General features: G+C 62.4%; 99 protein-coding genes, 3 tRNA genes and 1 pseudogene (1 of these 103 only partly in view). 50 read left to right on the forward strand and 53 right to left on the reverse strand.

What is annotated here, in order from left to right; translation table 11 throughout:
- The 8 genes from MESAU_RS30040 to MESAU_RS11710 form a co-directional block, all read right to left on the reverse strand.
- Positions 1-128: the 5' portion of a helix-turn-helix domain-containing protein gene (locus MESAU_RS30040; protein WP_081285649.1), read on the reverse strand. It extends 130 nt beyond the left edge of the window; only the first 128 of its 258 coding nucleotides appear in the window; it begins with the start codon at positions 126-128; the stop codon falls past the left edge of the window.
- Positions 129-189: 61 nt separating this feature from the next.
- Positions 190-441 (reverse strand): helix-turn-helix transcriptional regulator, encoded by a 252-nt coding sequence (locus MESAU_RS11680; RefSeq protein ID WP_013530177.1) that lies wholly within the window; start codon positions 439-441, stop codon positions 190-192.
- A gap of 447 nt (positions 442-888) precedes the next feature.
- Complete coding sequence (locus MESAU_RS11685; protein ID WP_013530178.1) at positions 889-2,748, reverse strand: DUF3732 domain-containing protein; 1,860 nt, start codon at positions 2,746-2,748, stop codon at positions 889-891.
- Positions 2,745-3,191, reverse strand: a complete 447-nt coding sequence (locus tag MESAU_RS11690) for a three component ABC system middle component (protein ID WP_013530179.1) — start codon at positions 3,189-3,191, stop codon at positions 2,745-2,747. Before MESAU_RS11690 ends, MESAU_RS11685 begins: the two co-directional genes overlap by 4 nt.
- Positions 3,188-4,402, reverse strand: a complete 1,215-nt coding sequence (locus tag MESAU_RS11695) for a hypothetical protein (protein WP_013530180.1) — start codon at positions 4,400-4,402, stop codon at positions 3,188-3,190. Before MESAU_RS11695 ends, MESAU_RS11690 begins: the two co-directional genes overlap by 4 nt.
- A 460-nt stretch (positions 4,403-4,862) precedes the next feature.
- Positions 4,863-6,128, reverse strand: a complete 1,266-nt coding sequence (locus tag MESAU_RS11700) for a tyrosine-type recombinase/integrase (RefSeq protein WP_013530181.1) — start codon at positions 6,126-6,128, stop codon at positions 4,863-4,865.
- 211 nt (positions 6,129-6,339) lie between these two features.
- Positions 6,340-6,415, reverse strand: a tRNA-Phe gene (locus MESAU_RS11705).
- Positions 6,416-6,587: 172 nt separating this feature from the next.
- The gene (locus tag MESAU_RS11710) at positions 6,588-7,460 is read right to left on the reverse strand and encodes a helix-turn-helix domain-containing protein (RefSeq protein ID WP_015316250.1); all 873 of its coding nucleotides are present in this window, start codon (positions 7,458-7,460) and stop codon (positions 6,588-6,590) included.
- Between the two features lie 104 nt (positions 7,461-7,564).
- On the opposite strand from MESAU_RS11710, the gene MESAU_RS11715 reads away from it, so the two are divergent.
- From MESAU_RS11715 to MESAU_RS11735, 5 genes are all read left to right on the forward strand, one after another.
- Positions 7,565-8,836, forward strand: a complete 1,272-nt coding sequence (locus MESAU_RS11715; protein ID WP_015316251.1) for an ABC transporter substrate-binding protein — start codon at positions 7,565-7,567, stop codon at positions 8,834-8,836.
- 94 nt (positions 8,837-8,930) lie between these two features.
- Positions 8,931-9,791 carry a carbohydrate ABC transporter permease gene (locus MESAU_RS11720; RefSeq protein WP_015316252.1) on the forward strand — a complete coding sequence of 287 codons (861 nt, stop codon included), beginning with the start codon at positions 8,931-8,933 and terminating at the stop codon, positions 9,789-9,791.
- Positions 9,788-10,624 (forward strand): carbohydrate ABC transporter permease, encoded by an 837-nt coding sequence (locus MESAU_RS11725; protein WP_015316253.1) that lies wholly within the window; start codon positions 9,788-9,790, stop codon positions 10,622-10,624. Before MESAU_RS11720 ends, MESAU_RS11725 begins: the two co-directional genes overlap by 4 nt.
- An 8-nt stretch (positions 10,625-10,632) precedes the next feature.
- A complete protein-coding gene (locus MESAU_RS11730) occupies positions 10,633-11,712 on the forward strand; it encodes an ABC transporter ATP-binding protein (RefSeq protein ID WP_015316254.1) in 1,080 nt (359 codons plus the stop codon).
- A gap of 36 nt (positions 11,713-11,748) precedes the next feature.
- A complete protein-coding gene (locus MESAU_RS11735) occupies positions 11,749-13,776 on the forward strand; it encodes an aldo/keto reductase (RefSeq protein WP_015316255.1) in 2,028 nt (675 codons plus the stop codon).
- A gap of 7 nt (positions 13,777-13,783) precedes the next feature.
- On the opposite strand, the gene MESAU_RS11740 is transcribed toward MESAU_RS11735, so the two are convergent.
- On the reverse strand, positions 13,784-14,893 hold the full coding sequence (locus MESAU_RS11740) for an AraC family transcriptional regulator (RefSeq protein ID WP_015316256.1): 1,110 nt from the start codon (positions 14,891-14,893) through the stop codon (positions 13,784-13,786).
- Positions 14,894-14,916: 23 nt separating this feature from the next.
- Between MESAU_RS11740 and MESAU_RS11745 the strand changes: the two genes are divergently transcribed.
- The 6 genes from MESAU_RS11745 (at position 14,917) to melA (ending at position 23,840) form a co-directional block, all read left to right on the forward strand.
- Positions 14,917-16,308, forward strand: a complete 1,392-nt coding sequence (locus tag MESAU_RS11745; RefSeq protein ID WP_015316257.1) for an alpha-glucosidase/alpha-galactosidase — start codon at positions 14,917-14,919, stop codon at positions 16,306-16,308.
- Between the two features lie 104 nt (positions 16,309-16,412).
- Complete coding sequence (locus tag MESAU_RS11750) at positions 16,413-18,494, forward strand: ABC transporter substrate-binding protein (protein ID WP_015316258.1); 2,082 nt, start codon at positions 16,413-16,415, stop codon at positions 18,492-18,494.
- A 133-nt stretch (positions 18,495-18,627) separates the two neighbouring features.
- Positions 18,628-19,635: an ABC transporter permease gene (locus tag MESAU_RS11755; RefSeq protein ID WP_015316259.1), complete on the forward strand. Its 1,008-nt coding sequence runs from the start codon at positions 18,628-18,630 to the stop codon at positions 19,633-19,635.
- Complete coding sequence (locus MESAU_RS11760) at positions 19,636-20,772, forward strand: ABC transporter permease (RefSeq protein WP_015316260.1); 1,137 nt, start codon at positions 19,636-19,638, stop codon at positions 20,770-20,772.
- Between the two features lie 10 nt (positions 20,773-20,782).
- A complete protein-coding gene (locus MESAU_RS11765) occupies positions 20,783-22,450 on the forward strand; it encodes an ABC transporter ATP-binding protein (protein ID WP_015316261.1) in 1,668 nt (555 codons plus the stop codon).
- Between the two features lie 19 nt (positions 22,451-22,469).
- A complete protein-coding gene (melA, locus tag MESAU_RS11770) occupies positions 22,470-23,840 on the forward strand; it encodes an alpha-glucosidase/alpha-galactosidase (RefSeq protein ID WP_015316262.1) in 1,371 nt (456 codons plus the stop codon).
- Between the two features lie 11 nt (positions 23,841-23,851).
- On the opposite strand, the gene yacG is transcribed toward melA, so the two are convergent.
- The 9 genes from yacG to MESAU_RS11815 form a co-directional block, all read right to left on the reverse strand.
- Positions 23,852-24,049 carry a DNA gyrase inhibitor YacG gene (yacG, locus tag MESAU_RS11775; protein ID WP_015316263.1) on the reverse strand — a complete coding sequence of 66 codons (198 nt, stop codon included), beginning with the start codon at positions 24,047-24,049 and terminating at the stop codon, positions 23,852-23,854.
- Complete coding sequence (locus tag MESAU_RS11780) at positions 24,046-24,672, reverse strand: Maf-like protein (RefSeq protein ID WP_015316264.1); 627 nt, start codon at positions 24,670-24,672, stop codon at positions 24,046-24,048. Before MESAU_RS11780 ends, yacG begins: the two co-directional genes overlap by 4 nt.
- Before the next feature lie 24 nt (positions 24,673-24,696).
- The gene (gene infA / locus MESAU_RS11785) at positions 24,697-24,915 is read right to left on the reverse strand and encodes a translation initiation factor IF-1 (protein ID WP_006329283.1); all 219 of its coding nucleotides are present in this window, start codon (positions 24,913-24,915) and stop codon (positions 24,697-24,699) included.
- An 87-nt stretch (positions 24,916-25,002) separates the two neighbouring features.
- Positions 25,003-25,464: an arsenate-mycothiol transferase ArsC gene (locus MESAU_RS11790; RefSeq protein WP_083882981.1), complete on the reverse strand. Its 462-nt coding sequence runs from the start codon at positions 25,462-25,464 to the stop codon at positions 25,003-25,005.
- On the reverse strand, positions 25,452-25,937 hold the full coding sequence (locus MESAU_RS11795; RefSeq protein ID WP_015316266.1) for a UPF0262 family protein: 486 nt from the start codon (positions 25,935-25,937) through the stop codon (positions 25,452-25,454). Before MESAU_RS11795 ends, MESAU_RS11790 begins: the two co-directional genes overlap by 13 nt.
- A gap of 6 nt (positions 25,938-25,943) precedes the next feature.
- Entirely contained in the window at positions 25,944-27,236 is a 1,293-nt protein-coding gene (hisD, locus tag MESAU_RS11800) for a histidinol dehydrogenase (protein ID WP_015316267.1), read from the reverse strand.
- Positions 27,237-27,243: 7 nt separating this feature from the next.
- Entirely contained in the window at positions 27,244-27,678 is a 435-nt protein-coding gene (locus MESAU_RS11805) for a DUF2948 family protein (protein WP_015316268.1), read from the reverse strand.
- 168 nt (positions 27,679-27,846) lie between these two features.
- On the reverse strand, positions 27,847-29,139 hold the full coding sequence (gene murA, locus MESAU_RS11810; protein WP_015316269.1) for a UDP-N-acetylglucosamine 1-carboxyvinyltransferase: 1,293 nt from the start codon (positions 29,137-29,139) through the stop codon (positions 27,847-27,849).
- 130 nt (positions 29,140-29,269) lie between these two features.
- A complete protein-coding gene (locus MESAU_RS11815; protein ID WP_015316270.1) occupies positions 29,270-29,446 on the reverse strand; it encodes a hypothetical protein in 177 nt (58 codons plus the stop codon).
- 160 nt (positions 29,447-29,606) lie between these two features.
- On the opposite strand from MESAU_RS11815, the gene MESAU_RS11820 reads away from it, so the two are divergent.
- The 5 genes from MESAU_RS11820 (at position 29,607) to MESAU_RS11840 (ending at position 34,633) form a co-directional block, all read left to right on the forward strand.
- A tRNA-Thr gene (locus MESAU_RS11820) sits at positions 29,607-29,681 on the forward strand.
- Positions 29,682-29,949: 268 nt separating this feature from the next.
- A complete protein-coding gene (locus MESAU_RS11825) occupies positions 29,950-30,390 on the forward strand; it encodes a serine acetyltransferase (protein WP_051041260.1) in 441 nt (146 codons plus the stop codon).
- 217 nt (positions 30,391-30,607) lie between these two features.
- Complete coding sequence (locus MESAU_RS11830; RefSeq protein WP_041163339.1) at positions 30,608-32,275, forward strand: peptidoglycan L,D-endopeptidase MepK; 1,668 nt, start codon at positions 30,608-30,610, stop codon at positions 32,273-32,275.
- A 94-nt stretch (positions 32,276-32,369) separates the two neighbouring features.
- Positions 32,370-33,275 carry a MurR/RpiR family transcriptional regulator gene (locus MESAU_RS11835; protein WP_015316272.1) on the forward strand — a complete coding sequence of 302 codons (906 nt, stop codon included), beginning with the start codon at positions 32,370-32,372 and terminating at the stop codon, positions 33,273-33,275.
- Between the two features lie 41 nt (positions 33,276-33,316).
- Entirely contained in the window at positions 33,317-34,633 is a 1,317-nt protein-coding gene (locus tag MESAU_RS11840; protein WP_041163340.1) for a M20 family metallopeptidase, read from the forward strand.
- A gap of 20 nt (positions 34,634-34,653) precedes the next feature.
- Here MESAU_RS11840 and MESAU_RS11845 read toward each other — a convergent pair whose 3' ends face one another.
- Genes MESAU_RS11845 through MESAU_RS11865 form a run of 5 tightly spaced genes read right to left on the reverse strand, consistent with a single transcriptional unit; the run spans position 34,654 to position 39,277 of the window.
- Positions 34,654-35,688: a branched-chain amino acid ABC transporter permease gene (locus tag MESAU_RS11845; protein ID WP_015316274.1), complete on the reverse strand. Its 1,035-nt coding sequence runs from the start codon at positions 35,686-35,688 to the stop codon at positions 34,654-34,656.
- Positions 35,685-36,560: a branched-chain amino acid ABC transporter permease gene (locus MESAU_RS11850; RefSeq protein ID WP_015316275.1), complete on the reverse strand. Its 876-nt coding sequence runs from the start codon at positions 36,558-36,560 to the stop codon at positions 35,685-35,687. The genes MESAU_RS11845 and MESAU_RS11850 overlap by 4 nt, the downstream gene beginning before the upstream one ends.
- 9 nt (positions 36,561-36,569) lie before the next feature.
- Positions 36,570-37,283: an ABC transporter ATP-binding protein gene (locus MESAU_RS11855; RefSeq protein WP_015316276.1), complete on the reverse strand. Its 714-nt coding sequence runs from the start codon at positions 37,281-37,283 to the stop codon at positions 36,570-36,572.
- Positions 37,280-38,020, reverse strand: coding sequence for an ABC transporter ATP-binding protein (locus tag MESAU_RS11860; RefSeq protein WP_015316277.1), 741 nt, complete (start codon positions 38,018-38,020; stop codon positions 37,280-37,282). The genes MESAU_RS11855 and MESAU_RS11860 overlap by 4 nt, the downstream gene beginning before the upstream one ends.
- Positions 38,021-38,023: 3 nt before the next feature.
- Positions 38,024-39,277, reverse strand: a complete 1,254-nt coding sequence (locus MESAU_RS11865; RefSeq protein ID WP_015316278.1) for an ABC transporter substrate-binding protein — start codon at positions 39,275-39,277, stop codon at positions 38,024-38,026.
- Between the two features lie 190 nt (positions 39,278-39,467).
- On the opposite strand from MESAU_RS11865, the gene MESAU_RS11870 reads away from it, so the two are divergent.
- The gene (locus MESAU_RS11870; RefSeq protein WP_041163341.1) at positions 39,468-40,286 is read left to right on the forward strand and encodes an alpha/beta fold hydrolase; all 819 of its coding nucleotides are present in this window, start codon (positions 39,468-39,470) and stop codon (positions 40,284-40,286) included.
- A 172-nt stretch (positions 40,287-40,458) separates the two neighbouring features.
- Complete coding sequence (locus MESAU_RS11875; RefSeq protein ID WP_015316280.1) at positions 40,459-41,853, forward strand: multicopper oxidase family protein; 1,395 nt, start codon at positions 40,459-40,461, stop codon at positions 41,851-41,853.
- Between the two features lie 33 nt (positions 41,854-41,886).
- Here MESAU_RS11875 and MESAU_RS11880 read toward each other — a convergent pair whose 3' ends face one another.
- The 3 genes from MESAU_RS11880 to MESAU_RS11890 all read right to left on the reverse strand — a co-directional run bounded on the left by MESAU_RS11880 (position 41,887) and on the right by MESAU_RS11890 (position 44,133).
- On the reverse strand, positions 41,887-42,174 hold the full coding sequence (locus MESAU_RS11880; RefSeq protein WP_015316281.1) for a PTS sugar transporter subunit IIB: 288 nt from the start codon (positions 42,172-42,174) through the stop codon (positions 41,887-41,889).
- 19 nt (positions 42,175-42,193) lie between these two features.
- Complete coding sequence (locus MESAU_RS11885; RefSeq protein ID WP_015316282.1) at positions 42,194-42,655, reverse strand: PTS sugar transporter subunit IIA; 462 nt, start codon at positions 42,653-42,655, stop codon at positions 42,194-42,196.
- Positions 42,656-42,726: 71 nt separating this feature from the next.
- Positions 42,727-44,133: a PTS galactitol transporter subunit IIC gene (locus MESAU_RS11890; protein WP_015316283.1), complete on the reverse strand. Its 1,407-nt coding sequence runs from the start codon at positions 44,131-44,133 to the stop codon at positions 42,727-42,729.
- A 338-nt stretch (positions 44,134-44,471) separates the two neighbouring features.
- Between MESAU_RS11890 and MESAU_RS11895 the strand changes: the two genes are divergently transcribed.
- Genes MESAU_RS11895 through MESAU_RS11905 form a run of 3 tightly spaced genes read left to right on the forward strand, consistent with a single transcriptional unit; the run spans position 44,472 to position 46,486 of the window.
- Positions 44,472-45,806 (forward strand): NAD(P)H-dependent oxidoreductase, encoded by a 1,335-nt coding sequence (locus MESAU_RS11895; RefSeq protein WP_015316284.1) that lies wholly within the window; start codon positions 44,472-44,474, stop codon positions 45,804-45,806.
- Between the two features lie 45 nt (positions 45,807-45,851).
- Positions 45,852-46,094, forward strand: a complete 243-nt coding sequence (locus MESAU_RS11900; RefSeq protein WP_015316285.1) for a type II toxin-antitoxin system VapB family antitoxin — start codon at positions 45,852-45,854, stop codon at positions 46,092-46,094.
- Positions 46,094-46,486, forward strand: coding sequence for a type II toxin-antitoxin system VapC family toxin (locus MESAU_RS11905; RefSeq protein ID WP_015316286.1), 393 nt, complete (start codon positions 46,094-46,096; stop codon positions 46,484-46,486). Before MESAU_RS11900 ends, MESAU_RS11905 begins: the two co-directional genes overlap by 1 nt.
- 10 nt (positions 46,487-46,496) lie before the next feature.
- Here the strand turns inward: MESAU_RS11905 and proC are convergent, their stop codons facing one another.
- The 3 genes from proC to MESAU_RS11920 are packed head-to-tail and all read right to left on the reverse strand — an operon-like array spanning position 46,497 to position 49,668.
- Positions 46,497-47,312, reverse strand: a complete 816-nt coding sequence (gene proC / locus MESAU_RS11910; protein WP_015316287.1) for a pyrroline-5-carboxylate reductase — start codon at positions 47,310-47,312, stop codon at positions 46,497-46,499.
- A gap of 60 nt (positions 47,313-47,372) precedes the next feature.
- On the reverse strand, positions 47,373-48,701 hold the full coding sequence (locus MESAU_RS11915) for an O-antigen ligase family protein (protein WP_015316288.1): 1,329 nt from the start codon (positions 48,699-48,701) through the stop codon (positions 47,373-47,375).
- Positions 48,670-49,668, reverse strand: coding sequence for a glycosyltransferase family 2 protein (locus MESAU_RS11920; protein ID WP_015316289.1), 999 nt, complete (start codon positions 49,666-49,668; stop codon positions 48,670-48,672). The genes MESAU_RS11915 and MESAU_RS11920 overlap by 32 nt, the downstream gene beginning before the upstream one ends.
- Before the next feature lie 171 nt (positions 49,669-49,839).
- Here MESAU_RS11920 and MESAU_RS11925 point away from each other — a divergent pair, with 171 nt between their 5' ends.
- From MESAU_RS11925 to MESAU_RS11935, 3 genes are read left to right on the forward strand one after another with little or no spacing between them, the layout of a single operon-like run.
- Positions 49,840-51,012, forward strand: a complete 1,173-nt coding sequence (locus MESAU_RS11925; RefSeq protein ID WP_015316290.1) for a glycosyltransferase family 4 protein — start codon at positions 49,840-49,842, stop codon at positions 51,010-51,012.
- On the forward strand, positions 51,009-51,815 hold the full coding sequence (locus tag MESAU_RS11930) for a WecB/TagA/CpsF family glycosyltransferase (protein WP_015316291.1): 807 nt from the start codon (positions 51,009-51,011) through the stop codon (positions 51,813-51,815). The genes MESAU_RS11925 and MESAU_RS11930 overlap by 4 nt, the downstream gene beginning before the upstream one ends.
- Positions 51,812-52,738, forward strand: a complete 927-nt coding sequence (locus MESAU_RS11935; RefSeq protein WP_015316292.1) for a DUF6492 family protein — start codon at positions 51,812-51,814, stop codon at positions 52,736-52,738. Before MESAU_RS11930 ends, MESAU_RS11935 begins: the two co-directional genes overlap by 4 nt.
- Before the next feature lie 6 nt (positions 52,739-52,744).
- On the opposite strand, the gene MESAU_RS11940 is transcribed toward MESAU_RS11935, so the two are convergent.
- The gene (locus MESAU_RS11940; protein ID WP_015316293.1) at positions 52,745-54,040 is read right to left on the reverse strand and encodes a lipopolysaccharide biosynthesis protein; all 1,296 of its coding nucleotides are present in this window, start codon (positions 54,038-54,040) and stop codon (positions 52,745-52,747) included.
- Positions 54,041-54,239: 199 nt separating this feature from the next.
- Here MESAU_RS11940 and MESAU_RS11945 point away from each other — a divergent pair, with 199 nt between their 5' ends.
- The 4 genes from MESAU_RS11945 (at position 54,240) to MESAU_RS11960 (ending at position 60,706) form a co-directional block, all read left to right on the forward strand.
- Positions 54,240-56,828: a GumC family protein gene (locus MESAU_RS11945; RefSeq protein WP_015316294.1), complete on the forward strand. Its 2,589-nt coding sequence runs from the start codon at positions 54,240-54,242 to the stop codon at positions 56,826-56,828.
- A gap of 179 nt (positions 56,829-57,007) precedes the next feature.
- Positions 57,008-57,907 carry a bifunctional methylenetetrahydrofolate dehydrogenase/methenyltetrahydrofolate cyclohydrolase FolD gene (gene folD, locus MESAU_RS11950; protein ID WP_015316295.1) on the forward strand — a complete coding sequence of 300 codons (900 nt, stop codon included), beginning with the start codon at positions 57,008-57,010 and terminating at the stop codon, positions 57,905-57,907.
- A gap of 28 nt (positions 57,908-57,935) precedes the next feature.
- A complete protein-coding gene (locus MESAU_RS11955; RefSeq protein WP_032922464.1) occupies positions 57,936-58,934 on the forward strand; it encodes a GlxA family transcriptional regulator in 999 nt (332 codons plus the stop codon).
- A 113-nt stretch (positions 58,935-59,047) separates the two neighbouring features.
- Positions 59,048-60,706: a vWA domain-containing protein gene (locus MESAU_RS11960; protein WP_015316297.1), complete on the forward strand. Its 1,659-nt coding sequence runs from the start codon at positions 59,048-59,050 to the stop codon at positions 60,704-60,706.
- 67 nt (positions 60,707-60,773) lie between these two features.
- Here MESAU_RS11960 and edd read toward each other — a convergent pair whose 3' ends face one another.
- The 3 genes from edd to zwf form a co-directional block, all read right to left on the reverse strand.
- On the reverse strand, positions 60,774-62,597 hold the full coding sequence (edd, locus tag MESAU_RS11965) for a phosphogluconate dehydratase (RefSeq protein WP_015316298.1): 1,824 nt from the start codon (positions 62,595-62,597) through the stop codon (positions 60,774-60,776).
- Between the two features lie 73 nt (positions 62,598-62,670).
- Positions 62,671-63,387, reverse strand: a complete 717-nt coding sequence (gene pgl, locus MESAU_RS11970; protein ID WP_015316299.1) for a 6-phosphogluconolactonase — start codon at positions 63,385-63,387, stop codon at positions 62,671-62,673.
- A complete protein-coding gene (gene zwf / locus MESAU_RS11975; RefSeq protein ID WP_015316300.1) occupies positions 63,369-64,841 on the reverse strand; it encodes a glucose-6-phosphate dehydrogenase in 1,473 nt (490 codons plus the stop codon). Before zwf ends, pgl begins: the two co-directional genes overlap by 19 nt.
- A 321-nt stretch (positions 64,842-65,162) precedes the next feature.
- Here zwf and MESAU_RS11980 point away from each other — a divergent pair, with 321 nt between their 5' ends.
- Positions 65,163-65,909 carry an SDR family oxidoreductase gene (locus MESAU_RS11980; RefSeq protein ID WP_041163342.1) on the forward strand — a complete coding sequence of 249 codons (747 nt, stop codon included), beginning with the start codon at positions 65,163-65,165 and terminating at the stop codon, positions 65,907-65,909.
- 19 nt (positions 65,910-65,928) lie between these two features.
- On the opposite strand, the gene MESAU_RS11985 is transcribed toward MESAU_RS11980, so the two are convergent.
- The 4 genes from MESAU_RS11985 to MESAU_RS12000 form a co-directional block, all read right to left on the reverse strand.
- Positions 65,929-66,810, reverse strand: a complete 882-nt coding sequence (locus tag MESAU_RS11985) for an SH3 domain-containing protein (protein WP_015316302.1) — start codon at positions 66,808-66,810, stop codon at positions 65,929-65,931.
- A 375-nt stretch (positions 66,811-67,185) separates the two neighbouring features.
- Positions 67,186-68,472, reverse strand: coding sequence for an NAD(P)/FAD-dependent oxidoreductase (locus MESAU_RS11990; RefSeq protein ID WP_015316303.1), 1,287 nt, complete (start codon positions 68,470-68,472; stop codon positions 67,186-67,188).
- Between the two features lie 192 nt (positions 68,473-68,664).
- Positions 68,665-69,030 (reverse strand): four helix bundle protein, encoded by a 366-nt coding sequence (locus MESAU_RS11995; RefSeq protein ID WP_015316304.1) that lies wholly within the window; start codon positions 69,028-69,030, stop codon positions 68,665-68,667.
- A gap of 55 nt (positions 69,031-69,085) precedes the next feature.
- The gene (locus MESAU_RS12000; RefSeq protein WP_015316305.1) at positions 69,086-70,522 is read right to left on the reverse strand and encodes a glutamine synthetase family protein; all 1,437 of its coding nucleotides are present in this window, start codon (positions 70,520-70,522) and stop codon (positions 69,086-69,088) included.
- A 148-nt stretch (positions 70,523-70,670) separates the two neighbouring features.
- Between MESAU_RS12000 and MESAU_RS12005 the strand changes: the two genes are divergently transcribed.
- On the forward strand, positions 70,671-71,387 hold the full coding sequence (locus MESAU_RS12005; RefSeq protein ID WP_015316306.1) for an HAD family hydrolase: 717 nt from the start codon (positions 70,671-70,673) through the stop codon (positions 71,385-71,387).
- A gap of 71 nt (positions 71,388-71,458) precedes the next feature.
- Here MESAU_RS12005 and MESAU_RS12010 read toward each other — a convergent pair whose 3' ends face one another.
- From MESAU_RS12010 to aceA, 3 genes are all read right to left on the reverse strand, one after another.
- Positions 71,459-71,902, reverse strand: a complete 444-nt coding sequence (locus MESAU_RS12010) for a response regulator (protein ID WP_015316307.1) — start codon at positions 71,900-71,902, stop codon at positions 71,459-71,461.
- 239 nt (positions 71,903-72,141) lie between these two features.
- Positions 72,142-72,384: an SMc00767 family acetate metabolism repressor gene (locus MESAU_RS12015; RefSeq protein ID WP_006202762.1), complete on the reverse strand. Its 243-nt coding sequence runs from the start codon at positions 72,382-72,384 to the stop codon at positions 72,142-72,144.
- 55 nt (positions 72,385-72,439) lie between these two features.
- Positions 72,440-73,729 (reverse strand): isocitrate lyase, encoded by a 1,290-nt coding sequence (gene aceA / locus MESAU_RS12020; protein WP_015316308.1) that lies wholly within the window; start codon positions 73,727-73,729, stop codon positions 72,440-72,442.
- A gap of 224 nt (positions 73,730-73,953) precedes the next feature.
- Between aceA and MESAU_RS12025 the strand changes: the two genes are divergently transcribed.
- The 7 genes from MESAU_RS12025 to MESAU_RS12055 all read left to right on the forward strand — a co-directional run bounded on the left by MESAU_RS12025 (position 73,954) and on the right by MESAU_RS12055 (position 82,021).
- Positions 73,954-75,402, forward strand: coding sequence for a helix-turn-helix domain-containing protein (locus MESAU_RS12025; protein ID WP_015316309.1), 1,449 nt, complete (start codon positions 73,954-73,956; stop codon positions 75,400-75,402).
- Between the two features lie 151 nt (positions 75,403-75,553).
- Positions 75,554-76,453, forward strand: coding sequence for a DUF2167 domain-containing protein (locus tag MESAU_RS12030; protein ID WP_015316310.1), 900 nt, complete (start codon positions 75,554-75,556; stop codon positions 76,451-76,453).
- Positions 76,454-76,629: 176 nt separating this feature from the next.
- Positions 76,630-77,583 carry a DMT family transporter gene (locus tag MESAU_RS12035; protein WP_015316311.1) on the forward strand — a complete coding sequence of 318 codons (954 nt, stop codon included), beginning with the start codon at positions 76,630-76,632 and terminating at the stop codon, positions 77,581-77,583.
- Positions 77,584-77,911: 328 nt separating this feature from the next.
- Complete coding sequence (locus tag MESAU_RS12040; RefSeq protein ID WP_015316312.1) at positions 77,912-79,009, forward strand: polyamine ABC transporter substrate-binding protein; 1,098 nt, start codon at positions 77,912-77,914, stop codon at positions 79,007-79,009.
- A gap of 76 nt (positions 79,010-79,085) precedes the next feature.
- Positions 79,086-80,228, forward strand: a complete 1,143-nt coding sequence (locus MESAU_RS12045; RefSeq protein WP_015316313.1) for an ABC transporter ATP-binding protein — start codon at positions 79,086-79,088, stop codon at positions 80,226-80,228.
- A 9-nt stretch (positions 80,229-80,237) separates the two neighbouring features.
- Positions 80,238-81,206 carry an ABC transporter permease subunit gene (locus MESAU_RS12050; protein WP_015316314.1) on the forward strand — a complete coding sequence of 323 codons (969 nt, stop codon included), beginning with the start codon at positions 80,238-80,240 and terminating at the stop codon, positions 81,204-81,206.
- Complete coding sequence (locus tag MESAU_RS12055; protein ID WP_015316315.1) at positions 81,203-82,021, forward strand: ABC transporter permease; 819 nt, start codon at positions 81,203-81,205, stop codon at positions 82,019-82,021. The genes MESAU_RS12050 and MESAU_RS12055 overlap by 4 nt, the downstream gene beginning before the upstream one ends.
- Before the next feature lie 25 nt (positions 82,022-82,046).
- Here the strand turns inward: MESAU_RS12055 and MESAU_RS12060 are convergent, their stop codons facing one another.
- Positions 82,047-83,900 carry an AsmA family protein gene (locus MESAU_RS12060; protein WP_015316316.1) on the reverse strand — a complete coding sequence of 618 codons (1,854 nt, stop codon included), beginning with the start codon at positions 83,898-83,900 and terminating at the stop codon, positions 82,047-82,049.
- 204 nt (positions 83,901-84,104) lie between these two features.
- Between MESAU_RS12060 and MESAU_RS12065 the strand changes: the two genes are divergently transcribed.
- Entirely contained in the window at positions 84,105-86,063 is a 1,959-nt protein-coding gene (locus MESAU_RS12065; RefSeq protein ID WP_015316317.1) for an acetoacetate--CoA ligase, read from the forward strand.
- 246 nt (positions 86,064-86,309) lie between these two features.
- On the opposite strand, the gene MESAU_RS12070 is transcribed toward MESAU_RS12065, so the two are convergent.
- Positions 86,310-90,206 carry a PAS domain S-box protein gene (locus tag MESAU_RS12070; protein ID WP_015316318.1) on the reverse strand — a complete coding sequence of 1,299 codons (3,897 nt, stop codon included), beginning with the start codon at positions 90,204-90,206 and terminating at the stop codon, positions 86,310-86,312.
- 248 nt (positions 90,207-90,454) lie between these two features.
- Between MESAU_RS12070 and MESAU_RS12075 the strand changes: the two genes are divergently transcribed.
- The 3 genes from MESAU_RS12075 (at position 90,455) to MESAU_RS12085 (ending at position 92,832) form a co-directional block, all read left to right on the forward strand.
- Positions 90,455-90,913: a phasin gene (locus MESAU_RS12075; protein ID WP_015316319.1), complete on the forward strand. Its 459-nt coding sequence runs from the start codon at positions 90,455-90,457 to the stop codon at positions 90,911-90,913.
- Positions 90,914-91,264: 351 nt separating this feature from the next.
- Positions 91,265-91,341, forward strand: a tRNA-His gene (locus tag MESAU_RS12080).
- Between the two features lie 129 nt (positions 91,342-91,470).
- The gene (locus MESAU_RS12085) at positions 91,471-92,832 is read left to right on the forward strand and encodes a site-specific integrase (RefSeq protein ID WP_015316320.1); all 1,362 of its coding nucleotides are present in this window, start codon (positions 91,471-91,473) and stop codon (positions 92,830-92,832) included.
- A 600-nt stretch (positions 92,833-93,432) separates the two neighbouring features.
- On the opposite strand, the gene MESAU_RS12090 is transcribed toward MESAU_RS12085, so the two are convergent.
- From MESAU_RS12090 to MESAU_RS12130, 11 genes and pseudogenes are all read right to left on the reverse strand, one after another.
- A complete protein-coding gene (locus MESAU_RS12090) occupies positions 93,433-94,218 on the reverse strand; it encodes an agmatine deiminase family protein (RefSeq protein ID WP_280739570.1) in 786 nt (261 codons plus the stop codon).
- Positions 94,145-94,555: an agmatine deiminase family protein gene (locus tag MESAU_RS32195; RefSeq protein ID WP_280739575.1), complete on the reverse strand. Its 411-nt coding sequence runs from the start codon at positions 94,553-94,555 to the stop codon at positions 94,145-94,147. The genes MESAU_RS12090 and MESAU_RS32195 overlap by 74 nt, the downstream gene beginning before the upstream one ends.
- Before the next feature lie 177 nt (positions 94,556-94,732).
- Positions 94,733-95,641 carry a LysR family transcriptional regulator gene (locus MESAU_RS12095; protein WP_015316321.1) on the reverse strand — a complete coding sequence of 303 codons (909 nt, stop codon included), beginning with the start codon at positions 95,639-95,641 and terminating at the stop codon, positions 94,733-94,735.
- 74 nt (positions 95,642-95,715) lie between these two features.
- Complete coding sequence (locus MESAU_RS12100) at positions 95,716-97,260, reverse strand: ABC transporter ATP-binding protein (RefSeq protein WP_015316322.1); 1,545 nt, start codon at positions 97,258-97,260, stop codon at positions 95,716-95,718.
- A 5-nt stretch (positions 97,261-97,265) separates the two neighbouring features.
- Positions 97,266-98,198, reverse strand: coding sequence for an ABC transporter permease (locus tag MESAU_RS12105; RefSeq protein ID WP_015316323.1), 933 nt, complete (start codon positions 98,196-98,198; stop codon positions 97,266-97,268).
- Between the two features lie 35 nt (positions 98,199-98,233).
- On the reverse strand, positions 98,234-98,776 hold the full coding sequence (locus tag MESAU_RS32200) for an ABC transporter permease (RefSeq protein WP_280739576.1): 543 nt from the start codon (positions 98,774-98,776) through the stop codon (positions 98,234-98,236).
- Positions 98,703-99,500: pseudogene (locus MESAU_RS32295) on the reverse strand (ABC transporter permease); the annotation flags it as partial. The pseudogene MESAU_RS32295 and the gene MESAU_RS32200, both read right to left, overlap by 74 nt.
- A complete protein-coding gene (locus MESAU_RS12115; RefSeq protein WP_015316324.1) occupies positions 99,403-100,392 on the reverse strand; it encodes a BMP family protein in 990 nt (329 codons plus the stop codon). The gene MESAU_RS12115 and the pseudogene MESAU_RS32295, both read right to left, overlap by 98 nt.
- A gap of 52 nt (positions 100,393-100,444) precedes the next feature.
- Positions 100,445-101,755 (reverse strand): amidohydrolase family protein, encoded by a 1,311-nt coding sequence (locus MESAU_RS12120; protein WP_015316325.1) that lies wholly within the window; start codon positions 101,753-101,755, stop codon positions 100,445-100,447.
- A 202-nt stretch (positions 101,756-101,957) separates the two neighbouring features.
- The gene (locus tag MESAU_RS12125) at positions 101,958-102,758 is read right to left on the reverse strand and encodes an aldolase (RefSeq protein WP_015316326.1); all 801 of its coding nucleotides are present in this window, start codon (positions 102,756-102,758) and stop codon (positions 101,958-101,960) included.
- A 223-nt stretch (positions 102,759-102,981) separates the two neighbouring features.
- Entirely contained in the window at positions 102,982-103,878 is an 897-nt protein-coding gene (locus tag MESAU_RS12130) for a LysR substrate-binding domain-containing protein (RefSeq protein WP_015316327.1), read from the reverse strand.
- 160 nt (positions 103,879-104,038) lie between these two features.
- Between MESAU_RS12130 and MESAU_RS12135 the strand changes: the two genes are divergently transcribed.
- The 9 genes from MESAU_RS12135 (at position 104,039) to MESAU_RS12175 (ending at position 114,572) form a co-directional block, all read left to right on the forward strand.
- Positions 104,039-105,460: a nucleobase:cation symporter-2 family protein gene (locus MESAU_RS12135; RefSeq protein WP_015316328.1), complete on the forward strand. Its 1,422-nt coding sequence runs from the start codon at positions 104,039-104,041 to the stop codon at positions 105,458-105,460.
- A 34-nt stretch (positions 105,461-105,494) separates the two neighbouring features.
- Entirely contained in the window at positions 105,495-106,358 is an 864-nt protein-coding gene (locus tag MESAU_RS12140; RefSeq protein ID WP_015316329.1) for an FAD binding domain-containing protein, read from the forward strand.
- Entirely contained in the window at positions 106,355-106,837 is a 483-nt protein-coding gene (locus MESAU_RS12145; RefSeq protein WP_015316330.1) for a (2Fe-2S)-binding protein, read from the forward strand. Before MESAU_RS12140 ends, MESAU_RS12145 begins: the two co-directional genes overlap by 4 nt.
- The gene (locus MESAU_RS12150; RefSeq protein WP_015316331.1) at positions 106,834-109,140 is read left to right on the forward strand and encodes a xanthine dehydrogenase family protein molybdopterin-binding subunit; all 2,307 of its coding nucleotides are present in this window, start codon (positions 106,834-106,836) and stop codon (positions 109,138-109,140) included. Before MESAU_RS12145 ends, MESAU_RS12150 begins: the two co-directional genes overlap by 4 nt.
- Positions 109,137-110,264: a CobW family GTP-binding protein gene (locus MESAU_RS12155; RefSeq protein WP_015316332.1), complete on the forward strand. Its 1,128-nt coding sequence runs from the start codon at positions 109,137-109,139 to the stop codon at positions 110,262-110,264. The genes MESAU_RS12150 and MESAU_RS12155 overlap by 4 nt, the downstream gene beginning before the upstream one ends.
- Before the next feature lie 396 nt (positions 110,265-110,660).
- Complete coding sequence (locus MESAU_RS12160; protein WP_015316333.1) at positions 110,661-111,584, forward strand: amidohydrolase family protein; 924 nt, start codon at positions 110,661-110,663, stop codon at positions 111,582-111,584.
- A gap of 18 nt (positions 111,585-111,602) precedes the next feature.
- Positions 111,603-112,547: an amidohydrolase family protein gene (locus MESAU_RS12165; protein ID WP_015316334.1), complete on the forward strand. Its 945-nt coding sequence runs from the start codon at positions 111,603-111,605 to the stop codon at positions 112,545-112,547.
- A 63-nt stretch (positions 112,548-112,610) separates the two neighbouring features.
- Complete coding sequence (locus MESAU_RS12170) at positions 112,611-113,984, forward strand: UbiD family decarboxylase (RefSeq protein ID WP_041163703.1); 1,374 nt, start codon at positions 112,611-112,613, stop codon at positions 113,982-113,984.
- 3 nt (positions 113,985-113,987) lie between these two features.
- A complete protein-coding gene (locus MESAU_RS12175; protein WP_015316336.1) occupies positions 113,988-114,572 on the forward strand; it encodes a UbiX family flavin prenyltransferase in 585 nt (194 codons plus the stop codon).
- Positions 114,573-115,343 lie beyond the last annotated feature (771 nt).

Here is a 115,343-nt window from a genome sequence, read left to right on the forward strand (position 1 = left end):
CTGCCTTGCTCTATGCCTTCAAAGGTGCGCTTTGGTATTCCCAGCGCCTTGGCCGCGGCTTCGGCAGTGACCCCCCCCTTTGCCCGCCAGGCTTTGACTTCTTGCGCAAGTTTCTCATTCTCGTTCACGTCATCCCTTCCGCACGAGCTATCAGCGTACTACGTCTACAGCGTATACGCAACAAGCGTATTATCGTTTTTCAACGTCCCGTTTGCTTCGTTCCAACAGCTCTTGAAGGCCGGTATCTTTGTCCGGCAACGAGGTGAAAGCAATATCCAGTGCGACACGATCCCAGACAGCGCGGCTGTTGATGCGCTTGGGCTGGGGCATCCGACCATCGGCGACCATCTCGTCAAAAAGCGTCGATCCGACACCGATGTAACGAGCCGCTTCCTCACGAGATAGCCCTCGTGGGGCATACGAGATTGCGTCACTCTTCATGGACGCTGCCTCGGTCCTGGCAATCCAGGCGAGTTGGTATCGAAGCGCAAAAGCCACATCCTAGTTGCCAATTCGTAGCGAGGAGATCGTGTTGGGCTAAAATAAGAAAACCCTCGTCAAGCGGAACCGGCCTGACTAGTTCGTTCGGCGTAAATTGGCAGCAACGTGTGAACGGGGTGCATTCCGGCAGGAGCGCAATCCATAGGCAAGTCGGCGGAGGGTTTTCGCTGAGCTGGCGATCAACGACCCACTACTCGGGACGTCGCGTTCGGGGCCGGGAGCGGACTGATTGGTTCTGGCGAGCGATCATGGGCTAGCAGCCATACCGCTCCCGACCTCCCTACGGTCGACGGCAGCGCTGGTCTCACCAAAAACGGCCACCAGAATAGGCTTGCTGATATTTCAGATCAATTGCGGACATTTGCAGGCGTTCGCGCCCGATACGCCCTAGTCCGCCCTGGAAACCGGGATCAGGGCGTTTCCATCTCGGAAAATTTCAACTAGGTGCACGTTCTTGAGCCCGTCCCAATATCGCGGATTTATGTGCTCGAAGACGATCATCTGGAACTCTTTTCCCATTTCATTTGCGGTGGAGATGAACTGGTCCAAAAGCTCCAGTGCCAACTTGACCTTTGCGACATCGCTTTGGTCGACGTCCTTCTCGCCCTCCCCATCCTTCCGATCATCCTCGCCCCAGTAAGGCCTCGAGAACTGATCAATAATCAGGAACGGTGCCACGTGAATGCCGTCGTTCCGCATAACTAGTTCATGCAGGCCAAGGAACAGAAACAGGTGAAGGAACATGTGGTTGGAACTGCTGCCCACGTTCTCGGTCGATGCTGTTCTGGGCTTGCGCAGATGAAGCTTCTTTTCCGAATAATTGAAGGCGGAACGATATTCGCCATAGTTCCCCAGCGCTGCCTTCGTTAGAGAAATATAATCCTGGATTGCTTCATCAAGGGCGCTGGTGAACAGCTCTTGCCGATCGTTGACAGGTGACACAGCGAGGTCTTCGATTTCAGCTGTCAGGTTTGCGATCAACTCGCTGTTGTCTGTAACCTTTTCTGACTCTAGATCGCCGTACAACTCAAGCTTGGCCTTCGTTTCGCCGATGAAGATATACTTATCTTTATCGGTCTCGAAGCTCTCCATCTCGGCGGGAAGGGCTTGAAGGTCTTTTTCGAGCTTCTCGCGCTGAGATTCCAATGCCTTGATAATTTCGGAGATGTTGCTGTCCAACGGCGTCTTTCTCGCAGTAGCGTCTTTAATCTGCTGTAGACCCTCGGAAAGGTTCCTGAGGATGTCGTCGAATACGGATGTCCGAACCGTCTCCTCGTAGTTCCTCATCAGATATTCAACGGGCTGGAGGCTATCCGCTGTCTCCTTGAGGGTCACCTTATGATTTCCATACTCCGAAGCGAATTTGCGAAGCCCCCTGATCTTTCGAGAAACTCGGTATAGCTGCGAAGAAATCTCCTCATACTGCGCGGACACATACAGATCGGGGCCACTCTCCCGCTCCGTCACCATTCGCTTCAGCGCGGTGACTGAAGCATCCGCGTCTGTATTGTCGGCGACTAGTCCATACCCCTTCGCCCGCGCGACGGTTTCAGCCAATTGGGCGTTAAACTGATCGCGCTTTTCCTGCGTTTTCGCGGTCAGTTTTTCAAGGCGGGCGAGGCTTCGCTCCAACTCCGTCCGCTTCTCTCGCTTCAGTATGTTCTCGACCGTGTCGATCCCCACAGCAATGTCGAATATGCGCGGTAAGGCCTCTTGGTAACGAGGCTCGTTCTGCTTGTCGAAAAACTGATCGCTATGCGTGATTATATCTTGAGAGATCGTGTTGAAGAGCAGGAAGTATCGCAGCGACACCCTAGAGCCGGTTTGCAACGTTCTCCCGCCAAAAGGAATTTTGACGTCTTGGTCGATGCCGAAGTCAGCGCTCAATTGCTTCTTCAAGACGCTTTCGCTGATATTCGGTATGGGCACGGAGTCCGGCACCTCCCCTATTGACGAGAAGTAGTAATCAGACGATGTGGTCTTTCCTGCCGGTGCGCGTCTCGCCAGCGTATAGACCTTATCGTTCACATGAATACGCAGTCCGTACCAGGCGACATTTTCGTTGATAATGCTCTCAGAAATACGATGCTTGCTCGCGAACATGCAATAATCTACGATATCCAGGATGGCGGTTTTACCAGTGTGGCTGTCTCCGGTGATCACATTCACCTTGTTCGGCAAGAACGTAACGGACCTTCTTTGTTCGGTATTGAGCCACAGGTACAGGCTTTCGATGTAGAATTTCATAGCTCGATCCTCGCATTGAGGTAGAAAATTTCAGCATTGCCAGAAATCAGGGCAGCTATGTTTGATGACGCGCGCTTAACGCGCTCGGCGCGTTTGCCCATTGATGCGTCGAAGGGTAAGTCAGACGCTACCACCGCACCGTCGTCCTTCAATTGAAGCACGCCCATCTCATACAAAAATTGCAGGGCATTGACGGTCGGAGTAAGCGACGCAAGGTATCGCTCATTAAAATTGTAGAAGAATTCGATGTTATCGATCAGATACTGCTCAAAACTTGCAAATCTGAATCGGCCGTTGGCAAGCTTTGTTACCATCTGACGATGCGCCACAACTGGCAAGATCAACGCAATTTGGGGGATCGTTAGAAATCCCGCCTCTTTCAGCACAGAGGAGATCGCGAACGCATTGATCCCGAGATTATTGTAATATGAACTGAACTTCACTTGTAGCGGTCTTTCCAGTCGCTCAACCAGCCAATCACCGGTCGATCAGAGAGATCGTAGAACCCGCCATGACTCATGGGTATCGGAAGCTCCTGCGAAGCAAGCGTCAGTTTTCTCTGCCGCAAATCTCCGACAATCGCACGGGCAGATGCGCCCTCATCACCAGTTGACTGTTGGGCTGAGTAGGCCTGAAGGAACTTGCCTTCCCAAATGACGGAAGCCTCTTCCTCCAAATCGTCAATATCGGATTGGGTGATATCCCCGTCTTGGATCAGTCGTTCCATATTATCGCGAAAGTGCAACCGCCTGGTGGTGAACTTCGTATGGAACTCAACGTTATCCTCTGAGATGTCATTGATATCCACCAATTGCTTGATGAACGTCTGGTCGAGTAGACTGTCCGGCAAAACAGGCGGAAATCTTCTGAAAAGCAGACCGCCGCTCCGAGCTTTATCGAAATATCGTCGGTATTTCTGGGTGAATTCGTCAAAGCTGATCGTGATTTTCTGCCCTGCCTTGACGGTGGCATAGGAATTTTGCCGTACCTCTGAGTCGATGGCGTGAAAAACGTCGTCAATACGTGATTGGTGTATCTGCTTCTCGGCGATGGACGCTCTGCATAGGTTGATGATTTCGTCCTTCCCCAAAGCGAACGACAGGTGCTCAAAAAAGCTCTCTGACACGGCGGCGTCGAGTGAGAGCACGTCATCGATGTAACCTTGAATCACCTGGTCTTTGCTTTTCGCCTTGAGCAACGTGATCTCAGCGACAAGCTCAGCATGACTTTTGGTGCTAGCCTTGAAGGTTTCAATGGATATCAGAAAGGCATTTTTGTCATTTTCTGACTTGTTGGATGCGAGCAGGAAGCTAGTCTTTTTAAGAAATGCAAGCTGAGAATCCACCGACGCCCGTCCATCCGCCGGGTCGATGATCAATTTGCACCAGTTCGAAATCGATTTCCAAAGATCGCTGTCCAACGTCGTAAGGTTGATAGGAGCGCCATGTGCACTCGTCTGAACTGTGTGCTTCAGCTGGACAAGTAGATTAGTGCCGTCTGGACGCTCGATATGAACGTCATCTAAAACCTCCAAGCCCACAACTTGGCCGATTTTTAGGTTCAGCAGCTCATTTAGAAAATAATAGTACTGGTAGTCGAAACCAATTGATTTATCTTCCGCACTAGTCGTATCGACGCGCGACCTTCCGCTCATGGCCTACCAACAGGATTCGAGAAAACACGCTCCAAGTAATTACGCCGACACCTAGCAGCTGCCAATCGCTATTTCAATGTACTAACGATAGGATTTGGAGCTAAGATCGATATCAATTTAAACGATTCAATCGCTGATTTCGCCTTCTCGGGTATTGAGAAGGAAGATCTGGAGATTCTTGCTCGGTTGAATAAATCTCGTCCCGTCCGGAACCGGCAGGAATCTGGTACTTTCTTTCCAACTCAGCCTGTGCGGAGGTGGCGAGTATGTCCGCTTTCAGGTGAAGGTTCCGACCGTCCGAAATGACCGGTAAGAGGGCGCAAAGCTCACTTTTACCTCCCGCCATGCGGGCTGAATTCGGGTCAGAATGCTTGGGCGCCACTGGAAATTGGGCAGTGTTGATGCGCCCGAAGGTGGGAGGAATCACCCTCTCAAGGGTTCAGTGCAGTGGTATGGCGCTTCAATCACTCTTCGCCCTGGTCAATGGGTCGCCAGACCATAGGTCGGCCAGTTTTAGCGGTCTCCGATCGCCGGCAATTTGCACCCGCGCGTTTTTGCTCGCAAGTTCTTCCAGATAATCGGCCCACCATTGCATCATCTTTACGCGCTCTTCCCAGTGCTCTGCCCGGGCGTAGGCGCGACGAACGTCGTTGTTCTCAACATGGGCCAACTGCCGCTCTATGGCGTCCGGATGCCACTTTCCGCATTCGTTCAGCAGAGTTGATGCGGTTGCTCGAAAACCGTGCGCGGTAGCTTCTTCCTTGCCGTACCCCATACGGCGAAGGGCCGCGTTAAGCGTGTTGTCGGAAATCGGACGCAAGCCCGATCGAACACTAGGAAACAACAGCGATCCACCACCAGAGATTCGTCTAAGTGAGGTTAGGACCCCGACGGCCTGCCTGGAAAGTGGTACGCGGTGCGGCCGTCTCATCTTCATGCGCCCTTCAGGGATGCTCCACACCGAGCTTTCGAAATCGAACTCGTCCCATCCGGCCGCACGCAACTCGCCGGGGCGGGGAAACAGCAGGGCCATCAGCTTCAGGGCGGCTCGGGTTGTAGGCTGTCCGTCAAAGGCATTGATCGCCCTCAGCAAGCCTCCCAAGGCCATAGGATCGGTAACCGCGGCACGCGGCGTGACCGTCGGACCGACGAGTGCGCCCCTGAGGGCGACCGTCGGATCTAGATCGGCGCGTGCGGTTGCGATTGCATATCGAAACACGCTGCCAATCGTGGAGCGCAGTCGCCTGGCCGACTCGTATCGACCGCGATCCTCCACGCTGCGGAGAGCGGCAAGAATTGTAACCGGATCGATCTCCCGAACGCATTTGTCCCCAAACGCTGGATAGGCAAAGTCGAGCAACCATTTGACCTTGGTGATGGTCCGGTCGGCACGTCCCTCCTTCTTCAGCTTGTCGACATAATCCTCCGCGATTGATCGAAAGGTGTCCTCTGCCGAAGCCTTTTGCAACTTACGCTCCAGTGCGGGGTCGATGCCACGTAGGAGGAGACGTTTGGCGGTATCGCGCGCCTCGCGTGCCTCAGCGAGGGAGATGAGGGGATAGCTGCCCAACGCCAGAAGCTTCTGCTTGCCGCCAAAACGATAGGCGAGGCGCCATAGGCGAGATCCGGTAGGCTGCACCCAAAGCTGGAGCCCGCCACCATCGGTCAATTTCACGAGCTTGGAAACGGGTCGGGCATTTCGGCATTTTACGTCGGAAAGGGCCATTTTCGGGACCTCCATTTGGCTCATCGATACCATCAGGATCTCCAATACCAGCGAAAATACCAGCCCTCTGCCTCGTTGGACCAACTACGCCGAAATTCCACAAAACCCGACCAACCGCGCCTTGCGCTCCAAAATCCTCAACAATTTCATGCAATTGCCGAAACAGAAGCGTAGAAGCTTCGGCGAAAGGGAGTGTCGGGAAAAGAGGGGATGGTGCCCAGAGGCGGATTCGAACCACCGACACGCGGATTTTCAGTCCGCTGCTCTACCAACTGAGCTATCTGGGCCTGTTCCGGCTAACGAAAACTCGCGCTCCGGATTTCATGAAGGCACCATGGGCGCCCCTTGAAAGCGCGTGGGTTATAGCATGGGAATCCGGCCTGTCCAGCGCCCAGATGTGGATTTCCCGCAGGAAAAGGAATGTCGCCCGATGGGCTGGTTTCCATGCCGTGCGCCCGCCTATCTGGTGCTTGGCAGCCCCTTGCGGAAGTCGGATGGGGTCATGCCAGCCATCTTGCGGAAGGATTTGTTGAAGGCGCTGAGCGAGCCGAAGCCCGAGTCCATGGCGACCCGCAGCACATTGGCGTCCTGATGCATCAGAAGCGCCTGCGCGTAGCTCAGCCGCAACAGGTTGACGTATTCGTTGAGCGTCATGCCGGTTGATTTCTTGAACAGGCTCATGGCGTATTTGGGGTGGATATCGGCGGCGGCCGCTATGTTCATGCAATCGATGTCGTAGAGGAAATTTTCGGCGATGAAATCGCACATGCGCCCGACATTGCGTGAGGACTGCTGGTCGAAGGGGCTGCCCGCCTCCTGCCCGGCGGCGTTTTCCGGCACCAGCCGATAGGGCTCGAACCGCACCCGCTCCAGCCGCAGCAGGAGTTCGTTGACGGCATGCTCGGTCTTGGCCGGGTCGCCCGAACGGGCGTAGCGGTTCCAGCGGGCGAAATTGTCATTGTCGGATTGATCGGTGGCGCTTGTCACCAGCGTCGCACCCGTCATCAGCCGGTGGCGTATATCCGCCGGCAGGTGCAGCCGGAAGAAATGCACCAGCGGCAGGTGCGCGCCGGCATAGACGGCGTCGTCGCTCAAATCGTCCATCTGGTGCGGCAGGCCGCCCCAGAACAGGCACATCTCGCCGGCCGAGAGCGAGATTTCGTGCTCGTTCATGCGGTAGTGGACGGAGCCGCGGACGATGAAATTCACCTCTACCTGGGCATGCCAATGCGGCTTCAGCATCACCAGCGGACTGGTGTGGAACATCTGCAACAGCAGCGGCAGGCCTTCCACACTGCTGGCACCAGGCTGGTAAAACGGCCGTTCGGGCATCTTACTTTCCGCCAATTTCGTATTCCCTTTGTCGGGGACAGGCCTTTGCCGGTGCCTAGTCTAGCCAGGCTCGCAGAGAGAGCAAATGAAATGGGAGGATTTCAATGCGCATCACACTGTCCTGCGCCGCGCTCGCGCTTGCCTTGGGCTCAGCCCCGGCCTTCGCGCAATCCGGCGAAATCACCATCTGGAGCTGGAACATCGCCGCCTCGTCGCTGAAGGCAACGGTTGCCGGTTTCAACAAGGTCCATCCCGACATCAAGGTCACGGTCCAGGATCTCGGCAACCAGCCGACCTATGACAAGTCGATCGCCGGGTGCGCGGCCGGCGGCGTCGGCCTGCCTGATATCGTGACCATCGAGAACGGCGAGGCCGAGAATTACTGGAGCCAGTTCCCCGACTGTTTCGTCGACCTGCACACGTTGGGCTACACGGCGGAAGACCAGAAGAAATTCCCCGATTTCAAGCGTACCGAACTCGAAGTCGGCGACAAGGCCTATGCCATGCCGTGGGATTCCGGCCCGGTCGCCGCCTTCTATCGCCGCGACTTCTATGAAAAGGCTGGCGTCGATCCGGCATCGATCAAGACCTGGGACGATTTCATCGCCGCCGGCAAGAAGATCCAGGCCGCCAATCCAGGGGTCTCGATGACCAATGCCGATTTCAACGGCGACAGTGAATTCTTCCGCATGATCTCCAACGAACAGGGCTGCGCCTATTTCGCCGAGGACGGCCAGTCGATCACGGTCAACCAGCCCAAATGCGTCGACGCCATGACCAAGGTCAAGGAGATGAAGGACGCGGGCATCGTCACGTCGGCCGATTGGGGCACCAAGATCACCAACAACACCGCCGGAACCGTCGCCACCCAGGTCTATGGCGGCTGGTACGAAGGCACCATCCGCACCGAATCGGCCGGCGAAAACGGCAAATGGGGCGTCTACCTGATGCCAAGCCTGACCGCGGACGGGCCGCATGCCGCCAATCTCGGCGGCTCGTCGCTCGCCATCACCTCGGCGTCGAAGAACAAGGAAGCGGCGTACGAGTATTTGAAATACACGCTCGGCACCAATGAAGGCCAGATCACCATGCTGAAGGAGTTCGGCCTCGTCCCATCACTGGTCTCGGCCCTGAACGACCCTTACGTCAGCCAGGGCCAGCCCTACTGGGGCGGCCAAGCGGTGTGGAAGGATATTCTGGGCACCTTGCCCAAGGTCGTTCCGAGCCGCGGCACGCAGTTCCAGAGCGATGCCGAGATCATCGTGCGCGCCGTGCAGACCAAATACCTCGCTGGCGGATATCCCGACGCCAAGGCGGCACTCGACGATGCCGCCAGCCAGATCGCCTCGGCGACTGGGCTGCCTGTCAAGTCCTGAACTCCCAGGACGGGGTCCGGGACGGCAGCTATGTCGTCCTGGACCCGCCGCTTGCACGCTTGCTTTCAACACCAGGGATGAAGGAGGACAAAAGATGCGCGCCCGCAATGCCACGGCCTATCGCTTCCTTACGCCCTATCTCCTGATCTTCGCCATCTTCTGGGTGTGGCCGATCATCTCCTCATTCCTGATCTCGTTCCAGGCGACGCGCACCGTGCCGTGGCGCTTCGCGCCCGGTTTCAACTGGGGCCGGCTGGTCGGCGACCCCGCCTTCTTCAACGCGCTGAAGAACACGCTGCTCATCCTCGTCATTCAGGTTCCGGTGATGATCGCGCTGGCCATGGTGATGGCGGTGCTTCTGAATTCGCCGCTGCTCAAGGCGCGCGGCCTCTACCGCTTCGCCTTCTTCGCCCCGGTGGTGGTCGGCGAGGTCGCTTATTCGGCGGTGTTCCGGCTGATGTTCAGCCTCGATTTCGGGATCGTCAACAAGCTGCTGAACAGCATCGGCCTGCCCAAGGTCGACTGGTTTTCCAATGTCACGCCGGCCATGGCTCTGATCATGATCGCGGTCACCTGGCGCTGGGCCGGCTACAACGCCATCATCCTGCTGGCCGGCATGCAGTCCATTCCCGAGGATGTCTACGAGGCAGCGACGCTCGACCGGGTGAGCAAGCTCAAGCAATTCTTCTACATCACCCTGCCGCTGTTGAAGCCGGTCATCGTCTTCTGCGCGGTGCTGTCGATCATCGGCACCATGCAATTGTTCACCGAGCCGTTCCTGATCACCGAGCGCGGCGGGCCGGGCGGCGGCACCGAGACGCTCGGTCTGCTGCTTTACCGCCAGGGCTTCCGCTCGCTCAATTTCGGCTATGCCTCTGCCGTCGCCTACACCATGGCCGGGCTGGCGATCGCCATCACACTGGTGCAGCTATGGCTGACGAGGGAACCGAAATGAGCTCGCTCTCATCGGCAAGACTGAAACGAAGCATCGCACTGCACCTCTTCCTGACGCCGCTGGCGCTGATCTGGTTGTTTCCGCTGTGGATGATGGTGGTGTTCTCGACCATGCCCGACAATGGCATATTCAGCCCGGGCATCGAACTGCTGCCGCGCGGCAATTTCGTCGACAATTTCAACAATCTGCAGCGCGACACAGACTTCGTCGGCGCCATCGTCATTTCCGTTTGCGTGGCGGTGACCTACACCGTCTTGTCGGTGCTGTTGACCTCGATGGCCGGCTGGGCGCTGGCCCGCTACCAGTTCTTCGGTAAAAGCGTGGTCGTGGCCATCATCCTGGGCACCATCACGCTGCCCTATGCGGTGGTGCTGATCCCGCAATTCATCATGGTGGCGCGCGACTTCAAGCTTGCCAACACCTGGGTGGCGCTGATCGTGCCGCCGCTGTTCAATTCGCTGGGCGTGCTGTTCATGCGCCAGAGTTTTTCGATGATGCCGGACGATCTGTTCGATGCCGCCCGCGTCGAGGGCGTCAAGGAGTGGCGGATATTCGTCTTCATCGCCCTGCCGCTGGCGCGGCCGATGCTGGCGGCGCTCTGCATCATCCTGTTCCTCGCCTCCTGGAACAACTATCTGTGGCCACTTCTGATCAACAGCCAGCCGGGTTCGATGACAGCACCCGTGGCGCTCGGCACGCTGATCGGCCTGACCAAAGTGTCGTGGGGCGGCATCATGGCGGGCGCGGTCATGCTGACCGTGCCGATGCTCGTCGTCTTCGTGCTCCTGCAGCGTCATTTCATCGCCGGCATCGCCGCCGGCGCGGTCAAGTAAGGGGCAGAATGGCAACCGTTATCCTCACCAATGTCGCCAAGCGCTTCGGCGCGTTCGAAGTCGTCCACGGCGCCAACATCGACATCGCCGACGGCGAGTTCGTCGTCTTCGTCGGCCCGTCGGGCTGCGGCAAGTCCACGCTGCTCAGGATGATCGCCGGGCTGGAGGACATCAGCGGCGGCGAGATCGCCATCGGCGGCAAGGTGGTCAACGATGTCGAGCCGGCCGACCGCGGCATCGCCATGGTGTTCCAGTCCTACGCGCTCTATCCGCATATGAGCGTCGAGCAGAATCTCTCCTTCGGGCTGCGCATGACCGGCAACCCCAAGGCCGACACCGAGCGGCGGGTGAAGCGCGCGGCCGAGATCCTGCGCATCAGCGAATTGATGGATCGTCGTCCGAAAAAACTTTCTGGTGGCCAGCGCCAGCGTGTCGCCATCGGCCGCGCCATCGTGCGCGAGCCGCAAGTGTTCCTGTTCGACGAGCCGCTCTCCAATCTCGATGCCGAACTGCGTGTCCAGATGCGGGTCGAGATTTCAAGGCTCCACAAGGAACTCGGCGCCACCATGGTCTATGTCACCCACGACCAGACCGAGGCGATGACGCTGGCCGACCGAATCGTCGTGCTGCGCGCCGGCCATATCGAGCAGATCGGCAGGCCGCTGGAGCTCTATGACAATCCCGACAATATGTTCGTGGCCGGCTTTGTCGGTTCGCCGAAGATGAATTTCATCAAGGCCCATATTGTCGGGCGTGATGAAAAAGGGGTCGTGGTCGAGCTGGCCGGCGAGGAGAAGACCCGCATCACGCAACCGTTGAAATGCGCAGGGCCCGAACTGGGTAGCAAAGTCATCGTCGGCGTGCGGCCGGAACATTTTGGCAGCGCCGGTGAAGGAGACGCCGACCTGACCGCCGCCATCGACGTGGTCGAGCATTTGGGCGGCACGAGCTTCCTCTATGCCCGAACGGCCCATGGCGAGGATGTGGTGATCCAGCGCGACGCGGCAAAGATTCCCGACACCTCGGAGGTCACCGTTTCCATCCGCAAATCCTACCTGTTCGACGAAAAGGGGCTGCGGCTGCGCTGACCGGCCGCCCCTTTCCAAGCCCGCAAGGAGAATGACATGACTGCATCAACGCCCATTCGCTGGGGGATTCTTGGGCCGGGCGGCATTGCCAAGGCCTTTGCCGGCGGCGTCGCCGGTTCGCGCACCGGGAAACTGGTCGCCATCGGCGCGCGTAACCCCGGCAAGCCGGGTCTGGCCGAGAGCTTTCCCGGCGCCCGCATCCTTGACGGTTATGACGCTCTTCTCGCCGATCCGGAAATCGACGCGATCTATATCGCGGTGCCGCATCCCGGCCACGCGCAATGGGCGATCCGGGCGGCGGAAGCCGGAAAACATGTGCTTTGCGAAAAGCCGCTCGGGCTGACCGCCTTCGAGGCCGACGCCATTATGCATGCGGCGCGCAAGGCCGGCACCTTTCTCGGCGAAGCCTTCATGTACCGGCTGCATCCGCAGACGCAGCAACTGGTGGGCCTGGTCAAGTCCGGCGTCATCGGCGAGATCAGGATGATCAAGTCGAGCTTCGGCTTCGCCATGCCTGATTTCATGCCGGAGCACCGGCTCTACGCCAACGACCTCGCCGGCGGCGGCATCCTCGACGTCGGCGGCTATCCCGTGTCGATGGTGCGCCTCATTGCCGGCGCTGCCGCGGGAGAGCCATTCGCCGAACCCGACAAGGTGGTGGGCGCCGCCCACCTTGGCCAGTCCGGCGTCGACGAATGGGCCTCCGCTGTCCTGCATTTCCCCGGTGGCATCGTCGCCGAGGTTTCCTGCAGTATCTCGCTGAACCAGGACAACGTGCTGCGCATCTTCGGCACCAAGGGCCGCATCGAGGTGCCGGACTTCTGGTTCGCCGGCGGCGACCGCGATGTCGGCCTCGGCCGGATCGACGTGATCGGCGCCGACGGCGCGCAAGAGACCATCAGCGTCAACGAGAAGCGCCATGTCTATTCCTTCGAGGTCGATGCCGCCGGCGAGGCGATCCGCGCCGGGCGACAGGAATTCGCCTGGCCGGGGATGGGCTGGGCCGACAGCCTCGGCACCTTGCGCGTGCTAGACAGATGGCGCGCGGCGGTGGGGCTGGAGTACGAGATCGAGAAGGCCTCGCTGCGCACCAACACCATCTCGGGCCGACCTCTGCGGCCCGGCGGCACCGCGATAGGCAAGCGCACCATTCCGGGCCTGCCGAAACCGACCTCCGTGGTGGCGCTCGGCTTCGAGGATTTCCGCACCTTCTCCTCCGGGTCGATCCTGCTCGATGCCTTTTTCGAGGCTGGCGGCAATCTGTTCGACACCGGCTACGTCTATGGCGGCGGCTACACCGAGACGCTGCTCGGCCAATGGCTGAGAAACCGTGGCGTGCGCGAGCAGTCGGTGATCATCGCCAAGGGCGCGCACTCGCCGCTCTGCTATCCCGACGTGATCGCAAAGCAGCTTGCCCAGTCGCTCGACCGCCTGCAGACCGACCATGTCGACATCTATTTCATGCATCGCGACAATCCGGACGTGCCGGTCGGCGAGTTCGTCGACGCCATGGACGCGGAGGTCAAGGCCGGGCGTATTCGCGGTCCCTTCGGCGGCTCCAACTGGACGATGCAGCGCATGGACGAGGCCATTGCCTATGCCGAGCGCACTGGCAAGCAGAAGCCCGGCGCGCTCTCCAACAATTTTTCGCTGGCCGAAATGCTGGAGCCGATCTGGGCCGGCTGCATCACCTCCTCCACCGACGACTGGAAAGCCTGGCTGACATCCAGGCAGATGCCGAATTTCGCCTGGTCGAGCCAGGGACGCGGCTTCTTCACCGACCGCGCCGGGCGCGACAGGCTGGACAGCGAGGAACTGGTGCGGGTCTGGTACTCCGAGCGCAATTTCGGCCGCCGCGACCGGGCGATCGAACTCGCCGCCAGGCTGCGCAAGAGCCCGATCCATATTGCGCTGGCCTATGTCCTCAACCAGCCTTTCCCATCGGTCCCGTTGATCGGGCCGCGCACGCTGGGCGAACTGGACGACAGCCTGCGGGCGCTGGACATCGCGCTTTCGCCAGCCGAACTCGAGTGGCTGGACGGCGGCAGCCTGCACGCGGCCTGATTAGGTCTCAAGCGGCGTCAGGTCTCGTCGTCCACACCCTGGCGCCGCGCCTGGCCGGCGTTCGCAAGCTGGCATACATGCCGGTGGTGCGGAACTGGCTGGGCGTCGTGCCGTAGAGGCGGCGAAAGACCTTCGAAAAATAATTCGCATCCTCGAAACCGCACAGGATGGCCACTTCCTTCACCGGCAGGAAATCCGCCTTGGTCAGCAGTTTCGCCGCCCGCTGCAGCCGCTGCTGCAGCACGAACTCGGCGGGCGGCAGGCCTTCGCTCTCGGCGAAGCAGCGCGAAAAATGAGCCCGGCTCAGCCCGCTGATCTGGACAAGGTCCCCCACCGGCAGGGCTTTGTCGAGATTGGCGTTGATATGATCGATGACCGGCTGCATGGCACTCTGTTTTTCGGCAAAGGCGTGCGAGCCGAACACATCGTCGTAGAGCGCCATCGCCGCCTCGTAGGCGATCGCCGAAGCAGCGCCTGGAGAAGCGGCCCCTTTGATAAGACGCAGACTGCAATCGGCGAGATGATCGATCGTCGCCGGCTGCAGCCGAAAGACCGGACCCGACACGTCGAGGATCGACTTGTGGACGCGCAACGCCTCCTCGCCGTTCATCGAGATCCAGAAATATTCCCAGCGCTCGCCCCTGGCCAGCCAGTAGCGGTGGTTGTGCGGCACCAGCACCAGCAGCGTGTCGTTCGTCTGCAGGCGGTAATCGCGGTTTTCGTAGCGCAACCGGCCGGTACCGCCGATCGTATGCTGCAGGACGGTGAACGGTGTCTGACCGCGCTTTCGCCCGTCCCAGTCATAGGTCACGTCCTCGCGCACCTCATAGCCCGTGCTCGTCGGCATGGCATGCAGGCGCTGGCGGCCGCGCGGCAGCGAGACCGTCCGCATCGACTCTCCGTTAGCGATCAAATCCCGCAGCACAAAATTACCCCTGAAAGCATAATCCTTCTCTGGCCGCGCCCGCGAATAAGCGCATAATCGCGCCTCGAAGAACGCGAATAGCCTGCGAACGAGGAGCGGGCGGGAGGAGAGAAAGCCGGATTCCGGCTTGAATGGCATGCGCCCAAAAGGCGTGTGGCCATCTTTCTTCCCTTGCTGCTCCTTGCCTAGCATTCGATTGGACCGAGGTGAAGGTGATGAGTTTCAAAATCGCTATTATCGGCGCCGGCAGCGTCGGTTTCACGAAGAAGCTGTTCACCGACATATTGTGCGTGCCGGAATTCAAGGACATCGAATTCGCGCTGACCGACGTCAGCGAGCACAATCTCGCGATGATCAAGGCGATCCTCGACAGGATCGTCGAGGCGAACAATCTGCCAACGAGGGTGACCGCGACGACCGACCGCCGCAAGGCGCTCGAGGGCGCGCGCTACATCATAAGCTGCGTGCGGGTCGGCGGCCTCGAAGCCTATGCCGATGATATCCGCATTCCCTTGAGATACGGCATCGACCAATGCGTCGGCGACACGATCTGCGCCGGCGGTATTCTCTACGGTCAGCGCAACATTCCGGTGATCCTGGATTTCTGCAAGGACATCCGCGAAGTCGCCGATACCAACGCCAAATTCCTCAACTATGCCAACCCGATGGCGATGAACACCTGGGCGGCGATCGAATATGGCAAGGTCGACACGGTCGGTCTCTGCCATGGCGTCCAGCACGGCGCCGAGCAGATCGCCGAGGTGCTGGGCGCGAAATCGCCACGGGAACTCGACTATGTCTGTTCCGGCATCAACCACCATCCGGTCTATTCCCAGCAGGAAAAGCTGCGCATCGATGTGCTGAAGCGCTTCGGCGTCTATTCGACCGAAAGCAACGGCCATCTCTCCGAATATCTGCCCTGGTACCGCAAGCGCCCCGACGAGATCACGCGCTGGATCGACATGTCCGACTGGATCCATGGCGAGACCGGCGGCTACCTCCGCTATTCCACGGAAACCCGCAACTGGTTCGAGACCGAATATCCGCAATTCCTCGAAGCGGCGTCGAAACCGATCGACGCGTCAAGGCGCTCGAACGAGCATGCAAGCCACATATTGGAGGCGCTGGAAACCAACCGCGTCTATCGTGGCCACTTCAACGTCAGGAATGACGGCGTGATCACCAATCTGCCACGCGACGCCATCATCGAGTCCCCCGGTTTCGTCGACCGTTTCGGCATCAACATGGCCGCCGGCATCACGTTGCCGGAAGCCTGTGCCGCTACTTGCATGGCTTCGATCAACGTCCAGCGCATGTCGGTCCACGCGGCCATATCTGGCGACATCGATCTTCTGAAGCTTGCCGTGCTGCATGACCCGCTGGTCGGCGCGGTGTCGACGCCGGAGGAGGTCTGGCAGATGGTCGACGAAATGGTCGTCGCCCAGGCGCAATGGCTGCCGCAATATGCCCATGCGGTTCCGGCAGCCAAGGAGAGGCTGTCGAAATCCACGGTCAAGACGCGGGAATGGGCCGGTGCCGCGCGGCGAAGCGTGCGCTCGATCGAGGAACTGCGCGCCGAAAAGGCCGCGCTGAAACAGGCCGTCTGAGAACCGGGCGCGGCGGCGGATCCACGGGAGGCAGATCCACCGCAGTCTGCCGTCCAGGCAAGATACGAGCAAGCAGCAAACGTCTGAACACGAGGGAGGAGACAATGAGGAACCTACGCAGCATTGGCATTGCCGCCGGACTGGCGCTGAGCGTCTCCGTTCCGGCGCTCAACGCTTTCGCTTCCGAGCCGACCGCCCCGCCGGTGCCGGCGACGTTTCCGGCCGAGGGCAAGATCAAGTACGTGCCGCGCGACTCCATCCTGGAGTTCAAGGCGCTGCCCGACTATCACGAGCCCGATTGGGTCACGGAAAAATACGTCAAGGCCGGCAAGCTGCCGCCGGTGAAAGATCGGCTGCCGAAAGAGCCGCTTGTCTTCAAGACCGCCAACATGCCGGACGGCGTCGGCGTCTACGGCGATACGATGCGCCATGTCATCGGCGGCCGGCCCGAAGGCTGGAACTACGGCGCCGGCCAGACCCAAGGGTGGGGTGGCATCGACATCGGCCTTTCCGAGTGCCTGACGCGCACCGCGCCGCTGTTCCAGGTTGAGGCGAAGGACACCGAGCCGCTGCCCAACCTGGCCAAAAGCTGGGATTGGTCAGCCGATGGCCACAAGCTGACCATGCATCTCGTCGAAGGTGCCAAATGGTCGGACGGCGTGCCATTCAACGCCGACGACGTCATGTTCTACTGGGACGACGAGGTCATGGATCCCAACGTCTCGCCGCTCAATGGCGCCACCCAGGAAACCTTCGGCGTCGGCACGACGCTGAAGAAGATCGACGACTACACGGTCGAATGGACCTTCAAGGACGCCTTCCCGAAACAGCACCTCTATGCAATGGCCTATGGCACCTTCTGCCCCGGTCCCGCGCATATCTTGAAGCCGCAGCACCCGAAATATTCGAAGAACACCTACGATCAGTTCAAGAACGCCTTCCCGCCCGAATATATGAACATGCCTGTCATGGGCGCCTGGGTGCCGGTCGAATATCGGGCCGACGACATCATCGTCATGCGCCGCAATCCCTACTATTGGAAAGTGGACGAGAAGGGCAACCAGCTGCCCTATCTCAACGAGCTGCATTACAAACTGTCGACCTGGGCCGACCGCGACGTTCAGGCGGTCGCCGGCGCCGGCGACTTCTCCAACCTCGAGCAGCCGGAAAACTTCGTCGCCTCGCTGAAGCGCGCGGCGGAGGCGAACGCGCCGGCGCGCCTTGCCTTCGGCCCGCGGCTGATCGGCTACAATCTGCGCCTGAACTTCTCCGCCAATGGCTGGGGCAATCCGGACGAGCGCGGCCAGGCGATCCGCGAACTGAACCGCAACGAGGATTTCCGCAAGGCCGTCACCATGGCGCTTGACCGCAAGGCGTTGGGCGATTCCCTCGTCAAGGGGCCGTTCACCGCGATCTATCCAGGCGGCCTCTCCTCGGGCACCAGCTTCTATGACCGCAAGTCCACCGTCTACTATCCATTCGACCTCGAGGGCGCCAAGGCCGAACTCGCCAAGGCCGGTCTGAAGGACACAGACGGTGACGGCATCGTCAACTTCCCGGCCGGTACCGCCGACGGCAAGAACGTCGAAATCGTGATGCTGGTCAACAACGACTACACGACCGACAAGAGCCTCGCCGAAGGCGTGGTCGCGCAGATGGAGAAGCTTGGCCTCCGGATCGTGCTCAACGGGCTTAACGGCACCCAGCGCGATGCCACGCAATATTCGGGCCGCTTCGACTGGCTGATCCGGCGCAATGAGCAGGAGCTGACCTCCGTGGTGCAGAACACCGTGCAACTCGCTCCGGTCGGCCCCAAGACCAGCTGGGATCACCGCGCGCCGGAAAGCGGCGAGGTCGACCTGATGCCTTTCGAGAAGGACCTCGTCGACATCGTCAACAAGTTCGTCTCGTCGGCGGATAACAACCAGCGCGCCAGTCTGATGCGGGACTTCCAGAAGATCTCGACCGAGCACGTCTACAATGTCGGCCTGACGGAATATCCCGGCGCCTTGATCGTCAACAAGCGCTTCTCCAACATCCCGCAGGGCACGCCGATCTTCATGTTCAACTGGGCCGAGGATTCGATCATCCGCGAACGGGTCTTCGTCGCGGCCGACAAACAGGCGAAATACGAATTGTTCCCCGAAGAGCTTCCCGGCAAGCCTGGAGACAAGGGCCCGATGTAAGTTTAAGGGCCGATGCAAGTTTACCTCCCTGACTGAGAGACACCCGGCCGCGTCGATGGCGCGGCCGGGACAAACCAACCCTCCGAACGCCCCTCCAGGGGAGCGTCCGGCGAGATGAGGAAGCGGACCGTCCATGCTGCGATTCCTGCTCATGCGCATAGCGTCGGCAATCCCGGTTCTCGCTATTTTGAGTCTCGTCACCTTTGCCATCATCCAAGCGCCGCCTGGCGATTATGCCGATTACATCCGCTCGCAGCTGATCAACCAGGGCGGAGCCTCCTTCGCGGAGGCCGACGCACAGGCCCAGGCCTATCGCGTCGAACACGGCCTCGATAAGCCGCTGCCCGTCCAGTATCTCAACTGGATCGGCGGCGTCGTCACCCGCGGCGATTTCGGCTACAGCCTCTATTACAACAAGCCGGTGGCCGAGGTCGTCGGCGAGCGCCTGCCGCGCACGCTGCTGCTCGCGCTGGTCTGCCATCTGCTCGCCTCGGTGCTCGGCATCACTTTCGGCATATGGGCCGCGACCCGGCAATACACCTGGATCGATTCCACGCTGTCGGCCATCGCCTTTCTCGGCATGACGGTGCCGCGCTTCCTGATGGCGCTGATCATCGTCTATTTCCTGGTCTTCCAGTTCAACGTGTCGGAGATCGGCTCATTCTTCTCGCCGCAATATGGCGGCGCGCCATGGTCGTGGGCCAAATTCGTCGACCTGGTCAAGCATGTCTGGCCGGTGGTGGCGATCGCCACCTTCGGCGGCCTTGCCTACAATATGCGCGTCATGCGCGGCAATCTGCTCGACACGCTCAACGCGCAATATGTCGAGACGGCGAGAGCCAAGGGCCTGACCGGCAGTGCCGTCGTCATGCGCCACGCCGTGCCCAATGCCTTGCATCCGCTCGTCATGTACCAGGGCGTGGTGCTGCCATACATGCTGACCGGCGAGATCGAGACGGCGATCATCTTCGCGCTGCCGACCGTCGGTCCGGCGATCGTCGGTTCGATGGCGGTCGGCGACGTCTATGTCACAGCCACCTTCATGATGGTGCTGTCGGCGACGCTGATCGTCGGCAACATCATCGCCGACATGCTGCTCGTCCTGCTCGATCCGCGCGTGCGCCAGTTCGGGGAGGGCTAGATGCTGGCGCGAGAGCCTTCACCACCGCCACTGCCGGCCGAGCGAGCCACAGTAGCGCCCGCACGCGGCAATGAGAGCTACATGGCGCTTGTCTGGCGCCGGCTGAAGCGCTCCTGGACCGGGATGGCTGGGCTTTGGCTGGTCGTGCTGCTGCTGGTGATGGCCGTGTTCGCCGAATTCCTGGCCCCGATGGATCCGAAGGCGACCGATGTCGGCTTCGCCCCGCCGCAGCTGCCGTCCTTCCACGACAAGGATGGTAATTTCGTCGCGCGGCCTAGGGTCTATGCGCTGGCCGATTCGGCCGATCTCGATCCGGTCACCTTCCAGCCCATCGTCGGCCCCGACTACGACCACCCGAGGCTGCTTGGCTTCTTCGTCGAGGGCGCGCCCTACAAGCTCTTCGGGCTGATCCCGGCGAACCGGCACTTGTTCGCCTCGACGGACGGCCAGCCGGTGCATTTCCTCGGCACCGACAAATTCGGCCGGGACGTGCTGTCGCGCGCCATCCATGGTTCGCGCGTCTCGCTGATGATCGCGCTGACGGTGGTCTTCATCATCACGGTCATCGGTACCACTGTCGGCATGGTGTCGGGCTATTTCGGCGGCCGGTTCGACGTCTGGATGCAGCGCTTCGTCGAACTGGTGCTCGCCTTCCCACAACTGCCGCTCTATCTGGCGCTGACGACGCTGATCCCTGTCACCGCGCCGACCAATGTGTTCCTCGGCTTTGTCATCATCGTCATGTCGGCGTTGGGCTGGGCGCAGATGTCGCGCGAGGTGCGCGGCAAGACACTGGCGCTGGCGCGCATCGAATATGTGCGCGCCGCCATGGCGGTCGGCTCCACCGACCGGCGCATCATCCTGCAGCACATCTTCCCCAATGTGATGAGCCACGTGATCGTCGCCGTGACGCTGGCCATCCCGACGGTTGTGCTGCTCGAATCCTTCCTCGGTTTCCTCGGTTTTGCCGTCAAGCCGCCCCTGATCTCCTGGGGGCTGATGCTTCAGGACACCGCGACCTATTCCGTCATCGGTACCTATCCCTGGATCCTGTCGCCGGTCGGTTTCGTGCTGGTCACCGTCTTCGCCTTCAACGCGCTCGGCGACGGCCTGCGCGATGCCGTCGATCCGTATTGAGGGGACAGGAATGACCGTCGTACTCGCCGAGCCCTTCGCACCAGCCTTTCGCCTCGATCATGATGGGCGCCAGGGAGAGCCCGTCATCGACGCCCGCAACATCGAGGTCGCCTTCAAGGTCGAGCACGGTACCGTCGAGGCGGTCAAGGACATCTCGTTCCAGCTCTATCGCGGCGAGACGATCGCGATCGTCGGCGAATCCGGTTCCGGCAAATCGGTGACGGCGCGCACCGTCATGGGCCTGCTGTCGCGCCGCGCAACGGTGTCACCGAAATCGAGCGTCTGTTATGACGGACAGGACATTCTGAAATTCCCCGAGAGCGCCCGGCGCAAGCTGCGCGGCAACCGCATCTCGATGATCTTCCAGGAGCCGATGAGCTCGCTCAACCCGATTTACACGGTCGGCAGCCAGATCGTCGAAGCGATCCGGGTGCATCGCAAGGTGAGCCGCAAACAAGCCTGGGCGCGCGCTCTCGAACTGCTGCGGCATGTGCAGATTCCCGAGCCCGAGGCGCGGCTCAAGCAATATCCGCACCAGCTCTCGGGTGGGCAACGGCAGCGCGTGATGATCGCCATGGCGCTCGCCAACGATCCCGACGTGTTGATCGCCGATGAGCCGACGACCGCGCTCGACGTCACGGTCCAGGCGCAGATCCTCAACCTGATCCGCAATCTGCAGAAAGAGCTGCGGATGGCGGTGATCCTGATCACCCACGACCTCACCGTGGTGCGCAAGTTTTCCGACTACGTCTATGTGATGCAGCATGGCGAAATGTGCGAGCACAACGTCACTGAACGCTTGTTCACCGATCCGCGGCATCCCTACACCAGGCGATTGCTTGCTTCCGAACCAAGAGGACGGCCGCAACCGTTGCCCGCGGGCTCTGGCACCATCCTCGAAGCGAATGGCGTGCGCGTCTGCTTCATGCTGCGCCACGGCACGTTCTTGAAGCCGGACTGGCGTGAACTGGTCGCGGTCGACGACCTCGACCTCAAGCTTTGCCGCCATGAGACGCTTGGGCTGGTCGGCGAATCCGGCTCCGGCAAGACCACGTTCGGCCAGGCGCTGCTCCGGCTGACCGAAGCGAAACGCGGTGAGATCCGCTTCGATGGCCAGCCGATCCATGGCCTGTCGCGAACGCAGATGCGGCCGCTGCGGTCGCGCATGCAGATCGTCTTCCAGGACCCGTTCTCCTCGCTTAACCCACGCATGACGATCGGCCAGATCATCGAGGAAGGGCTGGTCGTCAACGGCATCGGCGCAACGCGCCGCGAGCGGGTCGAACGGGTGCGCGAGGCGTTGGTCAGCGCGGGCATGCCGGGCGATATCCTGTCGCGGTTTCCGCATGAATTTTCCGGCGGCCAGCGGCAGCGCATCGCCATCGCCCGGGCCATCGCGCTCGAACCCGAATTCATCCTGCTCGACGAGCCGACGTCGGCGCTGGATCTCTCCGTCCAGGCGCAGATCATCGACCTGCTGCGCAAGCTGCAGGACGAGCGTGGCTTGAGCTATCTCTTCATCTCGCACGACCTGAAGGTGGTGCGGGCGCTCTGCCACCGCGTCATCGTCATGCAGCACGGCAAGATCGTCGAGCAGGGACCTGTCGACCAGGTCCTCACCCATCCCAAGACCGCCTACACCGAACGGCTCGTCAGGGCCGCTTTCGACGTGGCCTGAACATATGCCGGAGGTTAACGTGGCAAGACATCCCAGGATCACTTTCATCGGCGCCGGCTCGACGGTGTTCATGAAGAACATCGTCGGCGACGTGCTGCAGCGCCCGGCGCTTTCGGGCGCCACGATCGCGCTGATGGACATCAATCCGCAGCGGCTGGAAGAAAGCGCCGTCGTCGTCAACAAACTGATCGCCACACTCGGCGTCAAGGCGATGGCCGAGACCTACACGGACCAGCGCAAGGCGCTGGCGGACGCCGATTTCGTCGTCGTCGCCTTCCAGATCGGCGGCTATGAGCCCTGCACCGTCACGGATTTCGAGGTGCCGAAGACATATGGCCTGCGCCAGACCATCGCCGATACGCTCGGCGTCGGCGGCATCATGCGCGGCCTCAGGACCGTGCCGCATCTGTGGAAGATCTGCGAGGACATGCTTGCCGTCTGCCCGCGGGCCATCATGCTGCAATATGTCAACCCGATGGCGATCAACACCTGGGCGATCTCGGAGAAATATCCCGAGATCAGGCAGGTCGGGCTGTGCCACTCGGTGCAAGGTACGGCGATGGAACTGGCACACGATCTCGACCTTCCCTATGACGAGATCCGCTACCGCTCGGCCGGCATCAACCATATGGCCTTCTACCTGCAGTTCGAGCATCGCCAGCCGGACGGATCCTATCGCGACCTCTATCCCGATCTCGTGCGGGCCTATCGCGAAGGCCGCGCGCCGAAACCCGGCTGGAATCCGCGCTGTCCGAACAAGGTGCGCTATGAGATGCTGACGCGGCTGGGCTATTTCGTCACCGAGAGCTCGGAGCATTTCGCCGAATACACGCCCTATTTCATCAAGGACGGCCGCCCCGATTTGATCGAGAAATACGGCATTCCGCTCGATGAATACCCCAAGCGCTGCGTCGAGCAGATCGAGCGTTGGAAGGACCAGGCGCAGGCCTACCGCTCGGCCCAGCGCATCGAGGTCGAAGAGTCGAAGGAATATGCCTCCTCGATCATGAATTCGGTCTGGACCGGCGAACCGTCGGTCATCTACGGCAATGTGCGCAACAATGGCTGCATCACCTCGCTGCCGCGTGATTGCGCCGCCGAAGTGCCGTGCCTGGTCGATGCGTCCGGCATCCAGCCGATCTATATAGGCGACCTGCCGCCGCAATTGACGGCGCTGATCCGCACCAACATCAACGTGCAGGAACTGACGGTGCGGGCGCTGATGAGCGAAAACCGCGAACACATCTATCACGCGGCGATGATGGATCCGCACACGGCGGCCGAGCTCGATCTCGACCAGATCTGGTCACTGGTCGACGATCTCCTGGCCGCACATGGCGACTGGCTGCCGGCCTGGGCGCGCGTCAAACGCAAGAACGAAGCCGCCTGACCGGCACTGGTCTAGTTCGGCTCGTCGGCGTCCGGTTCTTCCTCGTCGTCGCGGGCCGAGATGACATAGGCACCCTTCAGCCAGCGGTTGAGGTCGATGTCCTTGCAGCGCGTCGAGCAGAATGGATAGGTTTCGCGCGCCGATGGCTTGCCGCATTCCGGGCACGGGCGCTTGGGCCGCAGGGGCGTGACCTTGTCGTCGAGGCTCATGGTCGCGCGGACAACCAGTTCTGATGCGTCTTGAAACCTTCGCCCGACAGCAGCGCCACCGTCTCGTAGAGCGGCAGGCCGACAATATTGGTGTAGGAGCCGACGAGCTTGACGACGAAGGCGCCGGCCAATCCTTGCACGGCATAGCCGCCGGCCTTTCCGCGCCATTCGCCCGAGGCGACATAGGCGTCGATCTCCTCGCGCGGCAGCCGCTTGAAACGCACCCGCGTCTCGACCAGTCGCTGGCGCAGTTTGCCGCCCGGCGTGATCAGGCAGATGCCGGAATAGACCCGGTGCGAACGTCCGGACAACAGCCCGAGGCAGTTGGCCGCGTCGTCCAGCGTCTCGGCCTTGGGCAGGATGCGCCGCCCGACGGCGACCACCGTGTCGGCCGCCAGCACGAAGCTCGGCGCATGGTCCGTCTCGGACTTCAGCGACGCGAACGCCTTCTCGGCCTTTTCCTTCGACAGCCGTTTGGCCAGCGAGCGCGGATGCTCGGCACGCAGCGGCGTTTCGTCGATATCGGCTGGCAGGATGCGGTCCGGCTCGATGCCGGCCTGCTGCAGGAGTTCGATGCGGCGCGGCGAACCCGAGGCAAGCACCAGCTTTTGCAAAATGCTCATCGCTTTACCGGCCGGGTCTTGATCTTACTTGAAGCGGTAGGTGATGCGGCCCTTGGTCAGGTCGTATGGCGTCATCTCGACCAGAACCTTGTCGCCGGTCAGCACGCGGATGCGGTTCTTGCGCATGCGGCCGGCGGTATGGGCGATGATCTCGTGTTCGTTTTCGAGCTTCACCCTGAACATCGCGTTGGGCAACAATTCCGTGACGATACCCGGAAACTCGAGGACTTCTTCCTTCGGCATTCGATACCTTTGCTTGGATGGCAGTTCCAGCGCCCCGGCTGGAATTTCGGCGGAACCTATATGATAATCTGTCGCTTGTGAACACGCTTAATCGCCAGGCCTCGGAACGGTGAACCGGCTGTAGATCCGGGCTTTCAGCCGCTCGCGCACGTCGCGATAGCTGGCCATGATGTGTTCGCGCGTGCCGCTGGCATCGGTCGGATCCGGCGTCGGCCAGTATTCCACCTCGACGGCAAGCGAGCGCGTGAGTTCGAGCGCGGCATGGTGGGCCTCCGGCGCCAGTGTCACGATCAGGTCGAAATAGTCGTCCTCGAGATCGTTCAGCGTCCTTGGATGACGCTCACCCAGCGACAGCCCGTCCTCGGCAAGCACGGCATCGACGAACGGGTCGCGCTCGCCGGCGCGCACGCCGGCCGAGGCGACGAAGACGGTGGCGGGCAGCATCCGGCGCGCCAGCTGCTCGGCCATCGGCGAGCGGACGGCATTCATGCCGCACAGGAACAGAACCGAGCGGGGCAGGGCGCCGGGGGCCAGGATCAGCCCCGCCAGTGCAGCACGCAGACCAGCGTGAACAGCCGTCGCGCCGTGTCGAAGTCGATGTCGATCTTGCCGGAGAGCCGATCCATCAGCGTCTGCGAGCCCTCATTGTGCAGGCCACGGCGGCCCATGTCGATCGCCTCGATATGGCTCGGCGTCGAGGAGCGGATGGCGTCGTAATAGCTCTCGCAGATCATGTAGTAATCCTTGACGATGCGCCTGAGCGGCGTCAGCGACAGGATGTGGGTGACGACGGCGGTGCCGTCCTCGCGCGCCACGGCAAAGACCAGGCGGGACTCGGCCAGCGACAGCTTCAGCCGGTAGGGACCCGCACCGCTGTCGTTGACAGGCTGAAAACTATTCTCCTCGATCAGGTCGAAGATCGCCACCGCCCGCTCATGCTCGACATCGGGCGTCGAACGGCCGATCGACTCATCGAGTTCGACATCGATCAGTTTTGCGCGGGTTTGACCGGAGCCCGTCATACCCGCCTACATGTTCAGCCGTATGGCGACAGAGCGGCCATGCGCGTCAAGCCCTTCCGCCTGCGCGAGTGCGATCGCCGCGGGTGCCAGCACGCGCAACTGCTCCGGTCCGAGTTTGAGGACCGAGGTGCGCTTGACAAAGTCGAGCACGGACAGGCCCGACGAGAAGCGCGCCGAGCGCGCCGTCGGCAGCACGTGATTGGAGCCGCCGACATAGTCGCCAATGACCTCGGGCGTGTGGCGACCGAGAAAAACCGCGCCCGCGTTGCGCATCTTCGCCAGGAAGCCTTCGGCATCCTCGATGGCCAGCTCGACATGTTCGGCGGCGATGCGGTCGACCAGCGGCGGCGCGGCCTCGACCGTCGCAACCAGGATGACGGCGCCGAAATCGCGCCAGCTCTGGGCCGCCGTTTCCGCGCGCGGCAGGCTCCGCAGCTGGCGTTCGACCGCCCGTTCGACCGCCTTGCCGAATGCTGGGTCGTCGGTGATCAGGATCGACTGCGCCGACACGTCATGTTCGGCCTGGGCGAGCAGATCGGCGGCGATCCAGTCCGGATCGTTGTCGCCGTCCGCCACGACGAGCACTTCGGAAGGGCCGGCGATCATGTCGATGCCGACCGTGCCGAACACCTGCCGCTTGGCTGCGGCGACATAGGCATTGCCTGGACCGACGATCTTGGCGACGGGCTTTATCGTCTGCGTACCATAGGCGAGTGCCGCGATCGCCTGCGCGCCGCCGACGCGGTAGATTTCGGAGACGCCCGATATATCCGCCGCCACCAGCACCAGCGGGTTGACGACGCCGTGCGGTGCCGGCACGACCATGACGATGCGCTCGACGCCGGCTACCTTGGCTGGCACGGCGTTCATCAGCACCGAGCTCGGATAGCTTGCCGTGCCGCCCGGCACATAGAGCCCGACCGCCTCGATCGCCGTCCAGCGCGAGCCGAGCTCGACGCCGGCGGGATCCGTGTAGCGTTCGTCCTGAGGCTTTTGCCGCTCGTGATGGGACCGGATGCGGTCGCGTGCGAATTTCAGCGCCTCGACCGTGGCCGGATCGGCCTCGGCATAGGCGCCGGCGATGTCTTCCGCCGAGACGGCAATGCCGAGCTTGGCGAGGTCGCCTCCGCCGAATTTCCGCGTGTAGTCGATCAGTGCCGCATCGCCCTCGGCACGCACGCGCGCGATGATGTCTCGCACCACGGCGTCGACGTCGGCCGACACCTCGCGCTTGGTCGTGAGAAACGCGGCGAAACGCTGCTCGAAATCGGTGTCGGACTGGGCAAGCGTGATGGCCATCGTATGCTCAAGCCCTGTGGATGGGGCGCGACGTGGCTTCCCACGCGCCGCCAATATCGGCAAGGCGGGCCTCGATGCATTCGACATCGAGCATGATCGTGCCGCCGCCCGAAAAGATCAGTTCGACGATGCCCGCGGGCTTGCTGATCTCGATAAAGCTGATCGCCAGCAAGGAGAGAATTTCGGCGGGCTTGTCGCGGGCGATACCGTTGGTCTTGGCGCCCAGCACCCGGTCGAAATGCAGCACGGCCTGCCGTCGTTCATTGTGCTGGCGAAACAGGCCGGATTTGGCCTCCCACACGAAACGGTTCATGGTCAGGACGAAGCGTTTGGCCTTGGGCAGGAATTCGAGGTCCGAGACCTTCATCACGGCGTCCTGGAGATGGGCCGAGACGATGCTCAGATCCTGGTCGTCGAGCGCGATAAGCTTGAGGGCGGTCATCCGGATTTTCGACCTACAGGTTGGTTTCAGCCTCTGTTAGGCGGTCTTTCCGGCCGGTGCAACCACCCCACGACGTCCGCCCGAGGCATTGCCTCGGGTTTGCGCTGCGGGCAGACGGGCGGCGGCGCTATGAGCCGCCCTTTGCTGGAAGCTGCCGCCGTCCGACCGTCAGGCGGAAATACGTTCGATCACCGCGCCGCAATTGGATAGCTTTTCCTCCAGCCGCTCAAAACCGCGGTCGAGATGGTAGACACGGTTGACCGTGGTTTCGCCTTCGGCCGCCAGGCCGGCGATGACCAGCGAGACGGAAGCGCGAAGATCGGTCGCCATGACTGGCGCGCCCTTCAGCTTCGCCACGCCGTCGACGATCGCCGTCTGCCCCGAGAGCGTGATGTGGGCGCCGAGCCGAGCCAGTTCCTGGACGTGCATGAAGCGGTTTTCGAAGATCGTCTCGGTGATGCGCGATTTGCCCTTGGCCATGGTCATCAGGCCCATGAACTGCGCCTGCAGATCGGTCGGGAAGGCCGGGAAGGGGGCCGTCGTCACGTCGACGGGTGAAATGCCGGCGCCATTGCGCTTCACGCGGATGCCGGAATTGGTCTGGGTGATCTCCGCGCCCGTCTGGGAAATCACGTCGAGCGCCGTCTGCAGCAGCTCCGGCCGTGCGCCTTCCAGCACGACGTCGCCGCCGGTCATCGCCACCGCCATGGCATAGGTGCCGGTCTCGATGCGGTCGGGGATGACACGCACGCGCGCGCCCGACAGGGCTTCGACGCCGTCGATGGTGATGGTCGGCGTGCCGGCGCCGGAAATCCTGGCGCCCATCGCGTTCAGGCATTCGGCGAGATTGACGATCTCCGGCTCGCAGGCGGCGTTTTCAAGCACCGTCTCGCCCTTGGCCAGCGACGCCGCCATCATCAGCACATGGGTGGCGCCGACCGAGACTTTCGGGAAGACATAGCGGTTGCCGACAAGGCGGCCGTTCCGGGTCTTGGCGATGACGTAGCCGGTATCGACATCAATGTCGGCGCCCAGCGCCTGCAGGCCTTCGAGGAACAGATCAACCGGGCGCGTGCCGATGGCGCAGCCGCCGGGCAGCGACACCTTGGCCTCGCCCATGCGGGCCAGCAGCGGGCCGATCACCCAGAACGAGGCGCGCATTTTCGACACCAGTTCGTAAGGCGCCGTCGTGTCGACGATGTTGCGGGCGGAGAAGTTGATGGTGCGCGAATAGCCCTCATTCTGCTTCTCACGGCGGCCATTGACCGAATAGTCGACGCCATGATTGCCGAGGATGCGGATCAACTGCTCGACATCGGCTAGATGCGGCACGTTTTCCAGTGTCAGCGTGTCGTCGGTCAGAAGCGAGGCGATCATCAGCGGCAGGGCGGCGTTTTTCGCGCCCGAGATCGGAATGCTTCCGGCAAGCTTGTTGCCGCCGACAATTCTGATGCGATCCATTGGAGACTGTCCCTCTCGGCCAGAAAAGGGCCGGTTCAATCGTATGAGTATCGGCCCGTCTAGACCATTGACCAATTTGGTTCAAGAAATAGGATTTCGCCCACCCCGGCCTGAGAGTGGCCGATTTGAGTTAATCTTTCTTCATTTCCTTGGCCGCGCCGAGCCCGTCGGGCCGCTGGTCGGCCTCGCCTGTCCGGCGCGAGCGCGACTGCGCCTTGCGCTTCTGCAGGTTGGCCCGCAACTGCTCGGCGAGCCGGTTCTTGCGGGTTGTTCCGCTGTTCTTCGGTGGATTTGTCTTGTCGTTCATTGTCCCGCCACGGCTGGCGCCCGGCCAACCCGCTTTCAGGGATAGCCAACATTGTGGCGCCGCCATGTCAATAAAAGCTATCCGGCAAAGCCATTCACAGAAGCGTTGTTCTTGGCCTTGCGCTTGCCGGTTCGATATGGCAGAAGCCCCGCCATCAGCGGCTGCGGTAGCTCAGTGGTAGAGCACTCCCTTGGTAAGGGAGAGGTCGAGAGTTCAATCCTCTCTCGCAGCACCAGACACCCTGCAAACAACGCCTGTGACACCGTCTTTCCGGCACGGACAGGCGATGAAGTCACGGCATGCGCTGGAATCCGTGGATTGCCCACGGCGTTGTTCCCTTTGCGCTACCGGGATGATCTAGTGCCCGTTCCCATTCCGGGCATGGGTGCCGAGGCCATAATGAAGATATTCGAGGCCATCAAGAGCGATCTGTATCGCTATACGCGCAGCATCGACATCGTGACTTGTGCCGGCAGTACCTCCCGAATCGGGGCTTCAACTACATGGTCTGGCACCGGATCGCGCAGTCGGACAATTCCGTCGTGTGCCGGACAGCCCGTCTCTTCCTCTCGCTGAAGATGAGGAAATTCGGCATACAAATCCCTGTGGAGACCAGCATCGGCCTTGGCTTTTACATCGGCCATGGCGGCCCTTGCGTGGTCCATCATACGGCAACGATCGGCAACAACTGCAATATATCCCAGTATGTGACGATCGGGGCGACGCTCGGCAAATCCGCGTCGATAGGGGACGAGGTCTATATCGGCCCAAACGTGTGCATCGTAGAGGAGGTCACGATCGGCAGCCGCTCGCTTATCGGCGCGGGCGCCGTTGTCACCAGGAATATTCCGGCGGGGAGCACCGCGGTCGGCGTCCCCGCGAGGCCGACCGACAAGGCGCGGCAGCACAATTTCATCACCAATCGATGGCTGCCGGCAATGTGAACAGGCCTATGGCGCTTGCCGGTGGCGCGCCCTCATCGGTCGAACGCATGCTCGGCATGACACGATTCGTTAACCAAGATGCTGTTCTTCGACATGTCGGGTTGTCGGACGGCTGCCTGTCCGGCTGGTTAAGTCATTGCCGGGGAGAGTGCCGAACGAAAGCTCCTCATCTGAGCGAAGACGTCAAATCGCCTGAAACAGGAACGATGTGCAAGGCATGAATGGGATTGAAAGCGAACAAAACCCGCTCGGCGCTTCCCGTCGTTGGACATGGTTGCCGGCCATTGCGATGGCGTTGCTTTGCATGTGTGTCACCGATGCGTTCGCCGAGACGCGTGCCCTGCGGATTCAGCATCTTCATACGGGCGAGAAGGCCGAGATCGTCTTCAAGCGCGATGGGCGCTACGATCACGCGGGCCTGAAGAAGATCAACTTCATGCTGCGCGACTGGCGCCGCAACGAGCCGACCAGGATGGACCCGCGCCTGCTCGACCTGGTCTGGCAGGCTTACCGCGCCAGCGGCTCGACGGCCTATATCCATGTGGTCAGCGCCTATCGCTCGCCGGCGACCAACGCCATGCTGCGCGGTCGTTCGAAGGGCGTGGCCCGCGAAAGCCAGCACATGGTTGGCCGCGCCATGGACTTCTTCCTGCCGGACGTGCCGCTGAAGAAGTTGCGCGACATCGGCCTGAAGATGCAGGGCGGCGGCGTCGGCTATTATCCGACCTCCGGTTCGCCGTTCATTCATATGGATGTCGGCAATGTGCGGCATTGGCCTGGCATCAGCCGCCTGGAACTCGCCAGGGTCTTCCCGAACGGCAACACGCTGCATGTGCCGAGCGACGGCAAACCGTTGCCTGGCTACGAGCAGGCGTTTGCCGCCTACGAGTCACGCAAGGCCGCCGGCACGCCCAACATCGAACTGGCCAGCGCCGACCGCGGCCAACGCAGGCCAGCGCGCGGCCTGCTGGCGACGCTTTTGGGTGGGCGCGGCGCGGATGAAGCGGACGATGCCGCGGAAGCGGCGCCTGCGCCACGCAAGCCGACCAAGTCAGTTGAACCTAAAACGGCCGGTGATCCCAAGATGCCTGGCGACTCCAAGACGGCTGGCCAGGGCATTGCTATCGTGGCGCCGGAGGCAGCCCAGCGGGCGGACGTCCAGACCCCCTCCGCCGATCCGGCCGAAGAAACGCCTGCAAAGACGCCTGAAGCGATCGTCATGGCGATGCCGCCCGGCACGGTGCCGATACCCGCTTTCGCACCGCGCACCGGGTTCGCCACCACCATTCCAATCCCCCAAGCCGTGCCGTTCGGCGTAGCCAGCAGCGCATCCACCGCGCGGGTTGAACCGGCGGCGACCGGTGCCGAAATTCCCGTGGCCAGGATGAATGCCGCCCCCGCGATTGCCGGCCCGGACATGCTGGCGCTCAACATCCCTGTCCCGACATGGCGACCGCAAGACCAGACGGGCCCCGCGCGTCAACCGGAGGCGGCCAAATCCGCCGATGCAATCGGTGCCTTGCTGGCCACGCATCACGTCGATGACAGCCTCGATTCGCTGGCTGGACAGCGGATTGCAGTCCCTGCATCGAAACCTGAAGACCGTGTCAGGACCAGCCCCAAGGCCGACCGTGTCCAGCCACGTCTCGATCCCGAAGCCACCGCCGTCATTCTGCCAGCGGCGCCGACCGGCCAATCGGTTGAGACCGGGCGCCGCATCACCGGAACCGGCTCGACAGCGGCGACCGTCATTGCCGCCAATTTCATCCGCACGGCGCCGGAGCAGGTCTATCTCGATGGCTTCCAGCCACGAGGACAGACGTCCGATCACCGCCGCTTCACCGGCTCCGCTGTGAAATTCCTGCCCATCGCCAGATTCAGATAGGTCGACGCGCAAGTCTGTAAGATATTTTCCAAATTTGACAATCTTGTATGAAATTGTAAGATAATCGTCTTTCCGTTGGCGAGAGGCGATGACCATGTCGATCCGCGAAGAGTTGGCCAACACCACCTTGGCTTTCACGTCGGCGGAAGAAAAGATCGTTCAGGTCCTGCTCGCCGATTATCCGATGTCGGGGCTGGGAACGGCGACCCGGCTGGCGCGACGCGCCGGCGTCAGCGACCCGAGCGTGACCCGCCTGATGAGCAAGCTCGGATATGTCGGCTTTGCCGATTTCCAGGCGCGGCTGCTGACGGAAGTCGAATCCAGACTGCATTCGCCGTTGCTGATGATGGAGGCCAAGCGCCCGGGCGGCTCCAGCGAGGGCACGGCACTGGCCTATTTCCATTCGGTTTCCGACAGTCTGGAGCGCACGCGCACGGCGGTCCCCCTGCAGGCCTATACACGCGCTGTCAATTTGCTGCTCGAGACCAAGGGCCAGGTCGTCCTGCTGGGCGGCCGTTTCAGCCGCCACATCGCCTCCATGCTCGCCGGCTATCTCCTGCAGTTCCGCTCCGGCGTGCGCGACATCGGCTCGTTGAGCCCGGCGGATTTCGACTTGCTGATCGACCTCGGCAAGCGCGACCTTCTCGTCGTGTTCGACTACCGGCGCTACCAGTCGGACGTGGTTAGCTTTGCGCGGCAGGCGAAGGAACGCGGCGTCTCCCTCCTGCTGTTCACCGATGTGTGGCTGTCGCCGATCGCTGACGTCGCCGACCTGACGATGGTCGCGGCGATCGACGCCAACTCGCCCTTCGACACGCTGGCGACCGCCGTGGCTCAGATGGAGACGGTTTTCGCCCACGCGCTGGAAGGCCATGGCGCCGGGGTGCGCAAGCGCATCGAGGACATCGAGAAGATCCGCAGCGCCAATGCCGTCACCCTCGATGCCGCCTTGTCGCCGTCCGACAACGAAACCGCCAAACCAAGAACCACCAGGAAATAGCATCAATGCGCCCGGCGCGGCGGTGCGAGGAAGGAATAACCATGGCTGACGCCCAGACGATCATCGATGCCGTGCAGGCTGAAATCGAGAGAGACCGCGACTGGCTGATCGGGCTTGTCCGCGACATGGTCCGCATCCCTTCGGTCAATCCCAAATTCGAGGCCAATCCGGCGATCAACCGCGAGGCGGATGTCCAGGCTCTGCTGGAGCCGATCCTCAAGCACGATGGCTTCAAGACCGAACAGTGGGACGCCTTGCCCGGCCGGCCCAATCTGGTCGGCGATTGGGCTGGAAACGAGGAGCGCAGCCTGATCCTGTGTGGGCATATCGATGTCGTGCCGGTCGGCGAGATGAAGGACTGGTCGGTCGATCCGTTCGGCGGTGAGATCACGAATGGCCGGCTCTATGGCCGGGGTGCGGTCGACATGAAGGGCGGCGTCGCGGCTTGCGTCGCCGCCGCGCACGCGATCCGCAAGGCGGGCATCACACTGCAAGGCCGGTTGGCCGTCCACTCCGTCGTCGACGAGGAGGCCGGTGGCTTCGGCGCCATGGATGCGGTCAAGAAGGGCAAACTCGCCAAGGCGGTGCTTGTCGCCGAGCCGACCTGGGGCGATGTCCTCCCGGTCGAGGGCGGGCTCGAATGGGCGCGGGTGACGATCCGTGGCCGCAACGCGCATTCGGCGCTGCGTTACAACGAAATCTACCCGCAACGGCACGACAAGGACCGGCTGAAGCCGGGTGTCAACGCCATCGAGATCGCGGCGCGGTTCATTGCCGCCGTCCGCCAATACGAGCTCGACCGGACACGGGCAAAGTCCCATCCGCTGCTGCCGGTCGGCATGAACACGATCAACATCGGAGTCATGCATGGCGGAACGGGCCTTGGCGAACACGGCCTGCCGACGGTGATGACCAACCCGGCCATCATCCCCGATGTTGCCGTGCTCGATCTCGACATGAAGTTTCTGCCGGATGAGAATTCAGCCGAATACCGCCGCGACTTCGAAGCGTTCGTCCATTATTTCGCGCAAACCGACGCCTGGTTGCGCGACAACCCGCCTGCCATCCAGTGGGAGCTCGGCGGGCTGCATTTCCCGCCGATGAACACGCCGGTCGACCATCCGCTGGTGACGTCGCTGATGAAACGCAAGGCGGCGATCGGCAAGGCGCCTCAGACAAGCGGCTTCGTCGCCGTGTGTGATGCAGCGCACTATGCTGGCGCCGGTGTCGACGGTGTCATTTTCGGTCCGTCGGGCGACGGCTTCCATGGCGCCAACGAATATGTCGAAGTGGAATCGGTGGTCGAGACCGCCAAGGTGATCGCGGCATCCGTCATCGACTGGTGCGGCGTGCGCTGAGAAGCTTGCTTTTCAGGTGGTCACGCCGGGCGGTTGATCCGCCCGGCGACGGCACCCCAAGCCGCTTTGATCATGCCGGCCAGTCCGCTGGGATAGGCCAGCATCACGCCGATGATCAGAACCGCCGTGATCATTGGGCGCCATGCGCCGAAATCAGCCATCCACTCGGCGAAAACCGTCAGCACGAAAGAGGCGACGATGGCGCCGTAGATGGTGCTGGTGCCGCCCAGCAGCACCATCGACAGGATGATGGTCGCCAGGCTCATGCCGAACACGTCGATCGAGGCGTTGCGCTGGTAGGCGGCATAGAAGGCCCCGGCGATGCCGGTAAAGAAGGCGCTTGCCGCAAGCGTCAGCATGCGCTGGCGCACGATCGAGACACCGCGGCTGACGGCGTATTCCTCATTGTCGCGCAGCGCCACGATGCTGGCGCCGGCGCGCGAGCGCACGAACACACGCAGGAACAGCGTGCTCGCCACCAGCAGCGCCAGCGCGATATAGAAATAGGCGAATTTGGCGTCGCGGACCATATTGTGGTCGAACCAGTAGAGGCCGGGGATACGCACGATCCCTTGCGTGCCGCCGGTGATGTCGGACTGGCTGAGGATCACTTGCATGACCAATTGCGCGAAGCCGAAGGTGACCAGGATGATATAGATGCCCTTCAGGCGCAGGATCGGGATGGTCACCACGATCGCGGCAAGCGTGGCGATGATGCCGCTGGCAAACAGCGCGATCCACGGATCGAGCCCGGCCAGCTTGGTCAGCAGGCTGTAGGCGTAGACGCCGATGCCGAAGAGCGCCAGATGACCGAAATTGAAGACGCCGCCATAGCCGAGGCTGAGGTCCCAATTCGACGCCACGATGGCGTAGATAAAGGCCATGATCAGGATGTGGCGGGCATAGGTGTCGCCGAAGACGAGCGGCAGCAGCGCCAGCACGGCCAAGCCGAGCACGAATCCGATGGCTTCGTGCTTCCACGGCGTGCGGCCAGGTGCGATCGGGGTTGCCGCCGCTGTGCGGATCTGGGTGATCGGCGAGGTCGTGTCGGTCATGCGAGGCCTCGCGAGCGGCTGGCGAAAATGCCCTCGGAACGTACCATCAGGGTCAGGATCAGCACGCCGAACAGCAATGCCGGCGTCCAGTAGAGGCCGAAATAATAGCTGCAGGCGGCCTCGAAAAAGCCGATCAGATAGGCGGCGAAGATCGGCCCCGATATGCTCGATATGCCGCCGAAGACGACGACGATCAGCGCCTTGAGCAGCGGGTCTGAGCCCATCACGGGCGACATGAAGCGATAGCCGCCCATGAAGATGCCGGCGAGCCCCGCCAGCGAAGCGGCGATGGCGAAGGCCAGCCCGTAGAGCGCGGTGACATTCAGGCCGACCAGATGGCTGGCGTCCTCGTTCTGCGCGACCGCACGCAATGCCAGCCCGAGGCGCGAACGGTTGAGGAACATCCACAACGCCGCCAGGATCAGCGGCGTGATGACGATGATGGCGATCTGGTGCAGCGAAACGCCGACGCCGCCGATGGTGGCGTTGCCGTCGACCAGCGCCGGGATCTGCTTGGAGCGCGGCCCCCAGATGGTGAGCGCTCCGTTCTCGATCAGCGATCCGGCGGCAAGCGTGGTGATGACGACGACCAGCACGATGTTGGGCCGGCCGATCAGCGGCCGCACGACGCTTGCCTGCAGGATCCAGCCGACGCCGGCCATGACGACCACGGCGATGGGAAAGGCCACCCCCGCCGGCAGGCCGAGTTCCACCAATTGCCAGGCGACATAGGCGCCCAGCATCATGAACACGCCATGGCTGAAGTTGAACACGCCGATCGTCGTCCAGACCAAAGCGAGCCCGACCGCCATCATGGCGTAGAGCGAACCTTGGAACAGGCCGCCGAACAGGATTTCCGCCAATGCGCTCATACCGAGTTCCTAGTGGCCAAAATACATCGACATGATCTCGCCGTGGTCGAGGCTCTCGCCCGGCTTGATCTCGGTCGCCACCGCGCCGTGGTTGACGAGGTAGAGTTGCTGCGTCAGTTCCAGCAGGAACTCGATATCCTGCTCGACGACGATCAGCGGCACCCCGCCGCGCGAAATGTCCATGACGGAGGCGCAGAGTTCGTCCTTGATCTTGGGGGCCAGCCCAAGCGTCGGCTCGTCGAGGATCAGGAGGCGCGGATGGCTCATCAGCGCCGTGCCGATCGACACCATCTGGCGCTCGCCGCCCGACAGCGTGCGCACGCGCTGGCGCCAGCGTTCCGCCAGTTTCGGGAACAGTTTGATCACCTTCTCGCGGTTCTCCGCCTCATGCGGACGGGCGCGCGGTGAATAGGCGCCGAGCGCCATGCAGTCGGCGATGGAGAGGTCGGGAAACAGCCGGTTGCCTTGCGGCACGTGGATCAGGCCGGCGCTGACGATGGCGCGGGCGCTGAGGCCTGCTATGTCTTGCCCGTCGAACTGGATGCGGCCGTTCTTCGGCCGCAGCAGGCCGGAGACGGTGCGCAACAGGGTCGTCTTGCCATGGCCGTTGGGTCCGAACAGGCCGACATTGCCGAAGCGGCCAGCTTCCAGCGAAATGTCGTGCAGCACGGTGACGCGGCCATAGCCGGCGGTGACGCTTTCGACGGTGAGGATGGGAGTCACGCCACCGCCCTCCGGGTTCCGAGATAGGCCTCGATGACGCGCTGGTCGGCGATCACGCTTGCCGGCTCGCCAGCGGCGAGCACGCGGCCATTGTTAAGCACCAGCAGATGCTGCGACAGGCTCATCAGGAAGGTCAGCACATGCTCGATCAGGAGGATGGTGATGCCGCGTTCGGCGGTGCGGCGGATCAAACCGATCGACGTCTCGATCTCGGGCTTGGTCAAGCTCGATGCCGGTTCGTCGAGCAACAGCATACGTGGCTGCATGGCGATCGCGGTGGCAAGCATCAGGCATTTGCGCTCGAAGACGGAAAGCTCGCCGGCCAGCCGCCCGAAGGACACTGAACCCAAGCCGACAAACTCCAGTGCCTCTGCGGCCGCCTCGCGGGCGGCTGCCGCTGCACCTTTCTCCTTTCTGCCGTAGCTGGCGCCGATCAGCGCGTTCTCGAATACGGTCAGCCCGTCGAAGCTGGTTTCGCGCTGAAAGGTGCGGGCAAGGCCGAGGCGCGCGATGGCATGTCCAGACTTGCCGTTGATCGCGGTCCCGTCAAAGCGGATGTGGCCTCTGTCCGGCCCGAACGGGATGCCGGTGATGATGTTGAACAGCGTGCTCTTGCCGCTGCCGTTCGGGCCGGCGATGCCAAAGATCTCGCCGGCCTCGACCTTGAACGACACGCCATCGACGGCCTTCAGCGAACCGAAGGCCTTCGATACGTCGTCCAGTTCAAGCAGGGCCATGCCTCACTGCATCCAGGGCTGCGGCTTGAAGGCACCGGTGGCGTATTTTTCCGGCGAGATCAGCGTGCGCTGGCCGTCCCAGATCTGGAAGAAGGTGATCGGGATATAGTCGTCGCCCTGCGTGGCGAGATGCGTGGCGGGATCGAATTTCAGCCGGCCTTCGGCGACCTGCTTGTCGGTCTCCGACAGCGCCTTCATGATCGCGGCGTGGTCGGATGCGCCGCCGACTTTCTTGACCGCGTCGAAATAGACGTTGGTCATTTCATAGAGGCCGACGCCATAGGTGCCGCTCTCGACGCCATATTTGGCCTTGAACTTGGCCGCCACCTCATCGGCGCGCGGGTTCTTCGGCGTCGTCAGCGCCCCGCCGAGGAGATTGTAGATGACGCCATTCGACTTCTTGCCGGTGAGTTCGACGAATTCCGGAACACTCGGCGCATATTGCAGGAAGACCAGGCTCTTGGTTGGCTGTTCGAGGAACTGGTTCAGGAAAGACGCCGAATTGCCCGGCAGATAGTCGGTGTTGATGACGACATCGGGGACATTCTCGCGCACCTTGGCCAGGATCGAACGCCAGTCGGTGACTTCGCCGAAGGGCACGATCTCATCGACGCTGATAGTCCAGCCCTTCTCCTTGAAAGTCTTCTTCATGCCCTCCGAGATGGTCTTCGAATAGGCGTTGTCGGAGGAGATGATGGCGACCTTCTTGGTCGGCAATGTGATCTTGCCGTCGGCCGCGAGTTTCTCGACGAACAAGGTGACGTCGGTGTTGTAGGCGTCGAAGGACGGCGTTAGCGACCAACAGCACATGTACTTGTCTGGGCTCGGCGCGATGATGTCCCTGGTCTGCTGCGAGGTGGCCGCCAGCATGTAGGGCATCTCGGCCTCGGCCATGTTGTCGATCTCGAAATTCGTCAGGCTGGCGTAGCCGGTGAGCATGAATTGCACGCCGGGATCGCCAAGCAGGCGCTCGACCGCGCTGGTGACGTTGCCGGCGGACTGATCCTTGACGTCGCCGACCACCAGTTCGAATGTGTTGCCGGCAACGCCGCCGGCGGCATTCGCCTCATCGATTGCCATCTGCACGCCGCGCTGGAATTCCTGGCCGTCCGCCGCGGCAGGGCCCGTGATCGGCGCCAGCAGGCCGATCTTGACGACATCGGCGAAAGCGGGGGCGCTTGCCGTGGCAAACGCCGCGATCAGGGCCGTGGTCATCAGCATATGGCGGAGTCTGTTGCCTGCGAATTTGGATTTCATCGTGCCGTTCCCTGTTTTCCTCCCGTTCATCGGGAGTTGGATAATTGACAATCTACGCACAATTGTTGTTATTTGAAAAGGATTTTTCAACGGCACGAGACCGGGAAAATGTTATGGCAGGGCTAGGGGAGGCGGCGGCGCTTTGTTGTGCAACTGCTTCGAAACAGGGCGATTCCAGACGGAGCCAAAGATGACGATCGCGCAGAAGACCCTTGAAACCAGTCACGGCAGGATCGCCGTTCGCGAGACCGGCGGCAAAGGCACCGCCGTCCTGCTGATCCACGGCAATTCGTCTTCCGGTGCCGTTTTCCGCAACCAGCTCGAGAGCCCGCTGGGCGAGCGCTACCACATGATCGCCCCCGATCTGCCGGGCCACGGCGCTTCCGGCAACGCGATCGATCCGGACCGCTCCTACAGTATGGAAGGCTATGCCGATGCGATGACCGAAGTGCTCGGCCTGCTCGGTATCGACAAGGGCATCGTCTTCGGCTGGTCGCTCGGCGGTCATATCGGGCTGGAGATGATCGACCGTTATCCTGGCCTGCTTGGCCTGATGATATCGGGCACTCCGCCTGTAGCGCCCGAGGAGGTCGGCAACGGCTTCAAGTCGAGTCCGCATATGCATCTTGCCGGACAAGAGGCCTTCACCGCCGCTGATGTCGAGGCCTATGCGCGCAGCACTTGCGGGGAACCGTTCGAACCGTTCCTCCTCGACACGGTGGCGCGCACCGACGGGCGGGCGCGGCGCCTGATGTTCGAGAAATTCGCGGCCGGCACAGGCCGCAACCAGCGCGAGATCGTCGCCGGCAAGACGCCTCCGATAGCCGTTCTCAATGGCATCGACGAGCCTTTCGTGAACACCGATTTTGTCTCAGCGGTCAAGTTCTCCAACCTGTGGGAAGGCAAGGCGCATCTGCTCGACAAATCGGGCCATGCGCCGTTCTGGGATTCTCCCGGCCGCTTCAACCCGATCTTCGCCCGCTTCCTGGAAAGCGTGGATCAGGCATAGACCCGCCGCAAGGCACCGACCAGCCGCCATCGACCAGAATGTGTCCCGCCCTGCTGGCCTCATTGCACTGACAGGAGGGGGGCGGCCGCGACTGGGCCGTTGGCAAGGCATGCGTGTCCGGCTATGACGGCAAAGTTGCGGAGAGCAGTCAGCTTTTCCGTTGGAGTGCGACATGACCGTATTTACACGCCGCGGACTGCTGAAAACTGCCGCCGTTGCCGGTGCGAGCGGGCTCGGGCTTGCCGCCATGGGCAGGATTGGCGGCTGGGCGGCGTCCGCGCCTGAGCCAGTGGTGCTGCGGACGGCGAAAATCCAGGCGAAGCTGATGGATGTCGGCCAGACCAACAATGTGCTGACTTACGGCAAAGCGGGAATGCCGCCGGTGCTCAGGATGAAAAAAGGCGAACCCTTCGCCGCGCGCCTCGACAACGCCATCGATGATCCGACGACCATCCACTGGCACGGCATTCGCCTGCCGAACAAGATGGATGGCGTGCCTTTCCTGGTGCAGCCTTACGTCTACACCGGCGATCATTTCGACTATGCCTTCACGCCGCCCGACGCCGGCACCTTCTGGTATCACCCGCACTGCAACACGCTGGAGCAGATGGGGCACGGCCTGACCGGCGTGATCGTGGTTGAAAACCCGAACGATCCGGAATTCGACGCCGAGTTTGTCCTCAACCTGCGCGACTGGCGCCTTGGCGACGACGGCCAGTTCATCGACCAGTTCCGGCCGCGCGATGCCGCGAGAACCGGCACTTACGGCACGGTGCGTACCGCCAACTGGCTCGATCAGCCGCAATATGACGCGCCCGCCGGCGGGCTGGTGCGGCTGCGCATCGCCATTACCGATGTCACCCGCATCTATGCCTTTCGCGTCGACGGCGCCGAAGCGATGGTGATGGCGCTGGACGGCAATCCGGTGCCGGAGCGCTTTGCGCCCGATGCCTTGCTGCTTGGACCGGGACAGCGCATGGAACTCGCCATCCGCATGCCTGACGATGAGGGCGCGACCGTCAGCCTGCGGGACGTCAGGGGAACCAAGCCCAAGGTGCTGGCGACGCTGCGCGCGACGGGCAACTCGCTCAAGCGGGACGTTCGCGACGTTGCGCCGCTGGAAGTGAATCCGGTGGCGGAAGTGGATCTCGGCTCGGCCCAGCATATCTCCCTGTCGCTCAGCGCCACGGCGGAGAACGTCCCGAGCGACAGCATCTGCGGTTCGCTCGGCTACAGTTTCTGGGCGATCAACAAGGTGCCGTGGCCGGGCGATACGCCCGATCCAACCGCGCCGCTGGCCGAATTGAAGCTCGGCAGGAGCTATGTCATCGACATGGAAAACCTGACGCCGCAATCGCATCCGATGCATTTGCACGGCATGAGCTTCAAGGTTTTGTCATCCTCGACGCGGCCGGTGCAGCCGTTGATTTCGGACACCTATCTCATCCAGCCCAATGAGAAGGTGAGCCTCGGCTTCGTCGCCGACAATCCCGGCGACTGGCTGCTGCATTGCCACATCATCGAGCACCAGAAATCGGGCATGACGAGTTACGTCAGAGTGGTCTGAGCCAAGCCCACCGAAGGCCGCATTGTCCGCGACCTACTTGCGCAGTTGCGCCTCGATCTCGTCGAGCACCTTGTCCTTGCCGATGCCGGTGAGGAAGGCGAGGCCCTTGATGACCGGCTTGGTCACCGAAGCCGAGATCGGCGTGGTGGCGACGATGAAGTCGACGCTGTCGGCGAGCCCCGGCACTTCGGTTGCCTTGGCCTGCTGAGCGTTGAAGGTAAGGCCGCGCATCTTCATCGCCTCGGTGACGGCGACGTTGACCGCCGTCGAGGTGGCGATGCCGGTGCCGCAGGCAAAGAGAATTGTCTTCTGTCTGGCCATCTTTGCTTTCCCTTGATTATCAGCCGAGCACGGTGCGCACGTCGTCAAGCGTCCTGGCCGACCTCAAGCCGTCCAATGCATCTGGATTCTGGATCGTTGCCATGACGGACTGCAGCGCTTCAATCTGCTTGTCCTTGTCATTGATCGCAAGCAGGAAGACGAAACCCACCGGCAGCTTCTCGTCGGGGTCTTCCATGTTGGCGAAGATCACCGGCTTTCTCAGCGTGCCCATTGCGATGCCGGGCTTCAGCACATGCTCGGGATCGGTGTGGGGCACCGCGACATTGTCGGCGCGTTCCAGCGGCAATCCTGTCGGGATGGTCATTTCGCGGCGCACGACCGCGTCGGCATAGGAGCTCTTGACATAGCCAAGGGCCTCGAGCCGTCCCGCCAGGACGCGGATGATCTCCTCATTGGTCGACGCGTCCGACCCGAGCACGATCGCTTCGGGATCCAGAAGCTGCATGAGGGCGTCGGACATGTCTTGCTCCGTCGATAAATCGAGCGCCCGGCGAAGGCGCACGATCGTTTCAGATGAAGGCACGCTTGCGTTCAGGCCGTGCCTTCGGCCGGCTCGTCCTCGGCGCCCGCCGCCCGTTCCCAGCCGAGCGGATTGCGGCGATAGAGCACGAACAGCGCCGCTATGACCACGGCGATCACGATGATGCCGATCAGCCCAAGTCCCTGGATCGCCTCGATGATCACATAGGGTACCCACAGGAAGCCGTCGACCACCGAGGTGATCTGCAAAGCATCCGCCGGCAGTTTGAAGCCCGACGCGACGGCCGCACTGGTGAACAGCGGCGCCAGGGCGTTGGCGACATAGAAGCCGATCGCCAAGGTCACCGTGCCGATCACCACCATGCGGAACACATTGCCTTTGACCAGCGGCGCGGTCATGGCGACGATGAACGGGATGACCGCCAGATCGGCGAACAGGATGACGCGGTTGCCCGGCAGGATCACCGACAGGATGATCGCGATCGGCACCAGGATCAGCGACGACGAGATCGCGGCGGGATGGCCGATCAGGATCGCCGAATCGAGGCCGACGAGAAGCTCGCGATCGCCGGTGCGCTTGCGCACGAACTCCTGCGCCGCGTCGGAAACCGGGATCAGGCCCTCCATCAGGATCTTCACCATGCGCGGCAGCAGCAGCATAACCGCGGCAAGTGTCATGCCGGTGCCCAGCACCTTGGCCAGCACCGTGCCGGGATCGCCGGCATTGTAGAAGGCGATGGCGCCGAGCACGAGGCCGATGATCAGGCCGAGCACGACCGGTTCGCCGAACACGCCGAAGCGGCGCTCGATGGTTTCGGTGTTGATGTTGATGCGGTTGATGCCGGGAATGCGGTCCATGATCCAGTTCAGGATGATGGCGATCGGCAGGATTTGCGCCGAGGCGAGATGCGGCACCGAAATGCCGGGAACGCCGTAGAATTGCTGCACCGCGCGCGCCGACCAATCGGCGAACAGCAGCGACAGCGCCGCAACCAGGGCCGCGATGGCAATGCCGTAGGCCAGATTGTCGGTGGCGGCGACGACGAGCGAGCCGACGAAGGCGAAATGCCAGAAATTCCAGACGTCGACATTGAGCGTGCGCGTCATGCGCGTCAGCAACAGCACGATGTTGACCAGGATGCCGACCGGGATGACCCAAAGCCCGACCGAGGAGCCAAAGGCGATGGCGGCCGCCGAGGGCCAGCCGACGTCGATAATGTCGCGATGAATGCCGGTGTTGGTGACGATGGCCTTGGCGACGTCGCCGATCGACGTGAACATCAGGCCAAGCACAAGGTTGATACCGATGAAGGCGACCCCGATGGTGACGGCGGCGCGAAAGGCCTTGCTGACCTTGGCGCCCAAAACCACGGCAATGATGAAAATGACGATCGGCAGCAGGATTGTCGCGCCGAGCGTGTCGATGGCCCCCTTGAGGCCAGCGAGTAGAGTATCCATTCTTCCTCCCCTGGAGCCCCGAGCCTAAAGCTTCGCGGTGCTCCTTTCTCTCAGCCTCTGCCGCCACCTCAGCGCAAAGGCACTCCCCAGATGCCGCGAGACGAGTGCCCCTCCGAGCGGTTGTCTCGATGAACATTTGCCTTTGTTGGCAAACGAATGTTTTATTGAGACTGTTCGCAACAATGTCAATTGGCAAGCCTTTGGGCCAATCAGCCAAGGCGACGACGCTTGTCACGGGTCATTTTCGTTGGAAATCGCCGGTCGCGAGCGGTTTTGTTGGCACAGGGGAATGGTCCCTGCTAATTCGCGTCCAGACCAAGAAGCTGTGGACATCCCGCATGACCAATGTCGCCTTGACCGGGCTTGCCCGCGATCTCGCCAGACGTGCCGCCGAGGGCCGCCCGGTGCGCATCGGCATCATCGGCTCCGGCGAAATGGGCACTGACCTCGTCACGCAAGGCATGCTGATGCCCGGCATTGCGGTTTGCGCCGTCTCGACCCGGCGCCCGCACACCGCGCGTGACGCCATCCGCATCGCCTACGGTGACGAGGCGATGGCGGTCGAAGCCGACACCGCGTCGAAAGTCACCGCGGCGATCGAGGTTGGAAAAATAGCCATCACCTCGAACGAGATGCTGGTCACCAACCCACTGATCGATGTCGTCATCGACGCCACCGGCAAGCCGGGCGTCGCCGCCGATTTCGACCTGATGGCGATGGAGCACGGCAAGCACCTGGTGATGATGAATGTCGAGGCCGACGTCACCATCGGCTGTTACCTCAAGCAGCAGGCCGACCGGCTTGGCGTGGTTTATTCGGTCGGCGCCGGCGACGAGCCGTCGAGCTGCATGGAACTGATCGAGTTCGCGTCCGCACTCGGCCTTACCATCGTCTCGGCCGGCAAGGGCAAGAACAACCCGCTCAATCACAACGCGGTGCCCGACGACTATCGCGAGGAAGCGACCCGCCGCAACATGAACCCGCGCATGCTGGTCGAGTTCGTCGACGGTTCCAAGACCATGGTCGAGATGTGCGCCATCGCCAATGCCACCGGGCTGGTGCCCGACGTGCCCGGCATGCATGGTCCCAAGGCTGACCGCGATGACCTCGTCAAGGTGCTGATCCCGCGCGAGGATGGTGGCCTCCTGCTGAAAAAAGGCGTCGTCGACTACACCATCGGCAAGGGTGTGGCGCCCGGTGTCTTCGTCATCGTCGAGGCGACGCATCCGCGCATCATCGAACGCATGGACGACCTGCATATCGGCCGCGGTCCCTATTACAGCCTGTTCCGGCCCTACCATCTGACCTCACTGGAGGTGCCGCTGACGGCCGCTCGCATCGTGCTGTTCGGCAAGCCCGACATGGTGCCGCTGCCGCGGCCGGTTGCCGAGGTCTGCGCCGTCGCCAAGCGCGATCTCGCCGCCGGCGAGACCTTCGATGCGATCGGCGAGACCTGCTATCGCTCCTGGACCATGACCGTCGGCGACGCGCGTTCCCAGCGCGCCGTGCCGGTCGGCCTGCTTGAGGGCGGCAAGGTGCTGAAGCCGGTCAGGAAAGGTGCACTGCTGACCACCGACAATGCAGCGCCAGACCGGACGACCAGTCTGTTCGCGCTGCGCCGCCTGCAGGACGAGATGCTGTACGGAAACAAACCCGTTGTGGCGCTGTCATGACAGATGCGCTATATTGTAATGGCAGATGACGCCGAGGATCGACCAATGAACCTCCAGATCAGGGACCCGCGTGCACGTGAACTGGCACAGCGGCTCGCCGCCAAACGCAAGATTTCGATGACCGAGGCGGTGATCGAAGCTCTTGAGTCCGAACTGAAACGGGAAAGTGGACGCGCTCCGTTGGCGCAGCGGCTGGCTGCCATCGCCGATGAACTCAAAGCCAGAGCTGGCCAGGGCGGCCGGCCCGTACACAAGGATGAGATCGATGAGATGTGGGGCCACTCCTGATGTTTGTCGACACCTCGGTGGTCGTCGCAATTCTTTCGGGAGAAGGAGATGCTGGCGAGTGGAGCAACCGCATCGCGGTAGCACCTCGCAGGATTACTTCCGCGCTGGTGGTGCTCGAAGCGGCTATGCGGCTTTCAACTATGCTGGCGGTCGAGCCGCTCGTCGCTGAAGTGGCGATAGAGGCTTTTCTTCGCGAGGCCGAAATCGAAATCGTTCCCATCGACGCCGGCGACGCCAAGCTCGCGGTCCAAGCTTTTTCAGACTATGGAAAAGGACGCGGGCATCCCGCCCAACTCAACCTGGCCGATTGCCTGTCCTATGCTTGCGCAAAGGGCCGCGGCTCTGCTCTGCTCTACAAAGGCAACGACTTCTCGCATACCGATCTGGCCTAGGGAGTCTGCTCTATTTCCCTAGTTCGATCGACCGCAGCCGCGCCGCTTCCACCGCTTGCGTAAGGAGATTGGTCAACCGGTCATCGCCCATCAGCACGCCAAGCGCCGCCGCCGTTGTGCCGTTGGGGCTGGTCACCTGCTTGCGCAGCATAGCCGGGTCCTCGCGGCTTTCGGCGGCGAGCGAGGCCGCGCCGTAGACGGTCTGCATGGCGAGCAGCCTGGCGGTCGCCGCCGGCAGGCCGGCCTTCTCTGCGGCCACCGTCAGCGCCTCGATGAAATGGAAGATATAGGCCGGACCCGATCCGGACACGGCGGTCACCGCATCCATAAGGCCCTCGTCGTCGATAGTGGCCACTTCGCCGCTGGCCGACAGAAGGTCGGCGACGAAGCGCTTGGCGTCGGCGGAAACCAGGGGATTGGAAAACACCACCATCATGCCCTTGCCGATGGCCGCCGGCGTGTTGGGCATGCACCGCACAACGGGGGCGCGGTTGCCGAGGATGTCCTCGAAGGTGGCGGACGGCGTGCCGGCGGCAATGCTGACGAAAGTGGTGCGTCCATCGCCGAAGCGCTTGTACGCGGCGGTGACGTCGCGGATCACCTGAGGTTTCACCGCGATGACGACCAGATCGGGCACGGCATCCGCCGGAATGGCCCCGGCATCCGCTGCCGAGCCGCAGCCAAGAGCCACTGCGCGATCGCGCAGCTCGGCATTGGGCTCGACCACTAAAACCGCCGAGGGTGCAAGCTTGCCGGACTTCAGCCAGCCCGAGAGCATGGCGTAACCCATATTGCCGCAACCGGCGAGAACAAGCCTGATCGTCATCGAGAGCCCTCCGAGGAAAGGCCATGACATAGACGCTCGCGGGTCGGTGGGGAAGCCCTCTCAGGACCGCTGAACAGGCGTGCGCACCGCGATCGGCCGCAACGACACTTGCCTGAGGCCCAGCACGCCGAGCACGAAGAACAGCCAGACCGGATCACCGCGATGGAAGAAGAAGCTCTCGAGAAAGGCGTTGAGTGCGGTGAACAGCACTACCATCATGAAGAAATCGCCGAGATAGATGTTCTCCTTGCGCTGCGGAATGCGCATATAGTCGCGCAATGGTGCGATGAGGAAGGTGTAGACCGCCACGCAAAGGGCAGGGATGCCCATCAGCACGGCGATGTCGAGATAGCCGTCATGGCCGTGCACGATGGTCCTGATGTCCCACGGGCGATCGAAGGGTTGGTCCTGGTTGAGCAGCAGCGGCGTGCCCCAGAAGCTCTCATAACCGTAGCCGGTCCACGGCTTCTTCGCCAGCATCGAGCCAGCGAACTCCCACAGCGTCGTCCGGCCGGTATAGGTGAGGTCGGGGAAGTAGATGGCCGCCAGATGCTTCACCGGCGGCAGGAAGACGATGCCCAGCGTGCCGACCGCCGTGGCGATGATCGCCAGCATGAACAGGATCGGCGTACCGAGCCGCATGCCCATCAGACTCGGAAACATCACGATCAGGATCGAGAACGGCACCAGCCCGGCGGTGGTCTTGGAGCCGGTGTGCAGCATGAAGATCATCGCCGCGCAGAAGATACCCGCGCCCCACCAGCGCTGGCCGCGTCGGTAGAGATAAAGCCCGGCGAAGCTGAAGCAGGCCATGATCGGGCCGGCGATGTTCTTGTGGGTGAACACCCCGCGCCACAGGCCGGCATGTTCGGGCTCCTGCGAGTCAGCCGTGTGCATCGCCTCGTGCGGAAAGACGATCAGGCCGAGATAGGACAGGCCCATGACCACAACCGCGGTGAAGATGATGACCCTGGAGAAGGACTCGGCGTCGCGGGGTAGCGCCAGGATCGTTGCCATCGTCAGGATGCCGATCATGGTGAAGGACGCCGCGCGCATTGCCGAGGGCGGATCGGTCGCCAGCACCACCGACAGGAAGAAGAAGCCCAGCATCAGTATCCAGGATGGGCTGAGCAGCGAGCGCACGACGCGCGGATCGGCGAAGGCCATCAGCGCGAAGATCGAAATCCCGCCGAGCGAGCCGAAGCCGAGCTGATTGACGATGTCGCCCCCTTCGCCGGTGAGTTCGGCGCCGGCCGGCTGGAACGGGCGGAAGGACACCATGATGACGGTGAACAGCAGCGCGGCGATCGCGGTCGCCACGCCACCGCGCGTGAACGCGGCGCTGAGCGGCGCGCGCTCAGTTCTTCTCAGGCTGGCGGTATTGCTCATTGGCATATCCGAATTCGGCCAGCACGCGGCCCAGCGCCACATGGACGGGGTAGATGGCGGCCGCCGGGGATCCCGTGCGCGCCAGCCGCATGATGCCGCGAAGCGGCGAGGCGGCAAGCAGCGCCAGGCTCCTGGCGAATACCTTGGCGCCGGCGAACGGCATGCCGGCGCGCCTCTTCTTTTCCACCAGTGTCGAGATGACACCGTTGCGCAGGCTGCGGGCGCGGATCCAGTCGGTCTCGACCCGCCTGGCCGGAACGGTCTCCCGCACCTTGGCTTCGGCGCACCAGCCCAGCACGAAGCCGCGTTGCGCCGACCGGCTGAGAAAGTCGGAATCGCCGCCGCCCATGAAATTGAATCTGAGATCGAGGAAGGGCGGCCCCATCGCGGTCAGCACGTTGCGCCCGACCAGAAGATTGCCGGACGAATAGAGCGCGGGCACCCGTCCCGTCTCCCGGTAGGGGGGTGCGAAGACGGGATGCTCGGCCCATTTGGCATGGGCAGGATCGGCAAAAACGGGCACCTGCGGGCCGCCGACGATGTCGGCGGCGAGCGTTTCGGCGGCGTGGCACATCCGCTCCAGCCATTGCGGATCGGCGGTCTCGTCATCGTCGATGACCAGAAGATGCTTGAAGTTTGGGAACTGCAGGATCGCCGTCTGCCAGCCGGCATTGTAGGCGCTGCAATTGCCGCGCTCATGCGCGATGATGACCATGCCCGGTATCTCGCCGCGCTCGAACAGCGGCAGCACCGCCTTGGCGCCCTCCCGCGCCTCGGCCTCGTTTTCGATGAGGATGACGGCAAAGCGCCTGTCGGTTTGCTGCGCGCGAAGCGACGCCAGTGTCTCCAGCACCTGTTGCGGCCGCTTGAACGTCGGCAAGGTGACGATCGCTTCGACGGCCTCCACGTCGAGCAGGCGAGATCGTCCCGCGATCGATACCGAACCGTCCAATGGCAAAGGGATCATCCGTGTCCAGCCGCGTCGTGAGTCGCGTTCTGGTAGCACCACGATGATAAGGTTTCGTTAATCACCTTGCACGGAGAGGCCCGCCAGACGTGGGTTTTGGGGCGTTGATCGTGCTCGTTTAATCAAGGGTTCACCGCGCTTTGCTACCGGCTACACCACAGGATAGGTAAGATGCATCTGCTGTTCGCCACATCGATCGTGCCCGACGGTGCTCTCGCCTCGGGCTACGAGATAGCCAACGCCGCGATTATCGCCGCCCTGCGGCGCGCCGGCGCGCGCGTCACGGTCGTCGGCTTCACCTGGCCCGGAAAAGCCGCGGCCGATCCCGAAAATACCGTGGTGCTGGGGGCGGTCGACGTGCGCACCGAAAGTGCTTCGCCGCTGCAAAAGCTTGTCTGGGTCGGCAAGGCGATGTTTTCAGGCCTGACCTTCGCGTCGGTCAAGTTGCGTGCGGTGTCCAGCCACGATGTTCAGGCCGCCCTCGAACGAGCCGGTCCGTTCGATGGCTATGTGCTGAATTCCGTGCAGTTCGCCGGTGCTTTCGAACGGGTCTTCGAAGACCGGCCTTCGATTTTCGTCGCCCACAATGTCGAGCATCTCTCGGCGCGGGAGAACGCCGTTGCCGCCGCCGGCATTTTCCAGCGCCTGCTGTTTCGGCGCGAGGCAAGGCTGCTCAAACTGGTCGAAGAGCGCCTCTGCCGCCGCGCGCGTTTTGTCTTCACGTTGGCCGAGGAGGATCGCGGGGCACTTGGCGTCGCCTCGGATGATCGTTCGGCGGTGCTGCCGCTGGTGACCTGCGCCACGGCGCCAGTCCGGAACGGCCGGCGCGCGATCGACTGTGACGCGGCCCTGATCGGCACCTGGACCTGGCAGCCGAACCGCATCGGCCTCGACTGGTTCCTGGGTAAGGTGGTGCCGCATCTGCGGCCTGGTTTCCGCATCCGCATAGCGGGTCACATGCCTTCCAGCGTCACCTCCGCGCATCCGGGCGTCGAGTTTGTCGGCCGTGTCGCGGATGCCAGGGCTTTCGTGCGCGGCGCGGCCGTCATCCCGCTGATCAGCACCGCGGGCAGCGGCGTGCAGCTGAAGACCATCGAGACCTTCGAGCTTGGCCTGCCCTCGGTCGCCACCAGCCGGTCGCTGCGCGGTATCGGTCATCGCCCCGACAATTGCGTCGTCACCGACGATCCGGCCGGCTTCGCCAAGGCCCTGGAGGCAGCCGCGGCCGACATCAACGATGTCGATGGCAGCACCTTCCATCGCCGGCAGGTCAAGGCGCTCGACGCCGCGGTTCGTGTCGGTCTCGAAAAAATCGGCGCCGTGCGGCAGGAGGTGTTTGCATGAACATGCACGCCGCCCGTGCCGCGTTCGGCTTTGACAGCCTGAAGGCAATTCTCGGCATTCCGGTGCTGGCGATCCGCTGGGACGATGCGATTGCCTTGCTGAACCGATTGATCGCCGAGCGGCGCTTCACCAAGGTTAGTTTCCTCAACGCCCACAATGCCAATATCGCCCACACCGACCCGGTGTTCGCCGAGGCGCTCGACGATTTCCTCATCCTGCCGGACGGCATCGGCGTCGATCTCGCCGCGAAGCTTCTCTACGGCGCGCCGTTTCCCGACAATCTCAACGGCACCGACTTCGTGCCGGCCTTCCTGCAGGCTTCCAAGAGGCCGCTGACGGTGGGGCTGCTCGGAGCGACCCGTGTCAACGCCGAGGCGGCGTCCGTGAAGCTGGCGGCGCTTGCCGTACAGCACAACTTCGTGGTCATTCACGACGGTTATTTCTCCCCCGCGCAGGAGCCGGAGATCATCGACCGGATCGCAAAGCTACGGCCTGATATGCTGCTGGTCGCGATGGGCGTGCCGCGCCAGGAATTGTGGATTGAACGTCACATCGACGAACGCCATTGCACGCTGCCGATCGCGGTCGGCGCGCTGCTCGATTTCCTGAGCGGCTCGGTGCCGCGCGCGCCACTGTGGATGCGCCGCCTGAGGCTGGAATGGCTGTTCCGGCTGGCCGTCGAGCCCGGCCGGCTCTGGCGCCGCTACGTGGTCGGCAACCCCCTGTTCCTGTGGCGGGTCGTCAAACAGAAATGGGCGCGCGGCGCCGAGGCCGTCGCAGATGCTCCCGGAGAGTTTCGTTGAACAAGCGGTTCGTCCCAGACCCGCTGGCCGGCCCAGGCCTGTTGCCGAAGGCGCCGACAGCAGCGATTGTGACGGCAAGCTACGCCCCGGATTTCGAACGCTGCCGACTGCTGTGCGAAACGCTTGACCGGCATGTCTCGGGTGCCGCGCACCACTACATTCTGGTCGAACATCGCGATCTTGCGCTTTTCCGCCAGTTGCAGACCAGCCGCCGTTCGGTCGTCGATGAGCGGGATCTCCTGCCGCGCTGGCTGCGCGCCTTCGACGATCCGCTCAGCCTGTTTCGCCGCCGCGTCTGGCTCAGCCTGAAGACCCAGCCGCTGCGTGGCTGGCACGTGCAGCAGCTGCGCCGTATCGCCATATCGGCCCACGCGGGGGAAGACGTGCTGATCTTCTGCGATTCCGACGTCGCTTTCCTGAAGGCCTTCGATTGCGGTGCCTTCTGGCGCGATGGCAAGGCGCGTTTGTTTCGCCGGGATGGCGTGCTCGCCGATGACGGCCATGACGAGCATCGCTTGTGGTCGCGCAATGCCGGAACGGCGCTTGGCATCGATTCGTCCCGGACATCGGTCCATGATTATATCTCGACGCTGATCGCATGGCGCCGCGACACGGTGCTTGCCATGTGCGGCCGGATCGAAAAGGTCCATGGCCGCGACTGGGTCGAGGTCATCGGCTCGGCGCGCAAATTCTCCGAATGCATGATCTACGGACGCTACGTCGACGATTTGCTGGACGGAGCCGGCCACTTCCACGGTTCGGAAGAATTCTGCCGCGTCCACTGGACGGGCGAGGCGCTGTCGGACGACGAGTTCCGCCGCTTCGTCGCCGGCATGGCGCCAGAGCAGGTGGCGATCGGCATGCAGTCCTTTATCGGCACCGATATAGGCCGGATCCGACGCCTGATCGGGCTTGATCGCTGATTTGTCCTAGATTGCCTTGGCCGGTCTGCGCAGCGCCGAATAGGTCAGCAGCATGGACGCGAGGTAGAGCAGCAGGAAGACAATGTTGAGCGACAGCACCAGATCAGATGTTTCGGAAATGGTGGTCAGCACATAGGTCAGCAGCAGCGCCTTGAGGGCGGCGAGCAGGCCGAGATTGAGCGCCCGCACCAGCGTCTGGCCGCGCGCGAAAAGAAGCTCGGCCTGATATTCGACCAGGTTGCGCAGTCCAGGCACGCAGATCGCCAGCGCCACCAGGGGTGCGGCCTCGGAAACATTCCTGCCGAGCGCGTTGGGAAAGAAATGCAGCACGATGCCAAGCGCTGCCAGCGCCAGCGTTGAAACGAGGAACACGCCGCCCTCGATGCCGCTCTTTATCGCAAGGCGCGACAGCAGCTCCGGCGCGCGCATCATGCGCTGCACGAGCATCATGGAGAAAGTACGGATGGGGATCGCCGTCAGGTCGACGAGCCGCATGATGATGGCATAGATGCCGGCCAAATGCGGGCCGCCGATCGCCAGCACCAGCAGCTTGTCGAATTCCGATTGCAGGTAGAACAACACCTCGGCGCCGGCCACATAGATGGAATCGGCGAGCCGCCGCAGATAGAGTTCGATGCGCAGCCGCAGCCGCTGGCGTGGATAGAACCAGCCGAAAGCCAAAAGCAGCGAGGCGGCGTTGGCCCCTATGTAGAACCACGACCACATCCAAATGCCATGCTGTGGCGAGACCATGAACAACACCGCGCCAAGCGCCCGCAGTGCGGTGGCCAGGATCGCCAGCACGGCTGCACGGCCGAATTTGCCCAGCCCGTTGTTGACGATCAGCGCCACTTCCACCGGCCGCCACAGCAGTGCCTCGGCAAAAACGATGGCCGTGAATACCGACAGCGGCACAGTGCCGGCAAAGAAGATCAGGTAGACGCCGAACGAGGCCAGGACCAAAAGCGGCAGCGAGACGGCGCCGAGCAGCAGGAAACCCGCTGTGAACGTGCCGATCAGATTGGGGCGGATGGTGGCGGTGCGGTAGAGTGCCGAAATGAAACCGAAGGCGAGAAGCCTCGACAGCATGACGCCGGCCGCCGAGGCGGTGGCGAACATGCCGAACTCTGCGATCGACAGCGTATTGGCGAGCGCGATGAAATAGGCGAGTGAAAACACCAGTCGCCCGCCGGCGCCGCTGATCGCCGAAAAATAGTCGCGCACCAGCCCCCGCCGTTCGGCCATCAAGGTGCCGATCCGCGCGAAGGTCCGCCTTTGCGGTATGTCGCTGGCCTCAGTCATACGTCGAGGAAAATGCATAAGCTGGAAAGTTTAACGCGCCGTTCTGAAGCTTTCAGTAGTGTTGAAAATTGTTGCAACCATGGCGTGAATTCTTGCCGCCTCTTTCGAAAATTAACTTTTTGTTTCCTATGCCTGTTTAGCGTGACTTAACGAATGGCCGACCGCCGCTGCCAAGCGGCCAAGAGTAAAGCTCCACGACATGGTCGACAGGGAAAACCGTGAAGACTGGAAGCGCGAGCGCTCCTTGCTGGCGCTTGGCGAAGCCGTGCGTGGCGAGGACGATGCTTCGCTGGTGTCGATAGGAGACCGCGCGGACCCCTCATGGCGCGAGGATGCCGCCACGCGCCATCGCCTAGCTCGTTCCCGTCGCGAGACGAAGGCGAGCCCGCCTCGGTCGGCAGCCGATAACGCCGAACGGTCTCGCCTGGACGAGGAGCAGCCGTTTGTATCCGAGGGCGCCTGGCGTTCGCGGGGGGAAACCGGCACCGGCGATTTGCCACCCGACATGCCGCAAGCAAGGCCCGCCCCCGAGGAACCTTCGGGCACGGGTGGCGCCCACGATGCAATCGGGTCCCGCGCTGCGGGCAGAGCCGACCCGTCCTCCAATGGCGGGGCGGACAGTCAGCAGTGGAAGCCGCTGATCGATCCGATGCTGGTCGTTCGCGGCGTTGCCAGGTCGAAGCTGCTGATCGTTGCGACCACGATACTGGGCGCTGGACTTGGCGTTGCCATCGCCTTGTCGATGCCGAAGAAATACGAAGCCACGACCGAACTGATCATCGAGCCGGGTGACCTGAAGCTCTCCGACCGCGATCTCACCCAACCGGTAGGCCAGCCCGATGCCGCGCTGGCCGTCGTCGAAACCCGGATCAAGATGCTCACCTCGGGCACCGTTCTCGATCAGGTCGTCAAGAATCTCAACCTCGTCAACGATCCGGAATTCAATGGCCAGGGCTCCGGCGGCCTCGGCGTCATGTCGCTCATCCGCTCGATCGTGTCGCGCAACGATGGGCCTGGCGGCGTCGATGAGGTTCGCCGCCAGGCTCTGGCTGTCGGCAATCTGGCCAAGAGCCTGTCGGTCGAACGCAGCGGCAAGACTTTTGTCATTTCCGTCAGCGCCGTGACCCAGAACGGCGACAAGTCGGCGCTCATTGCCAATACGACGAGGACCGTCTTCCAGCAGGAAGCCGCCAAATACCAGTCCGACATGGCCGGACGCGCGACGAACGAATTGACGTCCAAGCTCGATGATCTGCGCAAGGGGGTCGAGGCGGCCGAGCGCAAGGTCGAGGATTTCAGGGCCACGCATGGCCTGGTCGACGCGCAAGGCCATCTGATCAGCGACGATCAAATGCTGAAGCTCAACGAGCAGCTCTCGGTCGCCCGCGCCCGCACGCTGGAACTCAATGCCCGGGCAGCGTCGGCGCGTTCGCTGGATGTCAATTCCGTTCTGACCGGCACGTTGCCGGAAGAGATCAACTCCAACGCCATGAGCGATCTGCGCTCGCAATATGCAACGCTGAAGCAGGAGGCCGATCGTGCCGCGGTCCGGCTGGGACCGCGTCATCCAGAACTCCAGGCCCTCGACGCCCAGATCGCCGGCGCGCGCGAGCGCATCGCGGCTGAACTGCGCCGCATCGCCTCTTCGCTGCAGGTCGACTTGAAGCGCGCGGTTCAGCTCGAACAGGACCTCGCTTCCCGGCTGGCCCAGGCAAAGGTCCAAAGCGGCGACGTCAACAGCGACCTGGTTGCCCTGCGGGAACTGGAGCGTGAGGCCACCGCCAAGCGTTCCGTCTACGAACAATATCTCTTGCGCGCCAAGGAGACTGGTGAACAGACGGGCATCAACACGACCAACATCAATGTGATCACTCCCGCCCAGGCTCCACTCGAGCCAAATGGACCCTCACGGGCCTTGGTGGCGCTGGCCGGCCTGCTGCTTGGCCTTGCCGCCGGCGTTGGCGTTGGCGCTCTGCGCGGTACCTATGACAGCCTGCGCGAGACGGCAAGCGCGCGCTCACGCCGCGAGCGCAAGGTGGACGAACGCAAGTTGGCTGACCAGAGAGCGCCTCGCGAGGAGCAGGCATTCCGGGCGGAGCCTCCGCCAGAGCCACCGATGCCGGCAGCGCCTGTGCCGCTGCCGCCCGCACCACCGCCGCCGGTCACGCGGACCGAGGCCGCTCCCGCCGAAAGCTCCGGGAGGATTGGCGCACTCATGTCGAGACTGCGCAAGGCCATGTCCCGCAAGCCGTCCGCCGAAGCCGACGACGACATCTCCAGCGGGTTCGGCCTACCCGCCTTCGCCGACAACGGACGGCCTGTCAACGCTCCGCTATTTCCTGGCCATCCGGAGTCCGGTTTCGGGCCTCGGCAGGCGGCCGGCCTGGATTATTCGCAGTCACCCTTCCAGCCGGGCCCCGATGCGGGGTATGGGCAGCGGATGACCTTGCCTTCGCGCTCGCCCCTGATACCGCAACAGGCAACGTACCCGGCTCCCCCGTTTCCGTCCTCTCCCTATGCACAGCCGTTGGGCTACCCCCAGGCGCAGCCCTGGTCGCAAGTGGGCCATCCCTCCAGGCAAAGCTCAGCGGGACCTTATGCGGCGCAGATGCCGTATCCGCCGCCGCCCGCTCCGGCGCAGCCACCGGCCGCCCCGCCCGCGAGGCCGACCCCGGTCGAGGAGGGTGGCGAACAAGCATCGGTCGAAGAGATTCGCGCCAGCCTGCGTGAATTCCGCGAAGCGGTCCGCGAACTCACGGAAAACCGCACCCGCCGCCGCTACTTCTGAACCATCAGATAGGCTGCGGAGGCCGAACAAAACCGTGCCGGTTTCGCGTAAACGGCATGGGAAGGCGCTTTGACGGGATTGCGAGCTTGTATTTTCGTGACAATGCCGCGCTGCAGATTGCCTGCGCCGCGGCATTATGTTCTCGAAGCGGCGTTGGGCGGAACGATGTTGAGGGTGGCATGGCCGAAGTGATTGACGGAAAAAGCGTTGCCGAAGACGTGGTGCGGACGGTCAAGGCGCTGACCGCCGAGCTGGTCGCCAAGGGCAAGGCCAAGCCAGGCCTGGCCGTCGTCATCGTCGGCGAGGATCCGGCGAGCCAGGTCTATGTCGCCTCCAAATCCCGTACCGCCAAGGAATGCGGCTTTCATTCGCTTCAGCACACGCTGCCGGCGGAAACGTCCCAAGAGGCGCTGCTCAAGCTCATCGCCGAACTCAACGCCGATCCTGAAATCAACGGCATCCTGGTCCAGCTTCCGCTGCCCGCCCATGTCGATGCCGGCAAGATCATCCAGGCGATCGCGCCGCACAAGGACGTCGACGGCTTCCATTTCATCAATGTCGGCAAGCTCGGCACTGGTGAACTCGACACGGCCTTCGTTCCCTGCACGCCCGCCGGCTCGATGCTTTTGATCGAGCGCGTGCGCGGCAAGGACCTGTCCGGCCTCAACGCCGTCGTCGTCGGCCGCTCCAACATCGTCGGCAAGCCGATGGCCAATCTGCTGCTTGCCGCCAACTGCACCGTCACCATCGCGCACAGCCGCACCAAGGACCTGCCGGCGCTTGCCCGCACGGCCGACATCCTGGTCGCTGCTGTCGGCAGGCCGGAAATGATCAGGGGTGACTGGGTCAAGCTTGGCGCCACCGTCATCGATGTCGGCATCAACCGCATTCCGGCGCCCGAGAAAGGCGAGGGCAAGTCGCGTCTCGTCGGCGATGTCGCCTATGCCGAAGCGGCCAGGGCGGCCGGCGCGATCACTCCGGTGCCCGGCGGTGTCGGGCCGATGACCATTGCCATGTTGATGGCCAATACGTTAGCTTCGGCCTACCTTGCGGCCGGATTGAAGCGGCCTTCCTTCTGAGCCCGGGTTGACCCTGAAAGCCGCAGCTTTGCCGAACCCCACTATTTCCCCGGAACGGCCGGTCACGAATGATCCCGTTCAAGGCGGCCGGCAGTTCGCTTTCCTGCTGGTCGACAAGTTTTCGATGTTCTCGCTGGCCGCCGCGATCGATACGTTCCGGTCGGCGAACCGCCTGCTCGGTCGCGACTTCTACGGCTGGACAACTGTGTCGGCCGATGGTGACCCGGTGATGGCTTCCAACGGCCTGCCGCTCAAGATCGACTACGCCGTCGCCGACCTGCCGCCGGTCGATATTCTCTTCGTCTCGGTCGGCTTGACGACAGAATTTCCGGGCAAGAGCAAGGTTCTGGCCGCCTTGCGCAGCTGGGGCCGGCGCGGCAACGCGCTTGGTGCCTTGTCGGTCGGATCCTACCTGCTGGCCGAGGCCGGCCAGCTCGAAGGCTATCGCTGCACCATCCATTGGGAAAACCGCGCCGGCTTCGTCGAGCGCTTTCCCGACATCAACTGCACGGGCAACGTCTTCGAGATCGACCGCAAACGCTACACCTGCGCCGGCGGCACCACCTCGATCGATCTGATGCTGGAGATCGTGCGTGGCGATTTCGGCTCCAACCTCGCCAATGGCGTCGCCAACCAGTTCCAGCACGAGCGCATCCGCTCCGCTGGAGACCGCCAGCGCGTCGGGCCGGAGCGTGACCTCACCGGCAAGTCGGAGAAGTTGCGACGCATCGTCGAATTGATGGCCGACCATCTCGACGAGCCGCTGTCGGCGGTACAGCTCGCCAAGTCGGCGGGCCTCTCGGTGCGCCAGGTGGAGCGGCTGTTTCTGCGCCATCTCAACGTCACGCCGGGGCGCTACTACATGCGGCTGCGGCTGGAGCGCGCGCGCGAATTGCTGCGCCAGACCAACATGCCGATCCTCGACGTGGCGATCGCGACCGGCTTCACCTCGCATTCCTATTTTGCCCAGAGCTATCGGCTGCAGTTTGGCCGCCCGCCCTCGGAAGAGCGCCGCACGACATACTGAATTGGGTACGCACGGGCCCTATGCGAGCTATCGCTGATAGCGGTGGCTTGTGTCCCTGCACGCGCTCAAATAGCTTCGGCCAGCGGACGGGGTGGCTAACTCAGGAGATTTCGATGGCGATACTTGCGCGGAGCGTCGCTGCGGCGATCCTCCTTTTGTCGACGACGACATTCGGCTTTGCCGCCAACAAGGTCATCATCATCCTCGACGCGTCGGGATCGATGTGGGCGCAGATCGACGGAAAGCCCAAGCTGGAAATCGCCCGCGAATCGCTGAGGACCGTGCTTCAATCGGTTCCCGCCGACGACGAGATCGGCTTCATGGCCTATGGCCATCGCGAAAAAGGCAGCTGCGACGACATCCAACTGATCGTGCCGCCCCAGGCGGGCTCGGCAAGCGCCATCTCGGCAGCCGCCGACAGCATGAAGTTCCTCGGCAAGACGCCGCTGACGGCAGCCGTCAAGCAGGCGGCCGAAGCGCTGAAATACACCGAGGACAAGGCAACTGTCGTTCTTATCACCGATGGGCTGGAAACGTGCGGCGGTGACCCTTGTGCGCTGGGCAAGGAACTCGAAGCCTCCGGCGTCGATTTCACCGCCGACGTCGTCGGCTTCGGCCTGACCGCCGACGAAGGTAAGCAGATTGCCTGCCTCGCCGACACTACCGGCGGCAAATACATCCAGGCTTCCGATGAGAAGGCGCTGCAGGAGGCGCTGGTCGAGACCGTCGCGGCACCGGCGCCCGAGCCAGCACCGGCCCCCGCTCCGGCACCAGCGCCCGAGCCGGCGAAGCCCGAGTTCAATTTCATGCCGACCGTGGTGCTGGCCGAGGGCGGCGATCCTGTCACCGACGGCAATGCCTGGGAAGTCTACAAGGCCAAATCGGACGGCACGCGCGGCGACAACGTCACCACCGAATACGGCGACTACAAAGCCAATCTGGAACCGGGCGACTACATCGTCGTCGCGCGCGACGGTGAGGCCAAGACGGAGCAGAAGATCAAGATCGAGGCGGGCCAGGTCTACAAGCCGCTGTTCACCTTGAATGCCGGCACACTCATCCTGCATCCACGTCCGAGGCAAGGTGCCGATGTGGCCAGCGGGGCGGCTGTCGTGATCGCCTATCCGGGCGTCGACAACCCTCCGACCTATTATGGAGACACGAAAGTCGTGTTGCCGGCCGGCGACGAGAAAGTGACCGTCACGATCGGACAGGGCGTGGTCACCGAAACGATCCTGCTTGCCGCGGGCAGGGTGATCGACAAGGACATCATCGTCGGCGTCGGCCATGTCGTTGCCAACGCATACTATGTGGCCGGCGGCGACAAGGCTGACGGTTCAGGCACCGGCTTCAAGGTGCTCAAGGCCAAGAAGAAGATCGATGGCACCCGCGACGAGGTCACCTATGCCTATGGCCCCGACAGCAAGTTCGATCTACCGCCCGATGACTATGTGCTGATCGCGACGGTCGATCTCGCCGTCGTGGAACAGCCTTTCAGCGTCAAGGTCGGCGAGTTCCAGGACCTCAAGGTCGCCATGAATGCCGGCGTGCTGGCAATCACGGCGCCTGGCACCTCCAAGATCGAGATCTTCGAGACGAAGAAGGACATCAATGGCAATCGCAAGTCGATCGGCTATGCCTATGACGAGAAGTATCAGGCCGCGATAGCGGCCGGCGATTACGCCGTGGTTTCGGAGAAGACGGACAACAGCAAGAAGGAAGGCGCCGTGACCGTGAAGGCCGGAGAGCGGGTTGAACTGACGGTGCAATAAGGATTGCGATTTCGACCGGCAAAAAGGGCGGCCACGAGCCGCCCTTTTTCATGCCGGACAGAATGCGTCAGGCAGTGTCGAACGCGCTGGCGCCGTGATCGGCGCGGCCCACCAATTGGCGGAAGCCGGCGAACAACTCGCGTCCGAAGCCGAATTCATTGCCGATGAGATCGACTTCGGCTGTGCGGCGCAGCGCGAATTCGGTGCCTGGCACCAGCACTTCCAGCGTGCCGGCATCGGCGTCGAGGCGGATGATGTCGCCGTCATGGATCCGCGCGATCGGCCCGTCCTCGACCGCTTCCGGCGTCACATGGATTGCCGCCGGCACCTTGCCGGAGGCACCCGACATGCGCCCATCGGTGACCAGCGCCACGCGCTGGCCGCGATCCTGCAGGATGCCGAGCACGGTGGTCAGCTTGTGCAGTTCCGGCATGCCGTTGGCCTTCGGACCCTGGAAGCGGATGACGGCGATGAAGTCGCCGGTGAGTGTGCCCGCCTTGAAGGCGTCGTTCAGCCCCTGCTGGCTGTCGAACACCTTGGCCGGCGCTTCGATGATACGCCGCTCCGGTTTGACGGCCGATGTCTTGATGACGGCGTGGCCGAGATTGCCCGCCAAAACCTTCAGGCCGCCCGTCGCCTGGAAGGCCTTGTTGAACGGCGCCAGCACCTTTTCGTCGCCGCTTGCGCGCGGCGAAGCCTCGCGCAGCACAGCGCCGTCGGCGCCGAGCTTTGCCTCGACCGCATAGGGCCGCAGGCCTTCGCCCCACACCGTCTGCACATCCTCGTGCAGGACGCCTTCGTCGAGCAGTTCGCGGATCAGGAAGCCGAGGCCGCCGGCTGCATGGAAATGATTCACGTCGGCAAGTCCGTTCGGATAGACCCGTGCCAACAGAGGCACCGCTTCCGAGAGGTCGGAAATATCCTGCCAGGTCAGCGCGATGCCGGCGGCGGCGGCCATGGCGATCAGGTGGATGGTGTGGTTGGTCGAGCCGCCGGTGGCATGCAGGCCGACGACGCCATTGACGAACGAACGTTCGTCGATCATCCGCCCGACCGGCGTATAGGCGTTGCCGAGCGCGGTGATCGCCAGTGCCCGTTTCGTCGCTTCGCGGGTCAAGGCGTCGCGCAGGGGCGTGCCGGGGTTGACGAAGGACGCGCCCGGCGTGTGCAGGCCCATGATCTCCATCAGCATCTGGTTGGAGTTCGCCGTCCCGTAGAAGGTGCAGGTGCCCGGCCCGTGATACGACTTGGACTCGGCTTCCAGGAGTTCGGCGCGTCCTGCCTTGCCCTCGGCATAGAGCTGGCGGACCTTGGCCTTCTCATCGTTGGGCAGGCCTGTCGTCATCGGGCCGGCAGGAATGAACACCGCCGGCAGATGGCCGAAGGTTAGTGCGGCGATCACCAGACCCGGGACGATCTTGTCGCAGACGCCGAGATAGACGGCGGCGTCGAACATGTTGTGCGACAGGCCGATCGCGGCTGCCATGGCGATCACGTCGCGCGAAAACAGCGACAGCTCCATGCCGGGCTGGCCTTGGGTCACGCCATCGCACATCGCCGGCACGCCGCCCGCGACCTGGGCGATGCCGCCCGCCTCGCGCGCGGCCTCCTTGATCAGGGCAGGGAAGGTCTCGAAGGGCTGATGCGCCGACAGCATGTCGTTGTAAGAGGTGATGATGCCGAGATTGGGCACCTTGTCTGCGCCTAGCGCCAGCTTTTCCGAGGGGCTGCAGACCGCAAAGCCATGGGCAAGGTTGCCGCAGGACAGCACCGACCGGTTGGCGGTCCGGTTCGACGCTTCGGCGATACGGCTGAGGTAGCGCTCCCGGCCCGCTTTGGAGCGCTGGCGTATCCGTTCGGTGATGACTTCGATGTCTCGTCTTGCGGTCATGGGATCAGGTCCTTTCAGGCGAGGTCCCGGAAACATCCTCCCGCCGTTGCCGGGACCACTTGTAAACTTGAAATCAGGGCGCCCAGAAAACCTCCACGGGCTTGGGCGATGCGTCGAGCACGGCACGGATCGGCTTTCGCGGCCCGGACGCGGCCGCGCCGTCGAAGGCGGTGCGCTTGTCCTCGCCCTCGATGTGCAGCGCGATGAAACCGGCGTCGATGATCCGCGCCAGGGTCAGGGTCAGCCGAGGCTCACCCGCACTTACGGCGTGAACCGGCAGGATGATCCTGTCCGAGGCGGGGTCGAGCAGCTTCGGCAGATCGTCGGCGTCGGGAAAGAAGGAGGCGGTATGGCCGTCAGGCCCCATGCCGAGGATCACGACATCGAGCGGCCAGGGCAGGGATCGCAGGGCCGCATCGTCGGATGCCGCGGCATCCTCGATGCCGACCGCCTCGTGGTAGAGCGGAACGAAGCGGGCCGCCTTGGCCGCGTTCTGCAGCAGGTTGGCGGCAACCAGCCCGGCATTGGATCGCGGCGAGGAGGCCGGCACGAAACGTTCGTCGACCAGCGTCACGATCACCTTATCCCAGGCGATCGGCGCCGCGGAGAGCGCGGCAAAGAACTTTGCCGGTGTCGTGCCGCCGGAGACCGCCAGCAGTGCCGTGCCGCGCCCGGCGATCGCCTTGGTCAGGGTATCGGCGACGCGGCCAGCCAGCGCCGAGGCCAGTTGCGGACGGTCGGGAAAAGCGTTCCAGTTGTAGCTGGCGCTGTTCAATTGCTCTCGTGCCATGTCCGCCCGTCACGTTCGATCAGTGCTATCGAGGCCGACGGCCCCCATGTGCCTGCCGTATAGCCCTGCGCTTCCTGCTTGGCGCCTTCCCAGGCATTCTGGATCGGGTCGATCCACTTCCAGGCGGCTTCCACCTCGTCGCGGCGCATGAACAGCGTCTGGTTGCCGCGGATGACATCCATGATCAGCCGTTCATAGGCGTCGGGCGCGCGGCCGTCGAAAGACTGCGCGAAACTCATGTCGAGCGAGATCTGGCGCAGCCGCATGCCGCCAGGGCCTGGGTCCTTGATCATGATGAACTGCTTGACGCCTTCGTCCGGCTGCAGCCGGATGACCAGCTGGTTGGCAAAGATCGGCCCCGCGCCGCTGTCGCCGAAAATCGAGTGCGGGATCGGCTTGAACTCGATGACGATTTCCGAAACCCGGGTCGCCAGCCGCTTTCCGGTCCTGAGGTAGAATGGAACGCCGGCCCAGCGCCAGGTGCCGATCTCGGCCTTGATGGCGACGAAGGTCTCGGTGTTGCTGTCCTTGCCGAGTTCCTCGACATAGCCTTTCACCGGTCCCCCGGCCGACGCACCGGCGCGGTACTGGCCGCGCACGGTGTGCTTCGGCGCCTCGTTGCCGTTGATGCGCTTCAGCGCCCGCAGCACCTTGAGCTTCTCGTCGCGCACCGCGTCGGCGTCCATCGACGAGGGCGCTTCCATGGCGACCAGGCAAAGCAGCTGCAGCATGTGGTTCTGCACCATGTCGCGCAGCGCACCGGCCTTGTCGTAGTAGGTGACGCGGTCTTCCAGGCCCACGGTCTCGGCGACGGTGATCTGCACGTGGTCGATGTGGGCGGAATTCCACAGCGGCTCGTACAGCGCATTGGCAAAGCGCAGCGCCATCAGGTTCTGCACCGTCTCTTTGCCGAGATAGTGATCGATGCGGAAAATCTGGCTTTCGTGGAAGTCGTCGCCGACCAGGTCGTTGAGCGCCTGCGCTGAGGCAAGATCGCGGCCGATCGGCTTCTCCAGCACGATGCGCGAATTCGGCGTGATCAGATTGTGCTCTTTGAGCTTGTGCGAGATGTCGCCGAACAGCGCCGGCGCCACGGCCAGGTAAAAGGCGCGGATGTGGTCACTTTCGCCGATCGCCTTTTTCAGCTTGTCGAAGCCGGCGCCGCTCGTTGCATCGGCCGGGACGTAGGAAAGCCGGGCGAGGAAGGTCTTCAACTCCTTGGCATCGATATCGGCCGGCTTGACATGGTCCGAAATCGCCTGCTTGGCGAAAGCCTGGAACTCCTCGTCGCTCATTTTCGAGCGCGACGTGCCGATGATGCGCGTCGGCTCGGAGAATTGATGGTCGCGCTGGCGATAGTAGAGCGACGGCAGCAGCTTGCGTTCCGACAGGTCGCCGGTACCACCGAAAATGATGAAGTCGAAAGGGTCGACGGGGATAATCTGGCTGGTCATGGTCTGTCCGCTTTGACGCCGGTCGCAAGTACGCGGCTGATATATTCTAATCGATTTAAATTTTCCAGTGCCATGGTGTCACATCGAGGACCAACTGCTGGATTTTGCGTCGGTCCACGTGTGCGCTTGACACTGGCGCCGCCGGGAGGCTTGTCGGTGAACGAAGACTCCGGAAGCTTTCGCAGTTGCAGCATAGAACGTGAATGTGACGAAAGCTAAGGGAGAAATCGGCGCGCCATCCTTGCGGCATCGATCGCATCGGTCGCCAGCCCTTGTGCAAGCTGTGCAGTGATATCGAGGAAGTCCATGAGCGGGAAAAGCATGCGTCTGGAAAACAAGGTCGCCATCATCACCGGTGCGGCATCGGGCTTCGGCGAAGGCATGGCCAAGCGCTTCGCGGAAGAGGGCGCCAGGGTCGTTGTCGCCGATCTCAACGCCAAGGGTGCGAAACGCGTCGCCGATGAGATCGGCGAGGCGGCAATCTGGACGCAGACTGACGTTTCGTTGCGCTCCGAGTTCGACGAGATGGTCTATGCCGCCAAAAGCGCCTTCGGCCGTGTCGACATCATGGTCAACAATGCCGGGTTCACCCATCGCAATGGCGACATGCTCAAGGTCGACGAGGAAACCTTCGACCTGATCACATCAGTCAACATGAAGGCGATCTATCACGCCGCCCTTGCGGTTGTGCCGATCATGGAGCGGCAAGGTGGCGGTGTCATCTTGACCACGGCGTCTACCGCAGGATTGCGGCCGCGGCCCGGCCTCACCTGGTACAATGCCTCGAAGGGTTGGGCGATCACCGCCACCAAGTCGATGGCGGTGGAACTCGCGCCCAGGAACATCCGCGTCAACTGCCTTTGCCCGGTCGCCGGTGAAACCGGCATGCTTGAAAAATTCATGGGCGCCGATACGCCCGAGATCCGCGAGGCATTCCGCGCCTCGATCCCGCTCGGGCGGCTGTCGACCCCGCTCGATATCGCCAACGCGGCTTTATGGCTGGCCTCGGACGAGGCCGCTTTCATAACCGGGGTCGCTCTGGAAGTCGATGGCGGGCGCTGCATCTGAACGCGGCGATCGTCGGATGTTACGTGCCGGGCTTGACGTAGCTCTTGTACACCCAGCCGTGCTTGCCGTTGTAGACGATCTCGCACCACTGCTTGCAGCCCATCAGTTGCACCGAGGTCCGGGCAGGGATCGTACCGATGGGGGTGGCCCCCTTCTTCGGAGCACTGCGCATGGTCACAGCCCTGAGAATACGGCCGTTGCCTGTCGCCGCCACCTTGCGCGGCTTCGCCTTGGCTGCGTTGTCCTCGCCTTGTGCATTCGCGGGTTTTTGGTCCGGTGCTTGCGGCTGCGTCTCCGGAATGGCGGCGGTCTGCGCGCCATCGGGATTGCTGCTATTGGCAGGCGGGCTCGGCGCGGCGACCTTGGCAAGCTCGTCGGTGGCATCGGTATCGGTAGACGATTGCGCGAACGCCGCCGCTGTTTTGTCAGGCGCCGGCTCGGGCTGCTTGGCTACCTGGCTGGGAGCCGCCGTTTGATCGGGATCAGTTGCCGCGGCAGCCTTCGGCTGCGCCCCTGTCCAGCGGGGATCATTGGCGGCAAGCGCTGGTATGTCCACCGCCGCCGCTGCCTTGGTCGGTGACACCTGGCTGGACTTGCGCTCCGCCTGCGGCGTCACGGCCGCCACCGTCACCGTCGTCCCCGAGGAGGGAACTTTCGTCGTCTTCACCGGAATGGTCGGAATGCTCTGCTCGGGACTGGCGGCTGCTTGCCTCTCGCCGGTCGGCAACGCCAGCCAGAGCGCCACTGCGGCAACGCCAAGCAGTGCCGCGGTGCCTATTGCCGCGATAACCAGGTGCGAGTTCGAACGGACTCCCTGCCAGAATGACGGGCGCATGTCATAGCCGAACTGCATGGCGAAGCGCCGACGTTCCGGAGCACCGAAACTGAAGGGCTCTCTCACTCTTGCCACCTCCATAAGCGGGCCGGTGTTCTTTCGATCAAATATCGCAAGTCACGCGTTCGATCAGCATCGGTCCCAAAACGCGGGCGGGCCCGCAACAATCCCCGAACAATCGCCCAGATGCGGACCTTTCGCCCGCGATTGTGGCGTCAGTACGCCATTACCAAGGATTCTGCGCTTTTGCCCGCAATTCCGCAATGTGTCGCCCGGGCAACAAATATTACATGAATATTACAATATTACATGAGTTCGTGATCGCAGGGATAGCGGCGATCCAATCCCAGCCTAAGCACGTCGCGTTGGAAAAGACCCCACGACGCACTTGGATCTTGTTTTGTGCATGTCGTTCTCCCAAAGGTCACTTTGCGCGACGCATTAGATCCTGTCCCGCAGCGCAAACCAGTTGAGCGCAAGGAAAAGCAGCGGCGCCCGGAACCGGCGGCCGCCAGGAAATGGCGGGATTTTCAGCTCCTCGATAAGCTTCAGCCGGTCGCGGTTGCCGGTGATGGTTTCGGCATAGAGCTTGCCGAAGAAGTTCGACAGCATGACGCCGTGACCGGAATAGCCGCCGGCCGAGATCACATTCGGCATCACTTCACGCACGAACGGCTTCCTCGGCACGGTGATGCCGACATAGCCGCCCCAGCCATGGGTGATCTCGACATCGCCGAGCGCCGGATAGAGCTCCGCGATCTGGCGGCGAATGTGGATGTTGATATCTTTGGGATCGTTGACGCCATAGACCTCGCGTCCGCCGAAAAGCAGCCGTCCATCCCTGGATTTGCGGAAATAACGCACGACGAAGCGGGAATCGTCGACCGATTCGCCCCCCGGCAACACGTTCGAATCCGATCCCAGCGGCACGGTCGCGCCGATGAAGGATCCGATCGGCATGATGTGCGCGGCACTCACCGGCTCGAGCGTGCCGCCATAGGCGTTGACCGCGATCAGGCATTTTTGCGCCGAGATCGTCCCCCTCGGCGTGGAGACCCTGACCTTGCCGCCTGCCGAGACGATGCCGGTCGATGGCGTCCCTTCGAACAAGTGGGCGCCAGCTTGTGCCGCCGCCCGCGCCGTGCCGATCACCAGCTTCATCGGATGGATATGGCCGGTGCCGATATCGCGCGTGCCGCCGAAATAAGCGCTCGAGCCCAGCCGATCCGCCGTCTCCTTCGCATCCATGAAGGAGATGTGCGGGTATGAGAAGCGGCCGGCCATGATTTCGGCATGCGCCTTGTAGTCGTCCACATAGCGCGGCTTGTGCGCGACCGAGAGCTGGCCCGGCATGTAGTCGATATCGATCTGGTTGAGGGCCGCGAAGTCGAGCAGATGCGCTTTCGCCTCTTCGGCGAGATCGAACAGCGCCCTGGCGCGGGACAGACCGTATTCTGCCTCCAGGTCCTCGGCCCAGGCACGCTGCCCGGTGCCGAGCTGGCCGCCATTGCGCCCGGAAGCGCCGTCGCCAAAACGATATGCTTCGATCAGGACAACGCTGGTACCGGCCTTGGCCAAATGCGTCGCTGCCGACAGGCCGGTAAACCCGCCGCCGATAATAACGACGTCGCAGGTCCGATCACCGTCGAGCGTTGGATATTCGGGCCGCGGCCCAGCCGTGTCCTCATACCAGGACCGGCCGGGGGAAATGGGGGATTGGTAGTTCATGATGCTCACAGGGCAGTAGGGCAGTAGGGCAGTAGGGCAGTAGGGCAGTAGGGCAGTAGGGCAGTAGGGCAGTAGGGCAGTAGGGCAGTAGGGCAGTAGGGCAGTAGGGCAGTAGGGCAGTAGGGCAGTAGGGCAGTAGGGCAGTAGGGCAGTAGGGCAGTAGGGCAGTAGGGCAGTAGGGCAGTAGATAAACTACTCGGGTGACAATTTGCGGATTAGAAGCCGCAAGAGCGTTCCCACACTCTCGCTGCGGTTCATCAGCGGTTGGGCTATCTCATGCGAGGTGATGCCGACGCGTTGCGCGATCAGCAGATGGGTCTCCAATTCTTTGAGTGATCCTTGCGCAATCCTGAGAAATTGCTGATAGGAAGCCCGGCTTTCCCGTCCGTAACCCTCAGCTATGTTGGCGGGCACGGAGGTGGCTGCCCTGCGTAGCTGAGCAGTCACGCCATAGAGTTCTTCTTTCGGCCAGGCTTTTGTCGCCTCGTAGACTGATACTGCTAGGTCCATGGCCTGCTGCCAGACGATCAGATCCCTGTACGATTCGATCTTCGCCATCGTCTGCCACCCCCCTTACTGCCTTACTGCCTTACTGCCCTACTGCCTTACTCCCCTAAACATTCAGCAGCAGATATTCCCGCTCCCACGGACTGATCACTTCCATGAACGTTTCGAATTCCGCCCGCTTGATCGCCGCATAGGTGGCGGCGAAGGACTTGCCCAGCAATGCGCAGAGTTCCTCGTCGCCTTCGAACAGGTCGACGGCTTCGAGCAGGCTGCGCGGCAGGTCGATCTCGTGCGCGTTGGCGGTGGTCAGTACGGGAGGCTCGGCCTTGATCTTCCTGGTGATGCCGATCAGCCCGCAGGCAAGCGAAGCCGCCAGCGCCAGATAGGGATTGGCATCGGAGGACGGGATGCGGTTTTCAACGCGCCGCGCCGCTGGATCGGAACGCGGCACGCGGAAAGCCGTGGTGCGGTTGTCGTAGCCCCATTTGTTGTTAACCGGGGCAGAGGCCGCCTGCGTCAGCCGCCGGTAGGAATTCACGTAGGGCGCGAACATAACCAGCGCATTCGGCACGTGCTTCTGCATGCCGCCGATGAAATGGAAGAAATCCTCGGTCTCCGAACCATCCTCGGCCGAAAAGATGTTCCTGCCCGTCTTCTTGTCGACGATCGACTGATGGATATGCATGGCGGAGCCCGGCTGGCCCTGAATCGGCTTGGCCATGAAGGTCGCGTAGATCTCATGCTTGAGCGCGGCTTCACGAATGGTGCGCTTGAACATGAACACCTGGTCGGCGAGCTCGATCGGGTCGCCGTGGCGCAGATTGATCTCGAGCTGGCCGGCGCCCTCTTCGTGGATGAGCGTGTCGATCTCCAGGCCCTGGCTTTCGGAGAAATGGTAGATGTCGTCGATCAGTTCGTCGAACTCGTTGACGCCGGCGATCGAATAGCCGGCGCCGCCGCCGATCGCGCGCCCCGAGCGGCCGACAGGCGGGGTCAGGGGATAGTCCGGGTCCGGATTCTTGCGCACGAGGTAGAACTCGATTTCGGGTGCCACGACCGGCTTCAGCCCAAGCTTGTCATAGGCCGCCAGCACGCGCTTCAGCACATTGCGCGGCGTGAACTCGACCGAGCGGCCGTCCTGGTGGACGAGGTCGCAGATGACGGCGGCCGTCGGGTCTTCTTCCCAGGGAACCACGGTCAATGTCGACAGGTCCGGCATCAGCTTGAGGTCGCCGTCGTCTTCCGGATAGTGAAAGCCGTTACCGTCCTCCGGATAGCCGCCGGAAATCGTCGTCATGAAGACCGCCGAAGGCAGCGCCAGTGAGGTGTTGGAAGTGAATTTCTTCGACGGCATCATCTTGCCGCGCGCCACGCCGGCCTGATCAGGCGTGATGCATTCGATATCCTCGATGCCGCGCCATTCCAGCCAATCGCTGACTTCCTTCCAGTTCTTCACACCTCGCAGGTTTTTCACGAAGGCAGGCGTGCGCGCCCGTCCTCCGCGGCTCGACGGACGGACTTCCTTTTTTGCAGGCGGCATCATTCACCAGATTGGGTTGCGGATTTTCAAGTATAGCCGTGCCGTGCGACCGAAGGGAAGGGGAGCCGCCGCGGGCATTTGCCGTTGCGGGTTGAAAACCGGTTGCCGGTCGGCATAGGTTTGGCGTCTTCCCGCACTCGAGAAGCCGGCGATGAGATCCAGTAGCGAACTGACCACGATCGGCTTCGATGCCGACGACACGCTTTGGCAGAACGAACGGTTCTTCCGCATGACGGAAAAGCGCTTTGCCGCCATGCTGGCCGATCATGGCGAGGGGGAGCAGATCTCGGCTCGACTGTTGGAAGCCGAGAGGCGCAATCTCGCGATCTACGGTTTCGGCATCAAGGGATTTACGCTCTCGATGATCGAGACGGCGATAGAGGTCACCGACGGGCGCGTGCCGGCTTCCGTCATATCGGAGATTCTCGACGCCGGCCGCGAGATGCTGGGCCATCCGATCGAGCCCTTGCCGCATGCACGCGAGACGGTCGAGAAGCTCGCCGGCACCTTCCGCCTCGTGCTGATCACCAAGGGCGATCTGTTCGATCAGGAGCGCAAGCTGGCCGGCTCCGGGCTGGGCGAGTTGTTCGAGGCCGTCGAGATCGTCAGCGACAAGACCGCCGCGACCTATGCGCGCCTATTCGACCGCCATGGCGATGGCCCGGCAAGGAGCATGATGGTCGGCAATTCGCTGAAGTCGGACGTGGTGCCCGCCATCGAGGCCGGCGGCTGGGGTGTCCATGTGCCGCACGAATTGACTTGGGTGCTCGAACATGTCGAGGCGCCGGTCGCCGAGCCGCGGTTCCGCCAGATATCGGATCTCAGCCAATTGCCCGCGCTTGTCGAAAGCATCAGGAACAGAGTTTGATCGTAGACCTCCGGCTGCTTTTTTCGCGCAATTCTGGATGGAAAAAAACGGTTTCGCCTTTTGGAATCGTTTTAGCGGCCGGTCAGGCGATCGATGACCGGTTGCAGCCGTTCGGGCGTGATCGGCTTGGCCACCACCGCGTCGACAACATGCGCCAGGCCCAGGCTCTCCGGCGTGCCATTCTTGGTTGAAAGCAGGATCACGGGAGGAAGTGCCTTGCCCGCGGCTCGCCGCAACGTGTCGATACTGGACATCAGCGTGTCGCAGTCTTTGTTGTCGGGGCCACCATCGAGGACAACCGCCCCGGGGATAAGCGAACGTAAGGTCTTCACCGCCATTTCAGGCGATTCCGAGATTGGTTTGAGCCCGGAACGCTCGACGATTTTAGACACCACGACGCGATTGATCGGCGACTTCCCGACAACAAGCACCCGCGAAGGATCTCGGATCGTCTCAATGTTTGAACCCCGGGTCACCCGATTCAGATGTTTTGTACTCTCCCCCTCGTCACTCACTAGGCACCCAAGTCGGCCAAGAATCTTGCCCCTATTTCAATGCAGAGTTGAATCTGCGGACAATTGGCGTGAGATCGCACCCTATGTCAAGTTGAAATAAAAGACTTCTGAAACCGTCTCCCACACAGTGGATTCAAGCAACAGTACTGTACTGCCCTGTCCATAGCTTGGTTGCGTGAAAATAAAATTCACCTACGCATACGCGGCGCGGGCAAATGGCCGGTTGTAGCGCTTCCGGGTCAGCCATGGCTTTGTTGTGTAACGATCACCGGGATCAGCAGGTCGCCCCAATTGCCGTCGCCGCCATGGTGCCTCGCGGAGCGCACGAGCTCCACCGAGACGCCCGCCTCGACCGCCTTCATCACCGATTGGTTGAGCCTGTGCAGGTCGTTGGCCAGCATGCGGATTGTCGCCTGCTGGTCGACGCTCATCGTGGTCGATTGCTCTTCGGCCCGTTCCTTGACGCGGCTTATCGATGCCATTGGTCTTCTCCTGTGTCTGAGGCCCTGTTGGGCGTTTCCTCGGTATTTCTGGTCGCTATTCCGCGGCCGGCTTGAACTGCGCGTGCTCGGTCGATTCATGCATGGCCGTGGTCGACGACCGGCCGCCGGTGATCGCCATAGAGACCGCGTCGAAATAGCCGGTGCCGACCTCGCGCTGGTGCTTGGTCGCGGTATAGCCATTGGCTTCCGCCGCGAATTCCGCTTCCTGCAACTCGGAATAGGCCGCCATCTGCCGCGCCTTGTAGCCGCGGGCGAGTTCGAACATGCCGTAGTTGAGCTGGTGGAAGCCGGCCAGCGTGATGAATTGGAACTTGTAGCCCATGGCGCCCAGTTCCCTCTGGAACTTGGCGATCGTCGCGTCGTCGAGATTCTTCTTCCAGTTGAACGACGGCGAGCAATTGTAGGCGAGCAGCTTGCCTGGATGGTGCCTGCGCACCCCCTCGGCGAATTTCTTGGCCTGCGCCAGGTCGGGCTTCGAGGTCTCGCACCAGATCAGGTCGGCGTGCGGCGCATAGGCAACGGCCCGCGCGATGCAAGGCTCGATGCCGTTCCGGACTTGGTAGAAGCCTTCCACCGTGCGGCCGGCATCATAGTCGACGAAGGGCTGGTCGCGCTCATCGATATCGGAGGTCAGCAGCTTTGCAGCTTCCGCGTCCGTGCGTGCCACGACCAAGGTGGGCGTGGCCATCACGTCGGCCGCGAGCCGCGCCGCGTTGAGGTTGCGGATATGCGCCGCGGTCGGGATCAGCACCTTGCCGCCGAGATGGCCGCACTTCTTCTCCGACGCCAACTGGTCCTCGTAATGGACGCCAGCGGCACCGGCCTCGATGAACGCCTTCATGATCTCGAAGGCGTTGAGCGGACCGCCGAAGCCGGCTTCCGCGTCGGCTACGATCGGTGCGAACCAGGTCTCGACAGAAAGCCCCTTGCCTTCGGAGGTTTCGATCTGGTCGGCGCGCTGCAGCGTGCGGTTGATGCGCTTGACCAGTTCGGGCGCCGCATTGGCCGGATAGAGCGACTGGTCCGGATACATTGCCGAGGCGGTGTTTGCGTCGGCAGCGACCTGCCAGCCCGACAGGTAGATCGCCTTCAGCCCGGCGCGCACCTGCTGCATCGCCTGGTTGCCGGACATGGCGCCGAGCGCGTTGACGAAGTCCTCCTCGTGGATGAGTTTCCACAGCCGGTTGGCGCCCATTTCGGCAAGGCTCTGACGAATCTGCACCGAACCGCGCAGCCGCTTCACGTCCTCCGGCGAATAGGGACGTTCAATGCCGTCGAAGCGACCTTCAGGCGCCGAGGGGACGAGGTTGTAAAAATCAGTCATTGGTCACTCCGAAGATTTCTGCACAGCCAATTCTCGGGCCGCTTCTATGTGACTGAATTTACATTTTGGCGCCGCATGAGCTAGAAAAATCAGCAGAACCGAGTGGATATAACGGAAAATCTGTGTTGTGTTTGACAGCAAGGCACTGTAAATTTGTCAATCCTGTAAAGCGAAGAGAGGCGGGATGCAGCTGGCGGCGTGTAAACTCCTGTCAAGAATTGGCGATGGCTGACCAGAAGATTTTCGCTGGGCCGCGCATCCGCCGCATCCGCGGCGCCAAGGGCCTGACCCAGACGGCGATGGCCGAGGGGCTCGGCATCTCGCCGTCCTACCTCAACCTGATCGAGCGCAACCAGCGGCCGCTGACGGTGCAATTGATCCTGAAGCTCGCCTCCGTCTACAAGGTCGATCCGCATGAGCTTCAGGGCGAGGCAAGGGGATCGGTCGCTGCCCTCAAGGAGGTGTTCACCGACCCGCTGCTGGTCGGCGAATTGCCGGGAGACCAGGAATTGATCGAGTTTGCCGAGGCGGCGCCCAACGCCTCCGCCGCGGTGATAAAACTGTTCCGCGCCTATCGCGAGCAAGCCGAGCGGCTGTCCGATCTCAACGAGCTTCTGGCCCGCGAGGGCCGGGCGACCGCCCTCTCTGGCGCCCGCCTGCCGATCGACGAGGTGCGCGAGATTTTCGAGCGGCGACCGAACCATTTCGCCTCGCTCGAGGAAGAGGCCGAGGCGTTCACGTCGGTGCTCGATCCCGGCGACGACCTGTTTGGCGCCTTGAAGGCATGGCTGAAGCGCGAATACGGCATCGTGGTCAAGGTTCTCCCGGTCGCCACCATGCCGAACTGGCGCCGCCGCTACGACCGCCACTCGCAGCGCCTGTTTCTGTCCGAGCGTCTGTCGCCGTTCGACCAGTTGCGTGAAGTCGCGATGGAGGCCTGCCTGATCCGCATGTCGGTTGCGGTCGCCGGTGAGATCCAGGCACTGAGGCTGACCACGGACGAGGCGCGCCGCCTTGCCCGCTTCGAACTCGGCCGCTACGCCGCCCATGCGCTGATGATGCCCTATCTGCCCTTTCACGCGGCGGCCGTTCGCTCACGCTACGACATTGATGTCCTGCGCTCGCGCTTCGGCGTTTCCTTCGAGCAGGCGGCAAACCGGCTGACCATGCTGCAGCGGCCAGTTGCTTCCGGCGTGCCCTTCTTCATGCTGGAGATCGACAATGCGGGAAACCGCTTCCGCAAGGCCGGCAGCCAGGGCTTTCCGCAAAGCCGCTTCGGCGGTGGCTGTCCCAAGCTTCCCGTGCATGTCGCCTTCACTCAGCCGGGCCAGATATTCGTCGAGGCGGTGGAAATGCCCGATGGCGCCGAGTTCCTGTGCATCGCCCGCACGCTGGAGGGGCCGCAAGGCGCGTTCTCCGAACGACCGCGCCGCACGGCACTGCTGCTCGGCTGCGACATCGGCTTTCGCGACGAGATCGTCTATGGCACGGTGCTGCTTGGCGCGGCGACCGGCGCGAAGATGGGGGCGGGCACCGTCGCGGCGACGCCTGTCGGCCCCGCCTGCCGGCTTTGCGAGCGCGCCGGCTGCCTGGCGCGCGCAGAGCCGCCGGTGACGCGACCGCTCGGCCTCGACGAGATGGTCACCGGCCTGAGTGCCTTCGACTTCCAGTGATGTCGTGGTGACTTGCCGCGCGAAGAAGAAGACTGACTGCTTCCTACTCAGGAAGACAATAAGCCGTCACGCTAAATATAGCGGATGCAATATTGATTAAGCATTGCTGTTAAGATATCAACGACAATCTGTGCAGCGATCGGGGGGATTGATGAGCCGGATAGCTCTTTGGCTTGGTTTGGGCCTTGCCCTTTCGGTCTGGCCCGCTCAGGCGGAAAGATCCTCGGATTTTTTTAAATCTTACCAAGGGTACAATGACGACGGCAAGGCTTTCCTGGACAAAATCGAGCCGAAGATCGGCACGGTGGACCTTGCCGAAGGTGTACACCTGACCCTCGGCGATAAGTTCTATTTTCTTAACAAGAAAGACACTGCCTCTGTTTTGACAGAAGCCTGGGGCAATCCTGCCAGTTCCGCTGCCGATTCGGTCGGCATGATCTTTCCGGCCAAATATGATCCCATTGCCGATGGCAATTGGGGCATAGAGTTGCGATGGGAGAAGATAGGCTATGTCGATGATGGCGACGCCGCATCCATCGACTACGGCGAGTTGCTGCGCACCATGCAGGCGGACACATTGTCAGGCAACGATCAAAGGGCAAAGGATGGCTTTCCTCCCATTACCTTGATCGGCTGGGCCTCGCCGCCAGTCTACGACTCGGTCAACAAGCGTTTGCACTGGGCAAAGGAACTGCAATTCGGAGACGATACCGTCCACACGCTCAACTACGACGTCCGTTTTCTGGGTAAGGAGGGCGTTTTTGTGATGAGTTATATCGCTACGGTGGAGCAATTGCCGGAGATAAGGCAAAGCCTGGACGAAGTCCTTGGCCTCGCCGCCTTCAATACCGGCAAGAAATACACTGATTTCATACCCGGCTCCGATACAGTTGCGGCAGTTGGCATTGGTGGCCTCATAGCGGGAAAATTGGCGGCGAAGGCGGGCCTTCTGGCCGTGGCGCTCATTGCGCTGAAGAAATTCGGTTTGATCTTGCTGGTTCCCTTGGCCGGAGTCTGGCGCTTCATTCGCGGCAACAAGCGCACGTCGTAGGCGTCGCCCAAGCGCTGCTGACTGTTGTCGGGCGCGCCGGTAGGGTGCCGGCAGTGCGCCAAACGGAACACTGCACTGGATCACGCCTCGCCAATGCCTTTGCGGTACGCGAACAGGGTACGTTCTTGTCGTCTCCTGCGCATCGTGCCGTCCTCAAAATCTCGACAGTCGCGCCCATGACCGACACCACATCAAGGCAGATCGCCACGTCCGCGGCCATCCCGCTGCGCGAGGAGCGCATCGGCTTCCTTCTGGTGTTCCTGTCGGCGCTGATGTGGAGTTTCGGCGGCACCATCGCCCGGTTCATCACGGTCGGCGACAGCTGGACCGTGATATTCTGGCGCTCCGCGTGGGCTGCCGTCTTCCTGCTTTGCTTCATGGTCTGGCGTGACGGCTGGCGCGGCATGCTGAAATCATTCCGCGACATGGGCCTGCCAGGCATTGCGGTGGGGTTCTGCTTCGCCATTGCGTCGACCTCGTTCGTGGTGGCGCTTGCCTATACCACCGTCGCCAATATTCTTTTGATGCAAGCCGGCGTGCCGCTTCTGGCGGCCCTGTTTGCCTGGGCGCTGTTCCGCGAAAAGGTAACCGTCGCGACCTGGATAGCAATCGTCGCCGTCATCGCCGGCGTCGCCATCATGGTGTCTGAATCTGTTGACGGCGCCGTCTCGCCCATAGGCGATGGACTGGCGCTGCTGATCGCGTTCATGTTCTCGATCGCCACCGTCATCACCCGGCGCTTCTCCAGCGTGCGCATGACGCCGGCGACGTGTCTCGGCACGATCCTTGCGGCGGGCTTCGCTGCCTCGCAGGCCTCGACGTTCGCGGTGTCGGTCGGCGACATGGGCTTCCTCTTCGTCTTCGGCGTGGTCAATCTCGGCCTTGGTCTTGCTTTCTTCGCCACTGGCGCGCGCTTGATCCCGGCGGCTATCGCGGCGTTGCTCGGCACGTTCGAGCCGATCCTGGGGCCGATATGGGTCTGGCTCATCCATTCCGAGGTGCCGTCCGGGCGCACCATCGTCGGCGGCGCGGTGGTGGTCACGGCGCTGCTTGTCCATATTGGGCTCGAATTCAAGCGCCAGGCGCGGCCTCAGCGGGCTGGGGTCACCGGGGTGCCTTCGCCTAATTGATGCGGGCGCCGAAGCTTTGCCCATTGACAATGTCGCTTCCGCCCGGGCAGGCTGGGAACACGGCAACAACAAGACAGGCGTATCTTGCCAAGTCTCCCCGGCGGCCCGATCGAGACCGGACCACATTCTAGTATCTCTGACCGCACGGCGGCGAAAGCTTCTGACGGCATCGCAATTCCTTCCCGCCCCGACCGTGCGGGCGGCCGTCGGCGGCGTGCCGAATGGCGGCCGTCGACCTCTGGAAAGTTCAACAATCTAAAGCAAATGCCCGGCCGCGCGAGCATGTCGCGACGCGCCGGCAATGGAACACTCACCAAAGGAGAATAGCATGATCCGCAAAGCACTCTGGCTTTCGGCAACCTCGGTATTTCTGGCGCTTTTGACGCCCGCCGGTCACGCCGCGGACCGCGTCGTCAACGTCTTCAACTGGTCGGATTACATCGACAGTTCGATCATCGATGATTTCACCAAGAAAACTGGCATCAAGGTCGTTTACGATACGTTCGATTCCAACGAGATCCTCGAAACCAAGCTGCTCGCCGGCGGCAGCGGCTACGACGTCGTCGTGCCGAGCGGCAATTTCCTGGCCCGCCAGATCCAGGCCGGTGTGTTCCAGAAACTCGACAAGTCGAAGCTGCCGAACCTCTCCAACATGTGGGACACGGTTACGGAGCGCACCGCCAAATACGATCCCGGCAACGAATACTCGGTCAATTACATGTGGGGCACGGTCGGCATCGGCTACAACACCAAGAAAGTGCAGGCAGCGCTCGGCACCGACAAGATCGACAGCTGGGATACCTTCTTCAACCCCGATAGCCTGGCCAAATTAAAGCATTGCGGCGTCTATGTGCTGGATTCTCCATCCGACATCCTGCCGGCGGCGCTGAAGTACCTCGGTCTCGACCCCAACAGCACGTCGCCCGACGATATCGCCAAGGCCGAGGAAGCTCTTCTCAAGGTCCGTCCCTATATCAGGAAGTTCCACTCGTCCGAATACATCAACGCACTTGCCAATGGCGATATCTGCCTGGCGGTCGGCTGGTCGGGTGACGTGTTCCAGGCTCGCAACCGCGCGGTCGAGGCCAAGCAAGGCGTGGAAATCGGCTATTCCGTGCCGAAGGAAGGCGCCCAGATGTGGTTCGATCAGATGGCGATCCCCGCCGACGCGCCGCACGTCGCCGAGGCGCTTGAATTCATCAACTACATGATGACGCCGGAAGTGATCGCCAAGTCGTCGAACTATGTCCTTTATGCCAACGGCAACAAGGCATCGCAGCAATTCGTGGACAAGGCGCTGCTCGACGATCCGTCGGTCTATCCGGACGCCGCGACCTTGCAGAAGCTCTATACCACCCAGCCTTACGATCCCAAGACCCAGCGCATCGTCACGCGCAGCTGGACCAAGATCGTCACCGGCCAGTAGGCAATCCGGCGCGACCCCGGCAGCCAACTGCCGGGGTCGATTTCTTTTGGGGAATAAAAAAGCACGGAGTGGGGATATGAAATCGCTTGGCAGCATCCGCAGGGACTTCGCGCCATGGAACGACCCGAACGCCAAGCCATATATCCAGTTCGACAATGTCACCAAGAAGTTTGGTGACTTTACCGCCGTCAACAATCTGTCGCTGACCATTTTCGAGCGTGAATTCTTCGCTCTGCTTGGCGCATCGGGTTGCGGAAAGTCGACGCTGCTCAGGATGCTTGCCGGCTTCGAGGAGCCGACGGCCGGGCGCATCCTGCTCGACGGCCAGGATCTGCGCGGCATTCCGCCCTATCGCCGGCCGGTCAACATGATGTTCCAGTCTTATGCCTTGTTCCCGCATATGACCGTCGAGAAGAACATCGCCTTCGGTCTCAAACAGGAAGGCATGCCGAAGCCGGATATCGAAAAACGCGTCGCCGACATGCTGAAGCTGGTCAAGCTCGAGCAGTTCGCCAAGCGCAAGCCGCACCAGCTTTCCGGCGGCCAGCGCCAGCGCGTCGCGCTTGCCCGCTCGGTCGCCAAGCGACCGAAGGTGCTGCTGCTCGACGAGCCGCTCGGCGCGCTCGACAAGAAACTGCGCGAGGAAACCCAGTTCGAACTGATGGATCTGCAGCAGGAGCTTGGTCTCACCTTCGTCGTCGTCACCCATGATCAGGAAGAGGCGATGACGATGGCCGATCGCATCGCCATCATGGACAAGGGCGAAGTCATGCAGGTGGCGACGCCGCCGGAAGTCTATGAAGCCCCGACGTCGCGCTTCGTCGCCCATTTCGTCGGCAACGTGAACATGTTCGAGGGCAAGGTTGCCGAACAGGCGGCCAACACGACGCGCATTACAGGTCCAAGCGGAGCTCAGATCGTCGTCGAGAACGGTGGCGCGGCTGCGAAGGCCAATGCGGATATCGTCTTCGCCGTCAGGCCGGAGAAGATCAGGGTCTCGTCTAAGAAGCCGGCCGATGCCGTCAACGCGCTGGAAGGTGAGGTTTACGACATCGCCTATCTCGGCGACATGACTGTCTATCACGTCAGGCTGGACGACGGGCAGATCGTGCGGGCAAGCGCCTTGAACGCGGCCCGTGTGACCGAGGATCCACTGACCTGGAACGACCGTGCCTGGGTGTCTTTCCGGCCCGACGCCGGCGTCGTGCTGGCACGGTAGGGGACGGTCATGTCCAACATCGCCGTTACCGATGCCGCCGCGCCACCGACCGCCGCCAATCCGTTCCTGACGCGGCTCGGTGCCGGCTTCGTCAGCCGGCTCGTCATCATCGTTCCCTATCTCTGGCTGCTGTTCTTCTTTCTTGTCCCCTTTGTCATCGTCTTCAAGATCTCGTTGTCGCAGACGGCTATCGCCATGCCACCCTATACGCCGGTGCTCGATTTCAGGGACGGCGTTTCCGGTTTCTTCGCCGGCTTTCGCGACCTCAACTTCGACAATTATGTCTGGCTGACGCAGGACGCACTCTATTTCAAGGCCTATCTCACCAGCGTCGTCATCGCTGCCATCTCGACGGTGCTGACCCTGCTGGTTGGCTATCCCATCGCATATGGCATGGCCCGCGCTCCGGCGACAATCCGCCCGACATTGCTGATGCTGGTCATCCTGCCGTTCTGGACGTCGTTCCTGATCCGCGTCTATGCCTGGATCGGCATCCTCAAGCCCGAGGGCCTGCTCAACCAGCTGCTGTTGTCGCTGCACATCATCAACCAGCCGCTGGTGATCCTCAACACCTACACGGCCATCTTCATCGGCATCGTCTATTCCTACCTGCCGTTCATGGTGCTGCCGCTTTATTCGTCGCTGGAAAAAATGGACTATTCGCTGATCGAGGCAGCCAAGGACCTCGGCTGCCCGCCGACGTCAGCCTTCTGGAAGATCACTTTTCCGCTGTCGCTGCCCGGCGTCATAGCCGGCTGCCTGCTGGTGTTCATCCCTGCCGTCGGCGAGTTCGTCATCCCCGATTTGCTCGGCGGCTCGCAGACGCTGATGATCGGCAAGACGCTGTGGAACGAGTTTTTCGCCAATCGTGACTGGCCGGTGTCGTCGGCCGTTGCCGTCATCCTGCTGCTGCTGCTGATCGTACCGATCGTGTTGTTCCAGCATGCCCAGGCCCGCGCGCAGGAGCAGGACAAATGAACACCACCTGGAGCCGCTTCAACATCACCTCGATCACGCTCGGTTTTGCCTTTCTCTATTTGCCGATCGTGCTGCTCGTCGTCTTTTCCTTCAACGAGTCCAAGCTCGTCACCGTCTGGGGCGGCTTTTCCACCAAATGGTACGTATCGCTGTTCCACAATCAGGGCCTGATGGACGCCGCATGGGTGACCATCCGCGTCGGTCTGATTTCAGCGACCGTGGCCACCGTTCTCGGCACAATGGGGGCCCTGGCGCTGACCCGCTACACACGCTTCCGGGGCAGGGTCCTGTTCTCCGGCATGATCTTCGCACCATTGGTCATGCCTGATGTCATTACCGGCCTGTCGCTGCTCCTGCTGTTTGTCGCCATCGGCATGGATCGCGGCATGACGACCGTGATCCTCGCGCATATCACCTTCACGATGTGCTTTGTCGCTGTTGTCGTGCAGTCGCGGCTTGTCAGCTTCGATCGCTCGCTGGAAGAAGCCGCCATGGATCTTGGCGCACCACCTGTGAAGACCTTTTTCCAGATCACCCTGCCAGTCATTCTGCCGGCGATCGTGTCCGGCTGGATGCTGGCCTTCACGCTGTCACTGGACGACCTGGTCATCGCCAGCTTTGCTTCGGGCCCTGGCGCCACCACTTTGCCGATGAAGATCTACAGCCAGGTCCGCCTCGGTGTGACGCCGGAGATCAATGCCGCCTGCACCCTTCTGATCGCGATCGTCACGGTTGGCGTCATCATCGCTTCCGTCGCCAATAAGCGGCGCGAGGTGCAGCGGCAGCTTGACGAGCGGGCCGCGCAACGCGGTTAGAAGCGTTTCAACTGAGGGCCGGGCCTTATTCGCCCGAAACGCCGCGGCTGATGGGTGAAATGAACGGCGTGCTCCAGGTTCCGCCGACGAAAAACGACGACTGGTTGGGCCCCTGCTGGCCGCTCTTCTGCGTTGCTGGCTGATCCGGCTGGATGACACCGCCCGACAGCGCCAGTCCGCGTCCTGCGTAGGATGCGATGCCGGAAAGCCAGATCTTGTATTTCGCCGAATTGGCCTCGGCCTTGTCTAGTCTGGCCACGCCTCGCGAAATGGTTGCCTTCACTTCGGCGCCATCGATGGGCAGCGTCCCGTCCGAGACATCGTCGAGCGCGAAGAAGCCGCCTTGTTCGGTATGCTTGAGAAAGGCCGGCAGGTTGAACTTGCTGAGCGCGCCAGGGCCAAAGGTCGCCGAGACCGAGCCGTCGGCGTTCTCAAAAACCGAATCCCAGGTCCTTCCCGGTCCCTTGAGGATGACCGAGACGGTGCCCGTGCCGACCGGCACCAGCCGGGTCATCCCGGCCGCGGTGCCGAACGCCCCGCCATCGACATCGGAGGCCAGCAGCCGGATCTCGACCTGGGTGCCCTCGGGCTTGCGGTCGAAACGAAGGCTGGTCTGGATGTTGCCGCCGAAGGCGGAGGCGTCGGAGATGTCGAAGACGGAAAGGCCATCCTTGACCTGCGCGGTGGCTGCGACATCGGCAAGCTGGATGCTCCCTGCGGTGGCATGCGCCGCCGACAGCCTGAGATCGAGGTTGACCCGGTCGGCGAAACTCGTGTCGATCTGACCTGGTTCGCCGCTGCTCGCCGGCCCCAGCGACGTGAAGGCGGATAGAAACGACCTGAGGTCGAGCGTGTCGAAGGCAAGCGTGCCCGAGATCACCGGCTGTGCCTCGCCAAGCGACACGTCCAGCGCACCCATGCCCGGATTGTTGTCCAGCGCCAGCGCCGTGTTCTCGAACTTGACGCGTCCGGCCGATGCCGTGACCTTGCTCGAAATGCTGATCGAGCCGATCGCGGCGCTCGGCGCGATGCCCGCCTGCGACCATTCCAGTACGCGGCGCAGCGAAGGTGCCGCGAATTTCACCTGGCCGTCGAAATAGGCGTTTTCGGACATACTGGCCGTGCCGTCGAAGGAGAAGGTGGCCGGCGCCGCCTTGAAGGACAGGGTCAGCGGCGCCATGCCCCCGGCAAACAGCACCAGCGGCCTCGGCGAGGCAGCATCCACGGTCACGCTTTCGCCACGCCAGATCCCGGTCGCGGACAGTGTTGCATTGCTGTTCATCGCCGCCCAGTTGGCCTGGCCGCTAAGACTGCTCAGGATCTCTTCATCCTTGCCGTTGACGGACGCCACCATACGGCCGTCCCTGAACTCCACAGTGCCGAACGTGTCGGCCGGCAGCTTGTCGAGGTCGGGCTTGGCGGGGTCGGCGTTGACCAGGCCACGGGCCGCATCGATGGAGCGCGCGATGCGCCCGCCGGTCGGCGCCGTGGGCAGGAACAGACCGTCCGCTCTGCGCTGGACCCGGATCGTCGGCCGCACCAGCCGTGCCGTGGAAAACACCACATCGCCCTGCAATGCCGCCATGGCCGAGAGGTCGACCTCGACCCGTTCGGCTTCGACGACCGGCGGCGCATCGCCGTCGGTCCATTTTGACAGCGTCACATCGGTCAGGATCGCGCGGAAATTCGGCCAGACCTCGATTCGTGGCGACCCCTCGATGGCAACCCGAAAGCCACTCCAGGCGCTCAATTCCCACGCGATGCGGTCACGCACGATCCGCGTCGAGGCGATCAGCGGCAGGGCCGCGACCACCAGAGCGATGACGATCGCGGCAGCGCCGATCGCCCACACTCCGCGGCGGATCAAGGATGATGGCATATAGCCCCGTATGCTTCCATTCCGACAAAAACGAGCGTCCGACGGGTATAACCCCTGTCGTCACTACGACTTAGGGCCGACGCATTTCAAGTCTTTATGGCCCGGCGATGGCATTTGCGCACACCTGACCGCATCGACCCAACAAAATCTTGCTCTGCTGCGCCGCGATATGCATAAGCGATGGCGACCGTGGGAGGATCGATCATGGCTGGCGAAGTACCGCTCTGGACCCCGACGCAAGACCAGATTGATGCCTCGCCGTTGACGGCTTTCATGAAGGCCGCGGCAGCGAGTACCGGTAGTCCATTTTCGTCCTATGCCGACCTCCACCGCTGGTCGGTCGAGAACCGGGAGGCGTTCTGGGGGCTCGTCTGGGATTTCTGCGGTCTTGAAGGCGACAAGGGTGAACGACTGCTGCTCGACGGCGAGAAGATGCCCGGCGCCTCTTTCTTTCCGGACGCGTCTTTGAATTTCGCCGAAAACCTTCTGAGAAAGACCGGCGCCGGCGAGGCCATCGTCTTTCGCGGCGAGGACAAGGTCGAGAGGCGGCTGTCGTGGAATGAACTGCATGGCCTGGTCTCGCGCCTGCAGCAGCTTTTCCTGTCGCTCAAGGTGAAGAAGGGTGACCGTATAGCGGCGATGATGCCCAACATGCCCGAAGCCGTCGCCGCCATGCTGGCGGCGGCCTCCATCGGGGCGGTGTGGTCATCCTGTTCTCCCGATTTCGGCGAGCAGGGCGTGCTCGATCGGTTCGGCCAGATCGAACCCGTCATTTTCATCGCGCCGGACGGCTATTGGTATAATGGCAAGGCGATCGAGGTCGCCGACAAGATCAAGGCGGTCGCGGCCAGGCTCGGCGGCGTCCGCAAAGTCCTGCTCGTCGACTATCTCGGCACCTCCGCCGACGTGGCTGATACCATCGACAAGGCGGTGGCGATGGAAGAGGCCCTGTCGCCCTTTGCCGTCAGGCCCGTCACCTTCGAGCGGCTGCCGTTTTCGCATCCGCTCTACATCCTGTTTTCGTCCGGTACCACCGGCGTTCCCAAATGCATCGTCCATTCGGCCGGCGGCACGCTCATTCAGCATGTCAAGGAACACCGGTTGCATGCCGGCCTCGGCGATGGCGATCGCTTCTTCTATTTCACCACCTGCGGCTGGATGATGTGGAACTGGCTGGTTTCGGGCCTCGCTTCCGGCGCCACGTTGCTGCTCTACGACGGTTCTCCGTTCTATCCCGACGGCAATGTGCTGTTCGATTTCGCCGATGCCGAGAAGATGACCTTTTTCGGCACCTCGGCCAAGTTCATCGATTCCGTGCGCAAGGCCGGCCTCAAGCCGATCCGCAGCCATGATCTGTCGACGATACGCGCCATATCCTCCACCGGATCGCCGCTTTCGCCCGAGGATTTCCGCTTCGTCTATGATGGCATCAAGAAGGACGTGCACCTTGCCTCGGTGTCCGGGGGCACCGATATCGTCTCGTGCTTCGTGCTCGGCGTGCCGACCCAGCCGGTCTGGACCGGCGAGATCCAGGGGCCGGGCCTCGGCCTCGCCGTCGACGTCTGGGACGATGACGGCAAGCCGGTCCGGCAGGAGAAGGGGGAGCTGGTGTGCACCAGGGCTTTCCCTTCCATGCCGATCGGCTTCTGGAACGATCCCGACGGCAGGAAATACCAAGCGGCCTATTTCGAGCGTTTCGACAATGTCTGGTGCCATGGCGATTTCGCCGAATGGACCGATCATGGCGGCATGGTCATCCATGGCCGCTCCGACGCGACGCTCAACCCCGGCGGTGTGCGCATCGGCACGGCCGAGATCTACAACCAGGTCGAGCAGATGCCGGAAATCCTGGAGGCGCTGTGCATCGGCCAGGATTTCGACAATGATGTGCGCGTCGTGCTGTTCGTGCGGCTTGCCGCCGGTGTCAAGCTCGACGACGATCTCTATAAGCGCATCCGGGCCAAGATCCGCGGCGGCGCCAGCCCACGCCATGTTCCGGCCAGGATCGTCGCCGTCTCCGACATCCCCCGCACCAAGTCGGGCAAGATCACCGAGCTTGCGGTGCGCGACGTGGTCCACGGCCGCGCCATCAAGAACAAGGAAGCGCTGGCCAACCCGGAAGCGCTGGAGCTGTTCCGCGACTTGCCGCAGCTCGCGCAGTGAACGCGACCGGCATGGTTAACGAAATATGTCGCACGAATTTACCTAGATTTCACGAGTGGTACACATTCGTAAATTTTTTGGCGCCCCGGTAAGGACTTGTTAAGGCCCGGCGTCGATAGTCGCACGTAACTTGAGGGAGAAATCCCGTTCCTCAGCCCCGAGGATCTGAATTCAGCTCAAGCCCCCGTTGTGACAGCAATCCAATTTCCTAAGGCGTCCTTACCGGGCGCCTTTTTTCTTGGCTTGCTATTCCGCGAGCACCCGGGTCGAGGGAAACGCAACCTCCACCAGCGTGCCTTCGCCGGGCGTCGAATTGATGGTGAAGCGGGCGCGGTTGGCTTCCACCATCGCCTTGGTCAGCGGCAGGCCAAGGCCGGTGCCGTCGCCGCGCCCACGCTTCAGCGCATTGATCTGCTTGAACGGCTTCAGCGCCTGCTCGATCTCGGCCTGGCTCATGCCGATGCCGGTGTCGCGGACCCGCATGACGACGTCGCCCGAGGTCTCGTAGGCGGTCGAGACGATCACCTGGCCGCCGGCCTGGGTATAGCGCACGGCGTTGGACAGGATGTTGAGCGCGATCTGGCGCACGCTGCGCAGGTCCGCCACCACTTCCGGCAGCCGCGAGGCGAAGCTGGAGCGGATGATGACGCGTTCGCGGTTGGCCTGGGGCTGCATCATCGCCACGGTTTCGGCCAGCGTATCGTTGAGCGACACCGCCTCATAAGCCATTTCCTGCTGGCCGGCCTCGATCTTCGAGATATCCAGGAGGTCGTTGACCAGGTCGAGCACGTGGTTGCCCGAGCGGTTGATGTCGCGCAGATAATCGCGGTAGCGGTCATTGGCCACCGGCCCGAACTTCTCGTCGACCATCAGTTCGGAAAAGCCGATGATGGCGTTGAGCGGCGTGCGGATCTCATGGCTGATGCGGGCGAGGAAATCTGTCTTCTGCGAGGAGGCGCGTTCGGCCACCGCGCGCGCCTGGGTGAGATCCTCTTCGGCTCGCTTCCACTGCGTGATGTCGCGCACCACGGCACAGAAGCCGCTGTCGTTGGGCAACCGGCCGATGGTCATGAACAGCGGGATGAAGCGTCCCTGTGCTTCGCGGCCGATCACCTCGCGGCCGTCATTCAAGACGCTCGCCACACCAGGCTCCGACAGGCCGGTGAGATAGTCGCGCGCCGCGCGCTGGCTCTCGATGGCAAACAGCGAGGCGAACGGCTTGCCGGTCACCTCGTCGCTGTCGAAACCGAACAGCGCCTCGGCCGGGCGGCTGATCGAACGGATGGTGCCGTCGCTGCCGATCAGCACGACCCCGTCGGTAGCTGTGTCGATGATGGTGCGCATCTCGGCGATGCGTGCCTTGAGCTCGGAAATGTCGGGCTGCGTCGGCTCCTCGCCGATCGCATGCGCCGCCGCGGGCGCATCATCCTCGCCGGAACGGCGAACGACCAGCATCAGGGCCTTGCCGTCGCGCCAGGGCACGGAGCGCAGGATGGCGTCGATCGGGAATTCCTGCCCGTCGCGCGTCTTCAGCCGCAGCGCCCGGTCGCTGCCGTCGGAGGCGCCGTCATCGGCATAGGGATCGGCAAACAAAGCGCCGAGGCCGCCCGCATCCTCGAGGTCCTCCAGCGTCGCGTACCTGGTCAGGTCGAGGAATTCCTCGTTGGCATAGTGCAACTGGTCGCCTGAATGGATGATCAGCGGCACCGGCAGCTTGCCGAGCAGCGATGTATCGGGCGTCTTGTTTTCTGTGCCGACGGAAAAAGCCGACGGCATGAACCCTTGGGTCTTGAGCGGCGGTACGTGCAGGCCTGGCGGCTGGATGGGCGTCTCGGCAGCGTGATGCGTGCCGCCGGTTCCGCCGGTGGCCGCAATCGCTTGATCGCCGGATGCAGTTGCTGCGTCGCCGGCCCAATCCTCGTCTTCCTCGGCGTCGCGAAAATCGTCTGACGTCATGCTGTCGTCATCGGCCGGTGCCTGGGCAGGTTCTGCCTGCGCCGCAGCCTCGCCATCCTCGGCCGTCGTCGCCTCTTTGTCGCTATCGTGGGCGGCATAGTCGAGCAGGGAGCCCGAGGCCTCCGGCGGCGGGGATCCGGAGGCCGGCGCCTGTTGTTCGGCCTGGTCCGGTTGCGCACCGTCGAGCCGCGCCAGATCCCTCTGATCCTCGGCATCGCTTGGGGAAAATTCGCCCGCATCCGGCTCGTCTTCCGCATCGGGCGCTGCCATCTCATGCGCCGGGCCGCTCGCCGGTTCCTGGCTCGAGCCTGCTGGTCCGGCATTCGGGTCGGCGATATCCGCCCGCGGCTTCGCATCGGCCTCCGGCTTGGCCGCGTCGTGCGGCCCGGGCAAAGACCCTATTCCGGCACCTTGTTCCGCCTGCCTTGCCGGCTCGGCTGCCGCCGGCGGCTCTGCCGTGGAACTGTCTTTTTTCAGCCGCTCGCCGATCTCGCGGAATGCGCTGCGTTCCAGCGAGGACAGCCCCTTGTCGTTGGCCGGCTGCCGGTGTTCGGCCAACCGGATGACCTTGTCGGCAAAGCGCCGCTCCGGTTTCGGGACGATGGTCAGCGCCGGCACTTCGCCCTTGAACGGATCCGATGCCTTTGGTTCTTCGGCCTTTGGATCTTCCGGCACTGTCTCTACGGCTTCCGGCTTGGGTGCGGCCGGCATTTCGCCATTGGGCACCAATGCCATGCCGATCGCTTCCGGATCGACGACCGCATCCCCGCTTCGCGCGACGCCGAAGCCGCGGAAGCCTTCGAAGGCGCGGCCGCGGCCATAGACAGGCAATGCCGCCAAATCGACAGGGATCTTCAGGTCGCTACCGACGAGCGGCCACAGCACCGAGCGGCCGGACCAGGTGTCGCGCCGCTCCAGCAGGCCGGCGATCTCGCCGGATGCATCAAGGCCGAAAGCCGCCGCCACATCCCGGAAGCGCCGGCCGATCACGTCGGCGGCCGGATGGCCGACAATATCGGCGAATTCCGGCGACAGGGCGCTGAACTTGCCCTCGGCGTCGGTCCGCCAGACAAAACGCAGCGGTGCGGCCGAGCGGTCTATCGTACGGGTGGCCATGGTCGCGGTCGGGGCTACGGGCGAGGTGGCCTCGTCCTGCTTTACGCTGTGCACCGCAGCTTCGGTGCCGACCGCCTCTGCCACGCGTTTCGGTTCCGGCGCGGCTGGCGCGTCGTCTTCTCCGGCATTGAAATACCAATGATCGTGCTGCCCCGGCGTGCCCGCCGCCGGCTGATCATTGTCGGCGGCAACGGGTGTCGGCCCGGCCGGCTCCTCGATTTCCCGCGCTGTCGGCTCCGGCATCTCGCCAGCCATGGGTTCGGAAGGGACGTGTTCGTGCTCGGTCGCGGCAGCGACGGGCAACCGCTCGCTCGCCTCTGTCGCGGCGGTTCCCACCAGCCGAACGCCAACCTCCTCGGCAGGGCTTTCCGTGGTCGCGGGCGAACCGTCTGCCGGAGCCGCGCTGTCCTCGAGTTGGTCCTCGTCTATCACCACCAGCAGATGCCGCTCCGGCGTCAGCCGGGCGAGGCCGGCGGGGTAGGAGGTCCTGCCGCCCGGAACGAGGCGCTTGACGATGCGCTCGCCCTCGGCCGCGACGTCTGCCACCAGGGCCGCCAGTGTCGCGGGCTGGATGCCAAGCGCCGAAAATCCCTCCGAGGCGGCCTCGACATTGCCCTTGGCATCGATGAAGGCGATGAAATGGCCGTCTTCGGTAAAGCCGCTGATTGCCCGGCCGGCGATCTCGGCGGCACTGCGCGAGCCGGTCTGCGCGGCCGGCACCGCCAGCATGATGGCATTCTCGCCGTCGGGCAGCGTCACGGCACTGGCAAGAAAGCCGACGGCGCGACTGGTCATGCCGGTCGCCAGGCGCACGGTGATCGATCGATCGACGCCGATCTGGGGAAAACCGCTGGTCGCCATGATCTGGCGGCGTGCGACCAGCGGCAGCCGCGCCGAGGCCCCAATGATCGCTTCGATGTCGGGATAGCCGAACATGGCGGCGCCCGGCCCGTTGGCCCAGATCACCTGCTCGAGGTCCACCGACAGGATCGCGATTGCGTCGCCGGCGGCAAACCGCTGGCGGACCGCGTCAAGCACGGCGACGTCGAGGAAGGAATATTCGGACGGCATGCGCTTGGCGAACCCTCACGGAGCGGCGAATTTGCAGTTAACGCTTTGTTAATAAAAGCCGCAGCCACGAAGGTCCACAAGCCAGAACGTGCAAAGGCTGAATTTTGGCCGTTTGGTTAACGGCCCAAAACATTTTTTTGTGCACTGCAACAAAGATATTGCAATGCACAAGATTTGCCTTTATGTTGCCATCATACATGAACGAGACGGCTTTCTGTCAAAGCCGCTGCCGCTGAAAAGGATGGAAAATGTCCAGGACCAAGACCGCCGAGACGATCGAAAACGTTGAATTCCCGAGCTTCGACGCTTCCAAGGCCACCGACCAGATGCGCGCTTTCGCCGAAAAGGGCGTTGAGCAGTCGAAGGAGGCCTACGCCAAGCTCAAGACCGGTGCCGAGGAAACCCAGAAGGCCCTGGAGTCGACCTACGAAACCGCCAAGGCTGTTTCCAGCGACCTGTCGCTCAAGACCATCACCGCGCTGCGCGCCAACGCCGAGGCCGGCTTCTCGCATCTCGAAGCCCTGATCGGCGCGAAGTCGCTGTCGGAAGTCATCGAGTTGCAGACCGCGTTCCTGCGTAAGCGCGTCGAACTGACCGTCGAGCAGGCCAAGGACTTCCAGGCCGTTGCCTCCAAGGCGGCCGAGGACGTCTCGAAGCCGATCAAGACCGCCTTCGAGAAGGCGATCAAGGAAATCAAGGCCGCCTAACAAGTGCGCATCGTCCGCGGATGCAACAAAAGGTCGCATTTTGTCGGACAAATAGATGTGAGATAGTGGCGACCGAGCGAATACCCGGCGAGTGGAACCTCCTCCCTCTGCTCTTCGGGGTGACCAGCCAGCACCTCCTCCCGCTGGCTCGTAACAGGAAAAGGCCGGCACCTCCTCCCGCCGGCCTTTTTCTTTGTCCGGCGAAAGGGGCGCCGCTGTAGGGAAGTGGCCTTTGCTTTGCAAAAGCCTTGAATTAGAATTCATAAGCCCGTAAGGACGCATCGCCGAACGAAAGAGCGGATCGCGGAGAGTGAACCTTCCACCCCGATCCTGCTACCAACGTTAAGACGTGCCGTTGTAGCTCAGATGGTTAGAGCGCCGGATTGTGGATCCGGAGGTCGCTGGTTCGATCCCAGCCAACGGTACCACTAGCACTCTCCACCAAGCTATTGATCTTACTGCATAAAATGTCGCATTCTGCCGAGGGTATTGCCCCGTTTTGAGCTTTTGTGCTACCTATTGTGCTACCTATTGTGCTACAAATGGTACGCTAAGACATGGGAAGACGCCGCGAAGAGCAAGACCCTGACCGCTTCCTTAGGGTGCGAGGCAGCCATTTTCACTACTACCGCCGCGTCCCAAAGGAACTCCGGGATCTCGATGAGCGTGGTGAATTCGTTCGTCGCGCCTTGGACACGATTGACCGGTCGAAGGCCCGAACTGCCCGCGATCTTCATGAGGCTGCCGACAACGCGCTTTGGTCCTCCCTTATGGTGGGAGACAATCCTCAAGCCGCACGCATTCGATACCAGCGAGCGATCAAACGCGCGGAAGCCTTGGGGTTCGTTTACCGGCCGCTCGCGGACATCCTTATTGCCGAGCCGCTCGACACAATCTTGCAGCGCGTCGAAGCCACGATTGGAAAACCTCACAGCTCACCACTGATCGACGCGGTCAGCGGTGCGGTAGCCCCACCTGACGATAAGATATCAAAGGCGCTGCAACTCTATTTTACCGACATTGCTCGCGACGAAATCCGCAGCAAAAGCCCAGATCAGAGAAAGCGGTGGAAGGCAAAACGCCAAATGAGCGTCGACGTCTTCATAGCCTTGGTAGGCGACAAGCGAATGGGCGAGATCACCCGCGACAACGCGCGGACGGTCCACAAATATTGGCTGGACAGAATTGCGCCTGAGAAGGGGAGGGCCGACCGCTCGGCGTCGACCGGCAACCGAAATATGGGTAATCTCCGGAGCCTTTACGCCGATTACTATCGGCATATTGGGCTTCCCGAGCAGAAGAACCCCTTCGCCGACCTGTCATTCAGCGACAAGTCGAAGCGCTCTCGGCCTCCATTTCCAACCGACTGGATTCGCGACAAGATATTTGCACCTGGCGCGCTGGCGACGCTCAATGACGAGGCACGCGGCATCGTGCTTGCCTTCGCGGAAACGGGTGCCAGGCCAAGCGAACTCGCCAACCTCCACGCCGGTGTCATCCATCTTGATCATGAAGTGCCCCACATTTCGATCGAGCCACGTGACGACCCTGATGATCCGCGCGAGATCAAGACCGCTTCATCGGTGCGCAAGGTGCCTCTGATCGGTGTCGCTCTCGAGGTGTTCAAGAAGCATCCGAAGGGCTTTCCGCGGTACAAGGATCGTGAGGCGTCCTTATCAGCGCTGCTCAACAAGCACTTCGAGACCCACGGATTGTTCCCGACCGACAAGCACACGGTGTATTCGCTGCGGCACTCCTTCGAAGACCGTATGAAGAATGCCAGGCTGGACGAGGAACTGCGTCGCATGCTGATGGGCCATACAATTGACCGGCCAAAATATGGCGAGGGCGGTGAGATGAAGATGTGGCAGGAAGAACTCATGAAGATCGTTCTGCCCTTTGATCCCGCGATCGTTTAGCGCGCTGTCGCACCACCGCAAGCCGATCCTGCTTCGCCTGGTAGTCCTGCTGTGCGCGTTCGAGATAATCGTATAACGGGAGCCATGCCTCACCCTGCTCACCTCGCGCGACGATGATCTCGGCAACGCGATCGAGCGCGCGCTCAATCCGCTCAACCGTGATCGGCCGCGCTGTTGGCGAGCGCCGCTTCACGGGTCATCCTTTCTGGTCCTCCACGCACAAAGCATATCGTCTGAGTAAGCGGACTTTTTGCAGTACGGGAAGGATGTGTCTCTGGTCGGCGGCGACCGGCGGCTGCGGCGTACATTTCGGACAAATCGCTGACCATACCGGCTAAGAGAGGGTAGCCTCAGAGCGCTACCGCCAATACAGCGCTGCAACTGAGTTCGTCTGTTGAAGCGACTTCGCACGCGGCCAGCAGGTTCAAATCCTATCCCCGCAACCAATTTCATCATAAATCAATAACCGTCCCGGTCTAACCGGGGCGGTTTTTCGGCGTTTGGAAGGGCACGCTTCGGCGCGCCAAGCGCATGCGGGTCCTCTTGTCGTAGGCTTGGGTTCGCGGTTTGGGCTTGCTTCCGACTGGCTGCGCCAGGCGTTCAAGCCGCCTCTGGTCTTGTCTGCGGGGCATAAACCGGCAGGGTGATACAGGCAACATTTCCACCCCCCAAGAGGATTTCGCGGGAGTTCTCGATGCCGATTATCTTGTGGTCGGGAAACAGTTCAGCCAGTTTCTGCTTTGCCTTCACGTCGAGATCGGAGCCGAATTCCGGAACGACCACAACGCTGTTGCCCGGATAGTAGTTAACGTAGCTGGCGGCGACGCGGTTTCCTACCGGGCGCGCCCATGTCTGATCGGAGCGGTCGATGCTTTCGCTTTCCTCCGCCGTCGTCTCGATGGGCAGGGGATGGGGCAGCCGGTGGACCTCCAGACGCGGCCGCGCGCATCGCGGGCCGAACGCAGGATTTCCTCGCCTCGCGCACGATCTCGTGTCTTCCCGGTCGTCCGTCCAGCTCAGCGCGACCACGCCGGGTCGCACGAAGCAGTAGATATCGTCGACATGGCCATCGGTTTCGTCGAAGGCAAAGCCTCGCGGCAGCCAGATGATGGTGTCGACGCCGAGAAAGTCGCCGAGCTGCCGCTCCACCTCGGCCTTGCCGAGATGGGCATTGCGGTTTTGATTGAGAAGGCACTGCTCGGTCGTGATGAGCGTGCCTTGGCCGTCGCATTGCAGACCGCCGCCCTCGGCAATCAACGGCGCCCGGTAGCGAGCCATTCCTTCGGCCTCGAGCACCTTTCGCGCCACCAGGTCATCCAGGTCCCAGGGCGAGTAAAGTCCGCCGTCGAAGCCGCCGTAGGCATCGAAGGTCCAGTCGAGCGCCACGCACCTCATCCTGGTCGTTCACGACGAAGTTGGGACCGCTGTCGCGCCGCCAGGAATCGTTGCTCGACATTTCCACCACGCGCACATCGGCCGGCAACCGGGCCCGCGCGTTCTGCCACTGGGGACTGGATACAGCCACGGTCAGGGGTTCGCTTTGCGCGATCGCCGACGCGACATCGGCAAACAGCATTTGCGCCGAATTGGCACCTAGGCGCCAGGTGTCGGGACGCTCCGGCCAGATCAGCCAGCAACCAGCCTTGGGCTCGAATTCGCCGGGTGCACGAAATCCGTCCTGCTTCGGCTTTGTCGCGAGTGTGCGTGACAATGATGAGACCACTGGAAAATGGGCCAAAAGAGCTTGCCAAGATCAGACGGCTTTAAGGTCTCTTCGGTCAAAGTCCAATTTGGGACATGGCGGCTGCGGCTGTTGGAGCATTCGGACCCTTGTCGTGGGGCGTTTTCCGGGCTCCACGGAGAGCGATGGCTCTCGTCGACATTTCGGTGGCCTCGATCGTCAAATTGGCGGGCCATCCGGGTTGGCGAAGCTGGCGACAAACGCTTCCTTCAAACGTTCCGCCGCGGGCGAAAGGCTATGCTGACCTCGCTGCAGTAACGAGACGTCTCGCATGACAAGCGGGTCGATGAGATCGACGGTCGTAACGCGCACAGCGGAGGCTAGCTGGCTGGAGTTCTCCGGCAGTACGGCAATTCCCATACCGGCGGCGATCATGCTGATAGCCGTCGTAGAAAAGCGCACCTCGTATTTCGGCCGGAAATTCGGAACCACCCGAATGAGGTTGTGCTCGACGAGGTTGCGCAGCGGATTTGCCGCGGCCAGCACGATCATCGTTTCGTCCGCCAGCTCAGCCCAGCGCACTGATTTGCGCTTGGCAAGCCGGTGATCTTCCCGACAAACGAGCATGAGCCTGTCGCGCAACAGGGGCGTGCCGGCGATCTCAGGGTCATCTTCCGAGGAAGTGCCGACTGCAATATCGACCTCGTTGCGCTTGATGGCCGGACCGATGGCTTCTTCGGGCATATCGCGGATGCTAACGGAGATTTCCGGATATTTTCGCAGAAATCGCGCAATGATGGGCGGCACGATCGTCGCCGCCAGCACGATGGCGGCGGCTATGGTCACCTGGCCGCGCTTAAGCGAGACATTGTCCCTGACGTCGCCGACCGCAAGGTCCAGATCCTTCAGGATCTTGCGGGCCTGCGGCAGGAATTCCTGCCCGACAACCGTGAGAGACACCATCCTCGTATGGCGGTCGAAAAGGCGCACGCCGATTTCCGATTCAAGGTCTCGCACCAGGATGCTCACCGCGGATTGCGTGAGATGGAGGCTTCTTGCGGCAAGGTTGAACTGCCCATTTTCGGCGACTGCGATGAATGCCCGCAGTTGCCGCAAGGTTATGTTCATCAGCCACAGGCCCTTGCTCGAACAGCTCGATTGTACGCTTGATGCCGAACGATGAGGCAGGCGACTGCTCCTGTCTAGCCCACATGCGCTGGATGTCGCGCGTTCTGCTCCGTTTTGCCGGCCATGAGCAATCCCAGTTCGTCAAGCCTGCTGCGGTCCGGGGGCAGTTCGCCGAGAATTTCGCCGTGGAACATGACGAGGATGCGATCGCAAATCGCGAAGAGCTCTTCCAACTCGGTCGAGATCAGCAAAACGGCCCGGCCGGCGTCACGCTGCTTCAGCATCTCCTCCATGACGAATTCCATCGCGCCGATATCGATGCCACGAGTGAGCTGGTTGACGAGGATGAAATCGGGATTACGGGCAAGCTCGCGGGCGACGACCAGCTTCTGCTGGTTGCCGCCGGAAAGGTTGCCGATCGGCTGATCCTCGTCTCGGGATTTGACATGGAAACGCCTGATGAGGTCGCGGGTGTGTTCGCCGATGGCGCGACGGTTGAGCATGCCGCGCACCGCGAAGGGTGGTTGGTCATAGCGCTGGAGGATGGCGTTCTCGCCCAGCGAGAGCGATAGCACGATGCCGTGCTTGTGCCGGTCCTCGGGTATATGGGCGAAGCTGCTGGCGTTGACATCGGCCGGCTCAAGCCCGGTGATATCCCTGCCATTCAGCACGATGCGGCCTGAATCGATCGGTAGCAGGCCCGAAAGGGCGAGCGCGAGTTCGGTCTGGCCGTTCCCGGACACACCTGCAACGCCGACGATCTCGCCGGCACGCACATCAAGGCTCACGCCGCTCACGGCGGGCAGGCCAATCTCGCTGCGGCAGGCAAGGTTTTCCACTGACAGTATGGCGCGCCCAGGCACGCCCGAGCCGCGCGGCAACTCCATGCGTACATCGCGGCCGACCATCATCCGGGCAAGCGCGCGCGCGTCCGTATCGGCGGCGTTAACGGTGTGCACGACGCGCCCGTCGCGCATGACGGTGATGCGGTTGCTGACGCGCATCACTTCGTCGAGCTTGTGCGAGATGAAGACCACGGTCTTTCCATCCGCGACGAGGTCGCTCATGAGCGAGAGAAGACGGTCGGTTTCCTGCGGCGTAAGCACGGCCGTCGGCTCGTCCAGGATCAGAAGGTCAATGCCGTGGAACAGCACTTTCAGGATTTCGACGCGCTGCTGCTCGCCGACGGAGAGATCCGCGACAAGAGCGTCGGGGCGCACGTCAAGCGCGTAGCGGCTGCTCAGTTCGCGGATCTTCGCATGGACCTTGTCCATGTCGTTGATGGCCCTGAGCGGCGAGCCCTGGCCAAGCACATAGTTTTCCCCGACTGTCAGGTTGGGCACGAGCATGAAATGCTGATGCACCATGCCGATGCGGTGGCGGATTGCCTCGCGAGGGCTGTTGAAGCGTACCACATCCCCCTTGTAGACGATCTCACCCTCGTCGGGCCGCACCATGCCGCAGATCATGCTCATCAGAACGCTCTTGCCTGCCCCGTTCTCGCCGAGCAGCGAATGAATCTCGCCCGCCTCGATTTCCAGCGACACGCCGTCGCTGGCAACGACAGGACCGAAGCGCTTGCGGATATTCTCGACGCGCAGGAAGGGTTTCCGTGACATATCCGTTATCTCATCTCGTAGGGCTGGCCGAGTTTGCTGGGCGCGGCGCCCTTGCCGCGGATCACGACGAGCGCAATGATTGTCATGGCATAGGGTAGCGCCTGCAGAACCTGGTAGGGCACGACCACGGACGCCTGAGCCTGGAGCATGAGTTGCAGGGCATAGAAGAGGCCGAAGAGCAGCGAGACGAAGAAGGCCCCCGTCGGCGACCATCGCGCGAAAACGACCACGGCCAGCGCGATGAAGCCGCGGCCAGAGGTGATGCCCTCGACGAATTGGTTGGAATGGCCGAGCGTCAGGAATGCGCCGCCGAGTCCGGCCAGGCCCGTGCCGATCATCACAGCGGCGTAACGATAGGCGGCGACGCTGCGGCCGGCGACGTCGACCGCCTTAGGGTGCTCGCCGACCGCGCGCAGCGTCAGGCCGAAGGATGTCCGGTAGAGCACGAAGCCGGCCAGGATGGCGACGAGGATCGTGCTGTAGACGATGAGATTCTGCCGAAAGAAGGCTTCGCCGAGAAAGGGCAGGTCGCTGAACCAGGGGATATGGACTGGCTGTGCGATCTCGATGCCCTTGCCCGTCGAGACATAGTAGGTTCGGAAGAGGAAGGCCGTCAGTCCCATGCCGAGCAGGTTGAGCGCCGCGCCAACGACGATCTGGTCGGCCTTGAAGCTGATCGTGAAGACGGCGAAGACCAGCCCGAACAGCATGCCGCCGACCATGCCGGCAAGCAGTCCTAGCGGGATACTGCCGGTGGCAAATGCCATTGCGAAACCGCAAAAGGCACCGACCAACATGGTGCCTTCCAGGCCGATGTTGAGCACGCCCGCCCGCTCCGAAAACACCTCGCCGATCGAGGCAAAGATCAACGGCGTCGCGAGCCGCCAGGCAGCACCCGCCAGCGTCGCGAGGAAGGTGAGAAACATCATTTCGTTCATGGCCCGAACCCTCCAGCTTTCGCGTGATCTTCGTGTCAGTTTATGGTCCTGAGGACGTCGCGGAACTTGGCGAAGGCGACGACCGAGAGAATGACGACGCCCTGAATGACGAGCACGAGTACCTGCGGAACCTGCGAGTTGATCTGGAGGATTTCCGAGCCGGACCTCAGTGTTGCGAAGAGACAGCCCGACAGGATCGCCGCCAGCGGATTGTTGTTGGCGAGAAGCGCAACCGCGATGCCCTCGAAGCCGTAGCCGGGAGAAATGTTCTGATACAGCCGGTGCGTGACGCCTGCCACCTCGAAGGCGCCTGCGAGACCAGCCATCGCGCCGCTGATGCAGATGGCGGTCATTACGTTGCGCGCCACGTCCATTCCGGCATAACGGGCGGCATGCGGGTTGAGGCCGACGACGCGGAGCGCGAAACCGCGGCTGCTGCGCTGGCAGGAAGATGTAGAGTGCGACCGCTGCCGCCACGGCGACGAGAATGCCGATATGCAGACGTATGTCGGGAACGATGCGGGGCGTCCAGGCTTCGTGCACGAGCCGGGCCGATTGTGGATAGGCGGCGCTGGCATCGCGCATCGGCCCCGTAACGAGGTAACTCGTCATGATCAGGGCGATGTAGTTGAGCATGATCGTCGTGACGATCTCACTCGCCTGAAAGCGGACCTTCAGATAGCCGGCAATGCCGGCCCAGGCGGCGCCCGCCGAGGCCCCGGCCAGCATTACGAGCGGCGCATGAACCCATACCGAAAGCCCGTCGATCCTGGTGCCGACGAGCGTGGCGGCAATCGCTCCGACATAGAACTGTCCCTCCGCGCCGATGTTCCAGATGCTGCACCGGAAGGCGACACAGAGCCCGGCACCGATCAGGATGAGCGGGGTCGCTTTCAAGAGGATCTCGCCGACCGAGCGTATGTCCTGGAACGGGCCGAAGACCATGACGGTGACCACGTCGCTGCCATTGAAGCCGTTTAGCCACAGAAGAGCGGCGCCGAAGGCAAGCGCGACGAGGAACGCGGCTATGGGGGTAGCGGCGCTGATCGCGGCTTGGGAGAGCGTCCGATAGAGGGCCTGGCCGGCGTGGGGATACACGTTCTCGCGCACTTGCTCGTCTACCTGTTCCATGGCTCGTTCCGGATGCTGGTGGGGGGCGCAGTGGTGCGCTGCGGCCGGCCCGTCCGGCCGCAGCGCATGCCGATCAATTGCCGTCGGTCTTGATCTGGCCGGCAGCGATCTTGTCGCTGATTGCCTTGACCTCGGTGCGGACGTCCGCAGGCACGGAAACCGGGCCGTCATCGCGGAAGGCGAAGGAGATGACCTTTGGGTCTTTCAGGCCGAAGACGACGTTTTCCTTCGGCGGGTTGCCGGCGCGGATCGAGCGCACGACTTCCACCACGCCCTGGGCATAGTCGGCCACATAGAGGCCGAGAATGTTGTTGGGCGCGACCTGTGTGAAGTCGCTGAAGATCGAGAAGGAGCGGACGTTCGGACCGGATTCGGCGATGGCCTGGTAGCCGCCGACAGTCGCGCCCGAGGCGTTCGGCAGGACGAAATCGGCCCCCTGCGAGATCATGCTCAGTGCCGCTTCCTTGGTGGCGGTCGTATCGGTGAAGTTGCCGATATAGACCTCGCTGATCGGAAAGGCCGGATTGATGCTCTTGGCGCCGTTCTTGAAGCCGGCAAAGGCCTGCTGGATCGGCGGAATTTCCATGCCGCCGACCAGGCCGGCCTTGTGGCCCATCTTCGCTGCGATGACGCCCATGAGATAGAAGGGCTGACTGGTATCGGTATTGAGGCCGATGACATTGCCTTCATGGATCGCACTCGACGAGATCAGGAAATAGGTGTCCGGATAGTCGGGGGCGACTTCGAGCGCGGCGTCCTGGAATTCGAATCCGTGGCCGAGGATGACCTTGTAGCCCTGGCTGGCATAATCGCGGAAGGCCTTCTCGAAGGAAGCCGGGTTCTGCTGAAGCTCGACATAGCTGATCTTGGCGCCGAGCTGCTGTTCAACGCCTTTCAGTGCGTTGTAGCCGATCCGGTTCCACCCCTCTTCCGAAACGCTGCCGGGCACGAGAAGGCCCATCTTGAAATCGTCGGCATGCGCGAAGCCAGGCCAGAATCCGGCTAGCGTCAATCCGAGAACGGACGCAAGCAGCGACCGGCGTGAAATTGCAGTTTTCTTCATTTTCTTCCTCCCATTAAATTGTCGTTTCAATCCCCCCGGAGTCGCCGATCGGCTATGCGTCCTCCTTCAGACAGCTGTTTTCGACGCGCGTGAGCGCGGTCCTCGTTTCCGAGACGAGGCGTCCTCTCGAGAAAATGAAGGCGCGGTCCGGCCCGCCTGCAACCAGCGTGTCGGTATCGGTGCAATCGGTTACGACGAAGTCGGCCCGGGCACATGAGCGCAGCCCGTAGTCCTTGCCGAGACCCATCAGATGGGCAGGGGCGGTCGTGATCATGCGGTGGGCGGCGGCAAGCTCGTCGCCGCGCAGGTGGCCTGCGAGGAGCGTCCAGCGGGCGATTTCCAGCATGTCACCCGAGCCGGTTGGCACGAAGGGGTCCTGGATGTTGTCGGATGCCGTGGCGATGGTGACGCCGGTCCGGTGCAACTCGGCTACGCGCGTTAGGCCGCGCGGCGGCAGCATCTCGGCGTCGCGGCCTTGCAGGTAGAGGTTGGCGGCAGGCAGCGTAACAACACCGACATCGAGGGCGCGGATGCGTTCGGCGATACGCTGGAATTCCCGACGGGGCAGGGCGCTGAGCACCGACACATGGCTGAAGACGGTGCGTCCCTGCATGCCGAAGCGCTCGACCCTCTCTATGGCGGCATCCAGCAGGTGCACGCCGGCATTAAGGTGCTCGTCCAGATGCAGGTCGACCGGCTTGCCGGCCTTCACCGCAGCGGAAAACAGGATGTCGAGATAACGCGGCGGGTCTTCGGAAACGGCGGGCGTGCCGCCGACGGCATCAGCAAGGGCCACCGCGCCATCGATGTTCTTCTCAAGCCAGTCGAAGTCCTGGCCGGGATGTGGCGTCATGAAGGCGACGAGTTGGAGGGTGATACGGTTTTTTTCGGCATCGCGGATCGCCGCCAGTGTCTCCATGCCGTGGAAACGGGCATCCTTGTCTACGTTGATATGACTGCGGATAGCCGTCGTGCCACGAGACAGACATCGCTCGACCGTGCGCGTCGCCCGCTTGTGAATGTCTTCAGGGCCGGCGGTTCCGGCGTACTTGGCAAAGGCCTCGCGGGCGCCCTGCAGCGTGCCGGAGGGATTGGGCGTGAAGCGCAGCACGCCGGTCTTGTCCAGATGCTGGTGCGCGTCGACAAAGCCCGGGGAAACCAGCATGCCGGTGATATCGATGCGGGCGTCGCAGGATGTGACGTCGAGGAACGGCTCTACTGCGACAAAACGCCCGTCCGCGCCGACCATGATGTCGCTGACAGCTTGTGAACCATCGGTAGTGACGATTGTTCCGCCAGTGAGCGCAAAGGGCTGGCCGGGCGACAGGTGTGCGAGCGAGACAGTTGGATTATCACGTGCCATTTGTCCCCACTTTCTTGTTGTAGCGGAAAACTAAGCATGGAGCATTAATTAAAACAAATTCATTATTTCAATTGTTTGATAAAATATTCGCAATAATGGCGGGCGGCCGGGTTGTTGGAAGCTGCAAAAGATCAATTAAAATCAAAGATATGAGACACTGGGCCGATTCGATGGGGGCACCGGCACAGGCCTTTTCAGGAGGTCAGTGCCGATATTGCGGTTCTTCCGCATCGAGCTGTCGGCGGATAGCGGCGAGATGGGCGCGGGCGGAGTCTGCGTCGCCCTCGCGCATCTGCCGGTAGGCGGCCTCGGCAATGGCCGGATCGACAGGGGAAACCGTGCGGCCCGTCGACATGGCGAGCGCCTGCACTTCGGCGGCCCGTTCGAGGTAGTAGAGGTCGTCCCAAGCTTCTGCACTGGTCGGCGCGAGCACCAGCACGCCATGGTGCTTCATGAAGACGATATCGGCATCCCCTGCGGCTTCCGCGATGCGCGCGCCCTCGCGATTATCGAGCGCCAAGCCGTTGTAGTGCTCATCCACGGCGGTGCGACCGTAGAATTTGAGGGCCGTCTGACCGGCCCAGATCAGCGGCGGACCGTCGGTCATGGAGAGCGCTGTGGCATAGCGCATGTGCGTGTGGAAGGCGACCTTGGCGCGCGGCAGGCGGCGGTGGATTTCGGCGTGGATGTAGAAGGCGGTCGCCTCAGGCGTGCCGTCGCCCTCGATGACGGTGCCGTTGAAATCGCAGATCAGCAGCTTCGAGGCCGTGAGTTCGCGAAAGGCGTAACCGTAGGGATTGACGATGAAGAGATCGTCGTTTCCCGGCACGACCGCCGAAAAATGGTTGCAGATGCCTTCCTCAAAACCGTTGCGCGCCGCCATGCGGAAACAGGCGGCGAGGTCTTCCCTGGCGGTGCGGATGGCGGCGGTGGAAAGGTCGGGGCGGTTCGGCCGGCCAGGCACTTCGGAATGCGCGGCGCGGTCTGTCAAAGAGTGAGCCATGGGTGCTCCTGGTCTGTGTGGCTGGGAGCGGCGGTTTAACCGGAACGCGTTGGCGTTGGGCTCCGCGCACAACAAGCTCCTGGAGGCTGCTGCGCCCTGCCTGCCTGCGCACCGCGCAGTCCAGCAGCGCCACCAGATAGCGCGGAAATTTTTGCGAGGTCAACCTCGGAGCGGTCGCAATTTCGGGCACAAAACCGCAGCGTATTTGCTGGACTTGTATAGTTTAGTGCACCGACTTGAGCAGGAAATCACGGAAGCGGCGGGCGGCGGGGGAGAGGGAGCGCGCCCGTTTCTGGATCACGCTGACCTCACGCTTGATGTGTGGTTCGGTCGGCGTTCGCACGATGAGGCCCATCGAGGTCGCTAGCCGAACGACTGCCGAGGTCATTATCGCAACGCCGAGGCCGGCTTCGACCATGCCGATGATCGTCAGGGGCAACGCCACCTCCTGCATGGCCTTTTGGAGCGGCAGGACGATGCCGTTGCGAGCCAGTTCGTTTTCCAGCCGGTCGCGAATCGGGTTGCCGCGCTGCGGGCCAATCAGCTTGCGATCGACAAGGTCGGTCCAGCGCAACTCGGAAAGTCTGACCAGCGGGTCTTCGGAATGCAGCACTATGAGGAACTCGTCAGTCGTGAGCCGCGTGCCGACGAGTTCCGTGTCGTCCTCCGGCACCGTGCCGACGCCAAGATCCACCGATCCGTTCGCGACCTGTTCCAATACGGTTTTCTCGGCCACATCGTGCAGCTCGACGGTCACCTCGGGATGCAGCCTGTTGAAATCGTTGATGAGCGGCGGCAGCAGTAGCGCCGCCTGCACGGTGCCCGCCGCGATCGAAACTTTCCCCCGTCGGAGCGCGTTCAGCTCGCGCGAACTTTCCACCATGCCCTCGATGTCGGCGACAGCGCGGGCGGCAACCGGCAGGATGTCCATGCCCGCTTGCGTAAGGCGAAGAAGGCGGGTGTGCCGGTCGAAGAGACGGAGATTGAGATTGTTCTCCAACTGCCGGACCAGTGTGCTGACGGCGGATTGCGAGGAGCCAAGCTTGTCGGCGGCCAGCGTAAACTGCCCGAGATTGGCTACGGTGACGAAGGCGCGAAGCTGTTTAAGCGTGATATCCATGCCGGGCAATTCATTCAGTCACTGGTTGAATTAATATTATTATGCTGGTTGTTTGCTGATTTGACCAGCTGCATGATGCTCTTCGTACGGCGTGCGGTGTCAACGACGAGGCCATGAAAGCCCCTACCGCGCCGGAAGCTGTTCGCTGGGAGGAAAGCGAATGACCAATCCCACGGCGGCGGATCCTGTAGAAAAAACGTATCCCATCCCGAGCCTAATGGCTTTGGGCCTGCAACACGTCCTTGTCATGTATGCCGGAGCGGTCGCCGTGCCGCTTATCGTCGGCAGTGCGCTTCACTTACCCAAGGAACAGATTGCCCTGCTCGTCAGCGCGGACCTGTTCGCCTGTGGCCTCGTCACCATCATCCAGGCGCTCGGCATCTGGAAAATCGGCATTCGCCTGCCCATCATGATGGGCGTCTCGTTCACCGCGGTGCCCTCGATCATCGCGACGGGCACCAATCCTGACCTCGGCATGCCTGGTATTATCGGGGCTGTCATCGGATCCGGCGTCTTCACCATTTTGGTCGCGCCGTTCTTCGGACGCTGGGTGCGTTTCTTCCCGCCGATCGTGACCGGCACGGTCATGTTGATCATCGGTCTCTCCCTGATGCGCGTCGGCGTGAACTGGGCGGCGGGCGGGCAGCCGATGATCAAGGGACCAGATGGCATGATCCCGAACCCGGCCTATGGCGCGCCTTTCGCGCTTGCCGTTGCGGCCGTCGTGCTGCTTTCGATCCTGCTGCTCACCCGTGTTCTCAAGGGGTTCCTCTCGAACCTTGCCGTGCTGATGGGAATCGGCATCGGCTTTGCCATCGCCATTGCCGCCGGCAAGGTCGATTTTTATGGCGTGGCGGATGCCGACTGGGTGCGCGTCATTCACCCGCTCGCCTTCGGCTGGCCGATCTTCGAATTCTGGTCCACCCTGTCGCTCTGTGCCGTCATGACGGTCATGATGATCGAATCGACCGGGCAGTTCCTGGCGGTCGGCGAGATGACGGGGCGCAAGATCACCCAGCGCGATCTCACCCGCGGCCTGCGCACCGATGGCGTCGGCAACATCATCGGCGGCCTGCTGAACACCTTCACCTACACGACCTATGCACAGAATGTCGGTCTGCTCCAGATTACCGGCGTGCTCAGCCGCTTCGTGGTCGCCGCAGGGGGTGCCATCCTGATCCTGCTGGGTGTGCTGCCGAAGGTGGCCTTCGTCAGCGCGTCGATCCCGAGCTACGTCGTCGGCGGCGCCGCTATCGTGATGTTCGGCATGGTCTCGGCGACCGGTGTGAAAATCCTGTCAAAGGTCGATTTCGCTACCAACCGGTGCAACCTCTACATCGTCGCGGTCAGTGTCGGCCTCGCCATGGTGCCGGTCGTTGCGGAAAACATCTTCGATCAACTGCCTGCCACGGTTGGAAAATTCCTGCACAGCGGCGTGCTGGTCGGCACCTTCGCGGCGGCATTGCTCAACATTCTCTTCAATGGCGTGCCGGCGAAGGAGCCGCAAGACGCTGAGCAGCAGAGCGGTGTGCCCGCGGCCGACCCGCCTGAAATGGCAAGCAATACTAGTCCAGCGGCCTAGCGCCGCCGGAGCCCCGAACCCCATGAGGACTGCCATGAGGCGCTTTGAATATCATCGGGCGGACACGCTGGAGCAGGCGTCCCGCCTTCTCACCGATCTCGGCGATGACACCTTTCTGTTCAACGGTGGTACGGACCTTCTGGTCGAAATCCGCGAACGACTGCGCCGCGTGCGCAACGTTGTCGATATCAAGCAGATCCCCGGCCTCTCCGACATCACCTATGATGAGACCCGAGGCCTGACTTTTGGCGCGCTGGTGACCGTCGGTCGACTGGAGTGCCTGCCCCTGGTCTGCCAGCGTTATCCGAACCTGCGTGCGGCCTTCGCCTCGCTGGGCTCCATCCAGGTTCGCAATCGGGCCACCGTCATCGGTAATGTCTGTCGAGCCTCCCCGTCGGCGGACACGATCCCGCCGCTGATGGCCGACGGCGCCTTCATCCATATCTACAGCCGAACGAACATGCGCGTCGTGCCGCTCGCCGAATTCTTCACCGGCCCCGGCAAGACCGTGCTCGCCAAGGGCGAGATCGTCACCGGCATCACCGTGCCGCCCGCCGGCGACAACACCGGCAAGGCCTATCTCAAGCACGGCCGTCGCAAAGCGATGGAGCTTTCCACCGTCGGCGTCGCCGTCAGCCTTTGCATGGACGACGGCGTGTGCAGCGACATCCGCATCGCGCTCGGCGCGGTCGGTGCGACCGTGCTGCGGGCGCCGGAGGCGGAAGCCATGCTGCGCGGCACACGGCTCGACGCGGCAACCGTCAAGAGTGCTGCCAACAAGGCGATGGAAGAGTGCACTCCGATCAGCAACGTGCGGGCCAGCGCCGATTACCGACGCGACATGGTCGGTGTGCTGACCGGCCGTGCGATCAAACAGGCATTGGAGGCTTTCGCGTGAAACGGATCGTCGAACTCACCATCAATGGCGAGCCCCGCGACATGACGGTGGATACCTGCCGTTCGCTACTCGACGCGCTGCGCGACGATGTTGGCCTTACCGGCACCAAGAAGGGCTGCGACGTCGGCGACTGCGGCGCCTGCACCGTTATCGTCGACGGCGAACCGGTCAATGCCTGTCTGATGCTCGCCGTTGAGGCCGAGGGCCGGACGGTCGAGACCGTGGAAGGGCTCCAGCCCGGCGTCGATACGCTACATCCGCTGCAGGATGCCTTCATGCGGCACGGCGCCTCGCAATGCGGCTTCTGCACGCCGGGCATCCTGATGATGGCCAAGAAGCTGCTCGACGACAATCCACGCCCGACGGACGAGGACATTCGCTTCGGCCTAAGCGGCAATATCTGCCGCTGCACCGGGTACACCAAGATTTTCGACGCGATCAAATCCGCCGCGCTCGAGATGGAGGCAGCAAGATCATGAACGTGACGGCCCCTATCGGAGAGCGGGAATTCAAGATCGTCGGCAAGAGCGTCAAACGCGACGACGTGTTGGAAAAAGTGACGGGCGAGGCCGAATATACCGGCGACGTCAAATTGCCAGGCATGCTGCACGGCAAGATCAAGCGCGCCGCCATTGCGCACGCCCGCATCAAGAGCATCGATGTCAGCAAGGCGCTCGCCTATCCGGGCGTGAAGGCTGTGCTGACCCATGAAAACGTGCCGCGCGTGCTGCATTACGGCTCACCGCATCCGCGCTCGGCCTCTTGCACCAAGGACCAGTATATCCTCGACGACAAGGTGCGGTTCTGGGGTGAGGGCGTCGCCGCCGTTGCGGCCATCAGCGAAGAGATCGCCGACGAGGCGCTCGATCTGATCGAGGTCGAATACGAGCCCTTGCCGGCCGTCTTCGAGCCGGAAGACGCAGCCCAGCCCGGCGCGCCGCTGATCCACAATGTCGGTCCTGGCGGCAACCTGGTACTCGATCCGGTGCGCGTCAATCGCGGGAATATCGACGCTGGTTTTGCCCAGGCGGATTTCGTACTTGAAGGCACCTTCTCCGGCGGGCGGCCGCATCCGGCCTATATGGAGCCGAATGTCTGCATCGCCGACTGGGACGGCTCCAACAAGCTGACTTTCTGGACCTCGACGCAGACCGCCTTCATGGTGCGCGGCATCCTGGCCGAAGTGCTCGGCCTGCCACTCACCAAGGTGCGCGTTCTCGTCGACCACATGGGCGGCGGCTTCGGCGCCAAGCAGGACTGTTTCCAGCACGAATTCCTTTGCGCACTACTCGCAAAGGAAACGCGCCGGCCCGTGAAGATGGAATTCACCCGCCACGAGACCTTCGTCGCCGGCCGTTCGCGCCACCCCTGCAGGGTCTGGTTGAAGCAGGGCTTCAAGAATGACGGCACGCTCGTGGCGCGTGACATGAAGCTTGTCTATGACTCCGGCGCTTACGGCTCGCATGGCCCGGGCGTGACCATCGTCGGCACCAATGCCGCGACCTCGCTCTATCGCTGCGAGAACGTTCGGCTAGAAGGTCGCTGCGTCTACACCAATACGCCGATCAACGGCGCCTTCCGCGGCTACGGCGTGGTGCAGAGCTACTATGCGCTCGACATCCAGATGGACGAGGCGGCTGAAAGGCTCGGCATGGACCCGGCGGAACTGAAGCTGAAGAACGTGGTGCGCGCGGGCGATATCGCCCCGTCCGGTCACCCGATCCTCGGCCACGGCCTGGAAATCTGCCTTCAGCACGGCATCGATGTGCTCGACTGGAAGAAGCTGCGCAACCGTGACCGCACGCCGGACCCGAAGCACCCCCATATCAGCAAGGGCTGGGGCATCGGCTGCGAAATGCATGGTTCTTCAGCCTATCCGGGCATCAAGGAACAGGGCAACGCGACCGTGAAGGTCAACGAGGACGGCACGGTGACGCTGCTCACCGGCGCTGCCGGTCTCGGCACCGGCGCGCATACGGCGCTGGCACAGATCGTTGCCGAAGAACTCGGCGTGCGCTTCGAAGAGGTCGGCATCATCCATGGCGATACGGATGTCGTGCCGTGGGACATCGGCGCCTTCGCCAGCCACACGACCTATCTGGTCGGCACCGCTGCCAAGATGGCGGCCACCAAGGTGCGCGGGGCCGTTCTCGAGCGGGCTGCGATGAAGCTGCAAGTCACGCCCGGCGAGATCGACCTTTCCGAAGGCCGGATCTTCGTCACGGCCGAGCCGGGCCGCTTCATGACGGTTGCCGAGGCGATGGGTCCCTCGCGCGGTATCCCGGCCACCAACATCGTGGCCAATGGCACCTACGAGCCGACGAAATCCTATTCCTTCGCCGCGCATTTCACAGAAGTGGACGTGGATACGGAAACGGGCATCGTCGAGGTCAAACGGGTTATCCCGGTGCACGATATCGGCCGGGTCATCCACCCGATTGCGGCGCAGGGCCAGATCGAGGGCGGCATCCAGCAAGGCATCGGCCACACGCTGACCGAGGACTACATCATCGACAAGAAGACCGGCCGGTCGCTGAACGCCGGCCTCGTCGACTACAAGATGCCGCTCTCCATGGACATGCCCGATATCGAGACGATCATCCTCGAAGCCGCGCCCGATCCGGGCGGCCCATGGGGCGCCAAGGGCGTCGGCGAAGACCCGATCATCGCCATCGGCCCCGCCATCGCCAATGCCATCCACGACGCCATCGGCGTCCGCTTCCATCACTATCCGATCACCCCCGAAGACATCCTGAAAGCCTTGAGGGAGAAGGGCGCATGAACATGTATATCGAGCCGGCCAACAAGAAGCTTCCGATCACGATCCTTACCGGTTTTCTGGGATCGGGAAAGACGACGCTGCTCAACTACATCCTCACCGAGCGCCACGGCCACCGCATCGCCGTCATCGAGAACGAGTTCGGCGAAGTGGATGTCGACAGCGACCTCGTGCTCGCCTCCGACGAAGAGATCTTCCAGATGCAGAACGGCTGCATCTGCTGCTTCGTCGACGTTCGCAACGACCTCATCGACGTGATGAAGAAGCTTTTGAGCCACAAGGACAAGTTCGACCATATCATCGTCGAGACCTCTGGCCTTGCCGATCCGACTCCCGTCGCTACCGCCTTCTTCGTCGACCGCAGCGTCGCTGAGGAAGTCGAACTCGATGCCGTCGTGACGCTGGTCGATGCCATGCATATCGACCAGCACCTCTACGATCCCGTGCTCGACGGCAGCGACAACCAGGCGGTCAACCAGATCGTCGCCGCCGACCGCATCCTCGTCAACAAGATCGATCTTGCCTCCGAGGAAGCGCTCGGCTCGCTGGAGGGCTCGCTGCGCAAGCTCAACCAGACGGCGCCGATCCTGCGTTCCACCTACGGCAAGGTGGACCTGTCCAACATCCTCGGCGTCAACGGTTTCCGGCCGTCCTATGTACGCGAGCGGGCGGAAATCCTCGACATCGATATGGACGACGATCACGACGCGCACGGCGATCATCACCACGAATGCCATGGCGCGACGTGCGATCATCCGGACCATGACCATGAGCGCGACCACGGTCATGATCATGCTCCGGCAAGCGGGCTCCGTCCGCACCAGCACGATGCAACGGTGAAATCCCACTCCTTCGTCTATCCGCAGTCCTTCGACGGCGAAAAGCTCGCCGGCTTCCTCAAGGATTACCTCAGCGAGTATGGCGACGACATCTTCCGCACCAAGGGCATTGTCTCAGTGGCGAACGACGAGCGCTTCTTCGTGCTCCAGGCAGTGCACAAGCTGGTCGATTTCCGTCCGGATCACTCCTGGGGCGACGATACGCGCAAGTCGAAGTTCGTCTTCATCGGCCGCAATCTCGACCGTGACGGCATCGACAGAAACTTGCGCGCATGCCTGGCGGCCTAGCAGCGCATCTCCTGTCGCTTGACGCTTGGCCCAAGTCCTCCGTCTGAACCGCCGCCGGCCCTCCAGTGCGGGCGGCGGTGGATGCCGTTTTCCAAAAAAACGATATAAAAACAACAACTTGTATGATTATCTTGTTGACAAAAAGCCCGCCCCATGGTTCCTTTGGCGTCGAGTAGAAGCACCGACAATTGCTCACCGTCTGTTGGAAGATGAGGCTGCGATGTCGATGCTGACTACGAAAGGAACACCCGCCGTTTGTGCCCCGTTTGAGGCCCCGGCCGTTCTTGTCCGTCATCGGCCTTTCCTGAGTTCGCGGATCCACGCCCGGTGTTTGCCGGCATGGCGTTCATCGCGCGGCCCCACATCGACCGGACCCGCTACGACAGGAGAACAAGAATGATAATTGACCTAAGCTGCTACCCCACCGACCTGGTGGATCTGGCTTGGCGCCACGATGGACCACCCTTCACCGGCGACAAGCTTTTGAAGATGATGGACGGCCCGTATTATGTGAACGGCAAGCCGCGCCGCATCGACAAGGCCTTCATCCAACCGCCGCAAGGCAACACCATTTACACCCACGAGGTCATGGACCTGGAAGGCAAAGCCGCCATCCGCCAGTACATGGCCTATACGGAAAAGATGGTGACGGAGCATCCCGACCGTTTCCTCGGCTGTTTCGTCTACAACCCGCGCTACGGCACGCAGAACGGCGCCGAAGAGATCGAACGCTATGCCAAGGAATTCGATTTCAAGATGGTGCAGCTGCAGGCGAACATGCACGCCTACCGCCCCGACCGCGCGCTCGACTGGCTGCGTCCGGCCTTGAAGAAATGCGCCGAGCTCGGCCTGATGGTGAAGGTACACACCGGCGACGGTCCGTACTCGATCCCGACCGAGTTCTACCCGATCATCCGCGAGTTCCCGGAAGTGAACTTCATCCTCGCGCATTTCGGCGTGCAGACCGGCGGCGTCTATGTGTTCGAGCCGATGCAGATGGCGCTCGACACGCCGAGCGTATACGTCGAATCCGGTTGGTGCCTCCAGTCGCGGATCGTAGAGTTCGCCAAGGTGCTGCCCAAGCACAAGATCCTCTTCGGCTCCGACACGCCGCCGAACGAGCCGGGCATGTGGATCAACCTTCTCGAAGTGCTCTGCCACGAGCCACCCCAAGGCCTCAATCTCGATGAGGATACGCTGGAGGACTACCTCGGCAACAACACCGCTCGCATGATCGGCCTTGAGCCGACCAAAGCGCCTGCCACCGTCGAGGAAGCCGAAGCGTACCTGCGCAAGCATGGCATCGCGCTCGCCGCATAAAATTTGAAGGAGTGAACAATGATCATCGATACCCATCTTCACCCGACCAACCTCGTGGACGAGGCCTGGCGTCATACGGGTGAGCCCTTCAACGGCGAGCGCATGCTCAAGTTGATGGACGGTCCCTACATGATCAACGGCAAGCCGCGCCGGATCGATATGGGCTTCATCCAGCCGCCGCCTGGCAATACCGGCTACCGCGACGGCAACCGCAAGGGCCGCGACGGCATTCGCGACTACATGGCCTATTGCGCGGAGCTTTGCCAGAAATACCCGGATCGCTTCATTGGCAACTTCAACTACAACCCGCGCTGGGGGCCTGAAAACGGTGCGGCGGAGCTGGAATTCCACGTCAAGGAATACGGCTTCAAGATGCTGAAGCTGCACGCCAACATGCATGGCTATCGTCCCGACCGCGCATTGGACTGGCTGCGTCCGGCGATGAAGAAGTGCGCCGAACTCGGCGTGGTCGTGCTGATCCACACCGGCGACGGCCCGTACACGATCCCGACGATGTTCTACCCGATCATCCGCGAATTCCCGATGGTCAACTTCATCATCGGCCATTTCGGCATTCAGACGGGCGGCAACTATTCGTTCGAATCCTTCTGGATGGCCATGGACACGCCCAATGTCTATTGCGAATCCGGTTGGTGCTTCCAGTCGCGCATCGTCGAATTCGCCCAGCAGCTGCCAAAGAACAAGATCGTCTTCGGCACGGACAGCCCGCCGAACGATCCGGGCATGTGGCTGCGCGAACTGGAAGTGCTTTGCAAGGATCCGCCGCACGGCATCAACCTCTCGGAGGACGATCTGGAAGGCTATCTCGGCAACAACATCGCCAAGCTCGTCGGCATCAACCCGTCTCCCCCGCCGCGTGATCTGAAGGATGCCCAGGCGCGCCTGAAGAATTCCTACGCCGGTGTCGACAGCGCCACAGGCAAACATCTGGAGCTTGCCTGATTGAACCAGGGCGGCGCCGCTTTCGAGGCGCCGCCCTATCGTCAGCAACGTCGAGAGCAAGATATGACGCAGCACCATAAGCAAGACGTCCGCAGCTTCCTGGCCGACTATCGGGAAAGGCATTCGGAGGATGTCATCACCATTGACCGTCCGGTCTCGGACGATCAGGACGCGACCGCGCTGATCTGGAATCTGGCGGGCAGGGGGCAGCACCCGATGTTGCACCTCACCAACGTCAATGGCATCGATAGCCAGGTGCTCTGCAACATCTTTGCCTCGCGTGGCCGCATCGCCCGTCTTCTCGGCGCGACTGCCGAAACCCTGCACGAGGCCTATCAGGCCCGCGCCAACCGACCGTTCGCGCAGGAGCTTCTCGACAGTGGACCGATCACCGAGGAGATCATTTCCGGCGATGCCGTCGATCTCCACACCCTGCCCATGCTGAAACACTTCGAAACCGACCGCGCCAAATACATCACCAGCGGCATCATCGTCGGCGAGCATCCGGAAACCGGAGCCGGCAACCTCAGCTATCACCGGGCGATGATCCATTCGAAGAATTCGCTGGCCACATCCCTGCATTCACGCGGCCATCTGTGGCGCCTGATGAACATGGCGAAAGAGAAGGGCAAGCCCATGCCGGTCGCGATGGTGATCGGCGGCCATCCCCTTTTCATGCTCGCCGCCTCCGCCCGCCTTGCCTTCGGCGAGGACGAGCGCGACGTTGCTGGCGGGCTGATGCGCGAACCTTTGCAGGTCGTGCTCACGCCGAAATACGGCATCCGCGTTCCCGCCCATGCCGAGATCGTGCTGGAAGGTGTGTTGGACCCCGAGGCTCATGTTGAGGAGGGGCCGTTCGGCGAATTTACAGGCTATTCCTCCGACCGTTCGACCAACAACCTCTTCACGGTCGAAACTGTGATGCGCCGACGCGATGCCATCCTCGTCAGCGTCGCGGGCGGCAACTCAGCTGAACATCTCAACCTTGGCCGCGTACCGCGCGAGGCGGAGGTGGTTGAGAAATTGAAGGCCCGATTCCCGTCGATCACCGCCGTGCATTATCCGTCGTCGGGTACCCATTTCCATGCCTATGTCGCGATGAACCAGATGCGCGAGGGCGAGGCGCGGCAGGTCATGCTCGGTCTGCTCGGCTGGGACCAGTACCTCAAGACCGTCGTCGTCGTGGACGCGGATGTCGACATCATCCGCGACAGCGAAGTACTCTGGGCGCTGGCCACTCATTTCCAGCCGCACAAGGACGTCGTCATCATCGAGGGGCTGCCCGGCAATGCGCTCGACCCGTCGGCGAGCGGCATCGGCACGACCTCCCGCATGGGCCTCGATGCGACGCGCGGACCGAACTTCCATGGCGTTCGCGCCCGGATCAGCGATGAGGCCTCGGCCCGTGCCGCGGCGCTCCTCAAAAGCGTGGGATAGGGCATGACGGCGCAGCCAAGACGCATGATTGTCGGCATTTCGGGAGCTTCCGGAGTGGTCTACGGAAAGCGGATACTCGAAGTGCTGCGCGATCTCGAAATCGAGACGCATCTGATCATGTCACGGGCCGCCTGCATCACACTTGCGGCCGAGGCGGATTTTACGAAGCAGGACCTTGAGGCGCTCGCTACGACCACTCATTCCAACAAGGACATCGGCGCCGTCTGCTCATCCGGCTCCTACAAGACGCTCGGCATGATCGTAGCGCCCTGCTCGGTTAAAACACTGGCGGAGATTGCAACCGGCACGACGGATAACCTCCTATCCCGCGCCGCCGACGTTGTCTTGAAGGAGCGCCGCCGCCTCGTTCTCATGCTGCGCGAGACGCCGCTGCATCTCGGCCACATCCGCAACATGGCGCAGGTCACAGAGATGGGTGGCATCATATATCCGCCGGTTCCTGCATTCTATACTAGACCGCAAACCCTTGGCGACATGGTCGACCATACCGTCGGCCGTGTGCTTGACCTTTTCGATCTCGACGCCGGCATCGTACGGCGCTGGCAGGGAGCTGGGGAGGTGGAATAGGAAGCTGCGGCGTCGCCCGCCAGATGGTTCTCGATGCGGCTGGTGCTTACTGGTCAGGGGTTCGACCTCACGCATGCCGGGCGAGCATTGCAGCGTCATGATTCCGAAATTTTTTAGATGCGCCTACGTCGAAGGCTCTGTGTTCCCAAAATACGATGCCTCCTCGACATCGGGCGTTAGACCGGCGACGCCACGACATTCCGGATGTCGGCGCCGCCGGTCGGTTCGACGCAAAACTCGCAGAGCTGGCTTGCGCGATCGGCGCTGAGTCAGGTTCATATTGAGGTAGCAAACGCGACATAGATGGTTCCGCGTCCCGCAACCAATTTTATCATGCTCCTCCAGGCGAATTCCGCGCGCATATTAGTGAGATTGGGAAGTCCGGGTCGCACTGCGGGACGAACTTGACCATCGGAGACGTTCGCTCGAGATCGGGGGTTCGAGTCGGGAGAGGGCTACCGCCAATACAGCGCTGCAACCGAGTTCGTCTGTTTACCGGACTTCGCAAGCGGGCTTGACGGGCTCAAAATCCTGTCCCCGCAATCAATAAAATCTATTTGAACCAGATTACCAAGAACCCCGGGATGTCCTTCAATTACCCATTCAACCTGATGCCCTCATCGGGGTCGACATCAACGGTTTCGACCCGACCAAATCACTGGTCATTTCGCTCGCGGGCCTGCGTGGCGAAGCCGCACACAGGAATCTCATAGCAGCGCAGACCAGTCCTGCGCTGGGCGACCTGGCGATATGGACCACCGGTCTCATTGC

This window comes from Mesorhizobium australicum WSM2073, from assembly GCF_000230995.2.
GTDB classification, from domain to species: Bacteria; Pseudomonadota; Alphaproteobacteria; order Rhizobiales; family Rhizobiaceae; genus Mesorhizobium; species Mesorhizobium australicum.

Excerpts from the sequence above, each read along its gene's own strand:
- MESAU_RS11870 (WP_041163341.1), top strand. The coding sequence starts at position 39,468 with ATGACGATCGCGCAGAAGACCCTTGAAACCAGTCACGGCAGGATCGCC.
- MESAU_RS12095 (WP_015316321.1), bottom strand. The coding sequence starts at position 95,641 with ATGAACATAACCTTGCGGCAACTGCGGGCATTCATCGCAGTCGCCGAA.
- MESAU_RS11835 (WP_015316272.1), top strand. The coding sequence starts at position 32,370 with ATGTCGATCCGCGAAGAGTTGGCCAACACCACCTTGGCTTTCACGTCG.
- MESAU_RS12030 (WP_015316310.1), top strand. The coding sequence starts at position 75,554 with ATGAGCCGGATAGCTCTTTGGCTTGGTTTGGGCCTTGCCCTTTCGGTC.
- MESAU_RS11900 (WP_015316285.1), top strand. The coding sequence starts at position 45,852 with ATGAACCTCCAGATCAGGGACCCGCGTGCACGTGAACTGGCACAGCGG.
- MESAU_RS12170 (WP_041163703.1), top strand. The coding sequence starts at position 112,611 with ATGACGCAGCACCATAAGCAAGACGTCCGCAGCTTCCTGGCCGACTAT.
- infA (WP_006329283.1), bottom strand. The coding sequence starts at position 24,915 with ATGCCGAAGGAAGAAGTCCTCGAGTTTCCGGGTATCGTCACGGAATTG.
- MESAU_RS12050 (WP_015316314.1), top strand. The coding sequence starts at position 80,238 with ATGTCCAACATCGCCGTTACCGATGCCGCCGCGCCACCGACCGCCGCC.
- MESAU_RS11850 (WP_015316275.1), bottom strand. The coding sequence starts at position 36,560 with ATGAGCGCATTGGCGGAAATCCTGTTCGGCGGCCTGTTCCAAGGTTCG.
- MESAU_RS11765 (WP_015316261.1), top strand. The coding sequence starts at position 20,783 with ATGACCGTCGTACTCGCCGAGCCCTTCGCACCAGCCTTTCGCCTCGAT.
- MESAU_RS11930 (WP_015316291.1), top strand. The coding sequence starts at position 51,009 with ATGAACATGCACGCCGCCCGTGCCGCGTTCGGCTTTGACAGCCTGAAG.
- MESAU_RS11840 (WP_041163340.1), top strand. The coding sequence starts at position 33,317 with ATGGCTGACGCCCAGACGATCATCGATGCCGTGCAGGCTGAAATCGAG.
- MESAU_RS11730 (WP_015316254.1), top strand. The coding sequence starts at position 10,633 with ATGGCAACCGTTATCCTCACCAATGTCGCCAAGCGCTTCGGCGCGTTC.
- MESAU_RS11940 (WP_015316293.1), bottom strand. The coding sequence starts at position 54,040 with ATGACTGAGGCCAGCGACATACCGCAAAGGCGGACCTTCGCGCGGATC.
- MESAU_RS12100 (WP_015316322.1), bottom strand. The coding sequence starts at position 97,260 with ATGTCACGGAAACCCTTCCTGCGCGTCGAGAATATCCGCAAGCGCTTC.
- MESAU_RS12070 (WP_015316318.1), bottom strand. The coding sequence starts at position 90,206 with ATGCCGTCCGAATATTCCTTCCTCGACGTCGCCGTGCTTGACGCGGTC.
- MESAU_RS11905 (WP_015316286.1), top strand. The coding sequence starts at position 46,094 with ATGTTTGTCGACACCTCGGTGGTCGTCGCAATTCTTTCGGGAGAAGGA.
- MESAU_RS32200 (WP_280739576.1), bottom strand. The coding sequence starts at position 98,776 with ATGCCAGCGCCGCCTATCCACAATCGGCCCGGCTCGTGCACGAAGCCT.
- MESAU_RS11740 (WP_015316256.1), bottom strand. The coding sequence starts at position 14,893 with ATGCTAGGCAAGGAGCAGCAAGGGAAGAAAGATGGCCACACGCCTTTT.
- zwf (WP_015316300.1), bottom strand. The coding sequence starts at position 64,841 with ATGACCAGCCAGATTATCCCCGTCGACCCTTTCGACTTCATCATTTTC.
- MESAU_RS11845 (WP_015316274.1), bottom strand. The coding sequence starts at position 35,688 with ATGACCGACACGACCTCGCCGATCACCCAGATCCGCACAGCGGCGGCA.
- MESAU_RS11995 (WP_015316304.1), bottom strand. The coding sequence starts at position 69,030 with ATGGCGAAGATCGAATCGTACAGGGATCTGATCGTCTGGCAGCAGGCC.
- MESAU_RS12060 (WP_015316316.1), bottom strand. The coding sequence starts at position 83,900 with ATGCCATCATCCTTGATCCGCCGCGGAGTGTGGGCGATCGGCGCTGCC.
- MESAU_RS11925 (WP_015316290.1), top strand. The coding sequence starts at position 49,840 with ATGCATCTGCTGTTCGCCACATCGATCGTGCCCGACGGTGCTCTCGCC.
- MESAU_RS11860 (WP_015316277.1), bottom strand. The coding sequence starts at position 38,020 with ATGGCCCTGCTTGAACTGGACGACGTATCGAAGGCCTTCGGTTCGCTG.
- MESAU_RS11700 (WP_013530181.1), bottom strand. The coding sequence starts at position 6,128 with ATGGCCCTTTCCGACGTAAAATGCCGAAATGCCCGACCCGTTTCCAAG.
- MESAU_RS11825 (WP_051041260.1), top strand. The coding sequence starts at position 29,950 with ATGGTCTGGCACCGGATCGCGCAGTCGGACAATTCCGTCGTGTGCCGG.
- MESAU_RS11880 (WP_015316281.1), bottom strand. The coding sequence starts at position 42,174 with ATGGCCAGACAGAAGACAATTCTCTTTGCCTGCGGCACCGGCATCGCC.
- hisD (WP_015316267.1), bottom strand. The coding sequence starts at position 27,236 with ATGGCCATCACGCTTGCCCAGTCCGACACCGATTTCGAGCAGCGTTTC.
- MESAU_RS12075 (WP_015316319.1), top strand. The coding sequence starts at position 90,455 with ATGTCCAGGACCAAGACCGCCGAGACGATCGAAAACGTTGAATTCCCG.
- MESAU_RS11710 (WP_015316250.1), bottom strand. The coding sequence starts at position 7,460 with ATGCCCGAACGGCCGTTTTACCAGCCTGGTGCCAGCAGTGTGGAAGGC.
- MESAU_RS12120 (WP_015316325.1), bottom strand. The coding sequence starts at position 101,755 with ATGGCACGTGATAATCCAACTGTCTCGCTCGCACACCTGTCGCCCGGC.
- MESAU_RS11980 (WP_041163342.1), top strand. The coding sequence starts at position 65,163 with ATGCGTCTGGAAAACAAGGTCGCCATCATCACCGGTGCGGCATCGGGC.
- MESAU_RS11745 (WP_015316257.1), top strand. The coding sequence starts at position 14,917 with ATGAGTTTCAAAATCGCTATTATCGGCGCCGGCAGCGTCGGTTTCACG.
- MESAU_RS12055 (WP_015316315.1), top strand. The coding sequence starts at position 81,203 with ATGAACACCACCTGGAGCCGCTTCAACATCACCTCGATCACGCTCGGT.
- MESAU_RS11885 (WP_015316282.1), bottom strand. The coding sequence starts at position 42,655 with ATGTCCGACGCCCTCATGCAGCTTCTGGATCCCGAAGCGATCGTGCTC.
- MESAU_RS11780 (WP_015316264.1), bottom strand. The coding sequence starts at position 24,672 with ATGAGCATTTTGCAAAAGCTGGTGCTTGCCTCGGGTTCGCCGCGCCGC.
- MESAU_RS12165 (WP_015316334.1), top strand. The coding sequence starts at position 111,603 with ATGATCATCGATACCCATCTTCACCCGACCAACCTCGTGGACGAGGCC.
- MESAU_RS12125 (WP_015316326.1), bottom strand. The coding sequence starts at position 102,758 with ATGGCTCACTCTTTGACAGACCGCGCCGCGCATTCCGAAGTGCCTGGC.
- MESAU_RS12105 (WP_015316323.1), bottom strand. The coding sequence starts at position 98,198 with ATGAACGAAATGATGTTTCTCACCTTCCTCGCGACGCTGGCGGGTGCT.
- MESAU_RS12130 (WP_015316327.1), bottom strand. The coding sequence starts at position 103,878 with ATGGATATCACGCTTAAACAGCTTCGCGCCTTCGTCACCGTAGCCAAT.
- MESAU_RS12015 (WP_006202762.1), bottom strand. The coding sequence starts at position 72,384 with ATGGCATCGATAAGCCGCGTCAAGGAACGGGCCGAAGAGCAATCGACC.
- MESAU_RS11865 (WP_015316278.1), bottom strand. The coding sequence starts at position 39,277 with ATGAAATCCAAATTCGCAGGCAACAGACTCCGCCATATGCTGATGACC.
- MESAU_RS12065 (WP_015316317.1), top strand. The coding sequence starts at position 84,105 with ATGGCTGGCGAAGTACCGCTCTGGACCCCGACGCAAGACCAGATTGAT.
- MESAU_RS11755 (WP_015316259.1), top strand. The coding sequence starts at position 18,628 with ATGCTGCGATTCCTGCTCATGCGCATAGCGTCGGCAATCCCGGTTCTC.
- MESAU_RS11915 (WP_015316288.1), bottom strand. The coding sequence starts at position 48,701 with ATGAGCAATACCGCCAGCCTGAGAAGAACTGAGCGCGCGCCGCTCAGC.
- murA (WP_015316269.1), bottom strand. The coding sequence starts at position 29,139 with ATGGATCGCATCAGAATTGTCGGCGGCAACAAGCTTGCCGGAAGCATT.
- pgl (WP_015316299.1), bottom strand. The coding sequence starts at position 63,387 with ATGGCACGAGAGCAATTGAACAGCGCCAGCTACAACTGGAACGCTTTT.
- MESAU_RS12085 (WP_015316320.1), top strand. The coding sequence starts at position 91,471 with ATGGGAAGACGCCGCGAAGAGCAAGACCCTGACCGCTTCCTTAGGGTG.
- MESAU_RS11725 (WP_015316253.1), top strand. The coding sequence starts at position 9,788 with ATGAGCTCGCTCTCATCGGCAAGACTGAAACGAAGCATCGCACTGCAC.
- MESAU_RS11760 (WP_015316260.1), top strand. The coding sequence starts at position 19,636 with ATGCTGGCGCGAGAGCCTTCACCACCGCCACTGCCGGCCGAGCGAGCC.
- MESAU_RS12135 (WP_015316328.1), top strand. The coding sequence starts at position 104,039 with ATGACCAATCCCACGGCGGCGGATCCTGTAGAAAAAACGTATCCCATC.
- MESAU_RS11695 (WP_013530180.1), bottom strand. The coding sequence starts at position 4,402 with ATGAGCGGAAGGTCGCGCGTCGATACGACTAGTGCGGAAGATAAATCA.
- MESAU_RS12025 (WP_015316309.1), top strand. The coding sequence starts at position 73,954 with ATGGCTGACCAGAAGATTTTCGCTGGGCCGCGCATCCGCCGCATCCGC.
- MESAU_RS12175 (WP_015316336.1), top strand. The coding sequence starts at position 113,988 with ATGACGGCGCAGCCAAGACGCATGATTGTCGGCATTTCGGGAGCTTCC.
- MESAU_RS11945 (WP_015316294.1), top strand. The coding sequence starts at position 54,240 with ATGGTCGACAGGGAAAACCGTGAAGACTGGAAGCGCGAGCGCTCCTTG.
- MESAU_RS11750 (WP_015316258.1), top strand. The coding sequence starts at position 16,413 with ATGAGGAACCTACGCAGCATTGGCATTGCCGCCGGACTGGCGCTGAGC.
- yacG (WP_015316263.1), bottom strand. The coding sequence starts at position 24,049 with ATGAGCCTCGACGACAAGGTCACGCCCCTGCGGCCCAAGCGCCCGTGC.
- MESAU_RS11680 (WP_013530177.1), bottom strand. The coding sequence starts at position 441 with ATGAAGAGTGACGCAATCTCGTATGCCCCACGAGGGCTATCTCGTGAG.
- MESAU_RS12155 (WP_015316332.1), top strand. The coding sequence starts at position 109,137 with ATGAACATGTATATCGAGCCGGCCAACAAGAAGCTTCCGATCACGATC.
- MESAU_RS12000 (WP_015316305.1), bottom strand. The coding sequence starts at position 70,522 with ATGATGCCGCCTGCAAAAAAGGAAGTCCGTCCGTCGAGCCGCGGAGGA.
- aceA (WP_015316308.1), bottom strand. The coding sequence starts at position 73,729 with ATGACTGATTTTTACAACCTCGTCCCCTCGGCGCCTGAAGGTCGCTTC.
- MESAU_RS12115 (WP_015316324.1), bottom strand. The coding sequence starts at position 100,392 with ATGAAGAAAACTGCAATTTCACGCCGGTCGCTGCTTGCGTCCGTTCTC.
- MESAU_RS11685 (WP_013530178.1), bottom strand. The coding sequence starts at position 2,748 with ATGAAATTCTACATCGAAAGCCTGTACCTGTGGCTCAATACCGAACAA.
- MESAU_RS11815 (WP_015316270.1), bottom strand. The coding sequence starts at position 29,446 with ATGAACGACAAGACAAATCCACCGAAGAACAGCGGAACAACCCGCAAG.
- edd (WP_015316298.1), bottom strand. The coding sequence starts at position 62,597 with ATGACCGCAAGACGAGACATCGAAGTCATCACCGAACGGATACGCCAG.
- MESAU_RS11990 (WP_015316303.1), bottom strand. The coding sequence starts at position 68,472 with ATGAACTACCAATCCCCCATTTCCCCCGGCCGGTCCTGGTATGAGGAC.
- MESAU_RS12005 (WP_015316306.1), top strand. The coding sequence starts at position 70,671 with ATGAGATCCAGTAGCGAACTGACCACGATCGGCTTCGATGCCGACGAC.
- MESAU_RS11875 (WP_015316280.1), top strand. The coding sequence starts at position 40,459 with ATGACCGTATTTACACGCCGCGGACTGCTGAAAACTGCCGCCGTTGCC.
- MESAU_RS12140 (WP_015316329.1), top strand. The coding sequence starts at position 105,495 with ATGAGGCGCTTTGAATATCATCGGGCGGACACGCTGGAGCAGGCGTCC.
- MESAU_RS11795 (WP_015316266.1), bottom strand. The coding sequence starts at position 25,937 with ATGACGGGCTCCGGTCAAACCCGCGCAAAACTGATCGATGTCGAACTC.
- MESAU_RS12045 (WP_015316313.1), top strand. The coding sequence starts at position 79,086 with ATGAAATCGCTTGGCAGCATCCGCAGGGACTTCGCGCCATGGAACGAC.
- MESAU_RS12040 (WP_015316312.1), top strand. The coding sequence starts at position 77,912 with ATGATCCGCAAAGCACTCTGGCTTTCGGCAACCTCGGTATTTCTGGCG.
- proC (WP_015316287.1), bottom strand. The coding sequence starts at position 47,312 with ATGACGATCAGGCTTGTTCTCGCCGGTTGCGGCAATATGGGTTACGCC.
- MESAU_RS11720 (WP_015316252.1), top strand. The coding sequence starts at position 8,931 with ATGCGCGCCCGCAATGCCACGGCCTATCGCTTCCTTACGCCCTATCTC.
- folD (WP_015316295.1), top strand. The coding sequence starts at position 57,008 with ATGGCCGAAGTGATTGACGGAAAAAGCGTTGCCGAAGACGTGGTGCGG.
- MESAU_RS12160 (WP_015316333.1), top strand. The coding sequence starts at position 110,661 with ATGATAATTGACCTAAGCTGCTACCCCACCGACCTGGTGGATCTGGCT.
- MESAU_RS12150 (WP_015316331.1), top strand. The coding sequence starts at position 106,834 with ATGAACGTGACGGCCCCTATCGGAGAGCGGGAATTCAAGATCGTCGGC.
- MESAU_RS11920 (WP_015316289.1), bottom strand. The coding sequence starts at position 49,668 with ATGATCCCTTTGCCATTGGACGGTTCGGTATCGATCGCGGGACGATCT.
- MESAU_RS11715 (WP_015316251.1), top strand. The coding sequence starts at position 7,565 with ATGCGCATCACACTGTCCTGCGCCGCGCTCGCGCTTGCCTTGGGCTCA.
- MESAU_RS12035 (WP_015316311.1), top strand. The coding sequence starts at position 76,630 with ATGACCGACACCACATCAAGGCAGATCGCCACGTCCGCGGCCATCCCG.
- MESAU_RS11805 (WP_015316268.1), bottom strand. The coding sequence starts at position 27,678 with ATGACCGCCCTCAAGCTTATCGCGCTCGACGACCAGGATCTGAGCATC.
- MESAU_RS11830 (WP_041163339.1), top strand. The coding sequence starts at position 30,608 with ATGAATGGGATTGAAAGCGAACAAAACCCGCTCGGCGCTTCCCGTCGT.
- MESAU_RS11960 (WP_015316297.1), top strand. The coding sequence starts at position 59,048 with ATGGCGATACTTGCGCGGAGCGTCGCTGCGGCGATCCTCCTTTTGTCG.
- MESAU_RS11735 (WP_015316255.1), top strand. The coding sequence starts at position 11,749 with ATGACTGCATCAACGCCCATTCGCTGGGGGATTCTTGGGCCGGGCGGC.
- MESAU_RS11895 (WP_015316284.1), top strand. The coding sequence starts at position 44,472 with ATGACCAATGTCGCCTTGACCGGGCTTGCCCGCGATCTCGCCAGACGT.
- MESAU_RS11890 (WP_015316283.1), bottom strand. The coding sequence starts at position 44,133 with ATGGATACTCTACTCGCTGGCCTCAAGGGGGCCATCGACACGCTCGGC.